This window comes from Thermostichus sp. OS-CIW-32, assembly GCF_054060415.1.
The window spans coordinates 1-112011 of the sequence record NZ_JBSSDD010000002.1 but is presented as its reverse complement, the minus strand read 5'-3'; the positions used below and the strand labels follow the sequence as shown (position 1 = coordinate 112011).

The 112011-nt window shown below is 58.2% G+C and carries 107 protein-coding genes, 2 pseudogenes and 1 riboswitch (1 of these 110 only partly in view); of the genes and pseudogenes, 58 read left to right on the top strand and 51 right to left on the bottom strand.

Going from position 1 to position 112011, the window contains the following annotated elements; all coding sequences use genetic code 11:
• Nucleotides 1-204 carry the 5' portion of an FAD-binding oxidoreductase gene (locus ACVWY8_RS03050; protein WP_457396806.1) on the bottom strand. 900 nt of this gene lie to the left of the window's left edge, so 204 of the gene's 1104 nt are visible here — the first part of the coding sequence; the start codon lies at nucleotides 202-204; the stop codon falls past the left edge of the window.
• 536 nt (nucleotides 205-740) lie between these two features.
• Here ACVWY8_RS03050 and ACVWY8_RS03045 point away from each other — a divergent pair.
• The 3 genes from ACVWY8_RS03045 (at nucleotide 741) to ACVWY8_RS03035 (ending at nucleotide 4223) form a co-directional block, all read left to right on the top strand.
• Nucleotides 741-1709, top strand: coding sequence for a cytochrome c oxidase subunit II (locus ACVWY8_RS03045; protein WP_457393162.1), 969 nt, complete (start codon nucleotides 741-743; stop codon nucleotides 1707-1709).
• A gap of 77 nt (nucleotides 1710-1786) precedes the next feature.
• Entirely contained in the window at nucleotides 1787-3493 is a 1707-nt protein-coding gene (gene ctaD, locus ACVWY8_RS03040; RefSeq protein ID WP_457393165.1) for a cytochrome c oxidase subunit I, read from the top strand.
• A gap of 118 nt (nucleotides 3494-3611) precedes the next feature.
• Nucleotides 3612-4223: a cytochrome c oxidase subunit 3 gene (locus ACVWY8_RS03035; protein ID WP_457393168.1), complete on the top strand. Its 612-nt coding sequence runs from the start codon at nucleotides 3612-3614 to the stop codon at nucleotides 4221-4223.
• Between the two features lie 64 nt (nucleotides 4224-4287).
• Here the strand turns inward: ACVWY8_RS03035 and holA are convergent, their stop codons facing one another.
• Entirely contained in the window at nucleotides 4288-5355 is a 1068-nt protein-coding gene (holA, locus tag ACVWY8_RS03030; protein ID WP_457393170.1) for a DNA polymerase III subunit delta, read from the bottom strand.
• Between the two features lie 942 nt (nucleotides 5356-6297).
• Between holA and ACVWY8_RS03025 the strand changes: the two genes are divergently transcribed.
• The 5 genes from ACVWY8_RS03025 (at nucleotide 6298) to ispD (ending at nucleotide 12202) form a co-directional block, all read left to right on the top strand.
• On the top strand, nucleotides 6298-7713 hold the full coding sequence (locus tag ACVWY8_RS03025; protein WP_457393173.1) for an IctB family putative bicarbonate transporter: 1416 nt from the start codon (nucleotides 6298-6300) through the stop codon (nucleotides 7711-7713).
• Nucleotides 7714-7863: 150 nt separating this feature from the next.
• Nucleotides 7864-8202 carry a P-II family nitrogen regulator gene (locus tag ACVWY8_RS03020; protein WP_011430352.1) on the top strand — a complete coding sequence of 113 codons (339 nt, stop codon included), beginning with the start codon at nucleotides 7864-7866 and terminating at the stop codon, nucleotides 8200-8202.
• 154 nt (nucleotides 8203-8356) lie between these two features.
• Complete coding sequence (locus ACVWY8_RS03015; RefSeq protein ID WP_457393174.1) at nucleotides 8357-9769, top strand: ammonium transporter; 1413 nt, start codon at nucleotides 8357-8359, stop codon at nucleotides 9767-9769.
• Nucleotides 9770-10083: 314 nt separating this feature from the next.
• Nucleotides 10084-11454 (top strand): ammonium transporter, encoded by a 1371-nt coding sequence (locus ACVWY8_RS03010; RefSeq protein WP_240527655.1) that lies wholly within the window; start codon nucleotides 10084-10086, stop codon nucleotides 11452-11454.
• 40 nt (nucleotides 11455-11494) lie between these two features.
• The gene (ispD, locus tag ACVWY8_RS03005; RefSeq protein ID WP_414381026.1) at nucleotides 11495-12202 is read left to right on the top strand and encodes a 2-C-methyl-D-erythritol 4-phosphate cytidylyltransferase; all 708 of its coding nucleotides are present in this window, start codon (nucleotides 11495-11497) and stop codon (nucleotides 12200-12202) included.
• A gap of 40 nt (nucleotides 12203-12242) precedes the next feature.
• On the opposite strand, the gene ACVWY8_RS03000 is transcribed toward ispD, so the two are convergent.
• Nucleotides 12243-12602, bottom strand: coding sequence for a DUF559 domain-containing protein (locus ACVWY8_RS03000; RefSeq protein ID WP_148202775.1), 360 nt, complete (start codon nucleotides 12600-12602; stop codon nucleotides 12243-12245).
• 450 nt (nucleotides 12603-13052) lie between these two features.
• On the opposite strand from ACVWY8_RS03000, the gene cobM reads away from it, so the two are divergent.
• The 5 genes from cobM to sufU all read left to right on the top strand — a co-directional run bounded on the left by cobM (nucleotide 13053) and on the right by sufU (nucleotide 18828).
• Nucleotides 13053-13853 carry a precorrin-4 C(11)-methyltransferase gene (cobM, locus tag ACVWY8_RS02995; RefSeq protein WP_457393177.1) on the top strand — a complete coding sequence of 267 codons (801 nt, stop codon included), beginning with the start codon at nucleotides 13053-13055 and terminating at the stop codon, nucleotides 13851-13853.
• Between the two features lie 202 nt (nucleotides 13854-14055).
• Nucleotides 14056-16137, top strand: a complete 2082-nt coding sequence (locus ACVWY8_RS02990; RefSeq protein ID WP_457393180.1) for a tetratricopeptide repeat protein — start codon at nucleotides 14056-14058, stop codon at nucleotides 16135-16137.
• A 59-nt stretch (nucleotides 16138-16196) separates the two neighbouring features.
• On the top strand, nucleotides 16197-17003 hold the full coding sequence (locus ACVWY8_RS02985) for a sulfurtransferase (RefSeq protein WP_457393183.1): 807 nt from the start codon (nucleotides 16197-16199) through the stop codon (nucleotides 17001-17003).
• Nucleotides 17000-18178, top strand: a complete 1179-nt coding sequence (locus ACVWY8_RS02980; RefSeq protein ID WP_457393185.1) for an NAD(P)/FAD-dependent oxidoreductase — start codon at nucleotides 17000-17002, stop codon at nucleotides 18176-18178. The genes ACVWY8_RS02985 and ACVWY8_RS02980 overlap by 4 nt, the downstream gene beginning before the upstream one ends.
• 167 nt (nucleotides 18179-18345) lie before the next feature.
• Nucleotides 18346-18828 carry a Fe-S cluster assembly sulfur transfer protein SufU gene (sufU, locus tag ACVWY8_RS02975; RefSeq protein WP_011434254.1) on the top strand — a complete coding sequence of 161 codons (483 nt, stop codon included), beginning with the start codon at nucleotides 18346-18348 and terminating at the stop codon, nucleotides 18826-18828.
• A 91-nt stretch (nucleotides 18829-18919) separates the two neighbouring features.
• On the opposite strand, the gene ACVWY8_RS02970 is transcribed toward sufU, so the two are convergent.
• Entirely contained in the window at nucleotides 18920-19996 is a 1077-nt protein-coding gene (locus ACVWY8_RS02970; protein ID WP_457393188.1) for a VOC family protein, read from the bottom strand.
• 413 nt (nucleotides 19997-20409) lie between these two features.
• Here ACVWY8_RS02970 and pflB point away from each other — a divergent pair, with 413 nt between their 5' ends.
• From pflB to cysW, 10 genes are all read left to right on the top strand, one after another.
• A complete protein-coding gene (pflB, locus tag ACVWY8_RS02965) occupies nucleotides 20410-22716 on the top strand; it encodes a formate C-acetyltransferase (RefSeq protein WP_457393190.1) in 2307 nt (768 codons plus the stop codon).
• 81 nt (nucleotides 22717-22797) lie between these two features.
• Nucleotides 22798-23208 carry a pentapeptide repeat-containing protein gene (locus tag ACVWY8_RS02960; RefSeq protein WP_457393192.1) on the top strand — a complete coding sequence of 137 codons (411 nt, stop codon included), beginning with the start codon at nucleotides 22798-22800 and terminating at the stop codon, nucleotides 23206-23208.
• 225 nt (nucleotides 23209-23433) lie between these two features.
• Entirely contained in the window at nucleotides 23434-24183 is a 750-nt protein-coding gene (gene pflA, locus ACVWY8_RS02955) for a pyruvate formate-lyase-activating protein (RefSeq protein ID WP_011431910.1), read from the top strand.
• Between the two features lie 182 nt (nucleotides 24184-24365).
• Entirely contained in the window at nucleotides 24366-24776 is a 411-nt protein-coding gene (locus ACVWY8_RS02950; protein ID WP_011431909.1) for an OsmC family protein, read from the top strand.
• A gap of 92 nt (nucleotides 24777-24868) precedes the next feature.
• Nucleotides 24869-27505, top strand: a complete 2637-nt coding sequence (gene adhE, locus ACVWY8_RS02945) for a bifunctional acetaldehyde-CoA/alcohol dehydrogenase (RefSeq protein WP_457393195.1) — start codon at nucleotides 24869-24871, stop codon at nucleotides 27503-27505.
• 10 nt (nucleotides 27506-27515) lie between these two features.
• A complete protein-coding gene (locus tag ACVWY8_RS02940; protein ID WP_457393197.1) occupies nucleotides 27516-30302 on the top strand; it encodes a bifunctional acetate--CoA ligase family protein/GNAT family N-acetyltransferase in 2787 nt (928 codons plus the stop codon).
• Between the two features lie 141 nt (nucleotides 30303-30443).
• A complete protein-coding gene (locus ACVWY8_RS02935) occupies nucleotides 30444-31484 on the top strand; it encodes a sulfate ABC transporter substrate-binding protein (RefSeq protein WP_457393200.1) in 1041 nt (346 codons plus the stop codon).
• Between the two features lie 174 nt (nucleotides 31485-31658).
• Nucleotides 31659-32702, top strand: coding sequence for a sulfate/molybdate ABC transporter ATP-binding protein (locus ACVWY8_RS02930; protein ID WP_011431905.1), 1044 nt, complete (start codon nucleotides 31659-31661; stop codon nucleotides 32700-32702).
• Between the two features lie 6 nt (nucleotides 32703-32708).
• Nucleotides 32709-33521: a sulfate ABC transporter permease subunit CysT gene (cysT, locus tag ACVWY8_RS02925; RefSeq protein WP_457393202.1), complete on the top strand. Its 813-nt coding sequence runs from the start codon at nucleotides 32709-32711 to the stop codon at nucleotides 33519-33521.
• Entirely contained in the window at nucleotides 33511-34344 is an 834-nt protein-coding gene (cysW, locus tag ACVWY8_RS02920; RefSeq protein ID WP_414350068.1) for a sulfate ABC transporter permease subunit CysW, read from the top strand. The genes cysT and cysW overlap by 11 nt, the downstream gene beginning before the upstream one ends.
• 16 nt (nucleotides 34345-34360) lie before the next feature.
• Here the strand turns inward: cysW and msrA are convergent, their stop codons facing one another.
• Nucleotides 34361-35029: a peptide-methionine (S)-S-oxide reductase MsrA gene (msrA, locus tag ACVWY8_RS02915; RefSeq protein WP_414330118.1), complete on the bottom strand. Its 669-nt coding sequence runs from the start codon at nucleotides 35027-35029 to the stop codon at nucleotides 34361-34363.
• Between the two features lie 81 nt (nucleotides 35030-35110).
• Nucleotides 35111-36043 carry an ABC transporter permease gene (locus ACVWY8_RS02910; protein ID WP_457393204.1) on the bottom strand — a complete coding sequence of 311 codons (933 nt, stop codon included), beginning with the start codon at nucleotides 36041-36043 and terminating at the stop codon, nucleotides 35111-35113.
• Nucleotides 36044-36486: 443 nt separating this feature from the next.
• Between ACVWY8_RS02910 and ACVWY8_RS02905 the strand changes: the two genes are divergently transcribed.
• Nucleotides 36487-36930 (top strand): sigma-70 family RNA polymerase sigma factor, encoded by a 444-nt coding sequence (locus ACVWY8_RS02905; protein ID WP_457393207.1) that lies wholly within the window; start codon nucleotides 36487-36489, stop codon nucleotides 36928-36930.
• A 157-nt stretch (nucleotides 36931-37087) separates the two neighbouring features.
• Here the strand turns inward: ACVWY8_RS02905 and xth are convergent, their stop codons facing one another.
• The 3 genes from xth to sfsA form a co-directional block, all read right to left on the bottom strand.
• Complete coding sequence (gene xth / locus ACVWY8_RS02900; protein WP_457393209.1) at nucleotides 37088-37873, bottom strand: exodeoxyribonuclease III; 786 nt, start codon at nucleotides 37871-37873, stop codon at nucleotides 37088-37090.
• 12 nt (nucleotides 37874-37885) lie between these two features.
• A complete protein-coding gene (locus ACVWY8_RS02895) occupies nucleotides 37886-39145 on the bottom strand; it encodes a GTP cyclohydrolase II (RefSeq protein WP_457393212.1) in 1260 nt (419 codons plus the stop codon).
• 97 nt (nucleotides 39146-39242) lie between these two features.
• Nucleotides 39243-39962, bottom strand: coding sequence for a DNA/RNA nuclease SfsA (gene sfsA, locus ACVWY8_RS02890; RefSeq protein ID WP_414332164.1), 720 nt, complete (start codon nucleotides 39960-39962; stop codon nucleotides 39243-39245).
• A gap of 303 nt (nucleotides 39963-40265) precedes the next feature.
• Between sfsA and ACVWY8_RS02885 the strand changes: the two genes are divergently transcribed.
• On the top strand, nucleotides 40266-40868 hold the full coding sequence (locus ACVWY8_RS02885; RefSeq protein ID WP_011431895.1) for a LabA-like NYN domain-containing protein: 603 nt from the start codon (nucleotides 40266-40268) through the stop codon (nucleotides 40866-40868).
• A gap of 46 nt (nucleotides 40869-40914) precedes the next feature.
• Here the strand turns inward: ACVWY8_RS02885 and cbiE are convergent, their stop codons facing one another.
• From cbiE to ACVWY8_RS02870, 3 genes are read right to left on the bottom strand one after another with little or no spacing between them, the layout of a single operon-like run.
• Nucleotides 40915-42174: a precorrin-6y C5,15-methyltransferase (decarboxylating) subunit CbiE gene (gene cbiE / locus ACVWY8_RS02880; protein WP_457393214.1), complete on the bottom strand. Its 1260-nt coding sequence runs from the start codon at nucleotides 42172-42174 to the stop codon at nucleotides 40915-40917.
• The gene (locus ACVWY8_RS02875) at nucleotides 42175-42921 is read right to left on the bottom strand and encodes a coiled-coil domain-containing protein (RefSeq protein WP_414419862.1); all 747 of its coding nucleotides are present in this window, start codon (nucleotides 42919-42921) and stop codon (nucleotides 42175-42177) included. It lies immediately after the preceding gene.
• A gap of 33 nt (nucleotides 42922-42954) precedes the next feature.
• Nucleotides 42955-43608 (bottom strand): cobalt-precorrin-8X methylmutase, encoded by a 654-nt coding sequence (locus ACVWY8_RS02870; protein WP_414329503.1) that lies wholly within the window; start codon nucleotides 43606-43608, stop codon nucleotides 42955-42957.
• A gap of 101 nt (nucleotides 43609-43709) precedes the next feature.
• Here ACVWY8_RS02870 and ACVWY8_RS02865 point away from each other — a divergent pair, with 101 nt between their 5' ends.
• Nucleotides 43710-44828 (top strand): alpha/beta fold hydrolase, encoded by a 1119-nt coding sequence (locus tag ACVWY8_RS02865; protein ID WP_457396800.1) that lies wholly within the window; start codon nucleotides 43710-43712, stop codon nucleotides 44826-44828.
• Nucleotides 44829-44953: 125 nt separating this feature from the next.
• Here the strand turns inward: ACVWY8_RS02865 and ACVWY8_RS02860 are convergent, their stop codons facing one another.
• Together ACVWY8_RS02860 and ACVWY8_RS02855 are read right to left on the bottom strand one after the other, a co-directional pair.
• The gene (locus ACVWY8_RS02860) at nucleotides 44954-45601 is read right to left on the bottom strand and encodes a flavin prenyltransferase UbiX (RefSeq protein WP_457393219.1); all 648 of its coding nucleotides are present in this window, start codon (nucleotides 45599-45601) and stop codon (nucleotides 44954-44956) included.
• 166 nt (nucleotides 45602-45767) lie between these two features.
• On the bottom strand, nucleotides 45768-46307 hold the full coding sequence (locus ACVWY8_RS02855; RefSeq protein WP_414380997.1) for an ATP synthase subunit B family protein: 540 nt from the start codon (nucleotides 46305-46307) through the stop codon (nucleotides 45768-45770).
• 524 nt (nucleotides 46308-46831) lie between these two features.
• Between ACVWY8_RS02855 and ACVWY8_RS02850 the strand changes: the two genes are divergently transcribed.
• From ACVWY8_RS02850 to ACVWY8_RS02840, 3 genes are all read left to right on the top strand, one after another.
• On the top strand, nucleotides 46832-47074 hold the full coding sequence (locus ACVWY8_RS02850; RefSeq protein WP_041436092.1) for a DUF751 family protein: 243 nt from the start codon (nucleotides 46832-46834) through the stop codon (nucleotides 47072-47074).
• 278 nt (nucleotides 47075-47352) lie between these two features.
• Entirely contained in the window at nucleotides 47353-48888 is a 1536-nt protein-coding gene (locus ACVWY8_RS02845) for a site-2 protease family protein (RefSeq protein ID WP_457393221.1), read from the top strand.
• 44 nt (nucleotides 48889-48932) lie between these two features.
• Entirely contained in the window at nucleotides 48933-50783 is a 1851-nt protein-coding gene (locus ACVWY8_RS02840; RefSeq protein ID WP_457393222.1) for an aspartate kinase, read from the top strand.
• Between the two features lie 6 nt (nucleotides 50784-50789).
• On the opposite strand, the gene psbA is transcribed toward ACVWY8_RS02840, so the two are convergent.
• Nucleotides 50790-51845: a photosystem II q(b) protein gene (gene psbA / locus ACVWY8_RS02835; RefSeq protein WP_414357732.1), complete on the bottom strand. Its 1056-nt coding sequence runs from the start codon at nucleotides 51843-51845 to the stop codon at nucleotides 50790-50792.
• Between the two features lie 357 nt (nucleotides 51846-52202).
• Nucleotides 52203-55418, bottom strand: coding sequence for a carbamoyl-phosphate synthase large subunit (gene carB, locus ACVWY8_RS02830; protein WP_457393225.1), 3216 nt, complete (start codon nucleotides 55416-55418; stop codon nucleotides 52203-52205).
• Nucleotides 55419-55937: 519 nt separating this feature from the next.
• Here carB and ACVWY8_RS02825 point away from each other — a divergent pair.
• Nucleotides 55938-56171 (top strand): FitA-like ribbon-helix-helix domain-containing protein, encoded by a 234-nt coding sequence (locus ACVWY8_RS02825; RefSeq protein WP_457393228.1) that lies wholly within the window; start codon nucleotides 55938-55940, stop codon nucleotides 56169-56171.
• Complete coding sequence (locus ACVWY8_RS02820; protein WP_457393231.1) at nucleotides 56155-56580, top strand: PIN domain-containing protein; 426 nt, start codon at nucleotides 56155-56157, stop codon at nucleotides 56578-56580. The genes ACVWY8_RS02825 and ACVWY8_RS02820 overlap by 17 nt, the downstream gene beginning before the upstream one ends.
• Here the strand turns inward: ACVWY8_RS02820 and ACVWY8_RS02815 are convergent.
• From ACVWY8_RS02815 to ACVWY8_RS02785, 7 genes are read right to left on the bottom strand one after another with little or no spacing between them, the layout of a single operon-like run.
• Nucleotides 56575-57255, bottom strand: a complete 681-nt coding sequence (locus ACVWY8_RS02815; protein WP_457393234.1) for a Na(+)/H(+) antiporter subunit B — start codon at nucleotides 57253-57255, stop codon at nucleotides 56575-56577. The two genes, ACVWY8_RS02820 and ACVWY8_RS02815, sit on opposite strands and share 6 nt — an antisense overlap.
• Complete coding sequence (locus tag ACVWY8_RS02810; protein WP_414357736.1) at nucleotides 57252-57773, bottom strand: DUF4040 domain-containing protein; 522 nt, start codon at nucleotides 57771-57773, stop codon at nucleotides 57252-57254. Before ACVWY8_RS02810 ends, ACVWY8_RS02815 begins: the two co-directional genes overlap by 4 nt.
• Nucleotides 57774-57782: 9 nt before the next feature.
• Nucleotides 57783-58064 carry a monovalent cation/H(+) antiporter subunit G gene (locus tag ACVWY8_RS02805; protein WP_011431879.1) on the bottom strand — a complete coding sequence of 94 codons (282 nt, stop codon included), beginning with the start codon at nucleotides 58062-58064 and terminating at the stop codon, nucleotides 57783-57785.
• A gap of 19 nt (nucleotides 58065-58083) precedes the next feature.
• On the bottom strand, nucleotides 58084-58335 hold the full coding sequence (locus ACVWY8_RS02800; protein ID WP_011431878.1) for a hypothetical protein: 252 nt from the start codon (nucleotides 58333-58335) through the stop codon (nucleotides 58084-58086).
• Nucleotides 58332-58736: a Na+/H+ antiporter subunit E gene (locus ACVWY8_RS02795; RefSeq protein ID WP_041436089.1), complete on the bottom strand. Its 405-nt coding sequence runs from the start codon at nucleotides 58734-58736 to the stop codon at nucleotides 58332-58334. Before ACVWY8_RS02795 ends, ACVWY8_RS02800 begins: the two co-directional genes overlap by 4 nt.
• On the bottom strand, nucleotides 58720-60192 hold the full coding sequence (locus ACVWY8_RS02790) for a cation:proton antiporter (protein ID WP_457393236.1): 1473 nt from the start codon (nucleotides 60190-60192) through the stop codon (nucleotides 58720-58722). The genes ACVWY8_RS02795 and ACVWY8_RS02790 overlap by 17 nt, the downstream gene beginning before the upstream one ends.
• Nucleotides 60185-60547: a cation:proton antiporter subunit C gene (locus tag ACVWY8_RS02785; RefSeq protein WP_414328966.1), complete on the bottom strand. Its 363-nt coding sequence runs from the start codon at nucleotides 60545-60547 to the stop codon at nucleotides 60185-60187. The genes ACVWY8_RS02790 and ACVWY8_RS02785 overlap by 8 nt, the downstream gene beginning before the upstream one ends.
• Nucleotides 60548-60892: 345 nt before the next feature.
• On the opposite strand from ACVWY8_RS02785, the gene ACVWY8_RS02780 reads away from it, so the two are divergent.
• Complete coding sequence (locus tag ACVWY8_RS02780) at nucleotides 60893-62140, top strand: molybdopterin molybdotransferase MoeA (RefSeq protein WP_457396797.1); 1248 nt, start codon at nucleotides 60893-60895, stop codon at nucleotides 62138-62140.
• Between the two features lie 68 nt (nucleotides 62141-62208).
• Here ACVWY8_RS02780 and ACVWY8_RS02775 read toward each other — a convergent pair.
• The 3 genes and pseudogenes from ACVWY8_RS02775 to ACVWY8_RS02765 all read right to left on the bottom strand — a co-directional run bounded on the left by ACVWY8_RS02775 (nucleotide 62209) and on the right by ACVWY8_RS02765 (nucleotide 65081).
• Nucleotides 62209-63113 (bottom strand): annotated as a pseudogene (locus tag ACVWY8_RS02775) (IS630 transposase-related protein).
• Between the two features lie 166 nt (nucleotides 63114-63279).
• Nucleotides 63280-64743, bottom strand: coding sequence for a cryptochrome/photolyase family protein (locus ACVWY8_RS02770; RefSeq protein ID WP_457393238.1), 1464 nt, complete (start codon nucleotides 64741-64743; stop codon nucleotides 63280-63282).
• A gap of 122 nt (nucleotides 64744-64865) precedes the next feature.
• Complete coding sequence (locus ACVWY8_RS02765) at nucleotides 64866-65081, bottom strand: hypothetical protein (RefSeq protein WP_238376842.1); 216 nt, start codon at nucleotides 65079-65081, stop codon at nucleotides 64866-64868.
• 191 nt (nucleotides 65082-65272) lie between these two features.
• Here ACVWY8_RS02765 and rbfA point away from each other — a divergent pair, with 191 nt between their 5' ends.
• The 5 genes and pseudogenes from rbfA to ACVWY8_RS02740 all read left to right on the top strand — a co-directional run bounded on the left by rbfA (nucleotide 65273) and on the right by ACVWY8_RS02740 (nucleotide 68340).
• Nucleotides 65273-65707, top strand: a complete 435-nt coding sequence (rbfA, locus tag ACVWY8_RS02760) for a 30S ribosome-binding factor RbfA (protein ID WP_457393241.1) — start codon at nucleotides 65273-65275, stop codon at nucleotides 65705-65707.
• 295 nt (nucleotides 65708-66002) lie between these two features.
• The gene (locus ACVWY8_RS02755; RefSeq protein ID WP_414419853.1) at nucleotides 66003-66536 is read left to right on the top strand and encodes a hypothetical protein; all 534 of its coding nucleotides are present in this window, start codon (nucleotides 66003-66005) and stop codon (nucleotides 66534-66536) included.
• A 41-nt stretch (nucleotides 66537-66577) separates the two neighbouring features.
• Nucleotides 66578-67357, top strand: a complete 780-nt coding sequence (locus tag ACVWY8_RS02750) for a pseudouridine synthase (RefSeq protein ID WP_457393243.1) — start codon at nucleotides 66578-66580, stop codon at nucleotides 67355-67357.
• 110 nt (nucleotides 67358-67467) lie between these two features.
• Nucleotides 67468-67680 (top strand): annotated as a pseudogene (locus ACVWY8_RS02745) (helix-turn-helix domain-containing protein); the annotation flags it as partial.
• A 132-nt stretch (nucleotides 67681-67812) separates the two neighbouring features.
• Nucleotides 67813-68340, top strand: a complete 528-nt coding sequence (locus ACVWY8_RS02740; RefSeq protein WP_457396866.1) for a DUF4115 domain-containing protein — start codon at nucleotides 67813-67815, stop codon at nucleotides 68338-68340.
• Nucleotides 68341-68356: 16 nt separating this feature from the next.
• Here ACVWY8_RS02740 and ACVWY8_RS02735 read toward each other — a convergent pair whose 3' ends face one another.
• The 5 genes from ACVWY8_RS02735 to ACVWY8_RS02715 form a co-directional block, all read right to left on the bottom strand.
• Nucleotides 68357-69046 (bottom strand): phosphoribosylanthranilate isomerase, encoded by a 690-nt coding sequence (locus ACVWY8_RS02735; RefSeq protein ID WP_414422358.1) that lies wholly within the window; start codon nucleotides 69044-69046, stop codon nucleotides 68357-68359.
• A gap of 62 nt (nucleotides 69047-69108) precedes the next feature.
• A complete protein-coding gene (locus ACVWY8_RS02730) occupies nucleotides 69109-70179 on the bottom strand; it encodes an LOG family protein (RefSeq protein ID WP_457393245.1) in 1071 nt (356 codons plus the stop codon).
• 114 nt (nucleotides 70180-70293) lie between these two features.
• Complete coding sequence (trxA, locus tag ACVWY8_RS02725) at nucleotides 70294-70635, bottom strand: thioredoxin (RefSeq protein WP_011431863.1); 342 nt, start codon at nucleotides 70633-70635, stop codon at nucleotides 70294-70296.
• A gap of 671 nt (nucleotides 70636-71306) precedes the next feature.
• A complete protein-coding gene (locus ACVWY8_RS02720; RefSeq protein WP_457393248.1) occupies nucleotides 71307-72050 on the bottom strand; it encodes an NUDIX hydrolase in 744 nt (247 codons plus the stop codon).
• Between the two features lie 161 nt (nucleotides 72051-72211).
• Nucleotides 72212-73435, bottom strand: a complete 1224-nt coding sequence (locus ACVWY8_RS02715) for an ABC transporter ATP-binding protein (RefSeq protein ID WP_457393250.1) — start codon at nucleotides 73433-73435, stop codon at nucleotides 72212-72214.
• 241 nt (nucleotides 73436-73676) lie between these two features.
• Here ACVWY8_RS02715 and ACVWY8_RS02710 point away from each other — a divergent pair, with 241 nt between their 5' ends.
• The 4 genes from ACVWY8_RS02710 (at nucleotide 73677) to apcD (ending at nucleotide 77503) form a co-directional block, all read left to right on the top strand.
• The gene (locus ACVWY8_RS02710) at nucleotides 73677-74408 is read left to right on the top strand and encodes an SDR family oxidoreductase (RefSeq protein ID WP_457396793.1); all 732 of its coding nucleotides are present in this window, start codon (nucleotides 73677-73679) and stop codon (nucleotides 74406-74408) included.
• A gap of 131 nt (nucleotides 74409-74539) precedes the next feature.
• Nucleotides 74540-75229, top strand: coding sequence for a GTP cyclohydrolase I FolE (gene folE, locus ACVWY8_RS02705; protein ID WP_457393252.1), 690 nt, complete (start codon nucleotides 74540-74542; stop codon nucleotides 75227-75229).
• Nucleotides 75230-75335: 106 nt separating this feature from the next.
• A complete protein-coding gene (locus ACVWY8_RS02700) occupies nucleotides 75336-76826 on the top strand; it encodes a type IV pilus twitching motility protein PilT (protein WP_457393254.1) in 1491 nt (496 codons plus the stop codon).
• A 191-nt stretch (nucleotides 76827-77017) separates the two neighbouring features.
• Nucleotides 77018-77503: an allophycocyanin subunit alpha-B gene (gene apcD, locus ACVWY8_RS02695; RefSeq protein ID WP_011431857.1), complete on the top strand. Its 486-nt coding sequence runs from the start codon at nucleotides 77018-77020 to the stop codon at nucleotides 77501-77503.
• 5 nt (nucleotides 77504-77508) lie between these two features.
• Here apcD and ACVWY8_RS02690 read toward each other — a convergent pair whose 3' ends face one another.
• Nucleotides 77509-78204, bottom strand: coding sequence for a HEAT repeat domain-containing protein (locus tag ACVWY8_RS02690; protein ID WP_457393256.1), 696 nt, complete (start codon nucleotides 78202-78204; stop codon nucleotides 77509-77511).
• Nucleotides 78205-78296: 92 nt separating this feature from the next.
• On the opposite strand from ACVWY8_RS02690, the gene rpsO reads away from it, so the two are divergent.
• The 5 genes from rpsO to ACVWY8_RS02665 all read left to right on the top strand — a co-directional run bounded on the left by rpsO (nucleotide 78297) and on the right by ACVWY8_RS02665 (nucleotide 84449).
• On the top strand, nucleotides 78297-78572 hold the full coding sequence (rpsO, locus tag ACVWY8_RS02685; protein WP_011431855.1) for a 30S ribosomal protein S15: 276 nt from the start codon (nucleotides 78297-78299) through the stop codon (nucleotides 78570-78572).
• A gap of 36 nt (nucleotides 78573-78608) precedes the next feature.
• A complete protein-coding gene (locus tag ACVWY8_RS02680; RefSeq protein WP_457393258.1) occupies nucleotides 78609-79046 on the top strand; it encodes a photosystem II biosynthesis protein in 438 nt (145 codons plus the stop codon).
• A gap of 96 nt (nucleotides 79047-79142) precedes the next feature.
• Nucleotides 79143-80336, top strand: coding sequence for a nickel pincer cofactor biosynthesis protein LarC (gene larC, locus ACVWY8_RS02675; RefSeq protein WP_457393260.1), 1194 nt, complete (start codon nucleotides 79143-79145; stop codon nucleotides 80334-80336).
• Between the two features lie 150 nt (nucleotides 80337-80486).
• On the top strand, nucleotides 80487-82514 hold the full coding sequence (locus tag ACVWY8_RS02670; protein ID WP_457393262.1) for an ABC transporter ATP-binding protein/permease: 2028 nt from the start codon (nucleotides 80487-80489) through the stop codon (nucleotides 82512-82514).
• Nucleotides 82515-82667: 153 nt separating this feature from the next.
• Complete coding sequence (locus ACVWY8_RS02665) at nucleotides 82668-84449, top strand: NADPH-dependent assimilatory sulfite reductase hemoprotein subunit (protein ID WP_457396791.1); 1782 nt, start codon at nucleotides 82668-82670, stop codon at nucleotides 84447-84449.
• 9 nt (nucleotides 84450-84458) lie between these two features.
• Here the strand turns inward: ACVWY8_RS02665 and ACVWY8_RS02660 are convergent, their stop codons facing one another.
• Nucleotides 84459-85529, bottom strand: coding sequence for a 2Fe-2S iron-sulfur cluster-binding protein (locus ACVWY8_RS02660; protein WP_457396790.1), 1071 nt, complete (start codon nucleotides 85527-85529; stop codon nucleotides 84459-84461).
• A gap of 134 nt (nucleotides 85530-85663) precedes the next feature.
• On the opposite strand from ACVWY8_RS02660, the gene ACVWY8_RS02655 reads away from it, so the two are divergent.
• Nucleotides 85664-86488, top strand: coding sequence for a tetratricopeptide repeat protein (locus ACVWY8_RS02655; protein WP_414416701.1), 825 nt, complete (start codon nucleotides 85664-85666; stop codon nucleotides 86486-86488).
• A gap of 86 nt (nucleotides 86489-86574) precedes the next feature.
• Here ACVWY8_RS02655 and ACVWY8_RS02650 read toward each other — a convergent pair whose 3' ends face one another.
• Complete coding sequence (locus ACVWY8_RS02650; protein ID WP_457393268.1) at nucleotides 86575-86922, bottom strand: STAS domain-containing protein; 348 nt, start codon at nucleotides 86920-86922, stop codon at nucleotides 86575-86577.
• A 153-nt stretch (nucleotides 86923-87075) separates the two neighbouring features.
• On the opposite strand from ACVWY8_RS02650, the gene ACVWY8_RS02645 reads away from it, so the two are divergent.
• Nucleotides 87076-88257, top strand: a complete 1182-nt coding sequence (locus tag ACVWY8_RS02645) for a glycosyltransferase (protein ID WP_457393270.1) — start codon at nucleotides 87076-87078, stop codon at nucleotides 88255-88257.
• A gap of 8 nt (nucleotides 88258-88265) precedes the next feature.
• On the opposite strand, the gene ACVWY8_RS02640 is transcribed toward ACVWY8_RS02645, so the two are convergent.
• Nucleotides 88266-89081, bottom strand: coding sequence for a Uma2 family endonuclease (locus tag ACVWY8_RS02640; RefSeq protein ID WP_457393272.1), 816 nt, complete (start codon nucleotides 89079-89081; stop codon nucleotides 88266-88268).
• 207 nt (nucleotides 89082-89288) lie between these two features.
• Here ACVWY8_RS02640 and ACVWY8_RS02635 point away from each other — a divergent pair, with 207 nt between their 5' ends.
• Entirely contained in the window at nucleotides 89289-89981 is a 693-nt protein-coding gene (locus ACVWY8_RS02635; RefSeq protein ID WP_457393274.1) for a response regulator transcription factor, read from the top strand.
• Nucleotides 89982-90044: 63 nt separating this feature from the next.
• Here the strand turns inward: ACVWY8_RS02635 and ACVWY8_RS02630 are convergent, their stop codons facing one another.
• Nucleotides 90045-90194, bottom strand: a complete 150-nt coding sequence (locus ACVWY8_RS02630) for a hypothetical protein (protein WP_187147255.1) — start codon at nucleotides 90192-90194, stop codon at nucleotides 90045-90047.
• Between the two features lie 497 nt (nucleotides 90195-90691).
• Between ACVWY8_RS02630 and ACVWY8_RS02625 the strand changes: the two genes are divergently transcribed.
• Complete coding sequence (locus ACVWY8_RS02625) at nucleotides 90692-91897, top strand: E3 ubiquitin ligase family protein (protein WP_414416699.1); 1206 nt, start codon at nucleotides 90692-90694, stop codon at nucleotides 91895-91897.
• Nucleotides 91898-91930: 33 nt separating this feature from the next.
• Here the strand turns inward: ACVWY8_RS02625 and ACVWY8_RS02620 are convergent, their stop codons facing one another.
• Nucleotides 91931-92485, bottom strand: a complete 555-nt coding sequence (locus tag ACVWY8_RS02620; protein ID WP_011431843.1) for a DUF4079 domain-containing protein — start codon at nucleotides 92483-92485, stop codon at nucleotides 91931-91933.
• Nucleotides 92486-92724: 239 nt separating this feature from the next.
• Between ACVWY8_RS02620 and ACVWY8_RS02615 the strand changes: the two genes are divergently transcribed.
• Together ACVWY8_RS02615 and ACVWY8_RS02610 are read left to right on the top strand one after the other, a co-directional pair.
• Nucleotides 92725-93216 carry a phycobilisome linker polypeptide gene (locus ACVWY8_RS02615; protein WP_071818135.1) on the top strand — a complete coding sequence of 164 codons (492 nt, stop codon included), beginning with the start codon at nucleotides 92725-92727 and terminating at the stop codon, nucleotides 93214-93216.
• A 266-nt stretch (nucleotides 93217-93482) separates the two neighbouring features.
• Complete coding sequence (locus ACVWY8_RS02610; RefSeq protein ID WP_457393276.1) at nucleotides 93483-95837, top strand: polysaccharide deacetylase family protein; 2355 nt, start codon at nucleotides 93483-93485, stop codon at nucleotides 95835-95837.
• A 40-nt stretch (nucleotides 95838-95877) separates the two neighbouring features.
• On the opposite strand, the gene ACVWY8_RS02605 is transcribed toward ACVWY8_RS02610, so the two are convergent.
• Genes ACVWY8_RS02605 through ACVWY8_RS02560 form a run of 10 tightly spaced genes read right to left on the bottom strand, consistent with a single transcriptional unit; the run spans nucleotide 95878 to nucleotide 103879 of the window.
• The gene (locus tag ACVWY8_RS02605; protein WP_457393278.1) at nucleotides 95878-97017 is read right to left on the bottom strand and encodes an alpha-D-ribose 1-methylphosphonate 5-triphosphate diphosphatase; all 1140 of its coding nucleotides are present in this window, start codon (nucleotides 97015-97017) and stop codon (nucleotides 95878-95880) included.
• A complete protein-coding gene (locus tag ACVWY8_RS02600; RefSeq protein WP_011431839.1) occupies nucleotides 96998-97693 on the bottom strand; it encodes an ATP-binding cassette domain-containing protein in 696 nt (231 codons plus the stop codon). The genes ACVWY8_RS02605 and ACVWY8_RS02600 overlap by 20 nt, the downstream gene beginning before the upstream one ends.
• 10 nt (nucleotides 97694-97703) lie before the next feature.
• Entirely contained in the window at nucleotides 97704-98471 is a 768-nt protein-coding gene (locus tag ACVWY8_RS02595) for an ATP-binding cassette domain-containing protein (protein ID WP_457393280.1), read from the bottom strand.
• On the bottom strand, nucleotides 98464-99330 hold the full coding sequence (locus tag ACVWY8_RS02590; protein ID WP_414401843.1) for an alpha-D-ribose 1-methylphosphonate 5-phosphate C-P-lyase PhnJ: 867 nt from the start codon (nucleotides 99328-99330) through the stop codon (nucleotides 98464-98466). The genes ACVWY8_RS02595 and ACVWY8_RS02590 overlap by 8 nt, the downstream gene beginning before the upstream one ends.
• Nucleotides 99314-100366, bottom strand: a complete 1053-nt coding sequence (locus ACVWY8_RS02585; protein WP_011431836.1) for a carbon-phosphorus lyase complex subunit PhnI — start codon at nucleotides 100364-100366, stop codon at nucleotides 99314-99316. Before ACVWY8_RS02585 ends, ACVWY8_RS02590 begins: the two co-directional genes overlap by 17 nt.
• Complete coding sequence (phnH, locus tag ACVWY8_RS02580; protein ID WP_457393282.1) at nucleotides 100351-100920, bottom strand: phosphonate C-P lyase system protein PhnH; 570 nt, start codon at nucleotides 100918-100920, stop codon at nucleotides 100351-100353. The genes ACVWY8_RS02585 and phnH overlap by 16 nt, the downstream gene beginning before the upstream one ends.
• 8 nt (nucleotides 100921-100928) lie before the next feature.
• Nucleotides 100929-101348 carry a phosphonate C-P lyase system protein PhnG gene (gene phnG / locus ACVWY8_RS02575; protein WP_011431834.1) on the bottom strand — a complete coding sequence of 140 codons (420 nt, stop codon included), beginning with the start codon at nucleotides 101346-101348 and terminating at the stop codon, nucleotides 100929-100931.
• A gap of 9 nt (nucleotides 101349-101357) precedes the next feature.
• Complete coding sequence (gene phnE, locus ACVWY8_RS02570) at nucleotides 101358-102176, bottom strand: phosphonate ABC transporter, permease protein PhnE (protein WP_011431833.1); 819 nt, start codon at nucleotides 102174-102176, stop codon at nucleotides 101358-101360.
• The gene (gene phnD / locus ACVWY8_RS02565) at nucleotides 102145-103041 is read right to left on the bottom strand and encodes a phosphonate ABC transporter substrate-binding protein (protein WP_457393284.1); all 897 of its coding nucleotides are present in this window, start codon (nucleotides 103039-103041) and stop codon (nucleotides 102145-102147) included. The genes phnE and phnD overlap by 32 nt, the downstream gene beginning before the upstream one ends.
• Before the next feature lie 46 nt (nucleotides 103042-103087).
• Nucleotides 103088-103879 (bottom strand): phosphonate ABC transporter ATP-binding protein, encoded by a 792-nt coding sequence (locus ACVWY8_RS02560; protein WP_457393286.1) that lies wholly within the window; start codon nucleotides 103877-103879, stop codon nucleotides 103088-103090.
• A gap of 278 nt (nucleotides 103880-104157) precedes the next feature.
• Between ACVWY8_RS02560 and hisIE the strand changes: the two genes are divergently transcribed.
• From hisIE to ACVWY8_RS02530, 6 genes are all read left to right on the top strand, one after another.
• Nucleotides 104158-104781, top strand: a complete 624-nt coding sequence (hisIE, locus tag ACVWY8_RS02555; RefSeq protein WP_457393288.1) for a bifunctional phosphoribosyl-AMP cyclohydrolase/phosphoribosyl-ATP diphosphatase HisIE — start codon at nucleotides 104158-104160, stop codon at nucleotides 104779-104781.
• A gap of 7 nt (nucleotides 104782-104788) precedes the next feature.
• Nucleotides 104789-105430: a DUF1997 domain-containing protein gene (locus ACVWY8_RS02550; protein WP_457393290.1), complete on the top strand. Its 642-nt coding sequence runs from the start codon at nucleotides 104789-104791 to the stop codon at nucleotides 105428-105430.
• Between the two features lie 49 nt (nucleotides 105431-105479).
• Nucleotides 105480-105585, top strand: a riboswitch (Fluoride riboswitch).
• 145 nt (nucleotides 105586-105730) lie between these two features.
• On the top strand, nucleotides 105731-107380 hold the full coding sequence (locus ACVWY8_RS02545; RefSeq protein ID WP_457393292.1) for a cation:proton antiporter domain-containing protein: 1650 nt from the start codon (nucleotides 105731-105733) through the stop codon (nucleotides 107378-107380).
• A gap of 52 nt (nucleotides 107381-107432) precedes the next feature.
• Nucleotides 107433-107864 (top strand): fluoride efflux transporter CrcB, encoded by a 432-nt coding sequence (gene crcB, locus ACVWY8_RS02540; protein ID WP_414351171.1) that lies wholly within the window; start codon nucleotides 107433-107435, stop codon nucleotides 107862-107864.
• Between the two features lie 309 nt (nucleotides 107865-108173).
• Nucleotides 108174-108518, top strand: coding sequence for a DUF190 domain-containing protein (locus ACVWY8_RS02535; protein WP_011431825.1), 345 nt, complete (start codon nucleotides 108174-108176; stop codon nucleotides 108516-108518).
• A 42-nt stretch (nucleotides 108519-108560) separates the two neighbouring features.
• Nucleotides 108561-109754 (top strand): MFS transporter, encoded by a 1194-nt coding sequence (locus tag ACVWY8_RS02530; protein ID WP_457393294.1) that lies wholly within the window; start codon nucleotides 108561-108563, stop codon nucleotides 109752-109754.
• A 122-nt stretch (nucleotides 109755-109876) separates the two neighbouring features.
• Here the strand turns inward: ACVWY8_RS02530 and gloB are convergent, their stop codons facing one another.
• The 4 genes from gloB to ACVWY8_RS02510 form a co-directional block, all read right to left on the bottom strand.
• Nucleotides 109877-110635 carry a hydroxyacylglutathione hydrolase gene (gloB, locus tag ACVWY8_RS02525; protein WP_011431823.1) on the bottom strand — a complete coding sequence of 253 codons (759 nt, stop codon included), beginning with the start codon at nucleotides 110633-110635 and terminating at the stop codon, nucleotides 109877-109879.
• 7 nt (nucleotides 110636-110642) lie between these two features.
• Nucleotides 110643-110906: a DUF3143 domain-containing protein gene (locus ACVWY8_RS02520; RefSeq protein ID WP_011431822.1), complete on the bottom strand. Its 264-nt coding sequence runs from the start codon at nucleotides 110904-110906 to the stop codon at nucleotides 110643-110645.
• Nucleotides 110907-111033: 127 nt separating this feature from the next.
• Nucleotides 111034-111450: a J domain-containing protein gene (locus ACVWY8_RS02515; RefSeq protein WP_457393296.1), complete on the bottom strand. Its 417-nt coding sequence runs from the start codon at nucleotides 111448-111450 to the stop codon at nucleotides 111034-111036.
• A gap of 111 nt (nucleotides 111451-111561) precedes the next feature.
• Nucleotides 111562-111741: a 50S ribosomal protein L32 gene (locus ACVWY8_RS02510; protein WP_011431820.1), complete on the bottom strand. Its 180-nt coding sequence runs from the start codon at nucleotides 111739-111741 to the stop codon at nucleotides 111562-111564.
• Between the last annotated feature and the right edge of the window lie 270 nt (nucleotides 111742-112011).

The following is a 112011-nucleotide window of genomic DNA, read 5'->3' as shown; positions in this document are numbered from 1 at the left end:
GGCTTCCACCGTAACGGTGAGATCGGCGGCTGCATGGTCGATGAGCCGGCGTAAGCCGCGCGTGCTGAGAACCAAATCCACCGGCTCCACAGAGTGGGCCCAGCCCCACTTGCTCCCCTGCCCCAGCGGCAGCACTTTCCGCCCTTGGCACTCCTTTAAGATTCCGGCCAATTCCGAGACCGTTGATGGAGTCTGGATCGGCAAGGGATCCCCTGGATCAGATAGCAAGGTCGCCAGTGAATGGGGAGAAGACATTGGGGAAAGCGAAGCAGAGATTAAACAGAAGCAGAGATTAAAGAGAGAAAACCTGTCCAAACCAGCCCAATTGCAGGGTTATCCCACCCTACCTCAGTCTACAGCCAGCAAAAATCTCAGCTTGGAGAGATGACCCTCAACCAGAGCCAGCCTTCAATGTGGTACCGCCCTTACACAGGTCTGCCGAAAATTTCGGAACCAAAGCTCCGCCTCGTCACTGCTCACCCTGAAAGATCCTGAAGAGATCCATAAGCCTGCAGGGTTTCTCTCTCCCGCAGACTACTATCTGATACTAGTGGAGAAGCCGTGCCCAGCGAAGCAGACTCTACAATCGGAAAACTTTGTAAACTCCGTAAACAATGCAAACAAAAATAAAAAACGGCAACAGTAAAAAACGACGGATTAAGTTGAGCAAGGTAGTTTGCAGACGCTGTGAGCAGATTATCTGCTAGGATGGACGCTCTTTGTATTGGGGAAAAGCAGTCGTGAGTGCGCTGAGCAACATCATCTTGGTGGCTATGGGGATCCTCCTGACCCTTGCCAGCCTTTGGTACGGGCAAAACCACCATCTGCTTCCCGAATCTGCTGCCGAATCAGCCCCCTTGTTCGACAGCCTCTTTAACAGCACCATAACCATTGCCACAGGGATCTTTTTGGTGGTACAGGGTGTACTTCTCTACTGTATTGTCCGCTACCGCAAGCGGCGAGGCGACAAAGGCGACGGGGATCCCAGCCACGGCAATGTGCTGCTGGAGATCGTGTGGACGGCGGTGCCGGCGGTGATCATTCTTTGGTTGGGCTTGGCCAGCCTAGATGTCTATCAAGCTGTTTACGGGGGTGCTCATGTCGGCGGCCATATCCACGCGGCCATGGCGATGGAGTCTTCCCACGAAGCTGAGGCGGGGGATCCCGGCTACGCTTATACCCCTGTAGTGCTACCCGGGAAGGAAATGGGCCAGCCGGATCTGGTCGTCCAAGTGCAGGGCATGCAATATGCTTGGATGTTCACCTACCCGGATTCCGGCCTGGTGGCCAGCGAGCTGCACCTTCCTCTAAACAAGCGGGTGCGCTTGGATATGACGGCTCTGGATGTGAACCATGCCTTCTGGGTGCCGCAGTTTCGCCTCAAGCAGGATGTGATCCCGGGCCGAGAGACCCACCTGGAGTTTGTGCCTACCCAACTGGGGCAGTACCCCATTGTCTGCGCAGAGCTGTGCGGCCCCTATCATGGGGTGATGGCAGGGCAATTGTTTGTGGATACGCCGGAAGTTTTTGAGCAGTGGCAGAAAGAGCAGGTTCTGGCTGCTCGCCCTGAGGACAAAGCTGTGGCCTTAGCTTCCGAATCCCAGCCATCCTCGGCATTCGCCAAGGCTTACCAACAGCGCCTGGGCATTTCTCCTTCCGAGCTAACTTCTCTCCAGCTCCACTCCGGATCCCTTCCTTCTGCAGGCTAGCCGGGATCCCTGACGCCCCTTTGGCCTGCGCTTGTGGGAACAACATTCCGCCGACGCGACACGGGAGCTTTTTGGCAATGACCCAGCTACAAGACAATCCGAGACTTGTTACTGCACCGAAGGTTGAACTGGAACTTCCTGCTGAGCCTTGGTGGCGCTTCTTTACTTTTTCCACCGATCACAAGGTCATCGGGATCCAGTACTTGGTGACCACCTTTTTCTTCTACTTGGTGGGAGGGGCGCTGGCGACGGCAGTACGGGCAGAGCTGGCTACTCCAGAGGCCGACTTTCTCGGCTTTGAGCGGTACAACGGTGCCTTTACCCTGCACGCCACGATCATGATCTTTTTGTGGATCGTGCCTGCTTTGGTGGGGGGCTTTGGCAACTACCTGGTACCGCTGATGATTGGGGCGCGGGATATGGCCTTCCCCAAGCTGAATGCAGTGGCCTTTTGGCTGGTTCCACCCACAGGGATCCTGCTTTTGGCCAGCCTGTTCATAGAGGCTCCGGCTGCCGGCTGGACTTCCTACCCCCCCCTCAGCTTGATCAGCGGCAAGGTGGGGGAAGAACTCTGGATCCTGAGCATTTTGTTGGCAGGAACCTCTTCCATCCTGGCGGCGGTTAACTTCATCACCACCATTCTGAAGATGCGCATGCCCGGCATGAAGATGGAAGACATGCCGCTGTTTTGCTGGGCCATGCTGGCAGCATCTATTCTTACCCTCATTGCAACACCGGTTTTGGCCGGTGCATTGATTTTGCTTAGCTTTGACCTCTTGGCAGGCACGGCCTTTTTTAACCCCAGCGGCGGCGGGGATCCGGTGGTCTACCAGCACATGTTCTGGTTCTACTCCCACCCGGCGGTGTACATCATGATCTTGCCAGTCTTTGGCATGATCTCGGAGATTTTGCCGGTGCATGCCCGCAAGCCCATCTTTGCTTACAAAGCCATTGCCTATTCCAGCTTGGCCATCTGCTTTTTGGGGTTGATCGTCTGGGCGCACCACATGTTCACCAGTGGCACCCCTGACTGGATGCGGGTGTTCTTCATGATCGCCACCATGGCCATTGCCGTTCCCACTGGGATCAAGGTGTTTAGCTGGCTGGCCACTTTGTGGGGCGGCAAGATCCACTTCCGGTCGGCCATGCTGTTTGGCATGGGCTTTGTCTCGATGTTTGTGATCGGCGGCTTGAGCGGGATTATCCTCGCCTCGGTGCCTCTGGATATCCACGTTCACGACACCTACTTTGTGGTAGCCCACCTACACTACGTGTTGTTTGGCGGCAGCGTCTTTGGGATCTATGCCGGCATCTACCACTGGTTCCCCAAGATGACGGGGCGGCTGCTGAACGAGTTTTGGGGGCGGGTGCACTTTGTGTTGACCTTTGTCGGCTTTAACATGTGCTTCTTGCCGATGCACAAGCTGGGCCTGATGGGGATGCCCCGCCGGGTGGCCCAGTACGATCCCCAATTTGCCGACCTCAACTGGATCAGCTCGGTGGGGGCCTTTGTTCTGGCCATTTCCACCCTGCCCTTTTTGGTTAACGCCATCTACTCCTGGGTGGCCGGGCCCAAGGCGGGAGACAACCCCTGGCAGGCTCTCACCCTGGAGTGGACGACTGCTTCGCCGCCGCCTGCCCACAACTTCTATGGGGATCCCATTCTGCTAACTGGCCCCTACGACTACGGCTTGCACAGCAAAGAGACGCTGGACTACTTTGCTGCTCAGTTGCAGAGCGTGCGGGAGCTGGCACTGGCGGAAGCGGAGCCTACTTCTTCTTAGCAGGCCGAATGCCCGGTGGGCGGCTGATCCCCTGCTCACTGGGTATTCCAGTCTTGGCTGGGCTGCTTGTACAGCCTCAAGAAGTCTCAGGAATTCAGGAATTTAGGTGGAAAGGAATATGCAAGGATCCCTTGCCTCTAAAACGCTGATGGTTGGCCACTCAAGGGCCCACACTGCCCATGCTGAGCACCCAGATCATCGCGTCTTTGGCATCTTGATGTTTTTGGTGGCAGAAGGCTGTCTTTTCCTAGGGCTGTTCATAGCCTACCTGGCCTATAGCCTCACCGCCCCGGTGTGGCCGCCGGAGGGAACCCCAGAGCGGGAATTGCTTTTGCCTGGGATCAACACGGTGATCTTGCTCTCCAGCAGCTTCGTCATTCACAAAGCTGGGTCGGCCATCAAGGCCGATGATGTCAGGGGTCTGCGGCTGTGGTTTGCCCTCACAGCGCTGATGGGGGCGGTTTTCCTGGCAGGGCAACTCTATGAGTACAGCAACCTGGAGTTTGGCCTCACCACCAATTTGTTTGCCAGCACCTTCTATGTTTTAACGGGGTTTCATGGTCTCCACGTGATGGCAGGGTTGCTGTTTATTCTGGCGGTGCTCTGGCGCTCCTTTAAACCCGGCCACTACAGCGCCCAACATCATTTTGGCGTCGAAGCTGCCGAGATCTACTGGCACTTTGTGGATGGGGTTTGGATCGTGTTGTTTATCTTGCTCTATTTGCTCTGAGGTTGTCTCGAAGCCATTTTGGCAGCAACCCGTAGAGCCATTTCAGCTCTGCCCCATGGTTACCTCAAGTGGCAGTGGAGCGGCTCGCTGGGCCAATGGTTCCCCTCTCCCCAAGAAGAGCGGCGGCTGAGGTCTGAGAGCGGCTGCGGGAAGATGAGCCTTTCTGGAGAAAGGCCACGATTTGGATCAGCGCTTCTTGAAAGGCATCTCGTTCCGGCTGTCCTTGCTTGAGGTTGTATTCCAATTGCAAAAGCTGCTGCATTGCTTTCAGTAAAGCTGTGGTCTTCAGGGATCCCACCTCTTTTTGCAGAAAGTAAACCCGATTGGGATTCCCGATTTCTGCTTTCTGGGCGATGACCTTGGGATCCCGTTCTCCCTGATCCAGCAGCAGCCGCACCCATAGCCAGGTGCGAAATTGGCCTACCAACACCGCCAGAATCCTCAGGGCCGGCTCGTTGTGATCCAGCAGATGGGTCAAGATGCGTAGGGCTTGTTCCAGATTCCCTTTGCGCAGGGATCCCGCCAATTGAAAGCTGTTGTAGGCGCTGGCGGGAACTAACGCCTCGACTTGTTCAGGAGAAATGGGATCCTGTTGACCTGCCGTAAACAGGGCCAGCTTTTCCAATTCCATCGCCAAGCGACGGGAGTCATTGCCCACCGCCTCGGCCAATTTCTGGGCGGCTGCCGGGCTGAGGGCCAGATCCCGTTGTTCAGCTTCCCGCTGCACCTGCTGGAGAATGCCCTCCTCATCCCAAGGGGCCAGTTGCGAAAACTCGCGGACAATGGCCGTTTTTTTGAGGATTTTGGTGGATTTCAGGCGCCCATCCGGTTTGCTGCTGGTGGTCAAGAGCAAATGGGTGGTAGGGGGTAACTGGGCCAAGGTTCGCTCCACTTCTTCCCACAGATCTTCCGGGCAATGTTGGGTGAGTGTTGTCTCTTCCAGCCAAACCAAGCGGGCGTTGGATCCCAGCGGCGGGGTCATGGCTTGGTTGAGCCCGGCAATCGTGGATTCCGGCGGCAGGCGATCGTAGTTAAAAGCTGCCCAGTGGGGATCCAGCACTTGATCCCGCAACTGCTGTACCGCCTGCATCAGGCGATAGGTGTCATCTCCCCAGTACAGGTAAACGGGCACGCTTCGACCGAGTGATTTACGAGATGCTTTTCCCCTACTTCCTCCATTTTGCGTAAGCCAGCTCACCTTGTCTAAGCGGTTTGGCTGGGATCCCTGCTCAACTTGGTGGAGGGAGTCAGTCCAAGTGAAGATACCGAGCCCAGCTTGACTCAAGTTGTTTAAGAATAGGTCAAGTACTCGCCCTGTCTGGCGAAAACAAAGGCATCTTTACATAACTTTCATAATCCAGAAGTCTCCGCAGCTCAAAAAGTTCTGTATTCCCACTGAAGAGATTTCGTAGACCTTCTCCTACAGTTGAATTAGGAGCAGAGACTGCAGGGTTAAAGATTATGGATGGCATTGGCGAGTTTGAGTATAAGATGCAAATCTTAGCCCGTTGCATGGGATCCGCCCTGGGTCTGGGCCGTCCTACTCGTATTCAGATTCACTATTCCAACTCCAATTCCCAGAACGCAGTTAGAGCCAAGGAAGGTTGGTCTGGATCCCGCTTAGGCGATCAAATCCCTTCTCCTAATGCCGAAGGTGAAAGAGGATCCCAAGGTCAAGTGTTAGCCTGTGTTGCCTGAAGAATCTTTTGAGAATCGGTCTGTGGTAGGTCAGGAGATCTTCGATTGCGGCAATCCAACATTTGATTGAAGATTGAGATAGAGCTTTTTGTAGTTTTTCCTGCTGTTCTTCTTTGCTTTTTACAGAGACTTGTTCTTAAGATTGAAAACCCAACTTTGATAACTCTTCGATGCCTTTTGTCTTGTAGAGTCTTGTGAGTCAGCCGGTTCTTTGTTTTTGTTGAGGGGTACTTTGTCCGGCTGGCGCGATAAGAAGTTGCGCTCTTCTTCGTTGTCTCTTTGCCTCTGGGGATATAAGCTAGAACTTCGTCCCACCGACGCAATCGGAAGGTGACTTGGGGCGTATGAACTTGTGCCCAACAGGCTCCGGAGGGTTATGGAACGAGCAACGCAACGGTGGCACGGTTTTCTGCTGCGCGATTTTCCCATCAAGGCTTGGTGGCAGGGAAGCCTTTTGGGTCGTCTATTGGGATCCCTGCAAAGTTGGGGGAAGAGCAGCATATTGGTTCAAACTTCCGACCGGATTGGCCTGGGGCTAGTGCTGCTCTACTGGATTTTCTCTGCACAAAGCTCCACCGGCATCCTGGGCCTGATTTTGCTGGCTATGGCTGCTCTGGTGGGCCTGTGCGCTTTGGTGGAAATGCCGATTGGGCTGCCGCTGCATCTGCCCCTGGGCCTTTTCTGGGGAATTGCCACCTTGGCAACGATTCTCTCTCCGGTTGCCTACGCAGCACGGGATGGCTGGCTGAAGTTGACTCTCTACCTGGCTGGTTATCTGTTGTTGCATCGTCTGCTGCGCAAACCCCAATTCCGAGATGGGATCGTTGGATCCCTGCTTTTGGTCAGCTTGGTGATGGGGGTCTACGGCCTGCGGCAATACTTTTATGGGGCAGCGGAACTGGCCACCTGGGTGGATCCGGAGTCGGGTTTGGCGGGTCTGACGCGGGTGTACAGCTATCTGCGCAACCCAAATCTGTACGGGGGCTACTTGATCCCGGTCATTCCCCTGGGGCTGGCCGCCACTTGGATTTGGCCCAGTTGGGGAGCGAAACTCCTGGCCGGGTTTACGACGGCGGTGAACCTGATTTGCCTGTTGCTCACCTACAGTCGCGGTGCCTGGATTGGGGGGCTGGCTATGCTCACCCTGATGGCCGTGTTGTTGGCGCAGTGGCACTCTATCGATTTGCCGGCTCGTTGGCGGCGTTGGGCCTTGCCGGTTCTGTTGAGTGGAGGGGGGGCCGCTTTGTTGCTCGGAATCCTGACGGTACGCTCCCTGCGGCTGCGGGTGCAGAGCCTTTTTTGGGGGCGGCTAGACACCAGCAACAACTTTCGGATCAACGTCTGGGCGGCGGTCTTGGACATGATCCGCGACTTTCCCATCTTGGGGATCGGCCCCGGTAATGTTGCCTTTAACCGCGTCTATCCCCTCTACCAACGAGGCAACTTCAGCGCCCTTGGAGCCTATTCAGTGCCGCTGCAGCTCACCGTGGAGACTGGCTTCATCGGATCTTTAACTTTCGCCTGGTTCCTCTTGGTGCTCTGGGATCACGGCTGGAGATGCTGGAAAACTTTGCTCAACTTGCGGGATCCCCAGGGTCTGTGGGTGGCAGCAGGCTTGGCCGCTTGCACCGGCATGATGGCCCACGGCTTGGTGGATACCATCTGGTATCGTCCCCAGGTACAAATGCTGTGGTGGCTTGCGGTAGCGCTCATTACAGCCAGCTTGGCCTCTCTTAGCCCTCAGCCGCCCGTGGATGTTGGTGAGACCCCATCGGAGACTTCCTCCCGTTAAGGTAGCTTAAGCTTGGCCTTCCGGTCTTGACGGGAGCAAATCCAGAGTGGTAAGCATCTTCAGTAGGAGATAAAAATGTATCTGTTTTTACAATTTGCAGGTGTCAGTAGTGTTAGAAATTAGCGGAATTGTCCGGGGTGCAGGAGGCAAATGAAAAAAATCGAGGCCGTAATCCGGCCATTCAAGTTGGATGAGGTCAAAATTGCTTTGGTCAATGCCGGAATTGTCGGCATGACTGTAAGTGAAGTGCGGGGCTTTGGTCGCCAAAAGGGACAAACCGAGCGTTATCGGGGATCCGAGTACACGGTAGAGTTCCTACAAAAGCTGAAAGTGGAGATCGTGGTTGAAGATGACCTGGTGGATACGGTGGTGGAGAAGCTGATTGCAGCGGCTCGCACCGGCGAAATCGGGGATGGCAAGATTTTCATCAGCCCCGTCGAAAAAACCATCCGCATCCGCACTGGCGAACTCAACCAAGATGCCCTATGAGAAGGGATCACGTTCAGGGTTTGGGTTGCCCGGCCTGAGCCTCGTGTGAGTTTGCTTCATGTCTCTTTTGCTGTATATCTGATGAGGTGTTCTTGCCCTACTTTTCGGGTAATGTGTTGCGAGAAGTACTGTCACTTTAGGTGAGTCGAAAAGCATGAGTACGACAATGATCCAAAAGCTCAAGAGCCAGGTGCCCCAGTGGCTTTGGCGACCGGCCAAGTGGAGTCTGACTGCCGCTCTAATGGCTGCGCTGGTTTTTCTATTCGGCCAGGGAACTGCCTTTGCTCAAGAGGCCGAGGAAGTTCAGAAACACGCTGACGTTGTTTGGACGATCGTGGCAGCAGCCTTGGTGTTCTTCATGCAGGCGGGGTTCGCCATGGTAGAGACGGGCTTTACCCGCGCCAAGAATGCCGCCAACATCATGATGAAGAACTTGATGGACTTCTGCATGGGCTGTTGCGCCTTCTGGTTCATCGGGTTTGGCCTCATGTTCGGCAAAAGTGTTGGCTTCTTCGGCACCGACTGGTTTGCTTTTGGCTGGCAGCAGGCTTACGAGGCAGACGGCTGGCCTTTCACCTTTTTTGTTTTCCAGATGGTGTTTGCCGCCACTGCCGCCACCATTGTTTCCGGAGCCATGGCGGAGCGCACCAAGTTCTTGGCCTACTTGATCTACTCCATCGTTATTTCTGGGCTAATCTACCCCATCTCTGGGGGTTGGGCCTGGAACGGGCTGTTCGGCGACTACAACGGCGGCACAGCCGGCTGGCTGGAAAATCTGGGCTACATCGACTACGCCGGGTCGGGGGTGGTGCATTTGGTAGGGGGCGCTGCGGCCTTGGCAGGTGCGATCGCGCTTGGCCCTCGCATTGGCAAGTACGGCCCCAATGGAGAGCCGCGGGCTATTCCCGGCCACAACCTGCCGCTGGGGATGTTGGGGGTGTTTATCCTCGCCTTGGGCTGGATCGGGTTTAATGCCGGTTCCACCACTGCAGCCTCTGTCGATATTGGCTGGATTGCCATGAATACGCTGCTGGCAGCTTCGGCTGGAGCAATTGGGGCGATGTTCACCTCTTGGGTTCATTTTGGCAAGCCGGATATGACCTTTGCCGCCAACGGTGTCCTGGCCGGCTTGGTGGGGATCACTGCCCCTTGCGATAGCGTCCATCCTTTGGGTGCTCTGATCATCGGCTCGGTGGCCGGGATTCTGGTGGTGATTTCGGTGGTGATCCTGGATACGGTGCTGAAAATTGATGACCCGGTGGGCGCGATTTCGGTACACGGCACCTGTGGTATCTGGGGGGTGTTGGCAGCAGGGATCCCCTTCTTTGCCAATGCCAACTATGCTGAAGAGGTCACCTGGGCCCAATTTGGGGTACAAGTGGTGGGCGCTCTGGCCTACTTCCTCTGGCCCTTTATTACCTGCTTGATTCTGTTCTTTATCCTCAAGGCTGTAACCGGCCTGCGCACCAGCGCCGAGGAAGAGATCGCCGGTTTGGATGTGGGCGAGCATGGCAACGTGGCCTACCCCGACTTCGTTACTGCCGCCACCGATTCGGAGCAATCTTGAGCCGTTGTGCTCGGTCTGACCTGGGGTTGCCGGATCGGAGCATTGCTGAACTGAGCATCAAATGAGCATCAAAAGGGAGGGTCAGGGCTGGCCCTCTCTTTTGTGGCTTGTTGATGTATTTGGTGGCATTGGTGTAGGTGGTTACGGGTAGGAGGGGAGAAATAGCTCAAAATCGAGGTGTGGGACTTGGAATCGAGATGAAAAGTCAGATAGGTGAGACTGTTTTCTCTCGTCTTCGGCAGGGGATCCTTTTGGGTTTGAGGACAGGGGGGAAAGTCCTGCTGGGGGTTGGAGCTTTGCTGGGGTTGGGAAGTTTGGTTGCCCCGCCTGCTCTGGCCCAGACGGATCTCACGGCTCTGGAACAGGCTCTCCCACCCGAGGCTTGGGCTGAGCTACAAACCTTACTGAAAACTCAGCAATACCATGCCGACATCGTCTGGACAACGGTGGCCGGGGCGCTGGTGTTTTTCATGCAGGCGGGCTTTGCCATGGTGGAGGCGGGCTTCACGCGGGCTAAAAATGCTACCAACATTGTCCTGAAGAACCTGATGGACTTCTGCTTCGGGGCCTGCGCTTTTTGGTTTTTGGGGTTTGGGCTGATGTTCGGATCCCATGTGGCCGGTTTTTTGGGCACCAACTGGTTTTTTTTCAACTGGCAACAGGGAGCTGAAGCCGGCAGTCAAAACGATGCTTGGCCTTTCACGTTCTTCTGTTTCCAACTGGTGTTTGCCGCCACCGCTGCCACCATTGTCTCCGGGGCAATGGCGGAACGCACCCGCTTTTTGGCTTATTTGATTTACTCCATCGTCATCTCTGGGGCGATCTACCCGATTTCCGGGGGCTGGGCCTGGAATGGCCTGTTTGCCGACTACAACGGTGGTACAGCCGGCTGGCTGGAAAACCTGGGCTACATTGACTTTGCCGGGTCGGGGGTGGTGCACTTGGTGGGTGGGGCTGCAGCTTTTGCGGGAACTTTGGTGTTGGGGCCGCGCTTGGGCAAGTATGGTCCCAATGGGGAGCCGCGGGCTATTCCCGGGCATAGCTTACCCTTGGGCATGTTGGGGGCGTTGATCCTGTGGCTGGGCTGGATTGGCTTTAATGCCGGCTCTACAACGGCAGCGATTCCTGATATTGGCTGGATTGCTTTCAATACCTATTTGGCCGGGGCGGCAGGAGCCATCGGCGCTCTCTGTACTTCCTGGGCCATTTTTACCAAGCCGGACATGACGTTTGCAGCCAATGGGACACTGGCGGGGCTGGTGGGCATTACTGCTCCTTGCAACACTGTTCATCCTTTGGGGGCAATCCTTATCGGCTCGGTGGCCGGGGTGTTGGTGGTGTTGTCGGTGCTGTTTATCGAGGGCACCTTGAAGGTGGATGACCCGGTGGGGGCGGTGTCGGTACATGGGGTGTGCGGCGCTTGGGGGGTCATTGCTGCAGGGATCCCGTGGTTTGCCCATGCGGAAGCGGGGGTGACTTGGGCGGTGTTGCCGGTACAGATTCTGGGGGTTATTGCCCTGGGAGGATGGTCTTTTATCTGTTGTCTGGCTTTGTTTTTGATTTTGAAGGGCACCATCGGTCTGCGCGTCTCGGCAGAAGAAGAGTTGGCCGGCTTGGATATTGGCGAGCACGGCAACATTGCCTACCCTGACTTTGTCACTGCTTCGGGAGAGTTGGAAGGTTGAGCAGTACACTGGGATCCGGTTGGATGCACTTTTGGATCCCATGCACCTTCTGATCCCGGCGGCTGGCAGCGGCAAGCGAATGGGAGCTGCGGTCAATAAGCTGTTGCTGCCGCTCTTGGGTCAGCCGATTTTGGCTTGGACGTTGCAGGCTGCGGATCGAGCCAGCTCCATCGAGTGGATCGGCATTCTCTCCCAACCCGGCGATTGGCCAGCCATCGAGCAGATCCTGGCGGCAATGGATCTGTCCACGCCGGTGCAGCTTTTACAAGGGGGGGCGACGCGGCAGGAGTCGGTTTACAGGGGGGTTGAGTATCTCTATAACCTGGGAACAGTAGAGCGGGTGTTGATCCACGATGGGGCCCGCTGCCTAGCTACCCCTAAGTTGTTCGATCGCTGTAGTGCTGCTTTGCAGCAGGTGGATGGTCTCATCGCGGGGATCCCTGTCAAGGACACGATTAAAGTCGCTGAGGCAGGCCCAAAAGGGATCCAAATTCAGTCAACCCCAGAACGCAGCCGGCTGTGGGCAGCGCAAACGCCGCAGGGGTTTCGCCTGTCGATGCTATGGCAAGCCCATCGGGAGGCTCTGGCCCAGGGTTGGCAGGTAACCGATGATGCAGCCCTATTCGAGAAGCTGGGTTGGCCAGTCTACATCGTCGAAGGGGAGGAATCCAATCTGAAGCTAACCACCCCCCTGGATGTGTTGCTGGCCGCACAAATCCTGCAGCAGCGTCTCGGACCAGCGCGTTAGCTCAATTCAATCCCGGTAGGGCCAGTCTCAACCTTGGGAATTAAAAGTAGGAAGGAGGAAATCTAGGTTCACTAAGAGCACTTTGATCACCCCATCTCTTGTGGTCCGTTGGAAATGAAAATGATAAGTCTGGCTGTTTAGAATCTAATGCACCCAAGACACCTGAAACCAAGCAAAAGATGAGATTAATGCACTTTTCACTTTCTTCATAAACTTGCCGTTCTGAGAACCGAACTACAACCCAGCCTCTATCCGCTAGATAAGCATCACGCTTACTTTGCTTAGGATCATTCACAGTATGGGCTGGCCTACACAGATTACCTTCAAGAAACCATGGCTCATCAATTTCAATGTCAATGAGTAAAACGAGTGATCTTTTTCCATCTCTAGATACCTGCATTGCGATATCAGGGGTATAGCACCGGACACTAGACTGCTCTATGCACCAGCACCAGTTGCCCATGCCGATTGCAGCTTGCCCATCAAAGGCTGGGGTAGCTCGGGTAGATTTGGCCTAACAGGGCGTTCCGGCATTCGAGGTAGTTCAGGTTCCGTTGGGCGCTCCGGCATCTGTGGCGGCTCCGGCTCCAGCGGACGGGCAGGCATCTGTGGCGGCTCAGGCTCCGGCGGGCAAGGTGGGAGATCTGGCCCCCTCAGGAGGAGAGCAATCGGCTGGGGTAAAACAACGTAGGGATAATAGTCTTTCCGAACGTACCTTAAGATGGGATGCGAGTGCCTGTCGTGATCTTGCATGCTTGAGCCTCCAGATAAGTTCCCTTGGAATCCAGTTTGAAAAGACTTTGGAAAAGGGATCTTCAAAGAGGCCCTTGAAGGGGTAGGAAGCAAGCAAATGCGCGAACCGACGTCGTGGCCTGTCTACATTGTCGGGGCTGGCCCCGGGGATCCGGAGCTGATTACCCTGCGGGGGCAAAGACTGCTGGCGGAAGCCGATGTAGTGTTCTACACAGGTTCTTTGGTGCCAGAGGGAGTGCTGGCCCATTGTCGCCCTGGGGTTGAGGCCATTGACACCCGCTCCTTCACGCTGGAAACGCTGCTGCCGCAAATTGTGGAACGGGTCAAGGCGGGGCGGCGGGTGGTGCGGCTGCAGGATGGGGATCCCTGCCTTTACGGCGCTCTGCACGAGCTGCTGATCCGGCTGGCGGAGGGAGGGATCCCTTTTGAGATCGTGCCGGGAGTAAGCGCCTTTCAATTGGCAGCCGCCCGTTTGCAGGTGGAGTTGACCATACCCAAGTTAGTACAGACGATTATCCTCACCCGCGCCAGCGGTCGCACCCAGGTACCAGAAGCAGAAGCCCTGGCCAGTCTGGCAGCCCACCGCGCCTCTTTGTGTCTATATCTGAGCGCCCGCCACGTAGAACAAGCGCAGGCAGATCTGCTGGCTCACTACCCCGCCGATACCCCGGTTGCCGTTTGTTATCGCTTGGGTTGGCCGGACGAACAGATCTGGCTGGGATCCCTGGCCGAGATGGCCGCCCTCACCCGGCAAGCCGGCTTAGAACGCACAGTGCTCTATCTCGTCAGCCCTGCCTTGAAAGGCTTGTCAAGCTCCAGATCTGCCCGCTCGCGGCTCTACAGCCCTGACCACACCCACCTTTTCCGTCGCAAAATGGGCCAGCAGCCCCGTTTGTAACAGGCCCTTTCAGTATATTGACGGACTCCGGCAGATTGAGCACAATGAGGCAGCAAGATGAGGTCAGAGGCCTTGACTTCTGGCGAGGGGGTACTCGTTTTTGCCGAGAGAAGTGGATCCCTCTTGGATTGGAGTTGTTACAAGACCATTTTTTCACTCTCTAACTTAACTTTGCGAACTTAACTTTGCGAACTCTAACTTTATGGCTGGCTCATCTGCTGCTCGCAGCGTGGAAACCCTGATCAAGGCTCTGCAGAAGGCCCTGGCCCCCCTGCCAACCCGTTCGGCCCTGAAGCAAGATGTCCTTTACCTCATGGTGGATCTCCCACGGCAGGGGATGTTTAGCCGCTCTATGGTGTTGCATCGAGTTGCCAGCCAATTGGGGGGCTTGCCTGTGCAGGGAGTTAGCCAACTGGTGGTGTACGGTCGGCTTCAGGGGGAAACACAGCCGCAGTGGAAAAAAGTCTTCTACTTGTCCTCTGGGGAAAGCAGTGCCGATGCCACGCAGATTGTATTACCGGGCACCAAGATTTCTGAGATCAAGGTGCTGGAGGCCCAAAAACCTGTTGTGGATCCCGACCACAACTCCGATTTTCGCAAAGTTAAAACTCTGGGGGCACCGGTTCCCAAAATTCAGAAAGAGCGCTGGCCAGAAGCGGCTCCAAGCCAGGCCTCGGTTGGCCATGCCCCTTCCCAAGACGGGATCCCGACCCCTCTGCCTACAACTGCTCGCCCCAGTTCTCCTATCGACGTTCCGGCCAACTTTCCGACACTTGATCAATGGTTGCACAGGCCTGCTCTAAGGCCCTTCTTGGGGGGAGCTCTGGCTTTGTCTCTCCTGCTGGGGGCTGGGTTGGTGGTGCGCTCTTTTGGGCAAGCCGATGTCCCTGCCCGAGCCAGATCGCTGGGGCTGGGGATCCCGCTGTTGATCTTGGCTGCAGGGGGGGGCTGGCTGGGTTGGCAAGGCCGGCGTGCCATCAACACCTTTGAGCGGGAGGGATCCCAGGATCCCTTTACAGAAGGGCTGTCCTTTTTACAGGCCAATCCAATTCCTGAGGCAGTGGAGCGGTTTCAGGAGGCTGTGCGGCGACAGCCAGATCACGTAGAGGCCCACATTGAACTGGCCCATCTGTTGGCAAAAACCAACCGACTGCAGGAGGCATTGAGCCACTACCAACAGGCCAAACACCTGAACCCGAACTGGAGCGGCATCAACACCCACCTGGTGGAAACTCTGAAGGCTCTAGCACGGCAGTGGCTGGCCCAGCATCAGCCGGATGAAGTTCTGGCCCACTTACCCGAAGCATTCCCCCTCACCCAGGGATCCGCCCAAGCTGAGATCTATAGCCTGCTCGGCCAAGCCTGGGCAGAGAAGGGCAACTGGGCAGAAGCGTTAGCTCAGCAACAAAAGGCCCTGGGGCTGGATCCCCACTTCAGCGAGGCCCATCTTTGCGTTGCTCAAATTCGCCTCAAGCTGGGGCAATGGGACGAGGCCATCGATTCCTGTTGGGCTGCTTTGGGGCTGAATGGTCGCCTGGGCCTGGGCCACGCCGTGATGGGACAAGCGCTGATGCGCAAAGGTCAGTTAAAAGCGGCAATAGCAGCCTTCCGAACTGCCCTCAGCCTGGATCTCAGTCCTGAGTTGGCAGCCGCTGTGCGGGTGGATCTGGGTTTGGCAATGGTACATGCAGGCCATCTGGCTCAAGCCAGCCAGGAGTTCAGCCAGGTGATCTTCAATGGCCAGTTCAAAAGACAGCAGGCTCGCGCCTACTACGGCTTGGGCCTGGTGTTGGCAAGCCAAGAGCAATACAGCGAAGCTGTGAAGAACTACCGGCGGGCTTTGGAGCTGGCCCCCGATCTGCACGCAGCGATGGCCGCCACTGGCCTAGCCTACTTGGGGCCCAAACAACGGGATGCCTCTGGGCGCAAGTTCATCCAGCCCCAACAGTTGCAGCAGGCTATGCAGCAGTTTGAACAGGCCCTCCAAGGAGATTCAGAGTTGCCGGAAGCTCACTTTGGCCTGGGCGAAGTGGCGCGCATCAAGGGGGATCTAACCTCGGCGGAGGCCAGCTATCGACGGGCCATTCGCAGCAATGGCAGCTATGGAGCAGCTCACTATCGTCTGGGATCCATCCTTGCCCGCCAAGGCAAGCTGGAGCAGGCCATTGAACACTTTCGCTCGGCTTTGGAAATCGCTCCCAACTTCTCCGAAGCCAGAGTGAGCCTGCAACGGCTTCTCTCCAAACAGATGGAAGAGGCCCATACCGGCCTACTCGTCCCGTAAGGTGGGATAGGATCTTCCAGTTAAGGTTCTCTCAACCCATAACACCAACGCCAGGTTGGGTGGTCAGCCCTGCAACCGCCATCCAGCTCATCCAACAAGGGGCAACGCTTCTGGATGCACGCAGTGCGGAATTGCAAGCCGACGGGATCCTGAAGGGTTCAATTCCGGTGAACTGGACGGAGTTTACTCAACCAGAGGCTGCAAACAGCGGCAAGCTGTTGGCAGATGATGCCCTTCTCACCGAAAAGCTGCAGGGCCTTGGCGTGTTTCAGGGGCGTCCGGTGGTAGTTGCTGCCGATCCGCTACAGGGCTGGGGAGAAGATGGCTGGATCGTTTGGATGTTGCGCAGCTTGGGTCATCCCCAGGCGGTTATGGTGGATGGGGGCTATCCGGCCCTGGTGAAGGAGGGAGTGCTGACCACAACCCGACAAAGCGCCGACGAACTGCAACGGGGCGACTTTGTAGTGCAGCGAACCGACCGGTGGAACATCGACCGGGACACCCTGCGGGCCAGCCTTGGCTCCAACCGTGTGGCGATCATCGACAGTCGCGAAGCCCAAGAATACGAGGGAGCCACCCCCTATGGTGAGGCGCGCGGTGGGCACATCCCCGGCGCTGTGCATCTCTACTACAAAGAGCTGATGGACATGGCGGGATTCCTGTTGCCGCCCGCTGCAATTCACTCCCGCCTGCAAAAAGCCGGGATCCCTCCGGAAGCCGAGATCATTGCCTACTGCACAGCTGGGGTTCGCGCCGCTTGGGTCACGGTGGTTTTAACCCACGTGGGCCGGCAGGCCAAAAGCTATTCCGGTTCCATCCTGGAATGGGCAGCCGGGGATCCCCAGCGGTTCCCGCTCCAGCCATGAGGGGATCCCTGCCCACTGTGATCTTGGCCGGATGTGGCTATGGAGCCATCGACGCCTTGCGGGTGCTCAAAGGGCAGGCACGGGTGATCGCCATCAACCCCTATCCCTACAGTGTTAATTCAGGCATGTCCACGCGGCTGCTGAGTGGTCGGTTTTCTCTGGAGCTGGTGCGGATCCCTTTGCTGGAGCATATTCAAGCCAACGGCGCCCAGTTTTTGCCGGGGCGAGTCACCCACATCCAACCCGAAGCCCGAACCCTGACCCTGGAGAGCGAAGCCGGGATGCAAACCCTTGCCTACGACTATCTGTTGGTGAATGTGGGCCGGGAGTTGCGCCCCATCGATGGGATCCAACATGCCTTTACCATTCGACCGGCAGAACAATTGGTGGCCGCCCAAACCTGGATCCGGCAGTGCTGGCAACGGGCAGCCCAGGGGGATCCGACGCCGGGCCTGCTGACCTTTGTGGTGGCGGGAGGAGGCTGTACCGGCACAGAGCTGATGGGGGAACTCTACGATCTTTGTCGGCAGATGAGCGCAAAAACAGGGATCCCCTTGGCTCAAGCCCGGCTGATCTTGATCCATCGCCAGGCCCATCTGGTCGAGGGCTTCTCGGAACCCTTCCGCCGGGCGGTGGAAAGGGAAATCCGCCATCTGGGGGTGGAAATCTGGGCCGGATGTCAGGTGAAAGCCTTTGGGCCGGAGCAGGTGTGGCTCTCGGATGGCACCGAGTTGATAGCTCAGACCCGCCTGTGGGCAGGTGGCTTCCAGGTGCCGAGCTGGTTGAGCACCTGCGGCTTGCCAACAGGGCCGACGGGATCCCTGCTCGTGGACAAATACCTGCGGGTGCAAGGCTCAGAGCGCATCCTGGCGGTGGGGGACTGCGCTGACTTTGTTTGGGGATCCCGCCTCTTGCCCAAGATCGGCGTGTACGCGGTGCGCCAGGGGCCAATTGCAGCCCAAAACCTGCTGCGGCTCATCCGCGGCCAACCTCTGATCCCCTACCGACCGCAGGCCACGGTTTTTGTTTGTGTAACGGTGGGGAACCGCGTTGCCGTTGCCGAGAAAGGCAGGCTGGTCTGGCGCGGCTATTCAGCTACGGTGCTGAAGAACTTTTTTGATTGGCTGTACATGCGCAAACTTAAGCCCCTGCGCTGGCAGGAGTTTTTCTACTGACTCAAGCTCTACCAAGAACGGGGTTAAGATCAAGACCAGATGGGCCAGGTCGGGCTCGCTTCCCAAATCCTGAATATCTGAGAACTATGGCTATTCCCGGCGGCAATGGGCTATGAGCGGATCGACTTTTGCCGACCGGCCAGAGCAGCGACCAACCAGGAGCAACAATGCCTCTAGATAACCTGCGCGGACTCTATCAGCAAGTCATTCTGGAGCGGTACAAAAAGCCCCACAACTTCGGCAGAGTGGATCCCGTCCACCGCCACCAACGTGGCCATAACCCCTCCTGTGGCGACACCATCGACCTCACCTTACAACTGGATCCCAGCCAGGAGCGGATTGTCGATATCAAATTCGAGGGGGCAGGCTGTGCCATTGCCCTGGCTTCTGCCGATCTCATGGCGGATGCGGTGCGGGGGCGCACCATCCCCGAAGCTCTGCAGTTGGTGGAGCGCTTCCAAGCCATGATGCGCGGTGGCGAAGAGTTCCCGCGGGAGCAACGGGCTTTGAACGCCATGAAAGGGGTAGCCCAATTTCCAGTGCGCATCAAATGCGCCAACCTGGCCTGGCATGCGCTCAAATACGCGCTGGAATCGCCCGAACCCCAGGCCAATGGGTCGGCCTTTGTGAGCAACGAAAACACCGACTGACCGCCTTCCGCATACCCGAATATCGGCTGGAAACTCAGGGGCAATCAATCGTGTTGATTAACTGGAGACATTCCCCTGGTGCTCAAGGGTGTTAGCAGACCAGGGCTTGCTGCCGTTGTCGCTGTTGGCGTTCTAGAGCTTCAAACAGGGCTTGAAAGTTGGCTTCGCCAAAGCCTGTGGCTCCACCCAACCGTTGGATGACCTCGAAAAAAAACGTGGGCCGGCCAAACAGAGGCTGAGTGAAGGTTTGCAACAACAGGGGGGGGTGTCGGGAATCAGAGGCAGGCAAGGTGGTATCCAAAAGGAGCTGCTGCTCCACCAAGTCGTGCCAGGAGATGGTGGGCAACCCACCAGAAGGGAGTACTGCTCCAGAGGCCAGCTCCCTTGCCAGGTTTGTGTAGTACTCCGGTGGCACCTGCAGAAAGTTTACGCCTCCCTGTCGCAGCCGGCGCACACTGGCGAAGACATCTGAGCTGTGCAACGCCGCATGTTGCAGGCCAGGGCCATGATGGGCATCCAAAAACTCCTGGATCTGGGAAGCGGCACAGGTGGGCTCGTTGATGGCCAACTGGATCCCGGCTTCAGGATCTCCCACCACCACACTTTCTAGGCCAGAGGTGTTGGTGCGGATGCTATAGCGATACAGAGACCGCCAACCCAGCACCTGCCCATACCAATCTGCCGCTGCCTGCAGGGATCCCTGCTCCACGTTCAATACCAGGTGATCCCAGTGGGAAAACAGGTTCTCCTCAGCAGGGGCTGAATCGGGGATCCCTGAGCTGGGGAGCAAAGAATGCCGAAGTCCATAGGGGGTGCGCAGGCACAGAGCAGGGCAGCCTTCGTCTTCTGCCGGGATCCACTCCACTTGGGCTCCTCGCCTCTGCAAAAGCTCTGCCAAGCCCAACAGCTCTTGCTCCTCCACCGCCAAGGCCACATCCACCACCCCAGGCGAATGTTGCTGCAAATAGCGATCCACCTCATCCCCGGCGTGAGCCGGCTGAGATAGGCGCAAGCGCAGGGATCCCTGACGCAGACAGAGGGTACTGCCGAGCTGTCCGTCCATTCGGAAGCCCCAAACCTGACAAAAGTGTTCCTGCCAACGGGGCAGATCCCAAAGATAGAAGTGCAGGTGATGGATCCCTTGGACGATTCGATTGGACTGGTTCATAGAGCAAGGCACTGCTAAGGCAAAGGCCGAGTATCCTGACGTTCTCACGGCAACAGACGACCTGGGCCGTCCTACCTCAGCATAGGCCCGCCATTTGCCGATGGAAAAGCGTAAAACAACGTTAAGAAGATATTAAAACAGCATTAAAAAATAGGATGAAAATAAGATTAAAAAATCACGCAACCGAAAATATCCTCAGAGCGCAAGGGACTAAAATTAAATCAGGCGAGGTGTATTTAGAACGCCTAAAAAAGAAACAGAAGAGTTGCTAAAAGCCCTTCGTAGGATCCCTATAAGCCTTGCAGAGATCTATTGGTTCTTTAGCTCTCTTTTAGAGCCTGCGTGGGGCAAAGGCCGGGGTGCTGCCTCGCCCTGTCGATAGATTATCAGGCGTAATAGCCGGGAGGATTGTTATGGTTGCCAGTGTGCAGCGTTCTGTAGCATCACCTACAGAATTGAAGGCGGAACCAAGGACAGGATCCAACGCAGCCGGTCAAAAAGTTTTGAGCGATTTTGCAACGGGATCCTGGCAGCGCTCCATCGACGTCAGAGACTTTATTCAACGGAATTACACCCCCTACACCGGCGATGAAACCTTCTTAGCTGCAGCCACCGAGCGCACCCAGCGGCTGTGGGCCAAGGTCAAGGATTTGATGGCTCTGGAGCGAGAGCGAGGGATCCTAGATGCCGATACTGCCGTTCCCTCTACCATCACCAGCCACGCCCCTGGCTATATCGACCCAGAGCTGGAACAAATTGTGGGGCTGCAGACGGACAAACCCCTGAAGCGGGCCATCATGCCCTTTGGCGGCATCCGCGTGGTGGAGTCTTCCCTCAAAGCCTATGGCTACGAGCTGGATCCCCGCACCAAGGAAATTTTTACCCAGTACCGCAAAACCCACAACGACGGCGTTTTTGACGCCTATACCGAAGAGATGCGCCGCTGCCGCCGCTCCGGGATTATCACCGGCCTGCCCGATGCCTACGGTCGGGGTCGCATCATTGGGGACTACCGGCGGGTGGCCCTCTACGGGGTGGATCGGCTCATCGAAGACAAGCAGGCCCAAAAAGCCAGTCTAGACCTGGACACGATGGACGAAGAGACCATCCGCCTGCGGGAGGAGCTCTCCGAGCAGATTAAGGCCCTACAAGAGCTGAAAGAGATGGGATCCCGCTACGGGTTTGACCTGGGCCGTCCGGCAGCCAACGCCCGCGAAGCCATCCAATGGCTGTACCTAGCCTACCTGGCAGCCGTCAAGGAGCAAAACGGGGCGGCCATGTCCTTGGGGCGGGTGTCCACCTTCCTGGACATCTACATCGAGCGGGATCTGCAGGCCGGGATCCTCACCGAGGAAGAGGCCCAGGAGCTCATTGACCACTTTGTTATGAAGCTGCGCATGGTCAGGTTTTTGCGCACGCCCGAGTACAACGAGCTATTCAGCGGGGATCCCACCTGGGTTACCGAGTGCATCGGCGGCATGGGCCTGGATGGGCGGCCTTTGGTTACCAAAACCAGCTTCCGCATGCTGCATACCCTCTACAACCTTGGCCCAGCGCCCGAGCCCAACTTGACCGTGCTCTGGTCGGAGCGGCTGCCGGAAGCCTTCAAGCGCTACTGCGCCAAGGTCTCCATTGAAACCAGCTCCATCCAGTACGAAAACGACGACTTGATGCGCCCCTACTGGGGGGATGACTACGGCATCGCCTGCTGTGTGTCGGCCATGCGCATCGGCAAGCAGATGCAGTTTTTTGGAGCGCGGGTGAACTTGGCCAAGTGCCTGCTCTATGCCATCAACGGCGGTCGGGATGAGATCTCCGGCGAGCAGGTGGCTCCTGCTTTCGCCCCCATCACCGCCGATGTCCTGGACTACGACGAGGTGTGGCCGCGCATGGCGCAGATGATGGCCTGGCTGGCCAAAACCTACGTCAACACCATGAACATCATCCACTACATGCACGACAAGTACTGCTACGAGCGCCTGGAGATGGCCCTGCACGACCGGGACGTGCTGCGCACCATGGCCTTTGGGTTGGCCGGCCTGTCGGTAACAGCCGACTCCCTATCCGCCATCAAATACGCGCGGGTACGGGCCATCCGGGATGAGCGGGGCCTAGTGGTGGATTACGCGGTGGAGGGCGACTTCCCCAAATACGGCAACAACGACGACCGAGTTGACTCCATTGCGGTGCAACTGGTGCAGACCTTCATGGCCGAGCTGCGCAAGCACAAGACCTACCGCAATGCCATCCCCACCCAGTCCATCCTCACCATCACCTCCAACGTGGTCTACGGCAAGAAAACCGGCAACACCCCCGACGGGCGGCGAGCGGGCGAGCCCTTTGCCCCAGGGGCCAACCCCATGCACGGCCGGGACACCAAGGGGGCGGTGGCGTCGCTGGCTTCGGTGGCCAAGCTGCCCTACGACGACGCTCTGGATGGGATCTCCAACACCTTCTCGATTGTGCCGGCGGCCCTAGGTCGCACAGCGGAGGAGCGGGTTGCCAATCTAGTGGGGCTGCTGGATGGCTACATGCGGGATGGCGGTTTCCACCTCAACGTCAATGTTCTCAACCGCGAGACCCTGCTGCATGCCATGGAGCACCCGGAGCTCTACCCACAGCTCACCATCCGGGTTTCCGGCTATGCGGTGAACTTCATCAAGCTCACCCGCGAGCAGCAACTGGATGTCGTTAACCGCACGTTCCATCAACACTGCTAAAAGACCAGCCTGGGGATCCCTGAAGTCCGCCCATACCGGGGTCGATGGAAGGGATCCCCCATCGATAACCGAGGAGGCCCGATGATCATGACTGTTTGTAGCGCTGCGGATCTGGTCAGCCAGTATGCCTCAGGACGGCGCGATTTTCGGGAGATCGATTTGCAGGGGGCTAACCTGCAGGGGATCCATTTGGCTGGCGCCGATCTCAGCTATGCCGATTTCAGTGGGGCCAACTTGGCGGGGGCCAATTTGCGGGGGTGCGATCTCAGTTTTGCCGACTTCAGCGGAGCTAACCTATCGGGAGCCGATTTGCGGGGATGTCTCCTCTTTGGCAGCAATTTTCGAGGGGCGCTCTTAGAAGGAGCCTTGTTGGATCACGCAGATTTCGATGCCTATACCCATTTCCCGAAGGATTTCGATCCCAAGGCCCACCGCCTGCACGGCATCACGGTGGATACCTCCGTGCCTAGCCCACACGACCCATCGGTCTGAGCTGGGTGGGATCCCCAAGCTGCCCTTTCGGCTTTTTATCCCCCTTTCTCCCTTCCAGCCAGGATAGCAGCGGTCTAGCTAAAAGACCCTAGGGATCTAAAAAAATCTAGTCCCAACCTAATCCAAAGAGAAATGGAAACTGTGTTCTATTTAACCTGAGTTAGCAATCTGGAAGAAAACCTCAAGATTGATTGATATTTTGCAAAAGTCATCCAGGATAAAAGTATGGATACCGTTATGAACCCCCTGACACCAATTGCTGGGCGCATTCACTCGGTGGAAACCTGTGGCACCGTCGATGGGCCAGGAATCCGCTTCGTAATTTTTACACAGGGTTGTCCACTTCGCTGTTTGTATTGCCACAACCCTGACTGTCGGGATCCGCAGGCGGGACAGCTTGTTACGGTTGAGTCTTTGATTGCCGAGATCCAACGTTACAAGAATTACTTGCGAGGGGGGGGAGTTACGGCTACCGGGGGAGAGCCTTTAATGCAACCCACCTTTGTAGCTGAGATCTTCCGTCGCTGTCATGAGTTGGGCTTGCACACGGCTTTGGATACTTCTGGCTATGGGCAACTGGAAGCAGCCAAGCCTGTGTTGGAGCATACAGATTTGGTGTTGCTGGATATCAAGTCTTATCTGCCGGAGCTGTATCGAAAGGTCACCGGCGTTTCGCTAGAACCCACTCTTAATCTGGCCCGCTATTTAGACCAGATCCACAAGCCTACCTGGATTCGTTTTGTGCTGGTTCCCGGCTTGACGGATCCCGAGGAAAACATTAAGGGTCTGGCCGAGTTTGTGGCCACCTTATCCAACGTGGAGCGAGTGGAAGTTTTGCCCTTTCACAAGATGGGGGAATACAAATGGCAGCAATTGGGATTGCCTTACACCCTTGCCGATGTCGATCCACCCACACCCGAACAGGTGAATCATGCATTACAAATCTTTCGGGATCAAGGACTGGTGGCTATTTGACAATTCTGCAGTTGCGGCTTGGGTCAGCATAGCCAGGTCACGCTTAGATCCGAAGTGATTCACAGTTAATCTCTGCACCGTCTCCAGATTGGCCCTGAGCTGACTGGAATCCAAGTTGATCCTCAGGCTAACTTTACGGACTCTATGTGAACTGAAGAATACCCCAAGAGGAGGGATCCCCAATGGAAGTTTGCGTCACCTACCGCGATGGTGTTCAGTTCCAAGCGGAAAGCCGAGGGCACCGCATTCTCAGCGACCAGCCTTTGGACAATCACGGTCGAGATCAGGGAATGACGCCGCCGGAATGGTTTCTGGCTTCTCTGGGTGCCTGTGTTGGTTTTTATGCCGTCAAATATCTGGAAGCGCGACAGTTGGATCCTAGTGGACTAGAGGTGGTGGTCACGGCGGAGAAAGTTGAGCATCCGGCTCGCCTAGACAACATTCGCATCCAAGTCAAAATCGGGATCCCGCTGGACGAAAGGCATCAAAAGGGTCTGGAAAAAACAGTTGATGCCTGCATCATTCACAATACGCTTACCCATCCCCCCACCCTGACCACCGAAATCCAAGTTCCTGCTCCTGTTGGCGCCTAGATTGCCATTCGGGTTATTCGACTATTTCCAACTATCCGATTGTCAATTGTTCCTATCGTCTAAGTCTTGATGAGTTTTGGAGGGATCCACCGATGCCAGTAACCAATCTAGCCGAGCTGGAAACCTTGATCCAGCAGGTGAAGGCTGCCCAAGCTGAATATGCAACTTTCACCCAAGAACAGGTAGACCGGATTTTTCACAAAGCCGCTCTGGCTGCCAACAACGAACGGATCCCGTTGGCCAAGCTGGCGGTACAGGAAACCGGCATGGGCATTGTGGAAGACAAGGTGATCAAAAATCACTTTGCCTCGGAATACATTTACAACAAATACAAACACGAGAAAACCTGCGGGGTTATCGAGCGGGATGAGAGTTTTGGCTACGAGAGAATTGCTGAACCGGTGGGTCTTTTGGCAGGCATTGTGCCGGTAACCAACCCCACGTCAACGACCATTTTCAAGGCTCTGATCACCCTCAAAACCCGCAACGGCATTATCTTTTCCCCTCATCCCCGCGCCAAAAAATGTACTATTGCCGCGGCCAAAGTGGTCAGAGAAGCTGCCGAGGCAGCGGGCGCTCCTGTGGGGTTGATCGGCTGGATCGACGAGCCCACCATAGAGCTTTCTCAGGCCTTAATGCAGCATCCTGAGGTGAAGCTGATCTTGGCTACCGGCGGGCCTGGCATGGTTAAAGCGGCCTACTCTTCGGGCCACCCGTCTTTGGGGGTGGGAGCGGGCAATACCCCGGCGGTGATCGATGCCAGTGCCGATATCCCCATGGCTGTCAGCTCGATTTTGTTGAGCAAGACCTTCGACAACGGCATGATCTGTGCCTCAGAACAGGCAGTGGTGGTGGTGGATGCCATCTACGAGCAGGTCAAGGCCGAGTTCGGCCATCGGGGGGCCTACATTTTGGATCCGGAACAAATCGAAGCCGTGCGCCGCATCCTTCTCAAAGACGGTCGCCTCAATCCGGCCATTGTGGGCCAGTCGGTGCAGACCATCGCTGCCCTGGCCGGTATCCAGGTACCCGAAGGCACCAAACTGCTGATTGGGGAAGTGGAGAAGGTGGGGCCGGAGGAGCCCTTCTCCTACGAAAAATTGGCCCCTGTTCTGGCCCTCTACCGCGCCAACGATTTCCACAGCGCCGTAGATGTTGCTGTCCAACTGGTCAATTTCGGCGGGCGGGGACACACCTCTGTTTTGTATACAGATCCCGCCAATCGGGACGATATTGCCTACTTTGAAAATGCCCTGCAAACGGCGCGAGTGTTGATCAACACTCCCTCTTCACAAGGGGCCATTGGGGATCTCTACAACTTCAAGCTGGATCCCTCTCTGACTTTGGGCTGTGGCACTTGGGGAGGCAATTCGATCTCCGAGAATGTGGGGCCGCGCCACCTGCTCAACATTAAAACGGTAACCCAACGTCGGGAAAACATGCTCTGGTTTCGGATCCCGCCCAAGGTTTACTTCAAGCCCGGATGTCTACCCATTGCTCTGCGGGAATTGGCCGGCAAAAAACGCGCCTTTTTGGTGACCGATAAGCCGCTCTTTGAGTTGGGCATATTGCATCCCATCACCCAGGTTTTGGATGAGATTCGCGTGAGCTGGGATGTGTACCACGATGTAGAGCCGGATCCCACCCTCAGCAACGTCAATCGCGGTCTGGAGCAGTTGCGCCAGTTTCAACCGGATGTGATCATCGCGGTCGGTGGGGGATCCCCGATGGATGCGGCCAAGGTGATGTGGCTGATGTACGAGCAGCCCCAGGTGGAGTTTGAAGGCTTGGCGATGCGCTTTATGGACATCCGCAAGCGGGTTTACGAGCTGCCGCCACTGGGGCAAAAAGCTCAGCTCATCTGCATCCCCACCACTTCCGGCACGGGATCCGAGGTGACGCCCTTTGCCGTAGTGACCGATGACCGGGTGGGGATCAAATACCCCCTGGCGGACTACGCCCTCACCCCCACCATGGCCATTGTGGATCCGGATCTCACCTTAAAGATGCCCAAGAAGCTAACGGCTTACGGCGGCATCGATGCCCTCACCCATGCTCTGGAAGCCTATGTGTCGGTGATGGCCAGCGACTTTACCGATGGGCTGGCCCTGCAGGCCATCAAGCTCCTGATGACCTACCTGCCGCGGGCCTATGAAAAAGGTGCTGCAGATCCAGAAGCCCGAGAAAAAGTTCACTACGCCGCCACCATTGCCGGCATGGCCTTTGCCAACGCCTTTTTGGGGGTGTGCCACTCCCTGGCCCACAAGCTGGGATCCACCTTCCATCTGCCCCACGGCCTGGCCAATGCCCTGATGATTACCCACGTCATCCGCTACAACGCCACCGACGCCCCCTTTAAGCAGGCCATTTTTCCCCAATACCGCTATCCCAACGCCAAACACCGCTACGCGGAAATTGCCGATTACCTACAGTTGGGCGGGGCGGAGTCCTCTGACGATGAAAAGGTCATGCGCCTCATCGAGGCCATCGAAGAACTCAAGCGGAAACTGGGGATCCCGGCCACCATTCGCGAGGCCCTGGGGGAGAAAGAGCGGGAGTTTTACGACCGTCTGGAGGCGATGGCGGAGCAAGCCTTTGACGACCAATGCACCGGCGCCAACCCCCGCTATCCCCTCATTCAAGACATGAAGGAGCTGTACGTTTTGGCCTATCGGGGCTGCCGGGTGGATTCTGCCCTCTACCACCAGCCGGAACCAGTGTTGGCCTAAGGAGTAGGGTATGTGGCAACGACTGGATCCCAGTGTGGATATCTGGAGGGCCCGATCCCATCCCCTGAATCCCATTTTTCTGCCCCGTTCGGTGGCGGTGGTGGGGGCCACGGAGCGGGAGGGCAGCGTGGGGCGGACGGTGTTGTGGAACCTCATTAGCCACCCCTTTGGCGGCACGGTTTACCCGGTCAATCCCAAGCGGCACCAGGTGTTGGGGATCCGGGCCTATGAGCGGCTTTCCGCTTTGCCGGAGCCGGTGGATCTGGCCATTATCGCCATTCCGGCAGCGGGGGTGCCCAAGGTGGTGCAGGAGTGCGTAGAAGCCGGGGTCAAGGGCGCCATTGTTCTTTCAGCAGGCTTCAAGGAAACGGGCCCTGCTGGCTGGGAGCTGGAGAAGCAAATTCAGCAGACTATCCAATCGCGTCAGCGGGACGGAGTCCTTGGGAAGCTGCGCTTGATTGGCCCCAACTGCCTGGGGATCCAAAACCCCCACACGGGCTTAAACGCCACCTTTGCTGCCCAGATGGCCCGGCCCGGCAATGTGGGCTTCATCAGCCAAAGTGGGGCCCTGTGCACCTCGATCCTGGACTGGAGCCTGCAGGAAAATGTGGGCTTCAGCGCCTTTATCTCTCTGGGATCCATGCTGGATGTGGGCTGGGGAGATCTGATTGACTACCTGGGCGAGGATCCCCATACCCACAGCATTGTCTTGTACATGGAATCCATCGGGGATGCCCGCTCTTTTCTGTCCGCGGCCCGAGAGGTGGCCCTGAGCAAGCCCATCATTGTCATCAAGGCGGGACGCACCCAGGCAGCAGCCCAGGCAGCAGCCTCCCACACGGGATCCCTCACCGGCAGCGACGCGGTTTTGGATGCGGCCTTTCGCCGTTGTGGCGTGCTGCGGGTGGATCGCATTGAAGATCTCTTCGACATGGCGGAGGTGCTGGCCAAACAGCCTCGTCCCCAAGGGCCCCACCTCACCATCCTCACCAATGCCGGCGGGCCGGGGGTGCTGGCCACCGACGCCCTCATCCGCGCCGGCGGATCCCTGGCCGAGCTTTCTCCCCAAACCCTGGAGCAGCTTAACCAGATCTTGCCCCCCCACTGGAGCCACGGCAATCCCATTGATATTTTGGGGGACGCAGATCCGGGGCGCTTTGCCCAAGTTTTGGAAGTGGTGTTGCAAGATCCCGGCAGCCAGGGCTGTCTGGTCATCCTCACCCCCCAAGCCATGACGGATCCCACGGCCACTGCCGAGAAAGTGGTGGAGACCTGGCGGCGCAGTGGATCCCGGCAGCCTATCCTGGCCAGTTGGATGGGGGGAGCTGGCGTGGATGCGGGCGAGCACATCCTCAACCAAGCCGGGATCCCTACCTACCGCTACCCGGATCAAGCGGCGCGGGTGTTTAGCCATCTGTGGCGCTTTAGTGACAACCTCAAGGCCCTCTACGAAACCCCCACCCTGGCTCCCACCAGGCCAGTGGAGCAGGAAAAAGTGCAGCAAACCCTTGCCCAGGCGAGGCGGGAAGGCCGCACGCTTCTCACGGAGGTCGAATCTAAGGAAATCCTGGCCGCCTACGGGATCCCCGTGGTGCCGACGCGGGTGGCCGAGAGCCCCGAAGCAGCAGTGGAAGCTGCCGAGGCCATGGGCTACCCGGTGGTGGTGAAGCTCTACTCCCACACCCTCACCCACAAAACCGATGTGGGCGGCGTGCAGCTCAACCTGCCCGATGCTGAGGCGGTGCGCCGGGCCTTCGGGCAAATCCTCCGCAACGTCAGCGAGAAAGCGGGGCCGGAGCACTTCCAGGGGGTCACGGTGCAGCCGATGGTGGACACGGATGGCTATGAGCTGATCCTGGGGAGCAGCCAGGATCCCCAGTTTGGGCCGGTGTTGCTGTTTGGCAGTGGCGGACAACTGGTGGAGGTGTTTCAGGATCGCTCCATTGGCCTTCCCCCCCTCAACACCACCTTGGCGCGGCGCCTGATGGAAAACACCCTCATCTACAAGGCCCTCAGGGGGGTACGCGGACGCCCAGCTGTCGATCTGGAGGCCCTGGAACAGCTCTTGGTGCGCTTTAGCCAACTGGTGGCCGAGCAGCGGGAGATTAAAGAGATCGACATCAATCCGCTGCTGGCTTCCAGCGAGGGCCTGCTGGCTTTGGATGCCCGCGTCATTTTGCGAACCGAGCAGGATCCCCAGGTGCCCTTGGCCATCCGCCCCTATCCCACCCAGTACATCTGGAGCTTCCGGGACGGCATCACCATTCGCCCCATTCGCCCTGAAGACGAGCCTTTGGTGATCGATTTTCACCGCCACGTCTCCGATTACAGCGTCTATCTGCGCTACTTCCACCCGATCAAATACAGCGCCCGCATCGCCCACGAGCGCCTTACCCGCATTTGCTTTAACGATTACGACCGCGAGATTGCCTTAGTAGCAGAAAAACAGGAGCCAGAGGCCAATCGCGTCAGCGGGACGAAGTCCTTAATCCTCGGCATCAGCCGCCTCTCCAGAAAACATGGCTTTCCCCAAGAAGCAGAGTTTGCCATGCTGGTGGCGGATCCCTATCAACGGCAAGGGATTGGCACAGAGCTGTTGACCCGCCTCATCCAGGTGGCCCGCTGCGAAGGGATCCAGCACCTCACCGGCGAGGTTCTTTGCGAAAACGAGGCCATGCGCCGCCTGTGTCAGCGGCTGGGGTTTCAGTTGCGCCCTTCTCCAGAGGATCCTGGCATTCTCAAGGCCACGCTGGATCTCGCTGTCGATGCGGCGATCCCCACCCCCTGTCCTGCCTAGGGATCCTTAAATAAAAACGGTTTGCCGACCGGCTTACCGTAGAATAGGAACAAGGGCCTGCTCCTTCCGCCTACAGCAAGCGGAGCCCCTCTGTCGGAGAGAGGCTGGGGGCGAGGGCGGCCCGAGGTTTTGAGGACGGCTATGGAGGTTACAAAGACAGGCGGGATCCAGAGGCTGCTGGCGAGCGGGGGACGGTGGCTGGGGATGGGATCCCTGCTGCTCTGCCTTCTGCTTGGCTTTGGAGGCTGTGGCCGAGGGGGGGGATTGCAGGGGGAAGTCAGCATCCTCCTCGCTTCTTTTGCGGTGACGCGGGATGCCTACCGGCAGATCATCCCTGCTTTTGAGGCCGATTGGCTGGCGAAAACGGGGCAACGGGTGCGGGTGGAAAGCAGCTACGGCGGCTCGGCAACGCAATCGCGGGCAGTTATTGACGGGCTGGATGCCGATGTGGTGGCCTTGGCCCTGGCTTTGGATGTGGAGCGCCTCGTGGCTGCGGGTCTCATCCAGCCGGGATGGGAAGCCCGTACCCCCAACCAAGGGATCGTTACCCGTTCGGTGGCAGTAATTGTAACGCGGGAGGGCAACCCCCAGGGGATCCGCTCTTGGCAAGATCTGGCTCGGCCCGGCTTGCAGGTGGTTACCGCCAACCCCAAGACCTCAGGGGGCGCCCGCTGGAACTTTTTAGCCCTCTGGAGCGCTGTCCCTGAACCCCAGGCTCTGGCCTTCACCACCCAGGTCTACAAGAATGTCCGCATTTTGCCGCGGGACTCACGAGAGGCCACCGATGTTTTTTTCCAAAAAGGGCAAGGGGATGCCCTGCTCACCTACGAACATGAGGTGATCTTGGCCAGCCTGCGCGGCCAATCCCTGTCCTATGTGGTGCCCGACCCCAACATTTCCATCGACAACCCCGTAGTCGTGGTGGATGCCAATGTGGATCGCAAAGGTACCCGTGCCGTGGCCGAAGCCTTTGTGGACTACCTATTCACCCCAGAAGCGCAGCGGGCCTTTGCCGAGGTGGGCTTTCGCCCGGTGGAGCCGACGGTGGCCCAAGAGTTTGCCTGGCGGTACCCTCCTGTTGAGAAGCGGGTTACCGTCGCCGACCTGGGCGGATGGGAGGTTGTCCAAAGCCGCTTTTTTGCCGATGGGGCCTTGTTTGACCGCATCCAAGCTCAGTTGTAGGGAGTCTCCCTTGTTTTGGATCCCCGTTCAAGTTATCCTGGGAGCTGTATCAACGGTTTGTTGACAGGTTTACCGTAGATTAGCCGCGAGTTTAACTTCCCTCACCCTCTCCAGAAGACTCAGCCGGCAACCATCCAGCAACTTCTCAGGCAAACCACTAGCTAGGCAGAACCTATGGGTATCACCATCGAAGGGGTATCGAAGCGTTTTGGCGAGTTTCAGGCCCTTCACCCCACCGATCTCACCATTCCCACGGGATCCCTGGTTGCCCTCTTGGGGCCATCGGGTTCTGGCAAATCCACCCTGCTGCGCCTGATTGCCGGCCTAGAAAAGCCGGATACGGGGCGGATTTCCCTCACCGGGCGGGATGCTACCCATGCCAGCGTCCAGGAGCGCAACATTGGTTTTGTTTTTCAGCACTACGCCCTGTTCAAGCACATGACGGTGCGGCAGAACATCGCCTTTGGCTTGGAGATCCGCAAGGCTTCACGGGCCGAGATTCGGGCACGGGTGGATGAGCTGCTGGAGCTGGTGCAGCTATCGGGGTTCGGGGATCGCTACCCCTCTCAACTCTCTGGGGGGCAGCGGCAGCGGGTGGCCCTAGCCCGCGCTTTGGCGGTGGAGCCGCAGGTGTTGCTGTTGGATGAGCCCTTTGGGGCCCTGGATGCCAAAGTCCGCAAAGAGCTGCGCAAGTGGTTGCGGCGCCTGCACGACGAGGTGCATGTGACAACGGTATTTGTAACCCATGATCAAGAGGAAGCCATGGAGGTGGCGGATCAGATCGTGGTGATGAACCAGGGGCGGATCGAACAGGTGGGATCCCCGGCAGAAATCTATGACCATCCAGCTACACCCTTTGTGATGAGCTTTGTCGGCCCGGTCAACGAGCTTTCTCCCCGCTCCCAACTCTTTTGCCAGCTTCCCGAGGTGCAGGCCGGCCCGCATCAGCTTTTTTTGCGCCCCCACGATGTGCAGATTGAGGTCAACCCCGGCAGCAGTGGTGTTTCTGCCCGCGTTAAGGAGATCATCCACCTGGGTCGGGAGATTCAGGCGGAGCTGATTCTTAGCGATGGCGGATCCCTGTGGGCCCATCTCAGCCGCGAGCAATATGCCAACCAACCCCTGCAGGTGGGGCAGCAGGTCTATGTGCGCCCCAAGGTGGTGAAAGCCTTTCCCGTCAAAAAAACCGAGATGACCGCAATGCCGGTGGGAGCTTGAGAAACGTTGCTGCAAGCTTTGCCTCAACTGTCTTGGCCGTGGCGGCTGACCCTGGGCTATCTCTTCTTGATGTTGATTCTGCCGCTGGCTGCCTTGATTGCCAAGTCCAGCAGCGTGGGCTGGGCGGAGTTTTGGCGGATCGCGACGGATCCCGTGGCCCTCTCCGCCTATGAAGTTACTTTTGTAACCGCGTTGCTGGCGGCTCTGATCAACGGCGTGATGGGCACCCTGACTGCCTGGGTGCTGGTGCGCTACGCCTTCCCCGGCAAAAAGCTTCTCGAGGGGTTGATCGATCTGCCGTTTGCTTTGCCCACCGCCGTGGCCGGCCTCACCCTGGCAACGGTTTACAGCAGCAACGGCTGGATTGGATCCCTTTTGGCCCCCTTGGAGATCCGCATCTCCTTTACCCGCTTGGGGGTGGGGGTGGCGATGCTGTTTATTTCTTTTCCCTTTGTGGTGCGGACGGTGCAGCCGGTGTTGCAGGAGCTGGAGAAAGATGTGGAAGAGGCAGCCTGGAGTTTGGGGGCTTCCCGCTTTCAGACCTTCCGGCGCGTGGTGCTGCCCCAGATCCTGCCGGCGGTGCTCACCGGGGTAGCCCTAGGGTTTTCCCGCGCCGTGGGGGAATACGGCTCTGTGGTGATCATCGCTTCCAGCATTCCCTTTCGGGACTTGATTGCGGCGGTGCTGGTGATTCAGCGGCTGGAACAACACGACTATGCCGGGGCAACCGTGATCGGAACGGTGATGTTGGGGATCTCTTTCCTGTCGCTGGTGGTAATTAACCTTCTGCAAGCCTGGGGAAGTCGCCATGAAACCTGACGAGGTAGCAGGTGTCAAACCGAAGCCCTCAACATGGCTGTCGGGCCTGTTGATCGGGATCGTCGGGCTTTACATCGCGCTGCTGCTCGGGATCCCGGTGGTGAACATCTTCTATCAGGCGTTTCGAGAAGGGATCCCAGCCTTTCTCCATCGCCTGACAGAGCGGGAGTTGCTCAGTGCCCTGCGATTGACGGTGCTAACCGCCCTGGTCGTTGTGCCCCTCAATACCTTTTTCGGCCTCTGTGCTGCCTTGGCCATTGCTCATCGGCGTTTTCCGGGGCGGGCGCTGCTGCTGAGCCTGATCGATCTGCCCTTTTCCATTTCCCCGGTGGTGGCTGGCCTAATGCTGGTGCTCATCTTCGGGCGTCAGGGTTGGCTGGGATCCTGGAACTTGCGGGTTATCTTTGCATTTCCGGGCATTGTGTTGGCAACGGCTTTCATCACCCTTCCTTTTGTGGCGCGGGAAGTGTTGCCGGTGTTGGAGGAGGCAGGCACCGACCAGGAAGAAGCCGCCAAAACGCTGGGGGCAACCCCCTGGCAGATCTTTTGGAGAATCACCCTGCCCAACATCCGCTGGGGCCTTTTGTACGGCGTCATCTTGACCAATGCCCGCGCCATGGGGGAGTTCGGCGCTGTGGCTGTGGTTTCCGGCAACATCATTGGCCGCACCCAGACCTTGCCCTTGTTCGTGGAAGATGCCTACCGCAGTTATGCCACCGGCTCAGCCTATGCGGCGGCGGTGGTGCTCTCCTTGCTGGCGGTGGTAACCCTAGTGGCTAGGGAGTTCCTTGAGCGGGGGTCCCATTCCCGCCGGATCTTTTGATCCGTCAGGGTGTGGATCAGACGGGCTCGGTGAGGATCTCTGGCAGACAAACCTTAGTGCCCCCCAGGCCGCAGTAGCCGCGCGGATTCTTGGCCAGATATTGCTGGTGGTAGTCTTCGGCGTAGTAAAACTCAGGCGCGTCTAAGATCTCGGTGGTGATCTGGCCGTAGCCGTGGGCGGTCAGGGCCTGCTGATAGAGATCGCGGGTTTTTTCCGCCAGCTCCCGCTGCGCCGGAGAATACACATAGATGCCGGAGCGGTATTGGGTGCCCACATCATTGCCTTGGCGCATCCCCTGGGTAGGGTCGTGATTTTCCCAAAACACCTTCAGCAGTTGGGCATAGCTGACCTGAGCTGGGTCGTAAACCACCCGCACCACCTCGTTGTGGCCAGTCAGGCCAGTACAGACCTCTTCATAGGTGGGGTTGGGGGTAAACCCGCCAGCGTAGCCCACCGCTGTGCTGAACACCCCTGGCACCTGCCAAAACTTGCGCTCTGCCCCCCAGAAGCAGCCCATGCCGAACATGGCCAGCTCCATGCCCTCGGGAAAAGGCGGCTGCAGCGGATGGCCATTGACAAAATGCCGATTCACGATCACCATCGGCTCGGCCCGGCCCGGCAAGGCTTCTTCCGGTTTGGGCAGGGACAGTTTCTTGCCAAGTTTGCCAAAGCCAAAGAGCACCATAGGGACAGCCCGATACATTCGTTAACACTTATCAGCCTAGCTCAGTTGGCTCCTCATGTGTTGGAAAAATCCTTGATCGGGTCAGCTCACCGATTCAAACGCCCCCAGCCGCTTGGCCACCAGCAGATAAACGATCATGATCCCCATCGGCACAACCGTGAAGGCTGCCGCCAAGGGAATGTTGCCAGAGGTGCCCTGGAAGGTGAGAACTGCCTGCCCGATAAAATAGCTGGAATTGCCCAGAGAATAGGGCACCACAAAATCTCCCAATGTTAAGGAAAAGGTAAAGACCGACCCGGCCAGGATCCCTGGCAACGCGAGGGGGAGAATAACATGGCGGAATGTTTGCCAACCCTGAGCCCCCAAATCTGCAGAAGCCTCAATTAAGCTATCGGGCACTCGCTCCAAAGCCGCCTGAATCGGCAGAATCATATAGGGCAGCCAAACATAGAGAAACACCAAGAAAATACCCAAGTTGGATACGGCCAGCGATGGCCCACCGATCCCGGGCAACTGCAAAATCTTTTCCACCCATCCCTGTAGGCCCACATGGGCGAGTAGGTAGGTGAGGATCCCTTCTTTGGCCAGGATCAACTTCCAGGCATAAACCCGAATCAAATAACTAGACCAAAGCGGTAGGAGCACCAACAAGTACAAAAAGTCCTTCCAGCGAGGAGAGGCCAGTCTGACCATGGTATAAGCCAGAGGAAAAGCCAACACAATTGCAGCTAGGGTCACTGCCAAAGCCATAGTCAAGCTGCGGACAAAGATATCCACGCTGGCAGGAGTGAGCAGCTCCCGATAGGTGGCCAAAGTCAACTTTCTCAGGATCAGGCCGGTAAAGGGATCCAGATGATAAAAACTTTGCAGCAGCAGCGCCAGCAGCGGCCCCAAGTAAAAGACCAGCAACCAAATGAGAGGTGGCCCCAACAGAATGGCAAGGATGAGCGTCGGGTGATGATAGAGGAATCCAAACAGATCGGGTTTATCGGTTATCTGAGTTGTTTTGGCCATGGCCAGGCAGGCATGAAGATCAGCTTTTCATTCCCTCTTTTTGGTGTTATTGGAATTGTAGGTCGACGAGCCAATAGAATTCAACAGAATTGGGATTGAGAAAGTGCGAACAGGCAAGAGGGATTGGCTTGTCTACACCTGCCGGCGGGTATCCTTTGAGGGAAAACGGCAATCAGAAGATGCCGGTATGGTCATTTCGACTCAAACTAGGACACTGCACCCACACCTAAAACATTGGTCGCGTCGTCGCGTCAGCGCTGCGGAGCAATAATGCATGGGGCCATAAGGCTTTTCTCGTATAGCCCAGGTGTCTCACTCTAGCCTAAACGACCATATCTTGCTTGGCGGGAAGTGGAGGGCCATCGTAGACAGGGATCCTTTGAACCTTTTGGGGGCATTGGGAGTCAGACAAAGCAAGGTTGAGAACAAGGGAGCGTCCTCTCGTGCAGGCGGCAAAGGATACATCCGATTGGGAGCTGATCCAGCGCTGCCTCAACGGCGACAGCCAGAGCTTTCGCCAACTCTACCGCAAATACCAGCAGTCGGTACGGAATATCCTCTATCCCTTGTGTGGAGCCGATCTTTTGGATGACCTGGTTCAGGAAGTGTTTATTCGCGCCTGGAAAGGGTTGCCTCGGTTTCGCGGCTCGGCCCAGTTTTCCACTTGGCTGTATCGCATCTGCTGGAATGTGGCCTCAGATCAGCGACGGCGCTGCGCCCGGCAACACTCCCAAACCCAAAACCTGGCCCTCGGATCGGATATCGCTCACCCTGGCCCCGACCTGATGCACTTGCACTACCAACAGGCTCTACAGCAAAGCATGGCTCAGCTCAGCCCCGAACACAGAATGGTTCTGAAAATTCTCGAAGAGGCCGCTCCATTTTAATTGGATGGCTGGTTGGTATGAGCTGTTATGGTCATTTAAACAGGAATGAAACATTTCCGCCTGGCTCCCCTCTTCCTCTGAGAGAAGGGGTGAAGGCAGTGGCAGGGAGCGTTTGGGGAGTGTCTCAACCTAGCTTGAAATGACTATAACAAGGCGCTTAAATATCCAGGGCAACAATGACAGGGGCATGATCGCTGGGTTTTTCGGCCCGCCGTGGCTCAACATCGATCCAGCAAGCGGTGGCTTTCTCCTGTAGCTCACGAGACAGATAATGATGATCAATGCGCCAGCCGCGATTCCTTTGAAACCCCCCCGAGCGATAGTCCCACCAGCTAAAATGGCCGGGATCTGGGGTGAACCTGCGAAACGCATCTTCAAACCCTAAAGCCAGGATCTCCCGCAGGGCTTGTCGCTCCGGTTCGGAAGCCATGATTTCTCCCGCTTTTTGGGGATCATAAATATCCCGATCTTCCAGGGCAATGTTAAAGTCCCCGCAGAGCAGGATGGGATCCCCTTGGCTCAGGGCAACGGCGAGGTAATCCTTCAGCGTGGCTAGCCAGCGCAATTTATAGGCGTATTTTTCCGATCCCACCTCAGAACCGTTGGGCACATAAAGGTTGAGAATACGGATCCCGCGGTAGATGGCGCTCATCAGCCGCTTTTGCTTGTCCAAATCTGCCGCCGAAGGCAGCAGCGCACCAAACCCCCGTTCTACTTTTTCCGGGGGATCCCGGCTGATCAGAGCCACACCGTTGTAGGACTTTTGCCCGTAGACCTCCACATGAAAGCCCCGCTCCTGAAAGGCCGCCCGGGGAAAGTCTTCATCCACCACCTTAGTCTCCTGCAGGCAGAGCACATCCAGGGATCCCTGGCTGTCCAGCCAAGCCAAAACCTGAGGCAGCCGGGTGCGAATGGAGTTGACATTCCAGGTGGCCACTTGCATGAGGGATCCCGCTCACTCCACCAAGGCCCTTCCTCGGATTTGGGCCAGCCGCTCCGCATCCAGTACCTCACCCTCAGTGTAGTAGCCGGCAGCTTTTTTGGCCTCGATCTCCACACGGGCATCCGCCGGGATCAGCTCTTCTGGGATGGGCACCCGCTGCAGAACCTCAATGCCGGAGTTGGTGATGGCTCGATACTTGAGGTCGCTCATGGAAATCAGGCGATCGATTCGGGTTATGCCCAGCCAATGGAGCACATCCGGCATCAACTCCTGAAACCGGATGTCTTGCACCCCTGCCACACACTCGGTACGGGCGAAGTAGGCATCAGCCCGATCCCCTCCTTCCTGGCGCTTGCGGGCGTTGTAGACCAAAAACTTGGTCACCTCTCCCAAGGCGCGGCCTTCTTTGCGCAGGTACACGATCACCCCGGCTCCACCGGCTTGGGCCGTCTTAACGCATTCTTCAATGCCATGCACCAGATAGGGGCGGCAGGTGCAAATATCCGAGCCAAACACATCGGAACCATTGCATTCGTCGTGAACCCGCACCGCCAGGGGCAAGGCCGGGTCGGTGATGGCAGCCACCTGCCCGATGATGTACACCGTCTGGCCACCGATGGGCGGCAAAAACACCGATAGGTCTGGACGGGTCACCAATTCTGGAAACATGCCTCCCGTCTGCTCGAAGAGGGTGCGGCGCAGCAGGCTTTCGCTCACCTGCAATCGTTTGGCGATCCCCGGCAGGTACCAGACCGGCTCGATTGCGGCTTTGGTGACCACCAGGCTGCCGTTGTCTTTGAGGATCCGGCCATCCACCCGTAACCGCCCTTTGTTGACCGCCTCCTGCAGTTCTGGCATGTGGATGTGGGCCTGAGTAATGGCAATAGTAGGGCGAATATCGTAGCCCTGGGCATAGAGGGGGGCAAAGACTTCCCCCACAACTGCTCCCCAGGGATCCAAGGACACAATCCGGTCTGGATCTCCCCAGCTTGGGTGAGGGCCAATCGACACCACCGGGGCAGTATTGGTTAAATCGGCGCGGTGATCCGCCTGCAAAGAGCCACTGGCCACAGCCAATGCCCGATAGACAGCGTAGGCTCCCGCATGGGTGCCGATGACATTGCGATGGGCAAGATTGGTCAGGCTACCCACCACCGGCCCCCGCCACAGCGGATCCAAGGCTCCCCAGCGGATCGGCTGGGCTTGCGTCCCATGAGGGGAGGGATGGGAAGTCAGGACAATGTGATGAGGACGGGAGGAAGGTTTGCTCATGGTCCTCAAGTGCTTGGAAAACTAAGAATCTGGAGAAAGCAGTATTGTAGGCCATCCCCAGCCGTTTCCAGAGAGCCTGACCCTTCTTTTGGGGTGCCTAGACAACGATTTTGGCCAAACCCAAGGGGCGGATCCCTGCCGGCGAAACCTCGACCCGATAGGGCAACATCTCTACCCCGACCTGCAGGGCCTCACGAAACAGACGGGCATAGCGGGGATCCCGTTCTTCGCCGGGGGCAAACTCGGTGCAATCGGCGCGATTGATCCAGTACATCAGCAGGGCCCGCTGACCCTGTTGGCGCACCGCGATCAAATCTTCCAGGTGTTTTTGGCCGCGGGTGGTCACCGTATCGGGAAACAGCGCACGGGATCCCACAGCCCAGGTGGTATTCTTCACCTCCAAATAGGCCGAGCCAGAGTCTCCTGTCAGCAGAAAGTCGATTTTGCTCCTGCCGCAGGTCACCTCCCGTTGCCGGCGAGAAAACCCTGCCAACTGGGGAAACCACCCTCGCTCCAGCCCCCAGTCCACCAGGCGATTGGGCAAGCTGGTGTTGATCCCCACCCATACCCCATCCACCTGGATCATTTCCCAGGTGTAGGCCAGTTTCCGTTTTGGCTCCGGGTGATGGGAGAGGTACACAGGTGCCCCCACCTGACAGACCCCACTCATCGGCCCCGTGTTGGGGCAATGGGCGATGATCTGTTGCCCGTTTTCCAGCTCCACATCGGCCAAAAACCGCTTGTAGCGGCTGCGCAGCACCCCTCTGTGCAAGGGGCTCGAAAAGCGGTAAGGTACCGGCCCATCCCCGCACTCCATCCCCAAAGCCTCTCCTTTCGTAGGTATTTTTCTTTAGGATTTTGGAAATCTTCTCCGGGGATCGTCTCTCCTGCGCTAGGGTAAATCATGTGTCCCAGGGCTTGGGGCACCCTCTTACAGCTCTTTCCGACTTCATGGGAATTCTGCAGATCACTCTGGGAAGCAGTAAGATCCCTATCGCACAAGAGATGCGTCTGCATTATCTGTAGTCGGTGCTGCCGGAAAGAGCTGTATTGGCGATTAAACCCATTTAACACCTCGTTTTTTCTGCCCTTTTGTCAAAACTTGGAGAAGAAAACCCGAATGCTGCGTCTTGATCCTGATCCCAGTTTTCAGCCTGGGGATTCCTTGCAGGACAACCGTGGGCGTGTGGCCATATTCATCGACGGGTCTAATCTGTTCTACGCCGCTCTGCAACTGGGCATTGAGATCGACTACACCCGTCTGCTGAAGACTCTGAGTGGTCGGTCGCCCCTTTTGCGCTCTTTTTTCTACACCGGCGTCGATCGCAACAACGAAAAGCAGCAGGGGTTTTTGCTCTGGATGCGCCGCAATGGCTACCGCGTGGTTACCAAAGAGCTAACCCAGTTGCCCGATGGATCCAAGAGAGCCAACCTGGATGTGGAAATTGCCGTGGATATGCTGTCGCTGGTGCGCTGGTATGAGACGGCTGTGCTGGTGAGCGGCGATGGAGACTTGGCCTATGCGGTCAATGCCGTTAGCTACCAAGGGGCACGAGTGGAGGTGGTCAGCTTGCGTTCCATGACCAGCGATCAACTGATCAACTTGGCGGATCGCTACATCGACCTGGAATCCATCAAAGACCAAATCAAGAAGACCAACCGTCCCTCCTCCGCCTACCTGTACCGACCGGGGTTCACCGCCGATGAGGAGGACGAGGGATAACTTTCCCTCCCCCACAGGGAGAAGGGAAAGCAGAGCAACGGGGGGCTTACTGGGCTTTCCAATTTGAAGGGATCCCTTGCAGCAGGTAAACCGGGTTCAGGGGGGCAAAGCGGGTGCCCTCGGCCAGGACGGCAGAGCGGGAGATCTGAACGTGATCTACTCGAACTTGCCAGCCCCGAGAACGCAGCCATTGCAGGGCCTCGCTGCAGGTTTCTAGGGTAGCGAAGTTGGCCACTAAGATCCCTCCAGGCCGCAGGCGGGCTTCCACCACCGGCAGCAGGTCGCGGATCCCTTTGCCGCCGCCGCCCAGCACCACCCGATCTGGGTCGGGCAAGTTGGCCAACACTTGGGGGGCTGCCCCCGGGATCACCTGCAGGTTCTCTGGGCCAAAGCGTTGCCGGTTGCGCCGAATCAGACAGATGCCCATGGCGTTGCGCTCGACAGCATAGACCTGGAGCCGAGAAGAGAGGCGGGCTATTTCGATGGCCACCGAGCCGGTGCCGGCACCGATATCCCACACCACGCCCTCTTGGGGGAGCTGCAGGGATCCTAAGGTGAGCAGGCGGATGGACTGCTTGGTGATCAAGCCGGGCTGGTCGGGAAAGGTGTAGAACTGGTCGTCCGGGATCCCGACCAAAGGCCAGCGATGGGGATCTGGCTCCGGCTCTACTCGTCGCAGCACCACAACGTTGGGGCTGGGGAAAACGGCGTCTTCCCCTTCTTGGAGGGGCACGATCTGCTCTTGAGGGGATCCCAGTTGACTACAGACCCAGGCTTGGTAACGCACCGGCAGCCGCAGGTCGGCAATGAACTGGGCCAAGACGGTCGGTGTATGCTCCGGATCGGTGAGCACCACGATCACAGGGGATCCCTGCTTGAGAACGGCTTCCAACCGCTCCACTCCCCGCCCGTGCAGGCTGAGGATGGTCGCCTCCTGCCAGGGGATCTGCAGGCGGTTCAGGGCCAGCTGCACCGAGCTCACCTGCGGATAGAAGGCCAACCGCTCCGCTGGGAAATACTCCGTCAACAGCCGCCCGATCCCGAAAAAAAGCGGATCCCCGCTGGCCAACAAGACCAGGGATCCCTGAGCCATCTCCTGCTGCAAAAGTGGGATCCAACTTTCCACTGGCCCGGTGAGCGGGATCTTGCGGGCCGGATGATCGGTAAAGTGCCGGAGCAGATGAGGGGCTCCTGCCAAGACTTTGGCTTGGGAAAGGGGGGGGATCCCCCAGGAAGCCACAGAGCCATCCCCCGCTACCCCTACGACCGCAAACTGAGGTGACCGCCCAGGTGCTGCCGTAGCCATTTAACGTTCGACAGGTGGGTGGTATTGGCGCATGTGATTGAGAAAATCCAGTCGCAGCTCCGCAACTTCCCGTTGCATTTCCCGCATCTCCCGAATAAAGCTGAGTTGAGCCTCGATCAGGCGGCCATCGCGCTCCCGAAATTGCTCCATCATCATGGCTTGCGCTTCCCTCAGTTCGGCAAACCCAGCCTGCATATCTCGGCGGCACTCCTGTATGGCCACCTCCAGCTCGTCTCCCCGCTCTTCGTTCTGTCGAATCCGCTCCTGGTTCTGTTGGATCAACGCCCTGATCTCCTGGATTTCGGTCTGGAGTTGGGCTTCCATAGCCTGCCGCTCGGCCCGCATTTCGGCCATCTGGGCCTCAAAGCGCTCGGCAGATCGTTGCTGCTCGGCCCGCATTTCGGCCATCTGAGCCTCAAAGCGCTCGGCAGATCGTTGCTGTTCAGCCCGGATCTCGGAGATTTGGGCTGCAAAGCCCTGCCGCATCTCAACCATCTGAGCCTCAAAGCGCTCAGCCGACCGCTGCTGCTCGGCCCGCATTTCGGCCATCTGGGCCTCAAAGCGCTCGGCAGACCGCTGCTGCTCAGCCCGGATCTCGGAGATTTGGGCTGCAAAGCCCTGCCGCATCTCAACCATCTGAGCCTCAAAGCGCTCAGCCGACCGCTGCTGCTCGGCCCGCATTTCTTGGATTTGTTCTTGTTGTTGCTGAAGGTTGCGAATCAGCCACTCCTCTTGTTCTGGGGTCATGGGAAAGGTCTGAAGATATCCCTTCAATTCTAGTCAGTTGGGGATGGGATCCCGTTGAGCTGCCAAGAGAAGGGCATTGACAATGGCAGCAGCAACTGGGGATCCGCCTTTGCGGCCCTCCACCCGAATCTGGGGAACATCCGTTTGCGCCAACGCCTGCTTGGCCTCTTCCACCGCCACAAATCCCACCGGCACTCCGATCACCAAAGCCGGCTTGACCCGCTGTGCCCGAATCTCCTCCACCAAAGCCAGCAACGCGGTGGGGGCATTGCCAACGACAAACAGGGCTTCTGGATAGCGGCGTGCCAAGTTCACCATCCCATTGGCGGCGCGGGTTTGACCGGGCCAACGGGGCTCCTCCACCCAGTCCAAAGCACAGTAGAGGGGGATCCCTTGGGCTTTCAGACCTGACTGGATCCCAGCTGCCACCATCCTGACATCGACAATGACAGGCTGCTTTTGCCGTAGGGCTGCCAGGGCGTGTTCAACGGCGTTGGGGCCGAAGAAAAAGCGATCCCGCAGCTCAAAGTCGGCAGTGGCATGAATGGCACGGCGCACCACCTCATAAGGGATCCCTTGCCAGGGGTGGGGGCCGATCTCCTGATCGATCTGGCGAAAGCTGGCAGCGGTAATCGGGTCTATCCCGAAGGCTTCATCCATTGGGTCTGGGGTTATGGACACAGTCATGCTGGCATGTCCTGGAAGATATAGAAGAACCGGTGGCAAAGTACGTCCTATTAAATGATGAGCCGAGGAAACCACTAAGATTGGTCTAGCCTAAATTGGAGATGAGCCTATTGTTGTCACCCACTCCTCCCTTGCACAGACTCAACTCCCATCCTTCCCCTTCTGCTCGGGTCAGCGCCAATTCCGTCGGCAATCCCGGTTTCTCCTCTGTTGATGCGCCCTCCCCTTCCCCAACGGGCAGCGACAGGGATCCCTTGTCGGCTTTGCCTCGCTACGGCTACTCCCAAACCTGGCATTGGCGGGGCTGGCCCATCCATTTCACCTACACCCCTAGTCGCGCCCAAACCCTTGCCGGTGTCGTCAACTTGACGGCAGCTCCGGCCCTTTTAATCCATGGATTTGGAGCGTCAGTGGGTCATTGGCGCCACAACATTCTCCCTCTGGGATCCCAGCGCTCCGTCTATGCCCTCGACCTGCTGGGATTTGGCAAGAGTGCCAAGCCGGAGATTGCCTACAGCGTTGATCTGTGGGTGGAGCAGGTACACGAGTTTTGGCAAACTCACATTCAGCAGCCCAGCATCCTGGTGGGCCATTCCATCGGGGGCTTGGTGGGAGTCATTGCCGCCGCCCGCTATCCCCAAATGGTGAAAGGCTTGTGCTTGATCAGTTGTGCCGATGGGCCTCACCCCGAAGAATTACCCCCTCCCTGGGATGTCTTGGTGCAGCTCCTTTGCGACGGGATCCTGGCCGTCTTGGGCTGCCCACTCACCTATCCCCATTTGTTTAACTGGCTGCGGCAAACCGAGGTGCTGCGGGCTTGGATCAAAAACGTCTACAAGCGGGATGAGCAGGTGGATGACGAGCTGGTGCAGATCTTCCAGAGACCGGCCTTTGAGCCGGGGGCAGCCCACGTGTTTTTGGACGGTCTGAGGGCCATTCTCTGCCGCCGCTTCGACAGCCCCAAACGCCTGCTGCCCACCCTAAAAATGCCTATCTTGCTACTTTGGGGCCGAGAAGATCCGGCAGTGCCCAGTTTTTTGGCAGACCAATTTAAGCGCTGGCAACCTGCCCTCACCTTGGTGAAGCTGCCGGGAGTAGGCCACTGCGCCCACGACGAGCTGCCTCACTGGGTCAACACCCTCATCGGGGAATGGGCGGCCAGTCTGGAGACCTGCCCTGACTTGCCCACCCACCTTCGGCGGGATCCCCGAGTCGGCTAGCTCAGCAAGTGATCTGAGCTATTCCCGGCAAGGTGCCACAAGTGAGGGCTATCGGCACAGGGCCCCCCCAGCTTGGAACACCCCCAAGCCAAATCCCAGCCTGCCGCCGGGAAAAGGGATCCCGCTCAGAGATCAGGGGGCAGCTTGAGGATCTGATGCTGGCGCATCCCCTGCCAGCGGCGAATGAGATCGCCATCAATACCGAACTGATCCAACGCCTTCACCACCACAAAATCCACCAAATCTAGGATGGTACGCGGCTGGTGGTACCAAGCTGGAATGGCCGGAACAATGCGCGCCCCCGCTTCTGCCAGAGTGGTCAAGTTGCGCAGGTGGATCAGGCTAAAGGGGGTTTCCCGCGGCACCACCACCAAGCGTCGTCCCTCCTTGAGCTGCACATCAGCAGCCCGCTCCAGCAGATCCGAGCTCAAGCCGGCAGCCAACTTGGCAACTGTACCCATGCTGCACGGGATCACCAACATCCCCTGCGTGCGATAGGAGCCACTGGCAATGGTTGCCCCCACATCCTGCCAGCGATGACAAACTAGGGATCCACCGCTGCTCTCGGCTTGCTGTCGCCAAAAGTGGGCCTGCTTGCGGGGGTCTGTCGGCAGCAGCACCCCTTGTTCTCCCTGCCACACCTGATAGGCCGCTTTGGAGGCCACCACTTCGACGCGGTAGCCCAGGCTGAGCAGAACATGCAGAGCGCGCACAGCATAGAGCATCCCTGAAGCGCCTGATACGCCAAGGATGATGGGCAGAGAGGATGTCAAGGGCCGCTGGGGAACGTCTTCTGCTCAAGTCTAGCGAGGGGAGCCGTCCCTCGCCTGCTCAGGAGATCCCTAACCCACCGCTCCAAAAGACTTGCACAACGCGGGATAAAAATGCTCCTGGCACAGGTTGAAGGCAGCGCTCAAGCCCCAGTCTGACTCTTCTCTGTTAGGTCTGCAGATTTTGCCGCCCGTTGCGGATCACCCGCAAGGACTCCACCAACCGCAACTCCAAGTCTTGCAACACCTGATCCACGTAACGGTGGGCCTCCCGCTGCAGGCGCTCCGATTCCTGCAGTGTCTGTCGCCGCACCTCCTCACTATGTTGATAGGCTTGTTGCAATAACTGCTCCGCCTGAGCTTGGGCCTGTCGCAGAATCGCCGATTCGTTGAGGAGCTGCTCAGCCCTACGTTGGGCCGCGGCCACAATTTCTTGGGCGTAGCGATTGGCCTCTGCCAAGATCCGATCCCGCTGGCGCAGCAGTTCCTCCGCTTCCTCCAGGGCTGTCGGCAGGTTCAGGCGGATAAAGTCTAACTGCTCCAGAATCTTTTCCTCTTCAATAAGGGTGCGAGACCAAAACAGGCGAGGGCTACTGAGAATGGCTGCCTCCAATTGATCCAGGGCCTCCTGGACGCGCATCAGAGCCAGGGTCTGATCCCCAAAGGGTACGCCGGCACGATTGGAAGGATCAGAGGGCAATTCTCGCATCAGTCTATGAAGAGGGGAGGCTGCACTGAGCAAAAGAGCAGATCAGGCAGGATAACGCCTACCATATCAGGTTCTCGGTTTCCTGAATCTGCGCAGTCTCCCCTTCGCTCCAACCACTCTTCGTGAAGTAGATGTTCTTTTTGATATGAGGGGACGATGGACTTTCTCCCTCGCGGAGGCTGTGAGCCAAGCGGCAGAGAGGCTGCTTACCGGTCGGTTGGTGCCACAGCGGCTGGGGAGCCGAGGTTGCTCGGCTGCCAAAAGAGCGCCAATGGAGGAGATTTATAGTCATTTTGAATAGGAATAAAACATTTCCGTTGCCTTGCTCTCCAACCCCCCTCTCCCAGAGAGATGAGCTGGGGGGTCGCGGCAGCGGCGCGGAGCGTTTGGGGAGTGTCTCAATCTAGTTTGAGATGACTACACTTTTTGAGTTGCCGCCAGTTCCCTGAAGATGGCCAGCCTCCAGATGGTTGACAGCTACCTATGGCACACTGAGAAAAAAGGAGTTGGAGCCCCAGCCTCTTATGCCACAACCGCAGCCCCCCAGAAGACTGGAAGACCAGTTTGTGGAGAATGTCTCCCGTTATCCCACTTACTTTATTACCGTTTTGCTGGGGGGGATCTGGGCTGGCCTCCAGCCTTTTGTCGGCCTGTATCGCAAAAGTCCAACAGCGGCGGCTATGGTTACGCTGGGATCCCTTTTGTTGCTTCTATTTGTTTATTTCACCCTGCGAGGCATGACAGGGAATACCTTTTGGCCAGAATAGATACTGGGTTGAGGTTGGGGCCCATGGGCGAAGCTGTGCAGTGGACGCCGGCAGCATAAGCACGCCTCAAGGGGATCCCTCTTTTTCGCCCCACTGCTGACAAGAAGTAAAGTGCTCCGCACCGCTCGCGCGAATGAAAAGTTTGCCCCGGAATGGTGGCGGTCTATGGGCAGGCCAAGCCTCAATTGGCTCTTCAGGGATCCCGGCTGCAAGCTGTAGCGAGGGGATTGGATTTGCCGCTAGCTTGGTAGAGGTGTTCTCCTCCGTTTTTTGAACTCATGGCAGATTGGATCCTGTTGGCGCTGGTGGGTTCTGCAACCTACCTGCTGCTGCAAAAAAGTGTGGCCCGCCTTTCGAAGGTGCCGTGGCGGATCCTGTGGCTGGTGATGATGCTGCCCCCTTTGGTTTGGGTGCTGGGGCGTCAGGTGTTTCAGTACGAATTGCCTCCCTTGCTGATGTTGCTGCTGTTTCTCACCTCCTACTTTACCAGCATGACCTTGGTGAGACGAGGGGGTATTCGACCCTCAACCGGAGGCCCTCGGCCAGAGGTGGAAAACTCCTCTCCAGAAGCGGATCCCTCGCCGGCTGGGGAACCTGAGCCAGAGGAAGAGGAGGAAGACGGCGCCGCAGATCCGGTCTCGCTGGCTCTTGCCCACACCCCCATCTCCGAAGTGCCGCGGGAGAAGCTGAGCCATTGCTTCCCCTGGAACGTCTTTTATTTGCAAAACGTGGAGTACCGCCCCCAGGCGATCATCTGCCGGGGCAACTTGCGGGCGGATCCCAGTGAAGCCTATGAGCGGGTGCAGCAAAACGTGGAAACCACTTTCGGCAAACGCTTTTTGGTGGTGCTGCAGGAGGGGTTTGCCGGTAAGCCCTTTTTTGCCTTGGTGCCCAACCCGGCGGCGCGGCGCTCCCTGGCGGACAGTCGAGAGTTGCCGCTGCTGGCTTTGGGGCTGTTGCTATTCACCTTCTGGACGACCCTCAGTGCTGGGGCCCACGCGGCTGGGGTTAGCCCTGACCGGCTGCTGCATTTGCCCTCTCTGATGAAAGGATTGCCCTATGCGGTCGGGATCCTTGCCATTTTGGGATCCCATGAGTGGACTCGTTACTGGGTGGCCCGCCGCCACCACATCAAAACCTCGCTGCCCTATTTCATCCCGGTGCCTTTTGTCCTGGGGACTTTTGGGGCGTTTATCCAGTTGAAAGAGCCGGTGCCCAACCGCAAGGTGTTGTTTGATATCGCCGCCGCTGGGCCGCTGGCAGGGAGTCTTGTTGCTTTGGGCATGCTGTTGCTGGGGCTGTTGTTTTCAGCGCCTGCAGATCCTCCCGCGGTGCCGGAGGGGCAGCCGACCCCGATTAGTTTTCATCGCATTGACCCGCGCCTATCGGTGCTGCTGGCAATTCTGGCCCGCATGGTGCTGGGGGATCAGTTGCAGCCGGGGCAGGTGATCGAGCTGCACCCGCTGGCCTTTGCCGGCTGGCTGGGCTTGGTGGTGATTGCCTTTAACCTCATGCCGGTGGGCCAACTGGATGGAGGGCACATTGTCCACGCAGTGTATGGACAGCGGATGGGAGCGAATGTGGGCCGGGTAGCCCGCTGGTTGGTGTTGCTGCTGGCTTTGACGGTGCAGCCTTGGCTGTTGCTCTGGGCGCTGCTGCTGTTTGTGATTTCCAGTGCTGACGAGCCGGCCCTCAACGATGTGACGGAACTGGACGAGGCCCGGGATCTGCTGGGGCTGGGGATGCTAACGCTGCTGGTGCTGATCCTGCTGCCGGTACCGCCGTTTTTGCAAAATGGACTGGGCTTGGCCTAGATCCGGGGTAGGATCCAAACCGCCCCTGACCTCGTTCTTCTCTCATGGAACGCAGCTTAATTGTTCAAAAGTACGGCGGTACCTCTGTCGGCTCTGTGGAGCGTATCCAGGCCGTGGCTCAACGGGTGGCCCACACGGTGGAGCGGGGACATCGGGTGGTGGTGGTGGTCTCGGCGATGGGGGATGAAACCGATCGCCTTGTGGGCTTGGGGGAGCAGATCTTGCAGGGATCCCCGACCACACCGGCCCAGTTGCGGGAATGGGATATGCTCCTTTCCACCGGTGAGCAGGTGAGCATTGCCCTGGTGGCCTTGGCGCTGCAACGCTTGGGGTGTCCTGCCCTTTCCCTGACGGCAGCCCAGGTGGGCATTGTCACCACTCGGGATCACAGCCGGGCCCGCATTTTGCACATCCACACCGACCGCCTGTGGCAGCACCTGGAGCGGGAAGAGGTGGTGGTGGTGGCCGGGTTTCAGGGCATCACCAGCCTGGCGGAGCTGGAGATCACCACCCTGGGTCGGGGGGGATCCGACACCACGGCGGTGGCCTTGGCAGTGGCTTTGGGAGCAGAGCTGTGTGAGATCTACACCGATGTGCCGGGGATCTTCACCACGGATCCGCGTAAGGTGCCTGAGGCCAGGCTGTTGCCGGAGATCACCAGTGATGAAATGTTGGAGCTGGCCAGCTTGGGGGCCCAGGTGCTGCATCCCCGCTCGGTGGAAATTGCCCGCAACTACGGTGTGAAGCTGCGGGTGCGCTCCAGCTTGGAGCCGTTGCAGGCGGGATGCGAGGGCACTCTCATTCTTTCTCCTCCCCCCCGTCCTCGTGCTGCCGACAGCAGTATCGAGCTGGGCCTGGCGGTGGATACGGTGGAGCTGGATCGGGATCAGGCCAAGTTGGTGTTGGTGGGGGTGCCGGATCGCCCTGGCATTGCCGCCCAGCTCTTTCAGGGGATCGCGGCGGCAGGGGTGAATGTGGATTTGATTTTGCAGTCGCTCCAGTTCACAGCCGCTCACGCCAGCGGGACGGACTCCTTGCCGCAGGGATCCGTGCCCCAGCCCACCAATGACATTGCCTTTACGGTCAGTCGGTCGCAGGTGACCGAGGCTGCAGCCGTTGCCCGGCGGATTGGCCAAGAGCTGCAGTGTGCAGCGGTGATTGTGGATGAGGCGGTGGCCAAAGTCAGCATTGCCGGGGTGGGGATGATGGGCCGACCTGGGATCGCGGCGCAAATGTTCCAGGTGCTGGCCGAGGCCGGGATCAATTTGCAGATGATCTCCATGTCCGAGATCAAGGTGAGCTGTGTGGTGGCTGCGGAGCGGGCCGGTGATGCCGCCTTGGCTCTGGGAGAGTCGTTCCAGGTGATCCCCCACTTGCATCGGGCAAAGATGCCGGCTGCCCCTCAAGACAGCCACCCGGTACGCGGTGTTGCCTTGGATTTGAAGCAATCGCGGCTGGGCCTTCGCAAAGTGCCGGATCGTCCGGGAACTGCCGCCCATTTGTTCGGGCGCTTGGCGGCTGCCGGGATCATCGTGGACACCATCATCCAAAGCCAGCGGGGCTACCACAACGGGATCCCCAGTACCGACATTGCCTTTACCGTGCCTCAGGATCAAGCGATGGCTGCTGAGGCAGTCTGCCGGCAGGTGGCCGAAGAGCTCCAGGCGGCAGGAGTTGACGCGGATCACGACATTGCCAAGGTCAGCATTGTCGGCGCCGAGATGGAAACCTACCCTGGCGTGGCTGCTCGCCTGTTTGCAGCCCTAGCCGAAGCCGGAATCAACATCGAGATGATCGCCACCTCGGAGATCAAGGTGAGCTGTGTAGTGCGCCGGGATCGAGGGATCCCGGCCTTGCAAGCTATTCACCGCGCTTTCCGGCTGGACTGCCCCTAGCCTGCCTTAGGGTTGAGCCGCCAGCAGCAAGGGAAAATGATGGGCGTTGGGGGCGTGCATCACCTGAATCCCCAGATTGGCGCGGTTGAGGAGATCGGCGTAGGTGGGAATGAAGCGGCCCTGGCTGTCCAGGATGGACTGGTTGAAGTTCAAGCCGTTCAAGTTAAAGGCCATTATGCCGATACCTATTGCCGCCGCCCAAATCCCCACTGTGGGCAGGGCCGCCATCCAGAAGTGGACGGAACGGCTGTTTCTCAGGCCCAGGCCGGGGAACCCCAGCCGCCCCAAGAACGCGTAGTGCCCGGCCAGGAAGTTGTAGGTGACTTCCTCCTGCCCGAAGCGGTAGCCGGCATTTTGTGACTCTTCTTCCGAGGTCTCGCGGATTAGGCTGGAGATCACCAGGGAGCCGTGCAGGGAGGCCAGCAGAGCGCCGCCAAAGACGCCGGCCACCCCCAGCCAGCTAGCAGGGTGCATGAGGATATTGTGCTCCGCCTGGAAAGCCAGCATGAAGTAGAAGGTGCCGGCGATCCCCAGGGGCAAGCCTTCCGAGAAACTGCCCTGGCCGATGGGGTAGACCAAGAGCACTGCCGTAGCCGCCGCCGCCGGAGCGGAAAACGCCACCGCAATCCAGGGACGCATGCCCAAGCGATAGCTCAGCTCCCACTGCCGGCCCAGGTAGCACCACACCCCGATCAGGAAATGGAGCACGATCAGTTGGTAGGGGCCGCCGTTGTAGAGCCATTCATCCAAAGAGGCGGCTTCCCAAATGGGATAAAAGTGCAAGCCGATGGCCGCCGACGTGGGCACCACCGCCGCCGAGATGAGATTGTTCCCCCCTATCAAAGAGCCGATCACCGGCTCGCGGATCCCATCCACATCCACCGGCGGAGCAGCAACAAAAGCGATCACAAAACAAAAGGCAGCCGCCAACAGCGTCGGGATCATCAACACGCCAAACCAGCCGATGTACAGCCGGTTTTCGGTGCTGGTTATCCATTGACAAAAGCCATTCCAACTCCAGAGCTGCCGCGCAGCCGAGGAGCGGCGAACTACAGTACTCATAGGCCAACTCCTAAAGAGACAAAACCATTCTTTGCTTTGTCGGCTTCCTTGAACGGGGCAAAACTCTTCCCGCGCCGACCGCCAAAAGCGTCTCCTTCTTTCAGGCTAGACAGTTTTAGGGATGCCGACAGGGATCCCTAACTTCCGCAACGGGAATGTGAAAAAAATGGATTTGTCGATACAAATCAGCACCGATATGTTGCAATTGGGATATCTTTGAGAGCTTCCCGGCGAAGGTCGGTCACTGGCAGTTGATGGCAGCCAAGCTTGAGCAGACGTTTCTTAAGGATAGGTTTAGGAAAGAGGTGCCGTCCGGGACCTGCTTTTTTTCCTCCAGAATCCTAGACAGACAGAATCCTAGACAGAGAAAAAATCCTGCAAGCACTTCACCTGCAGGGATCCCGACTGCAAAGCACGGATGGCAGCCGCGGTGGCTTTGGCCCCTGCCAAGGTGGTCACCAGAGGGATCTTGTAGGCCAGGGCAGTGCGGCGGATCTTTTGGCCATCTTGCTGCGCCTCGACACCGGAAGGGGTGTTGATAATGAGCTGAATCTGGTGATTTTTGATGGCGTCGATGACGTGGGGCCGCCCCTCGTGCAGCTTGAGGACTTTATCTACTGGGATCCCGTGCTCGGCTAAAACTTTTTGGGTTCCTTCGGTGGCCAACAGGCGAAAGCCCAGCCCCACAAACTCGCGGGCTACCGGGATGACCGCCTGTTTATCCCGGTCGCTGACGCTGATGAACACCGTCCCCTGGAGAGGCAGATTCTGCCCCGCCGCCAGTTGGGCTTTGGCGTAAGCGCGGCCAAAGTCCGTGTCAATGCCCATCACCTCACCGGTGGAGCGCATCTCCGGCCCCAGCAGCGTGTCGGTGCCGGGAAACTTGTGGAAGGGCAAAACCGCTTCTTTGACGGCAATGTGGGAGGGGATCACCTCCTGGGTAAAGCCCAGCTCGGCTAGGGTTTTGCCGCTCATCACCTGAGCGGCGTAGTCTGCCAGCGGATGGCCGATAGCCTTGCTGACGAAGGGTACGGTGCGAGAGGCGCGCGGGTTGGCCTCCAGGATATAGACTTGACCTTTTTGGACGGCGTATTGCACGTTGATCAGGCCCACCACCTTCAGAGCTTGGGCCAACTTCACCGTCCACTCGCGGATCACCTGCAGCACCTCGGGGCTGAGGGTGCGGCTGGGCAATACACAGGCCGAATCGCCCGAGTGGATCCCGGCCTGCTCGATGTGCTCCAGAATGCCGCCGATGGTTACGGCGCCGGTGCGGTCGGCAATGGCATCCACATCCACCTCCACCGCCTCTTCCAGAAACTGATCCACCAGCACCGGACGATCCGGATCCACCGCCACCGCCAGTTGCATGTAGCGCTGCAGGTCTTGGTCGGAATAGACGATCTCCATGGCTCGTCCCCCCAAGACGTAGCTGGGCCGCACCACCACCGGATAGCCGATGCGGCGGGCAATTTCCAAGCTTTCTTCCACGCTGCGGGCAATGCCGTTGGCCGGTTGGCGAATATCCAACTCCCGCAAGATGCGCTCGAAGCGCCCCCGATCCTCAGCAATGTCGATGGAGTCGGGGGAAGTTCCCCAGATGGGAGCCTGGGCTGCTGCCAGCCCCTGCGCCAGCTTGAGCGGGGTTTGGCCGCCAAATTGCACGATCAGGCCGACCGGCTGCTCAGCATCCACCAAGTTCATCACCTCTTCATGGGTGAGCGGCTCAAAATAGAGGCGATCGGCGGTGTCGTAGTCGGTGGAAACGGTTTCCGGGTTGGAGTTGACCATGATCGCTTCGTAACCCAGGCGGCTGAGGGCAAAGGCAGCATGACAACAGCAGTAGTCGAATTCGATCCCCTGGCCGATGCGGTTGGGGCCACCTCCCAAGATCATCACCTTCTCTTTGCGGGCCGGGAAAATCTCCGACTCGCTCTCGTAGGTAGAGTACTGGTAGGGGGTAGCAGCCTCAAATTCGGCGGCGCAGGTATCTACAGTTTTGTAGGTGGGGATCACCCCCAGGCTTTTGCGGCAGGCCCGCACCTGATGTTCCGTGGATCCGGTTAGGTGGGCAATTTGTCGGTCGCTGAAGCCCATTTGCTTGAGGTGTCTCAAGTCGTCAGCGCTCAGGGATCCCAGCTCCCGCCCCTTGAGGGCCTGCTCCACCTCCACCAACTCCTGTAGCTTGTCGATAAACCAGGGATCGATGTGGGTGAGTTGGGCAATCTCCTGGGCAGAAAAGCCCATGAGCAGAGCGGTGCGGATGGTGAGCAGGCGGAAGGGGTTGGGGGTGCGCAGGTTGGCCCGCACTTCCTCCGGCTTGGGGAAAACCTCCGGCCTATCGCTGCCAAAACCGGGACGGTCGATTTCCAAAGAGCGCAGGGCCTTCTGGATGGATTCTTGAAAAGTGCGGCCAATGGCCATCGCCTCCCCCACCGATTTCATCTGGGTGGTGAGAACCGGCTCTGCGCCGGGGAATTTTTCAAAAGCAAAGCGAGGGATCTTGGTGACCACATAGTCGATGGTGGGCTCGAAGCTGGCCGGAGTTTTGCGGGTGATGTCGTTGGGGATCTCCGGCAGCGTGTAGCCCACTGCCAGTTTGGCGGCAATTTTGGCGATGGGAAAGCCGGTGGCCTTGCTGGCCAAAGCAGAAGAGCGGGAGACCCGCGGGTTCATCTCGATCACCCGCACCTCGCCGTTGGCAGGGTTGACGGCAAATTGCACGTTGGATCCCCCGGTCTCTACGCCAATTTCGCGCATGATGGCGATGGCATAGTCCCGCAGCCGCTGGTATTCCTTGTCGGTGAGGGTTTGGGCCGGGGCCACGGTGATGGAGTCGCCAGTGTGCACCCCCATCGGGTCGATGTTTTCTATGGAGCAGATGATCACCACGTTATCCGCCAGATCCCGCATCACCTCCAGCTCAAACTCCTTCCAGCCGATGACCGATTCCTCCACCAAGATTTGGGAAACGGGGCTGGCCTCCAAGCCGGCAGCGCAGATCTCTTCAAACTCCTCCTGGTTGTAAGCCACCCCACCACCGGTGCCCCCCAGGGTATAGGCCGGGCGGATGATGAGGGGATAGCCGATCTCCTGGGCAATCTGCTTGGCTTCTTCCAGGGTGTGGGCCAGGCCAGAGCGGGGCACGGCCAAGCCAATCCGCTGCATGGCTTGCTTGAAGAGATCCCGGTCTTCGGCTTTTTCAATGGCCTCCCGCTTGGCCCCAATCAACTCCACCCCGTACTGCTCCAGGATCCCTTGCTGGGCCAGTTGCACCGCCACGTTGAGGGCCGTCTGGCCGCCCATGGTGGGCAGCAAAGCATCAGGGCGCTCCCGCTCGATAATTTTGGCCACAAAGTCCACCGTCACCGGCTCGATGTAGGTGCGCTCCGCCATGCTGGGATCCGTCATGATGGTGGCGGGGTTAGAGTTGACCAAAACGACCTCATAGCCCTCTTCCCGCAGGGCTTTGCAGGCTTGGGTGCCCGAGTAGTCGAATTCGCAGGCTTGGCCAATGACGATCGGCCCCGCTCCAATGAGCAAGATTTTGTGGATATCGGTGCGGCGCGGCATAGGGATCCCACCAGGTGGCAGAGTCAGCCTTCTATTGTAGAGGTCACCTGCAGGTCAAGTTGCTCATCGGGATCCCTCTTTTTTGAGTGTTGCGCTTTCAAAGGCTATGCACAGCAGGCAGAGCTTGGATCCCTGGCAGGCAGGAGTTCTCTGGGGCAACCCGCAAAAGGGCAGCTTCTTCATCAGTATCAATAGACGGGAAAACTTGAACTTTAGCTTATGGGGGTGTGGGGGTAGCTAAGCCCCGCACTGTACCCGTAGGGTCAGTGCCGGGATACAGATACCCCCACATGGTGTATGGTAGGAGTAGTTGCACAAAACGGCTTTTGCCGGAATCTGGTGCAACTACGCGGTAGGACATTCCGTGTCTGCTCGTGGAGGGTTCTTGCGTAGGCTCCCCGATGAAGCGAGAAGCCCGCTCCGTACTGCCAGCAGTCGGGGTCGGGAGTATGTCACATGATATCAATGCTATCGTCGCAGCAAAGCCGCCCAGGGATCTGCCGATCGAGGAAACGCTCTATGGCCAGGTTAATTGTTCGCAATGTTGACGAAGCCATTGTCAAAGCTCTCAAACAAAGGGCTAGTCGTCACGGCGTTAGTGCAGAGGCCGAACACCGCAAAATCCTAGTGCAAGTCTTACTCCAGCCTGCGAAACAGTCCTTTGCCGAAGTGCTCAGATCGATACCTAACGTTGGCAACGATTCAGACTTTGAGCGGGTGCAAGATAACACTGCCCATGACGTATTTGCTTGACACTAACGTCATCAGTGAGCTGCGCAAACACAGTCAAGCCAACTCCGGGGTTCAAGAATTTCTTCAAACTGCCATTGAGCAAGAGGCCCGCATCTACATCAGCGTGATCACGCTGGGCGAACTCCGCCGAGGCGTTGAACTCATGCGCCATCGCGGCGATCATCTGCAAGCCAACCTTCTGGAGAGGTGGCTGCAAACGGTTGTCGATGACTATGCCGATCACATTCTTGATTTCACAATTACCGAAGCCCAGGTATGGGGAAGCCTGTGCGTACCTCACTCTCAAAATGCGATTGACAAACAACTGGCTGCTACAGCCTTGGTTTACGGACTGACCTTGGTTACCCGTAATGTCCGTGATTTTGCCAGGACAGGGGTGCCTCTCATCAACCCATTTAGACCCTCATAACAAGCCGCGGTAGCGAATAAAGATCAAAACTGCCGCCCAGGATCCCAGCGCCACCTTGATGGCTACCAAAATGTTAAGAATCGGGATCCAACCGCCGCTAAACAGATCCCCCAACTCCCCTCTGGGCAATTCCCAGCCGGCCAGAGCCATCACAGCCACCCCGATAAACGCCACCACCGACAGCTTCTCCCACATCGCAGCCCGCCACCGTTTGTAGATGGCCTCCATCCAGGCGGAAGAGGCGGTGATCGCCACCAAGCCAATGGCTGTCCCTCCTGCCACCCCAGCAGCAAAGCCCCCGCCCGGCGTCAGGTGCCCTCGAATGGCCAGCTCCACCGCAATCAAAGCCGAAATGGTGGCTCCCACTCGCGCCAACACAATCGAGGGAATATCGGTAAATTGAGCTACATTGGCTGTCGGCTGCTCATCCGCCAGCAGATATTGGGCGCCCAAAATTGCCGTGGAAAACACCACCACTTCAAAGACCGTATCGTAGAGGCGGTTGCGCAGAATGAGACCCGTCACCGTGTTGGGCACACCGCTTTCGCTGGCCAGAATCTCCACTGCCTCGACTAAAGCTACGCCCGCTGCGCGATTGGGGGAAACGGATCCCGCCTCGCCCACAATGAGCTGTAGGGCTGCCAGCAGCACCGCTATCCCGTACACCCACTTCATGTCGCCATCACCTCAGCGGCCAGAGCTTGCTGCGCCAAAATGGCCTGCAGGCGGGGTACGCGTGTAACCAGGCGATACTCTGCTGCTTCTCCACCGGGCTCAAGGGCAATGGTGTGTACCTCTCGGCTGCGAAGAGCAGCCACCAACGCCTCCGAACTCCCATAGGCGGCCAACTCCAAGCGCATGTGGTACCGCTGTAGCCCTTGGCGCATCTGCTGTAACAACTGCCGTGCTGCTGAGGTACTGGCCTCCAGCACAGGGCTGCCTTCGAGAACGCCCAGGCGCATGCTCAGCGAAGAGCGCACCGCAATGGCGTAGAGGGTAATAGAAAGCATGGTGCCCACCAGTGCCTCGGTCAGGGCCACATCCGCCGCCCCAAACAGCGCATAGATCAGGGCGGCAATCGTCCCCAGGATCCCTCGCATTACCAAGGCGTGGTAGGGATTGGTCTGAGTCACCACCAAGCTTGCCGTCAGGGGCAGGAGTAACGCCATCACCAGCAACAGGGTCTCTTCCATCCTGCCCTCCTATAGGGACTTGCGCTGCGAGCAAAACGCCAGCACATAGCCCAGAATGGTATTCCAAATAGCCAGGGAGATCAGTGCCAACACCAACAGGGGCCATTCCCGTGGGATCCGCAACAGCAGCCCCAGCATGATGCTCATAGAGCCCAGGGTGTCCGACACCGAAAGGCCGTGCAGCTTAAATAAAATCGAGCGATCCCCAAGGAGCGGCGCCGTTCCCCACAACCAAAACAGCACACCAATCCCAAACAACAGATAGCTCAGACCTTCCACCCAGACTTCCATACCTACCCCCAGGGCCTTTCTAAAGCATTTCCAGCCGTTTCAGTACATGAGCCAAGAGCATTAAGGCCGCATTGCCCACCGACAAAATCAAAACCCCCACAATCCCGATCATCCAATCATCCCGCACCACCGACACCACCAAAATCAGGATGGCCGTCTTTGTGGCCAAGCTGGCAAAGGCGAGCATCGTCTGCCAAATATCTTCCTTCAGCCAAGCGGCATACAGGGGCAAGCACAGCGTTAGGGTCAGGAGAAACAGCAGTAGGTTCACACGTCCTCCCGCGGCTTGAGCACATGGACTTCATAAGTGCCTTGGGCATTGCAATTGAGCACGATGGTTTTGGGCGTGAAGGTAATTAAAAAGATATCCAGAAACACCAGCCCTGCTGAACGGTTGGGCAGGGTTTGTTTGTATACAACTTCCTCAACAGTGTGGGGCTTGAGGATCATCTCGAAGGCTTCCCAGTAGGCTCTTGGGATGGCGAGAAGAATTTCCTGGAGCACTCGCCCCCAATCCCGCCATTGCACCGGTGCGGAAGCCTGGCGCGGCAGCAGCAACGTTGCCGCCACCCCGATGGCCACATTGTCCCAGCTCAGATTGCCCGTCAGCAGAAACCAAATCAAGAGGCGCAGGCCGATCTCCAATAGACCCAACTCAGGGTAGCGTCCCATAGTTCCCCACAGCTAACAGAGCCCAAACCAGCACCAACACTATGCTCAAGCCGCCCACCACTGCTTCCAGCCCTTCGTTCACCGACCCTCCCTTCAAAGGGATCCGCTCCCAAAACCAGCCTAGGGGGATCCCAACGCCCAAACTGAGGAGCGCCTTGAGAAGATTGTCAGCGCCATAGGCCGCCGGTAGCCAGCCCCAGAGCAAGCCCCCACCCCAAAGCACCAGTGCCACTTTATCTTGCCAAGGAGTTGCAGAGGTGGTTGCCCCCTTCATTGGAGAAACAGGTGCCCGCAGCACTCGCACGCCTAAACAAGTGGTGCCGACGGTAACCCCCACCAGCAGCCACTCGTGCCAGGGATCCAGAGCAGACAAGCTGAGGGCCTTGGCCGCATACCCCAAACTGCCGGGTACCCCTGCCAGGGAAGCCGTCCCCAAGAGCAGCATCGGCCAACGCCAGGGATGGGTCACGCTTGTTCCAACAAACAGCAAGGGCTTTGCCAACCCATGGGCAAGACCGTACAAACCTGCCCATTGAGGGGCAGCAATCACAAATCCCATCTGCGATACCGAGCTCCAGGCGAGAAGGTGCTGGGGCGTGCTCGCCATCAGGGCCAGTAGGATCCCGAAAACGGCTGAACCAGCGCTCAAGTAGGGCAACCCCTGGGCCAAGACCGGCGAAGCCTCGCTGCAGCGCACCAAAGCCATGGCTCCTGCTTTGGTCGTAAAACCGCTGAGCACCGCCGCAACAACGGGATCCGCGGTAACGTAGGTGAGGGGCAGCCACAGGCCGGCAACGAAGATCGCCCCCTTGGCCAAAAGACCCACAGCAATCAGCGCCAAGGCCGTGGGGTCGGCCATAGCCAAACTGCTCATCGCCAGGGATCCCGTGCGCACATAGACCAGGATTGCGCCCATCAGGTAGAAGAGCATGGCCACATTGCTCATGAAAAGGTAGCGCAGCCCCACCCAGAGCTGGCGATCGCGGTGCGGAGCATTTTCTTCCACTGTGGGTTGGCCCTCAGCCCGCCGCCCATAGGTCAGCAGCAAAAACACGCCGATGCTGAGCACCTCCAGGGAAACGTAGACGCTGATCAGGTCGGCACTGATGATGACGGCGTTGGCGCTACCGTGGACGATCAGCAACTGCATGGCCAGAAAGCGGCTGCCCGCAAAGCGTCTATCCAAATACAGGGCCACTCCTAGCGTGACCAGGCCGTGGGCCAAGAGCATCGCTGCTCCATTGGCATCGATCCGCAGCGTCACCCCGAAGTGATCCAAAAGCTGCAGCTCCAAGGGCGCAGCGGTTGTGCCGGGCAAGCCCCCCTGCTGCACCGCATAGGCCACCGTCAGCGCGGCCATCCCCACCAAGCTGGGACGGGTCAGGGCCGGCATCAAGTAGGTTGTGAAGGCCAGCAGAAAGGGCAATGCCACCCACACCAGCGTCAGCTCAGTCATCGGTAAAAGTGCTCTGCGCCCCTGACGCGACTGCCTGTTCGATGCTCTCGACTTCGAGGGTGGGATGATTGCGGGACAGCTTCATCACCCCCACCAACATCAAGGCTTGTACCGATAGGCCAATGACGATGGCCGTGAGGATGATCCCCTGAGGCACCGGGTCGGCATAGTCCAGCTCGCGCCAGGGTTTGTAGATGGGGGTGAACACACCGCTCCGGGCTGCCCAGATCACGAAGAAGGCGATGACCCCGGTGCTCATAACATCCATAGATAGGATCTTCAATAATAGGTTGCGCTTGACCACGACTCCCCAGAAGCCAAGGAAGATCGTGAGGATGACGGCGGCACTTAACATGGACACCTCGCTTGCTGCGCTCGAGCTATCTGGTCGCTCAGTCGTTCTAAGGCTACGCCCGCTACGTGACCAGTATCCAGCTTCCGCAGCCGCGGCAGCCAGATAGCCTGTGGCCGGCTGCAACGCTGCCGGGATCCCCATCTCCCCAGCAAGACCGGGATCCCGAATTCGAAAGAGCTGCAGCTCCCAATGGGCAACTTGCTGCGACTTCTTGCCAGCTCTGGGGCTTGGTGGGATCCTGGTCATACACCTCTCATGCCAAGGTCGGAATTGATGGCCGCTGTCCGCAGTTTAAGTTGTTTTTAATGGCCTTGGCGGAACCGACTTCTGGATGCTGAAGATAAGGTGTTGGAGAAGGGGGTTGTAAAAGCCGTGATGCTGCCGGTGGCCGAAGCAGAAGCCCTGATTTTGCAGGCGGTTCAGCCGCTGGGCACAGAGTGGGTGGAGCTGGGATCCGCCCAAGGCCGCGTTCTCAGCCAAACTGTGTATAGCCCCCAGGATTTTCCGGCCCATCCCACCTCCAGTATGGATGGCTATGCCGTGCGCCATGAAGATGTGCAAGCGGGGATCCCTTGTGAGCTGCAGGTGATCGAGACTCTCCCCGCCGGAAAGGCACCCACCCGAGAGCTCCAGCCTGGACAAGCGGTGCGTCTCTACACCGGCTCCCTCTTGCCCAGCGGTGCGGACACCGTGGTGATGCAGGAATACACGCAGCAACCTTCGCCAGGAACCGTTCGCCTCTTGCAGCGTCCGCAGCGGGGCCAATTTGTCCGGCCTCAGGGAGACTTTGCCCGCCAGGGGGATCCCCTCCTGCCGGCAGGGCAGGCTTTGGGCGGAGCGGAGCTAGCCGTTTTGGCCGCCATCCGACAGGCGATGGTGCCGGTGTTTCGTCAGCCCCGGGTAGCCCTGTTCTCGACAGGGGATGAGTTGGTGCCCATCCAGCAGGTGCCGGGGCCGGGGCAGGTCGTGGATTCCAACCAGTACGGCCTGGCGGCTCTGGTCAAGGCAGCGGGTGGGATCCCGATCCAGTTGGGCATCGTGCCGGATCGGCTCCAGGTGTTGCGGCAGGTCGTCCAGCAGGCCCTGGCCTCCGCCGATGGGGTGATCTCTTCCGGAGGGGTATCGGTGGGGGATTTTGACCTGGTGGAAAAGGTGCTGGAGGAGTTGGGAGGCGAGATTTTCATCCGCAGCGTGGCCATCAAGCCGGGCAAACCCCTGACGGTGGCTCGTTTTCCCAATCCCCACGGCCCCCCCAAGCTCTACTTTGGCCTGCCGGGCAACCCTGCCTCTGCCCTGGTGACCTTCTGGCGCTTTTTGCACCCGGCCCTGCGAAAAATGGGCGGATCCCTGCCCCCCTACTGGCAGATCCTCTCCGCCTTCAGCCCGGTGGATCTGCATGCCGACGGTCAGCGGGAACACTATCTCTGGGGACGGCTGCAGGTCAGGCCTGAGGGGATCCAATTTCAGCCCGCCGCCAACCTCAATTCCGGCAATCTCATCAGTCTGGCCGGCTGTAATGCCTTGGCTGTGCTGCCAGTAGGGACAACCCAGATCCCTGCTGGTTCGCCCGTTCAGGTGCTGCAACTGCCCTGAAGATCCCTAGCCCTCCTCTCGCTGCTGCTGGAATAGCCGCCATAGTCAATCCAAATAACAATGAGACGCTAGCCAGTACAACAGTTCCGTCTGCAACAGCGGATCGCAGGCCTTATCACTTCATCCACAGAAGTTCCTCTATCAGCATGCATCCTTGCCCTCTTGAGAGCACTAAAGTCACCCTCAATCTCATTCAAGTCTGGCGAGGGCCTCAGCAAAAAACCACCTCCTGCCCTGCCGCTTTCATCAAATCCTTTATCCTTCCCTTCCGTTCGCCGAGCAGGCCCTAGGCCTTTGAATCGGCCCATTGCCCAGAGTCAATACAGATGTCCTCTCCAAACTCGGCATTTAGTGTCCCTCAAATTCTTCCGCATTCGAGCTACTTGAAAAAGCGTCGGGGCTATCAAACCCCCTCTCTCCTTCCTCCTACCGGCTACTCAGCTCTCTCTCTTCCCATAAACTTTCTCCCCTCTCTTTGGCCAAGCATAAAACAGGTGCGTATCTCCCCAAACCCTGTCTCGTCATTCTCTCATCATTCGCGTCAGCGGTGCAGAGCCCATTGTAAGCTAAACTCTCACTTCCATACTTCTGAACCAACTCCCTCAAGACCCTAGAGTCGTTGATTCTCTCTTGGATTCTCTCTTGCCAATCCCGCTCTCGGTGCCTTAACTCTTTTTTTTCGCGTTGTTTTCATCTTCCTAAGAGCATAGTAAATAGCGCTGGGATGGACGCCAAACCTCTGGGCTCTATCCTTCAGTCGAGCTTCTGGGTACTGTTCTACGTCTTGCTGCAGAGCGACCAAGTCTATCTTTCGCTTCCGAGTCTTGACTTTTGTCGGCCTCAGGTCTTCTCGGTTCAGCCAGCGATAAACCGTTGCACGACTGACTTTGTACATCTGTGCAGCTGCAGTGGGGCTGCCCCCTTCCTGGACATACCCTACGACTCTCTCTCTCAGGTCTAAGCTATAGGTCATGAAGCTTCCTCCTGAGGTCTACCCCCACGTCATCTTGCCTTTAACATCGTCTCATTGTCAACTGAATTGACTACAACTACACAGACCTGCTTTGTGGTCATTTCAAATGGCACCTGTCTTGCCTTTTGTCTGCCGTCGTCGAGAGAGGGGGCAGCGGCACAGAGGACTAGGAAGGAGGGGGGAGACCGTCTCGAACAGACCTAGAGTAGGCCTGCTGCACCGCCTGGTAGCGCCGTTTGAACGCCTGCTGCTGCACCTTGTGATCCACAATGGGATCCGGATAGCCACAACTTCGCCGTTCCCGCAAAGCCCAGGCTCCCTTGGGGTCATCTCCCACCCACAGCAGAGCCGGCGTATCCAGCCGTGCCAGCTCCGGCAGATAGCGACGGATGTACTCTCCTTCCGGGTCATAGCGGGCTGCTTGCGTGGCCGGGTTGAAGATGCGCAGGGGCTTGGGATCCGTGCCCACACTGGCGCTCCACTGCCAACCGCCGTTATTGGCCGCCAGATCCCCATCCACTAGCTTTTGCATAAAGTAGCGTTCTCCCCAGCGCCAATCGATGAGCAGATCCTTGGTTAAAAAGCTGGCTACAATCATGCGGCAGCGGTTGTGCATCCAGCCAGTTTCGTTCAGTTGGCGCATGGCCGCATCCACGATGGGGTAGCCCGTCTGCCCCGCACACCAAGCCTGAAACCAGTCCTGCCGATTGTCCCACTCCAGGGCGTCGAAGGCTCGTCGATAGGCTCCGGTTTCCACGTGGGGCCAGTGGGCCAAGACATGCTTGTAAAACTCTCGCCAGCACAGCTCCTGCCGCCAAGTTTGCAAGCTGCTTTCGGCCTCTTGGCTGCGCACCTCGGCTTCCACCTCCCGCGTGGCTTGCCACACCTGGCGAATGCCGATCGTTCCCCAGCACAAGTGGGGGCTCAGTAGAGAAGTGCCCGGCTCAGCCGGGAAGTTGCGGGCTCGCTCGTAGTCCAAAATGCGCAAACCCTGACAAAAGTCTTCCAAAAGGGCTTGAGCCGCTGCTTCCCCCGCTGCCGGGATCCGCTGGTCGCAGACAAAGCCCAAATCTGCCAAAGTCGGTAGAGGCTGCGCTTTTAGTCCCGATACCGGCTGCAGACCCTCGGGGGTTGGGTAGGGATCCCGCTTGGGCAAGCTCGCCCACCTGCGCCAGAAGGGAGTGAAGACCGAATAGGGCTCCCCCGCCTGGGTCAACACTTCCCCCGGCCCGTGCAGCAGCATATCTTGGTAGGAGAAGGACTGGATCCCGGCTGCGGCCAAACTGGCCTGCACTCGACTCTCTTGCTGTAGGGCGAACGGCTCCCCATCGGCATTCCAAAACACGGCCCTGGCTCCCAGGTCTGTGGCCAAGCACCGCAACTCCACCGAGGGATCCCCCAGCCGCCAGATCAGTGGGATCCCCATCTGGGCGTAGCGCTCTTGGAGCTCTTGCAGAGCCTGAAGCAAAAAGGCCACCCTAGCTGGGGCCATGTCCGACCGTCTCAGCATCTGCGGGTCGAAAATGAAGACAGGCACCACCTGAGAGCTGCGCTGGGCTGCCTCATGAAGAGCTGTGTTGTCCCCTAACCGCAGATCGCGACGATGCCAAAGCAAAACGGGGGAAGTCATAGGCTGCCAAGCAATGGGATCCCATCTTGGCCGGTTGCCACCGCCCCTTTCAACTCACTCCCCCCAAGGCTGGGAGCCGGGGCGGCCAGAAGCTACATTCTAAAGAACCTTGAAGAACCCTATCAAAGCTCTAGACTGTCGAACACCCGACTGGGACAATAGCGGCAGCGCTCCTCTGGCTTTTGCTGGCCATCGCTGTATCCCATCGCGTAAGCTGTATCCCCCAACATCACCACCAGCTGAGTCAGCTTCAGCGAGAGCAACGGGTCAAGCGGCTCCGTCACATTCAGCATAAACTGCTCAATGGAGCGCCGCAGCGCCTCTGGCGTCTTGATCATCACGTCTCCATCCATCCATCGATGGCTTTAGGTATACATACTCAAGGCAAGATGGACATGGACTCAGGATAAAGGTGGAAGGAAGAGATGCTCGTAGCATTGGCTACTGTTCTTGGGATCGAGCCGGCAAGGGCTGAGCTCCACACCAGCCAGAGCAGGCTTGCGGATGATGTTAGCCTAGGTATCTAAAAATGGCGACAGCGCGACGGGTGGCACGGGTAGCAGAGCTGATCAAACGAGAGGTCAGCCAAATCCTGCTCTCGGAGATCAAAGATGACCGGGTTGGGGCAGGGATGGTCAGCATTGTGGATGTCGAGGTTTCCAATGACCTGCAAAACGCCCGCATCTTCGTCAGCATTTATGGGGATGAGACAGCTCAACACCGAGCTATGGAAGGGCTAGCAGCGGCCACACCCTTTGTGCGGCGGGAAATCGGCCAGCGCCTCAGCCTGCGACGGGTGCCAACGGTGGTGTTTTTGCAGGATCGCTCTTTGGAGCGGGGATCCCGCGTTTTGGCCCTGCTCAACCAACTGAGACCGACCTTTGAGGCCCAGGAACCGGAGGGATCCCAAGCTGGGGTTGAGGACACCGCCGAGGGCGAAGAAAACCCATCGGGCGGTGAATAATTGCACCGATGGCTAAGCAGACCAGATAGAGAGGCCTTTGCTTTGCAGCAATGCGGACAACATGGAAGAAAGATTTTTTACCGTTCGTGTCGCGTAAGCGGGCCCTGAAGTTTTTGGATTTGTTAGGCTTAAGGGAGCTATACAGCCCTTCCCCCGATCGTCTATCCGTACAGGACTCCATGTCTGCGGCACACTTGCGCAAACCAGAGCGCTCTGCTCCAAAGGGCAGCGGCGTTGTTGTGGTCAACCTGCGAAAGGGCTGTAAGGTTGCTGTCCATGCCTTTCCTGCCTTTTCATGGATGTTCAAAGCCCACTGCAACCGGATCCCTCTCTAGGGGGTGCTACTCCACTCCAAGCTCTGCAGGCCCTAAACCAGAGTGTTGCCGAAGCTTTGGTTTCCTGCTTGAAAGGGCAACCCCAACAGGCCACTCAGCACCTTTTGCTGGCTCTGCCGCAGCTCATGGCGGCTCTGGGGGCCTTGAGGCAAAAATCTTCCCTTCGCGTGAGCGGGCCGGAGGCCTTGGCCGAGCCTGCAGGTTGCCCTTCAGAAGCCAAGCCCAAGCGCATCATGCACATCGAAGGCAATCGCGTGGAAGTGTGGGTGGATAACCAAATTCGCAGCAGTTGGAGCATTTGGTCGGTGGGAGATCTCAAGGAAGTCTGTCGGCTGGCAGAAGAGTTCGACTGTGGCCTCAGCTATTCTCTAGGAGGAAACTCAGAGTCTCAGTCGGAGATGCTGCTGTTGCCCTCCAATTCTGCTGGTGTGTCCGACCGGCTCTCCAACCCCGTTCACGTAAGCGGGCCGGAGGCCCCAGGCTCTGCCGCCTAGCACCCCCAGCTTCGGTTGCTGCTTTTGCTGTTCAAATCCCCATGGCAGAACCCCAACGGCTACAGAAGCTCTTGGCTCAGCAGGGATTGGCCTCGCGTCGCCAGGTGGAAGCCTGGATCCTGGCCGGGCGCGTTCGGGTCAATGGGAAGGTGGTCACTGAGCTGGGCTCCAAAGCCGACCCAGAGCGGGATTGCATCGAGGTGAATGGGCAAGTGATCCCTTTGGCCAAGGATCCGGCGCGCTATGTTTTGCTCCTGCACAAGCCAGTGGGGGTTTTGTCAACCTGTGCAGATCCTTGGGGACGCAAGACGGTGCTGGATCTGCTCCCCCCATCTTGGAAACGGCAAACCCGCCTCTACCCGGTGGGCCGGCTGGATGCGGACAGCAGTGGCGCTTTGCTGCTCACCAATGATGGCGACTTGACCTTGAAGCTGACCCATCCGCGCTATCATCTGCCCAAAACCTACCGGGTACAGGTACAAGGGCATCCGAGTCAGGCCACTCTGCAACATTGGCGAGACGGAGTAGACTTAGAGGGGTACACCACTCTGCCGGCGGAGGTGGAGTTTTGTCCTGCCCCGGATTTCCGGCAAAGGGAGCATCCCAATTGCTCCTGGCTGAGGGTGGTGTTGTTTGAGGGACGCAACCGGCAAATTCGGCGGGTGGCGGAGCGTCTTGGGCATCCGGTGCTCAGCTTACATCGGGAAGCCATTGGCCCACTGGGCTTGGGCAACCTGAAAGCAGGCCAGTTCCGCCAGTTGGATCCCCATGAGCTCCAAGCTTTGCTGGCCCCTCTCACCGGGCACAGCAGCTCATCCTAGCTCGGGAAGCGCCCTCTAAGGCCTCCGGCCCGCTCACGCGATTAGCTCGTCAGAGCCTCTAACTGAGTGCAAACTCTCACAGTAGCCTCCTTTCTTCCGCAGGTGGCCAAATGATGCAAGAGCCAGCACACTCTTTAGAAGCCCTGGGATCCCTGTTGCGGCAAACACGGGAGGCACGGGGACTGACGTTGACAGAAGTAGCTAACGATACCTTCATTCGCTGCCAATATCTGCAGGCGCTGGAGGAAGCTGACTTGAGCCGGTTACCGGAGCCGGTGTATGTGCAAGGGTTTCTCAAGCGCTATGCCGACTATTTGGGGTTGGATGGCGAAACCCTCTCTCGGCGTGCCTCTCCGCTTTTATCGGCCAAAACCCCCCGCGCGCCAGCTCCTCTTGCCGTTGTCGGCCAGCAACCTGCCTTTGCCCTGCGCCCTCTCCACCTTTGGGCCGCTTATGTGGTGCTGATTGTGCTGACGGTGGGGGGATTGTCGGCTCTTTTGGAAGGCACAGGCAATCCCTTTGGGCGTTGGCTGGTGAGCCTGTCAACGGTCAGTCGGGAGGGATCCGGCCAGCAACCGCCTGCTGCCAACTCCCCGGATCCCACTCTGTCGGCAGCTCAGCCCACGGCCCGCCAACTGTTTCCCACCCTCGACCAATGGACGCGCATTCAGGGCGTCTTCCCCGAGGTCTTGGATGCTCACTCAGGGGGGGCGGGGCGCAAGCCGGTGCGTCTGGATATTCGCGTTGTGGAGCGCCCTTCCTGGTTGCGGGTCATCGCCGATGGGCAAACGGTTTTTGAGGCCACCTTACAGCCAGGGGCCGAGTTGAATTGGGAAGCGGAGCAGTCAATCGTGTTGCGTACCGGCAATGCGGGCGGTGTGTTGGTGACCTTTAACGACCGGGAGCTTGGAGTGATGGGCCGATTTGGGGAAGTGAAAGAGCTGATGTTCGAGCCGGGGTTGGATATTCAGTCGCTGCAGTAGGAACCCAGCCAAATGATCATCCCGTTGCGCTTGGCGTTATCGGCGGCAGAGTAGGAGCAATCTCCCACCCTTGGGAGCCAAGCTGCTGCAGCAGGTGCCGGACTTTGTCGATGTCTTTATCGCCTGGCCGACGTTCCACACCACTGGAGAGGTCGATGCCGCTTGGCTGCAGGTGGCTGAGCGCCTGCAGAACATTGTCCGGGTTCAGCCCACCAGCCAGTAGCCAAGGCAAGGGCAGGGAGCGGTGGGCAAGTTCTGACCAATTCAGAGTTCGCCCCGTTCCACCCGCCTGTTGGGGGTGATAAGCATCCAAAAGCAGCATCTCCACACAGTCTCGGTAGAGATTGGCCACTTCCAGATCTTGCGGCTGGCGGACGCGCAGGGCCTTGATGCGGCGGATCCCGGGAAGCCATTCCCCCAATTGCTGACAATCTTGCGGGGATTCTTGGCCATGCAACTGGACAGCCGTGAGGCCCACCGTTTCCACCCAGGCGGCGATGGCGCGGGGATCCTGATCCAGGAAGACCCCCACCTTTTCCACAGGGCCGGGCAGGGATCCCACCCAACGGGCCATTTCCGAGAGGGGCAAATAGCGGGGGGTATTGGGCACCGCGATGAACCCAAGGGCACTCACCCCCAGCGCGGCGATGGCCTCCGCCTGATCCTGACGGGTGATGCCGCAGATTTTGACAAACAACCGGCCCATTGGGAGCACCACCAAAACAATTGGCTGCTGGTTCTTGGATGGTTCTGAGAGCGCTGATACATCTACTTTTGTTCAGGGCGCATTTGCAGAGGATCCGGCTGTTCCGGGTGAAGCTTGTTGATCCGGCGCACCATTTGCCATAGCCGTCCAAAGTTGCGCTGGTTGAAGTGCATCACCAGCCGTGGCAGATGGGCAATATCTTCCTCGGCTTCCTCCGGCAAGGCCCCAGTTTGCTCGATCCGGCCCGAATCGAGAATGTCGGCAAACTCTTCGTTTAAAATCTCTAGGGCTTCCGGTGAGAGTCTGGTGTTCAAGCGCAAAACCAGGAGCTCCCGCACGTAGCGATTGCTGTGAAAGACGCGATAAAAATCGACAATCTGCTGACAGGCATCTCCCACATCGTCGGTTAGGGTGTAGAGAAAGAGATCCTCTGGGCTGATCAGGCCGCGACCGAGCAGGTGCTCCCGCACGTATTCGTCCCATTCTTTCCAGTAGCAGCCACCTGTTCTGTCCACCAGCACCAAGGGCATGAGCTTGGTTTTGCCGGTTTGCATCAGGGTTAGGCATTCAAAGGCTTCATCCTGAGTGCCGAAACCGCCGGGAAAAAGCACCAGCGCGTCGGTTTCTTTAACAAAAAAGAGCTTGCGCGAAAAGAAATACTTGAAGTTGATGACCCGATCGCTGGCAGCAATAACGGGATTGGCCATTTGCTCGAAGGGAAGCTGGATATTGAGCCCAAAAGAGTTTTCCAGCCCTGCCCCTCGATTGCCGGCTTCCATGATGCCGCTGCCGCCCCCCGTCATCACCATGAACCCCCGTTGACTGATGCAGTGGGCGAACAACTGGGCCTGGCGATATTCGGGACTTTCTGGCCCTAGCCGTGCCGACCCGAAAACGGTGATCTTGCGTTGATGAGCGTAGTTTTGGAAGGCGGCAAACCCCTGCTCCAGATCCTCAAGAGTGGCCGCCAAGATCTTGGCATCCAAACGGCTCAGCTCTAGGGATCCCATGCGCTGCAGCGACTGCACAATACGCAGCCAGGCTGTCCGGTTGGGGTGATGCTCCAACTGCTTTAGGCGAGTCTCAGCGTTGGAAAAAACCTCTCGCAGAAGGGAAGAAACGGAATCGGTCAAGCTGGGATCCTAAAGTTCTCTGGAATTACTTTAATCAGTTCTCGGCACAAAATGGCAGCTGGGTTCTAATCCAGAACCCAAAAGTTACACTCTGAAACACCCAAGGCATAGCCCTCAGGCTTCGGCAGGTGTGTCGAAGTGCTTTTCCAGGATCGTGGTTAGAGTTGCCTTGGGTACGGCGCCAACCACCACATCCACTTTCTGGCCGCCCTTGAACAACATCAGGGTGGGAATGCTGCGAATGCCGTACTGGCTGGCAGTTTGAGGGTTCTCGTCGGTGTTGATTTTTACAACCTTAACTTTGCCAACATACTGCTCAGCTATCTCCTGAACCACAGGAGCCACCATCCGACAGGGGCCACACCAAGGTGCCCAAAAATCAACCAGAACTGGAATATCGCTGCGCAGCACCTCTGCCTCAAAGGTGGCATCAGCGATATCTATTGCTGCAGACATGCCTGGATAACTCCTGAAACAACACCTGTCACGGTCTCTGATCTTAGCACAGCCCCCAGGCTGCTGGTGACCTCAGCCTGTTCCATTGCTACTACACGGAGCGTTCGCCAAAGGAACTGTCCCTTGGGATCCCGGCCTGAGACCTTCGCTCAGCCAACCGCAGCGCTAGGCAGTTTGGGGACGGCACCGAAAGCATCTGAGCCGTGCTGAAGCAGGCTTCTACGGCATCCATCAAAAGATTTGTCTTGGCAAGGTTCCCGGGATAGTTGAGTGCGTCATGACCAGGCTGCTCCTATCCTATATGGTCACTTTGATTCAAACTAGGACACTGCACCCACACCTAAAACCTTGGTCGCGTCAGCGTTGCGGAGCAATAATGCAAAGGGCTAGAAAGCTTTTCTCAGTAGCCTAGGCGTCTCACCCTAACCTGAAACGACTGTAGTCATTTTAACGAGGAATGAAACTGTTCCATTGGAAGAGGGGTTGAGGATAGTTGTGGAAGCGACGCGGAGTAGTTGGGAAGTGTCTCAGCCTAACTTGAAATGACCATGATCAAGGCATAAACCTTTGTCTAGGTGGTCATGTATGGAACTCCCTTTGAATAAAAGCCAATCTATACCAACCGATCCGGCCAGCTTGGCCTTGGCGAGCTGGGATCCCTCAGACGGCCTTCAGACAAACACCATCGGCTTATGACGGATTTTCTCGAAAGCAGCCGCATCAAAACGGTAGAGGGTTGCCGGTCTGCCTGTTCCTTGGGAACTTTTCTGGCCGGTATCTTGCAAGATACCCAGTTTCAGTAGGCGGGCGCGAAAATTGGAGTAGTCGGAGAACCCCTCGCCCAAAACGGTGCCGTAGAGCTGATAGACCTCCCCTAGCGTGAAGGTGGCGGGCAAAATGTCAAAGGCAATCGGGCTGTACTCCAACTTGGCGCAGAGGCGACGGCGGGCATAGCGGCAAATCTCTTCGTGGTCAAAGGCCAAAGGGGGAATCTGGTCGGCGGGATACCAGGCAATGCCCTCCACTCCGTCTGCCAGCAATTCAGCATCCTGGAACCGCACCAGGGCAAAGTAGCTGACCGACAGGTAGCGCACCCCATAGCCATCCTCGGCCTCACGGGGATCCCGTTCCGGCCCCCCAAAGGTGTAGAGCTGCTCCAGATAGAGGTTCCTAACACGAATCTTCTCGGCCAAGATGCGATAAGCCGCTGCTTCCAAGGATTCTGAGCGCCGCACCAGCGTTCCCGGCAGAGCCCAGCAACCGCGGAAGGGATCCTCCCGCCGCCGCACCAGCAGCACCAGGAGGCGATTCTGCTCAGTGTCGATGGAGAAAATGACCGCATCCACGCCCACCCGGAACTCCGCCAAGGCGATCCGGTTCTCCGATGGGCCTGCCACGATGCGGGATCCCTGCATAGCTTGGCACTGAATCCTCCACCAACAGCCTACCCAGTTTGTCCCTCCAGAGGGAGCTACCAGCCTGGACCACCGTCTTGCCAGTCTAAGCCCTATCTGGGGCGAAGGCTTTCGTGTCGCGGGGAAGATGGGTTGCTAAAGGTGTGCAAAAGAACCCCGACTCAGGCAACACTTTTACTTTTTGCGCGATTTGGCTCTTTTTCAGCCACGGAGGACCCCTCAGCGAGGGGGAACAGCCGACCTTGCCCAACAGCAATGTGAACCCGCGCGCCCACAGGCAGGGCTTCCCGGGCTAGGGCGTGCAATTCTTTGCCGGCTGCTGTGATCAGGGAATAGCGGTACTCTCGCCCCAAAAACTGTCGATCCCGAATGACAATGCCTCCCTGAGGATCAGGGTGCAAATGCAACTCCTCCTGGCGAACCATCAACTCTGCGCAGCGCAAGCTGGGGTCGGGCTGATCCCTCAAAGCCTGGAATGGGATGTGCAGCAGCTCTTCAGCCTGCCAACCAAACTCCCGCCGCTCACAGCGCAGAAAGTTGGCCTGGGTAATAAACTCTGCCACGAAGCGAGTAGCCGGCTCCCGGTAAACCTCCTCCGGGGATCCCCATTGCTCAATACGGCCTTCCCGCATCACCGCCACCCAGTCGGAGAGGCAGAGAGCCTCCTCTTGGTCGTGGGTGACAAAAATGGCCGAGGTCTGGGTTTGCTTGAGGATTTTGCGGATTTCTTCCCGCAGGTAGTAGCGCACCTGCACATCCAAATTGCTCAGCGGCTCATCCAACAGGATCAAGCTAGGCCTGGGGGCCAAAGCCCGCGCCAAAGCCACCCGCTGCTGCTGCCCGCCCGAAAGCTCGTGGGGATAACGATGGGTGTAGTCTTCCAGGCCCACCAACCGCAACACCTCGTAAGCGCGTTCCCGCGCCTGTTGGGCAGCGCCTCGCAACTCAGCTCGCAACTCAGTTGAGGAGGAGCGATTGCCACCCCCTGCCGCCGACGCAAACGGGGTAGTGGGTCGGAGGCCAAACATCACATTGGCCAACACGTTCAAGTGGGGAAACAGGGCAAAATCCTGAAACACCAGCCCCACTCCCCGTCGCTCCGGTGGGATCCACTGCCCCTCCCCGGCCACAACCTGCCCCCCCAGCAGGATCCGCCCGCTATCCGGCTGCTCAAATCCGGCAATGGTGCGCAATAAGGTGGTTTTCCCACAACCTGATGGGCCCACAATGCTGAGGATGTCTCCTTGGGGCAGGCGAAACTCGACTTCCCGCAAAACCAACTGCCGCTGGCCGGGAAACCCCTTGCTGATGCCCTCAAGCTGAAGGATGTAGGAGGGATCCTCCCGCGCGGCAGTGGGGCTTGGAGAAAACAAAGACTCAGCCATGACGGTTGTTGTTGCAAAAGATTTTCACCATTCTTACCACACTACCATACTCCCAGACCCCACCTAGCCGGATCGAGGTTCAACAGCCAGCGGACGGATCTTGAGCAAGACAGGCTGAGGTCTCTGCGCCCTACCCTGATTCCAAGGGAAGCGATGGAAAATCAGTGTTACACTTAGTTAAGGAAGTTTCTCAGGTTGGGTGGCGCTTGCTTGTGTGGCGCACGCCAGAGGCTTGTTGTAAATGAGTTTTGAGACAAAGTTTCCCGAACGTGCTCTGATTACAGGGGCCAGTCGAGGGATCGGCAGAGCGGTAGCCCTAGCCCTAGCCCGACAAGGGATAGCGGTGGCTCTGGTGGCCCGCTCCCAACCTGATCTGCTAGCGGTGCAGGCCCAAATCCAAGACCAGGGGGGTAAGGCAGCGGTTTTTCCCATGGACTTGGCCGACTTAGCAGCTCTGCCCCAGCAGTTGCAGGCTCTCCTGGATCGATTTGGCGTCTGCGATGTCTTGGTCAATAATGCGGGCATGGCCCACGTTGGCCCTTTGGCCACCTTACCTTTGTCGGAGTGGCAGCGAGTGATCGACTTGAACTTGACGGCAGCTTTTCTGTGTGCCCAAGCCGTACTTCCCGGAATGCGCCGGCAGCGCTGCGGCACGATTGTCAACGTCATCTCGATTGCGGGCAAGCGAGCTTTTCCCAACTGGGGAGCTTACTGTGCCAGCAAGTTCGGCCTAATGGGCTTTTCTCAAGCTTTGGCCGAAGAGGAACGACAGCATGGCATTCGGGTCACCAGCCTGTGCCCTGGTGCCGTGGACACGTCCCTCTGGGATACGGGCACGGTAGGGGTCAACTTCGACCGTTCCAAAATGCTCTCGCCGGAATGGGTAGCCGATTTGATTACCTATATTGTTCGGTTGCCCACAGGTGCGGTGGTGGAAGATCTCACCTTCATGCCTGCGGTGGGAGCCTTTTAGACCTGGCTGGTTTGGGGTTGCCCGTGACTTGGGAGGGTTTTGGCTATCGCAGCCTTTGACTGGATGCCACCTGAGCTGAGTTGCATGCACCGAGTTCTCTTAGCCTTTCGTTAACCAAGGAATATCCTGCTATGACCCTTGCGAAACCCGGATCTGGCTCGCAATCTCGAATGGATGACAAAGCCCATTTCAAGTCTCGGGTGATTCGAGATCGAGCCACTTTTGCGGAAGAAGAATTGGGTAGCTTGGATGTCTCAGATCCGGCTATGGTGGCGGCGGTGGAGACGCTGCTGCGGGGGATCGGGGAGGATCCCCAACGGGAGGGGCTGCGAAAAACCCCGCAACGAGTGGTTGCGGCTTTGAAGTTTTTGACCAGTGGGTATCGGCAGTCTTTGGAGGAGCTACTGAACAGTGCCATCTTTGATGAGGGCCATGACGAGATGGTGCTGTTGCGGGATGTGTCTCTGTTTAGCCTGTGCGAGCACCATCTGCTGCCCTTTATCGGCAAAGCCCATGTGGCCTACATCCCCAAGCAAAAGGTGGTGGGCCTAAGCAAAATTGCCCGTATCGTCGAGATGTACTCCCGCCGCCTGCAGGTTCAGGAACGCCTGACACGGCAAATTGCTGAGGCCTTGATGGAGGTGCTGGATCCCTACGGGGTGGGGGTGGTTATCGAGGCTACCCACATGTGCATGGTGATGCGGGGGGTACAAAAGGCCGGCTCCTGGACGGTCACCAGCTCGATGGTGGGGGTGTTTCAGGAGGATCCCCGTACCCGCGAAGAGTTTCTGAGTCTCATTCGCCATCCGTCCAATTTTTAGGGAGCTTCCCGGAGCTTTGCCGGTGGTTGGGTTGAGTTAACCCTCTGCTCAGGCTGGGAATACTAGCCTAAGATTGACTCAAACCCTGCCAGAAGCGAGGCTTGTCATGAGCGAGGTCAGCCCCGAAAACCAGTTTCCCACCGATTTGGACTCCGATTGGAAGCCCCCGGCTCCGCCGGTCATGCAGCGTCCGTCTCGTCCGGCTGCTCCGGTGCCCCCGGTGGAGCCCCCAACGCAACTGGATCCAGTGCTCGGTTCAGCCTCCCAAGGGACGGGATCCCGGCCTGCCAATGCCAAAAACCCCCCCAACCCCATTCTGGGTCGGCCCCTTCCGCCTGGTGTGGCTGTCGCTCCCCCTCAGGTACCGGTGCCTGTGCCGGGCTCTGCCGCTTCTCCTCAGATGCCCCCGCCCACCCCGGCTGCTGCTCGGCCTCCAGTGCCGCCGCCCAGCCCCAATCCTGCCGCTCCGCCTTTTGCGCCACCAGCTCGCCCAACGGCTGCCGGTCGGATCCCAGTGGCTCCAGCTGCTCCTGCGGGCCTGACCCTGCGCCAACTGGTGCAGGAAGCCTATGACAAAGGCTACTCAGATATTCATTTGGGGGTAGGAGAAGTGCCCCGCTTTCGGGATCGGGGGCAAATGCTTTTGACCAACTACCCGGTCACCACCACCGAGATGTTCTATGGCTGGCTGCGGGAAAGCCTGCCGGAGAGCCAAATTCGCCAGTTTGAGGAATGTTTGGAACTGGATACTGCCATCCAGTACGAGGGTTTGGTGCGGTGTCGGGTCAACTGCTTTGTTTCCCTGCTTGGCCCGGCTATGGTGATGCGTCTGATCCCGTTGAAAATTTTGACGCTGGAGCAGTTGCGGGCACCGGAAGTGCTAAAGCGCATTGCCGAGGAGCACAAAGGCTTGGTTTTGGTGACCGGCCCCACCGGATCCGGTAAGTCCACAACCTTGGCAGCGATGGTGGACTACATCAATTCCAACTTTCCCAAACACATCATTTCCATTGAGGATCCCATCGAGTTCGTCCACCAGAGCAAGAAATCGATGGTGCGGCAGCGGGAGGTCGGGATCCACACCCTGGAATTTGCCAATGCCCTGAAAGCCTCTCTGCGGGAAGATCCGGACATCATCCTGATTGGGGAGATGCGGGATCGAGAGACAGTGGATATTGCCCTGAAGGCCGGCCAGACGGGCCACTTGGTCTTTGGAACCCTGCACACCAACAGCGCCGTCCGCACCATCGAGCGTTTGCTGGGGATTTACAAGCCGGAGGAACAGGAGCCGATGCGCCTGCAGCTGGCAGAAACCCTGGTGGCGATCATCGCTCAAACCCTGGTGCGCACCACCGATGGCAAGCGAGCTGCGGCCCACGAGATCATGCGCAACACCGATGCCATTCGGGACTACATCAAGCGGGGGGCGGTGGACGAAATTGAGGAACTGATCGCCGACGGCTCCTATGAGGGCATGTGTACGATGAATCAGTCTCTGTTTAGGCTTTACCAAGAGGGGCGGATTACCGAAGAGGTGTGTCTGGAGGCTGCCCCACGCCGCAATGAGATGGCCCAATGGCTGCGAGGCCGGATCTAGGGCCAGTCTCGAGATGGAGTCACGCCAAAGTGCTTGAGGGAAGGTTTGCCCTATCCTAAACTGGGAGCAGCCGGCGGCGCTGGCTTGCCGAGCTACCTGCTCATCTCTTGGGCCGACCTTGGGCTGGGGGGATGGGTTGCGAATTGATGAACCGAATTGAAAGCAAGTTAGAAAACAGGAGAATCCCTACCGTGAGCGTGATCAACCAGATCATCGAGACCGCGGATGACCAGCTGCGTTACCTCTCAGTTAGCGAACTGGAAGCCATCAGGAATTACATGACCACCGGCGAGAGGCGCTTGCAAATCGCTCAGGTGTTAGCAGAAAACAAAAAGCGCATCATCGACCAGGCCCAGAAGCAGCTATTCGCCAAGCGGCCCGAGTACGTGCAACCCGGTGGCAATGCCTACGGTGACAAGCGCTACAACCAATGTTTGCGAGATTACGACTGGTATCTGCGTCTGGTGACCTATGGCATTATTGCCGGCAGCAAAGAGCCGATTGAGTCTATCGGCCTGATAGGGGTGCGGGAAATGTACAATGCCCTCAACGTACCCATCGCCGGCATGATCGATGCGATTGTCTTTTTGAAGGAAGCTGCCCTCAGCTTGTTGGAGCCGGCGGCAGCCGCTGAAGCCGCCCCTTACTTTGACTACATCATCAATGCCATGAGCTAGGGCAGTTAGCCGGGGATCTCCAGGGATCCCAAGGCAGCCCGGGCATGTACGGCCACCTGTTCTTGGGAATCCTGGGCCAGCCGGGTCAGTCCGGCGCGAGCGGCTTCTGTTCCCAACTTGGCCAGGGCAATGCAGACGCGGTAGCGCAGTTGCCAGTCGTCGGAATCAATGAGGGGATCCAGGTAGGGGATGGCCCGCGGATCCCCCAGATCGCCCAAGGCAGCGGCAGCGGCTGTGGTGATCAGCTCGCTCTTGTCCTGCAAAGCTTCCACCAGAGTGTCGAAGGCGGCAGGGTTCCCCAGCTCTCCCAGGGCAGCGATGATGCTAAACCGTACCAGCCACTCCGTTTCTCGCCGATAAGCTTCCAGGAGATCGGCCAGGGCCTGTGGCTGCTTGAGATCCCCCAGGGCAGCGGCGGCAGCAGCCCGCACATCGAACTCCGGATCCTCTCGCAAAGAGCGCTGCAAAATGGGCAACAGTAGGTTCGGATCGACGCCAGACAGGGTGCCCATCTGGCTGATGGCAGCATAACGGACGCGGGCATTCTCGTCGTGAATCGCTCGCTGCAGCAATGTCAGGGCTTCTGGCCCAGGCAGTTCTCTGGCTTTGTTGACAGCGCGCAGCCGATTTCCCAAGTCTTGTGAGTTCAACAGCTCCAGCAAAGCGGGCAGTGCCGGAGGATCCCCAGAGGTTGTTGTCATATCCCATTCTCTCCATAACCCTCCTCGGCCATAGCGAGGGAGGAAAAGCCGATGTTATTATCTTGAAGCAGTGCATCCAGTCCCTTGATCTTATGGCCTTATTGCAACAAGAGAAGCAGCAGATCATTGAGAGCTATCGACTGCACGACACCGACACCGGTTCTGCCGAGGTTCAGGTGGCTCTGCTCACCAGTCGCATCAACCAGCTCTCTCAGCACCTTCAGAGAAACCCGAAGGATTTCAACTCCCGCCGCGGCCTGCTGATGATGATCGGTCGTCGCAAGCGTTTGCTCAACTACATCGCCAAGCATTCTCCTGACCGCTTCCGGGAGCTGGCCGAACGGCTGAACATCCGGGTGAAAAAGTAGGCAGCCCATCCAAAACGCTATCGGAGATCTGTCTTCGTGGGCAAATTCAGCCGCCAGTCCAAAACCTTTCGCCGTCGCTCCCCCTCGGCCTCTGTTGAGGTGGAGAAGAAGCCGGCCAAGAAGGAGCCTGTTGCCGTGATTCCCCCTGAGGTCAGCCGGCGGATGGTGCGGCGGATTCTGGTGTTTTCTGGGATCCCTTCTGGGCTAGGTCTGAGCAGCTTTTTTGTGAATTACTATCTCTTGACCAACCACGTGGTCGCTCTGCCCCCCTACTTCACCTTGGCAGAGTCGCTGACCTTGTTTGGCCTTGGTTTTTTGGGCATCAGCTACGGTGTGTTCTCGGCTTCCTGGGATCCCGAGCCGGGATCCCTGCTGGGCATTGGAGAGTTTCGGCGCAATTTGGGCAACGTCATCCAACAGTGGCGGGAATCTGCTGCCCGATCTTCTGAATCTTCCGACTCTAGGGAAGCCTAACTGCTCTCCCGTCGCCTTTTCCAGGCCGGTTGCTGCCTACAATCAAGAGGGATCCAAGTCCATTCTGGCGGCAGCGGCTACCCCCAGTTCTCCAGCATGAAAATAGCCTACTTCGACTGTGCGGCGGGCATTGCCGGCGATATGTGTCTAGGAGCCCTGCTGGATTGCGGGGTGCCTTTGGAGTACCTCAACCGTCAGCTCCAGGCGTTGGGCATCGAGGGGGAATATAGCCTGCAGGTGAGCCGGGTGCAGCGGTGTGGGCAGCCTGCTCTGCAAGCTGTGGTGGAGGTACTGGGATCCCAGAGTGGGGGATCCCCTGCTCGGCACTGGTCGGAGATTCAGGCTTTGATCGCCGGATCCCAGCTTTCCCCAGCCATTAAGGCCCGCAGCTTGGCGGTGTTTGAAAAGTTGGCGCAGGCGGAAGCAAAAGTCCATCAGATGCCTGTGGAAAAAGTGCACTTTCACGAAGTGGGGGCAGTGGATGCTTTGGTGGATATTGTCGGCACTTGCATTGGCCTGGATTGGCTGCAGGTGGAGCGGGTGTTGTCATCCCCCCATCCTGTTGGGGGCGGCTGGGTGAGCACAGAGCATGGCAAATTGGCCGTGCCGGTGCCGGCGGTGATCGAGTTGTGGGAAATGGGCCGCGTGCCGGTGTTCAGCAACGGGGTGGAAGCCGAGCTGGTGACCCCCACAGGAGCAGCCTTGGCTGTGGCGTTGGCGGAAGAGTTTGGCCCCTGTCCGCCGATGCGGGTGGAAAAAGTGGGGCGTGGGGCCGGTGCCCAAGAGCTGCCCATTCCCAACGTGTTTCGTCTCTGGATTGGGGAAGCCAATGGGGGAGAGCTAACGGAAACGGTATCGGTGTTGCAGACCCAAATTGACGATCTCAACCCCCAAGTGGTTGCCTACACCTGCGAGCAGTTGTTGGCCCTCGGGGCCTGGGACGTGTTTACCCAGCCGATCACCATGAAACAGGGGCGGCCGGGGATCCTGCTTACCGTCATCTGTCCGCCGGATCGGGTGCCGGAGTGTCAAGATCTCATCTTCCGGGAGACCACCACCCTGGGCATTCGCCACTTCCAACAGCAGCGCACCCTGCTGGAGCGGGTTATCGAGCGGGTGGAAACCCCTTACGGCTTGGTCGACATCAAAGTGGCCCGCCACCATGGCCGCATCGTCAACGCTCAGCCGGAGTTTCGCGACTGTGTGGCCCGCGCCCAGGAGTTTCACGTGCCGGTTCAGACGGTGTGGCTGGCGGCCCAATCGGCTTGGCAAAACCGGTTGCAAGGTTGAAGGGACACTGGCTTTAAGCAAGGGGTGTGTGGGTGAGCAAGACCCAGAGCCAAGACGGTTTGGATGGGACAAGGGGGATCCGCGTTTCACCCCCAATGAATCCGCTCCTGTTGAACACAGATTGGCACCCATGGCCTGCTAGCCTGGGAGATGTCGATCTTGCTCTCTCCGCCGACCACAACAATGGAATCCCAAGCCTCTCAATTTAACTTTGACCGCAAACTGTGGGATCGGTTTATCACGGTGGCCCAGCCCTACTTTTACCCCAGAGTACGCTATGGGGGCTGGATCTTTTTGGGCTTGCTGGCAGCGGCCATGGTGTTTGTGGTTGCCCTGATGTTCTTTGTGGAGATTGGGGTGACTTTGGTCGGTCAAGCCCTATTCCCGGAGTTTTTCACCAATGTGGCAGCCGGATTGGTGGCGCAAACGAAGAGAAACTTGTCCTCGCCAGTGCTGTGGGTGGCCTCGGTCAGCTTGGCTCTGAGCAGCCTTTGTTTTGGGGCGGCGTGGCGGCAGCTTCGCCAGCGCTGGTTGCAGTGGGCGCTGCTCACCTTTTTGCTGTTTCTGTCGCTGACGGTAAACCGGCTGAACGTGATGATCAGCTTTATCTTTCGGTTTATCGACACAGCTCTGCAGCAAAAAGAAGAGCCCACTTTCTGGCAGTTTTTGATTATTTATGGAGTGCTGATTATCTCAGCCATTCCGATTTTGGTGATCTACCGCTACACTCGCCTCAAGCTAGGGCTGTTTTGGCGAGAATGGCTGACCGATCATTTTCTGGATCGCTACTTCGATCAGCGGGCTTACTACGAGCTGGATTCCAACGCCGCCAACACCGAAATCGACAACCCCGACCAGCGCATTTCCGAGGATGTTCGCTCCTTTACCGGCACCACCCTTTCCTTCCTGTTGGACATTCTCGACTCGATTCTCACCCTCTACGCCTTCACCGGCATCCTCTACGGCATTTCTCGTCCGTTGGCGTTGGGGCTGGTGGTCTATGCCACTATCGGTACCGCCATTGCCATTTTGGCCGGTCGCAAGCTGATTAAAATTAACTTCGATCAACTGCGCTACGAAGCCGATTTCCGCTACAGCTTAGTGCACGTGCGCGACAACGCCGAGTCCATCGCCTTTTACCAGGGAGAGGATCAAGAACTCAGGCAGATTTTGCATCGCTTTGGTGCGGCCTTGCGCAATTTTAATTTGCTGATCATCTGGCAGGCCATCATCGATATTTTCCAATACGCCTACAACTATTTCACCCGCATTGTGCCCTATGTCATCGTGGCTCCCCTTTATTTCAGCGGCGTGCGAGACTTCGGCACCATTACCCAAGCCACCATTGCCTTCAGCCAGGTGTTGAGCGCCCTCTCCATTGTGGCCAACCAGATTCAAAGCATTTCCAGTTTTGCCGCTGGGATCAACCGCTTAGGCTCCTTTCACGAGTCTCTGGAAGATCCGGCGCTGCGCCACACCGGCGCTCGGGAAAGCAACATTCAAACTCGCATTGCCCAGCAATTGGCGCTAAACCACGTCACTTTGCTCACCCCCAATTCAGAACGAACCCTGGTGCGGGATCTCTCCTTCGCCTTGGAAGCCGGCCAGCGGCTTTTGATTGTCGGTGTTAGCGGCAGCGGCAAAAGTTCCCTGTTGCGGGCCATTGCCGGCCTATGGACCAACGGCCAGGGATCCATCGCCCGCCCAGATACTCAGGAGATGCTCTTTTTGCCCCAGAAACCCTATATGCTGCTGGGATCCCTGCGGGATCAACTGCTCTATCCCAAACGCCGCCGAGACCTCACCGATGAAGATCTCATCCGAGTCTTGGCCCAGGTGAACCTGGGAGACTTGCCGGAGCGGGTGGGCGGCTTTGATGTGGAGAAAGACTGGGCCAGCACTCTCTCCCTAGGGGAACAGCAGCGTCTTGCCTTTGCCCGCATTTTGATCACCCAGCCCCGCTACGCCATTTTGGACGAGGCCACCAGCGCCCTGGATGTGGCCAACGAAAAACTGCTCTACCTGCAGCTGCAACACCTGAACACCACCTACATCAGCGTTGGGCATCGCCCCACCCTCTTGGCCTACCACGACCTGGTTTTGGAGCTGCAGGGGAATTGTGCCTGGCAACTGTGGTCGGTGCAGGAGTACGGTGCCCGCCTAGCCCTGGCCAGCTAGCAGTGCCGACATCTCCAGCTGACTCAAATGACAAGCTTTGCGGGTTTGGAACAAAACCCGGATAAGAGGCTGACTTTTCCAACTGGACGCTCTTCAAAGGAGGTGATAGCCTGTTATTCACAAGTATTCCGACCGGTTTACCGGAGATCACCAATGCCCCCCATGATCCCATCCGAGGCCAAGCGCTCCAAGGTGGAGCAGATCAAGGCAGACAGCCACTTTCTACGGGATCCCCTTCAGCAGGAGCTGGCCCAAGACACCACCCACTTCAGCGAAGCAGCGGTGCAGGTGCTGAAGTTTCACGGGGCTTACCAGCAGGACGACCGGGATCGGCGGCAGCAGCGAAAGCAGGAGGGGCTGGAGCGGGCCTATTCGATGATGTTGCGCACCCGCATCCCAGGGGGACACGTGCCCCCCCAGCTTTACTTGACCCTGGATCGGCTGGCCGATGAGTACGGCAATGGCACCCTGCGAGCCACAACGCGGCAAACCTTTCAGTTGCATGGGATCCTCAAGAAAAACCTCAAGGCCACCATAGCCAGCATTCTCAAACAGATGGGATCCACCCTGGCCGCCTGCGGCGATGTCAACCGCAACGTGATGGCACCGGTTGCCCCCTACAAAAATCGCCCTGCCTATCGCTATGCCCAAGAGTATGCCCGCAAGCTGGCGGATCTGTTGGCTCCGAAGACCTCTGCCTACTACGAGATCTGGGTGGATGGGGAGCCGGTTCCCATCCCACCGGTGGATGAGGAAGTGCGGGAAGCAGAGCAGTTTGTGGGCAACGGGGTGCGCCTGGAGGGGCCAGAACCTCTGTATGGCCCCGTCTATTTGCCCCGCAAGTTCAAGACAGCCATCACCGTAGCTGGGGAAAACACGGTAGATGTGTACTCCCAGGACTTGGGCTTGATTGTGCTCACGGATCGCAAGGGCAACTTGAAGGGCTTCAACATTGTGGTGGGTGGGGGCATGGGGCGTACCCACGGCAAGGAAGAAACCCAGCCCCTTTTGGCCCAAAAGCTCTGCTTTGCCCCGCCGGAATCGGTGTATCGGGTTTGCCAAGCGGTTTTGGCGGTACAGCGGGACTACGGCAACCGCTACGACCGCAAGCAGGCGCGGTTGAAATACTTGGTGAGAGATTGGGGGATCCGCAAGTTTCGCCGTGTGGTCGAGCAGTACCTGGGGGAGAAGTTGTTGCCCTTCCGGCGCATGCCCAAGTTTGTCCCCAACAGCGACGACTACCTAGGCTGGCACGAGCAGGGGGATGGCCGTTGGTTTTTGGGCATCTCCATTGAAAATGGCCGCATCCAGGACACCCCAGAGCGACAGCTCAAAACGGCACTGCGCCGGATTGTGGAGGCGTTTTCTCTGGACATGCGGCTGACCCCCACTCAGGATTTGCTCTTCATCGACATTGCAGAGCACCAACGGGAGGCCATCAACCAGATCCTCAAGTCCCACGGGGTGCTCTCCAAAGAAGAGATCCCTCAACTGGTGCGGCTGTCGATGGCCTGTCCGGCGCTGCCCACTTGCGGCTTGGCCATTACTGAGTCGGAGCGAGCTTTGCCAGGGCTGGTGCGCCAGTTGGATCAGCTGTTGCAGGAGCTGGATCTGCAAGATTCGCCCTTCTTGGTACGCATGACCGGCTGCCCCAACGGCTGTGCCCGACCCTACCTGGCCGAGCTGGGATTGGTGGGATCCGCCCCCGATGGCTACTACCAGATTTGGCTGGGAGCCAGCCCCCGCGGGGATCGCCTGGCGCAAGTGTTTCAGGAGCGGGTGCACATTAGCCAGATCGTGCCGCTGATGAGAGTTCTCCTGCAGGCCTACAAGCAGGAGCGCCGTCCTGGCGAGAGCTTCGGCGACTACTGCCACCGGATGGGGATCCCCTATTTGCAGGCCCAAGTTCAGCAAAGGGATGGCGTTTTTGCCTGAAGGGATCCCTCAAAAACGAGACCAAGCCTGTAGCCATTCCCGGAGCGCTTCCAGCCATCCAATCGGTTCGGGCTTGGCTGCTTCTGGAGCTTCCTCCTCGCCAGCCGGCAAGCTAACTTGGTCAGGGTGCACCCTGTAAACTCGGATGGGTTTGGCGTTGGGAACGGGTTTCACCGAAAGAGGCTCCACCTGCAGGAGTTGCCCTTCCAGGGCTCGATACACGGCTGCCGAGATGAGCAACCGGGAGCTCTGTTCCTCAGTCTGTTCCCCCCCTTGCGAAACATCCTCAACCGACTCCAGCCAGGTGGCAAACTGAACCGACTTCCCGAAGGCGGACAACCGCTGCGGATCTTGGGGATCAATGGGGAGCAGAAGAACCGGGCCGTGGTGGATCCCGATGGCAAGCTTGACCTGCGGGTAGGAGAGTTGCCGCAAACACCTGTTCAACTCCACCACCGACTGCCCAAGCGCCAATCCCGCCTGCAGTGCCTGCTGTACGGCCAGCTCGGGTTGTTTGAGACCAAACAAAGCCAGACTTCTCAGCCCGCTCTGGTTGGCCAGTACTCCCCCATATTGCTGCACCAAGGCCCCCATTTGGGTGAAGTAGCGACCCAAGGTGTAGACAACATCGTAGGGAAAGTTCTCCTCGTCGAAGTTGGCCGTCCCCCGCAGGGAAGCGCTGAGAATGGCGGCGGTGACTTGGCTGCCGACCGAGTGGGCCTGCAATTGATGTTGGGCCACTTCCACATCTGCTTTATCGATCACCAGCCGTTGGAGGGTGACATCTCCAGTGATGCGGGTTTGACAGGCCAGACGAATATGTACAGGAAGGTCTAGCCGTTGAGCTAACTTCTTCTCGGCAGGAGTCATGCTGCGGCAGTTTTGGCTGCCTTCCAAAATCAGGATGCGACAGGTGGAGCAGGCGGCATTGCCCCCACAGGCATGGACATGGCGCACCCCCGCCTTGAGCAGATTTTCCAGAACCGTGAGCAGGGGATTGGCTTCCAAGGTGAGGTTGTCGGGGTAACAGGTGATCCGCATGGTTAAGAGGGAGTGAGGGGTGGCAAAAAGATTCAGCACTACCTAAATTCAGTACGGCATTGCCCTCCCCTTGGATGCTGTTTTCAAAAGTTTTGGGTATTGGGTAACCTCACCCCGCAGCCTGCCCCGGCGCCGATGATAGAGTACAGAGGAGTCTTCTGCGCGAGCCCTTTATGCCTCAGTCCAAACCCCAAGAATCCCCAGCCCGCAAGCTCCTCAACATTTTGCTGCTGGTGGTGGGCACGGTAACTTTCTTGGGCTTCTCCTTTGGCCCGCTATTCCAGGCCCTCGGGCCTTCCGAATCTCCAGAGGCCAGCCTGGTAACCGAGCAACTGCGGGCCCAGGCAGACGGCTATCGCGTCGTGCTGGAGCGGGAGCCGGATAACCCCATTGCCCTGCGGGGGTTGATCGACACCCAACTGCAATTGAACGAGCCGCAAGGGGCCATTGAGCCGCTGAAGAAGCTGGTACAACTGGAGCCCGAAAATCGGCAACTGAGAGCCTTTTTGGCCGAAATCCAGCAGGATACGGGGGATTTTGAAGGGGCATTAGAACAGCTCCAGATCCTTTACGAGGGGGATCCCAAAGATGGCCAGGTGCTGCAGCAGTTGGTGGATGTGCAGCTAACCCTGGGCCGCACCTCTGAGGCCATTGCCCTGCTGGAGAAGCATCTTGAAGAAGTGCCGGAAGATAATGATGTACGTTTGCGCTTGGCCTTTGTCTACGCCCGCAACAACCAGACTGAGAAAGCTGTAGTCCTCTACGACAAGTTGATTGCGGCGGATCCCAGTGATTTCACCCCCGTGTTGGGCAAAGCCATAGCCCTCAGCTCCGCCACCGATGAAAACCTACGGGCAAAAGCGCCTGAGCTGTTTGAGCAAGCAGCCCGGCTGGCCCCGCCCCAAGTTCGGGAGCAAATCCAGCAGCAAGCAGAGATTTATGCTCAGGTGAACCGGCCCCAGACGGTCGAGAGGCAAAACGATAACCCCACTCCCTGAGCGGGTTTTCAACCTCTGGGCTAATCCCGGGGTTGGTAGGATCCTGTTGGTACCATGGCAGTTCTGAGTCGACCCAATAGAAAGAGCTACGGAAAAGACTCAAGCGCCTTTTCTACAGAGGGGTAGATTTCGTAAATGGCATCCAAGCCGGTGATGGAGAAGAGCAGCTTGACCTGCTCCTGCAGGCTGCAGAACTTGAGTTGATAGCCCGAAGCGCGGCAATGGCGATGCGCCCAAACCAGAACCGACAACCCCATGCTGTCGATCAGGCTAACCTGACTAAGATCCAACAAGAAATGTCCCGGTTTCTTGGTGAGAATTTGGCTTAGCTCTTTCCGTACCTCGCGGGCAATCGCGGCGTTGAGCCTTTCACTGTGCAATTTCACAACTGTAACAGGGGATCCCTTGTGGCTGAGCCGGATGAAGACATCCATGAAGAGCCCGGCAGGTTTGAGGGGGAATGGGCACAGGCACGATGCAACCAGACTGATTTTGAATTGCTAAATCACCATGAGTATGAGTTTGTCCTCCCTGGGCTTCTCTTGCAAGCATTCTTGGACACTTTTCCCTTACAGGTTAGAACTGGCATGAACGGGATCCCTGCCTGGGCTGGAGATGCTGCCGCCCTGAGTCTATTGGTTATGCAAGTGCCGATGCTGGCGGTGCTGCTGGCGCGGCTGCTGCCCTCTTTGCGGCGCCCTTCCCCTCTGCCTCCCGGTCAGCCTGGGATCCCTTTGCAGCCGGGCTTGGTCAGCGTGTTGTTGCCCACCCTCAACGAAGCCGAGCGCATCGATCCCTGCCTGGAAGGATTGCACCAACAGAGCTCCGTCCTGCGGGAGGTGCTGGTGGTGGACAGCCGCTCTCAAGATGGCACCCCCGAAAAAGTGCTGCAGATGGCCAAGCGGGATCCCCGCTTTCGCCTGCTGACCGACGATCCCCTCCCCGGCGGATGGGTGGGCCGCCCCTGGGCTTTGCACTACGGATTTCTCCAGTCGGATCCGGCCTCTGAGTGGATCCTGGGCATCGACGCCGATACCCGCCCCCAGCCAGGCTTGGTGGAGCGCCTGCTGGAAACCGCCCAGGCCCAAGGTCTGGATCTGATCACCCTGGCACCGCAGTTTATCTTGCAGCACTGGGGGGAAGGCTGGCTGCAACCGGCTCTTTTGGTAACCCTGATCTATCGCTATGGGGCAGCCGGAGACAGGGCTACCCTGCCAGAACGGACGATGGCCAATGGGCAATGTATGCTGGTGCGCCGGTCGGTGCTGGAAGCGATGAATGGCTACACAGTGGCGCGGGCCTCCTTCTGTGACGATGTCACCTTGGTGCGGCAGATTGCGGCAGCCGGCTTTAAAGTAGCTTTTTACGACGGTCGGCACCTGCTCAAGGTGCGCATGTACACTTCTTTTGGCGAAACTTGGCGAGAGTGGGGGCGGTCTTTGGATTTGAAAGATGCCACCCCTGTGGCCCAGTTGTGGGGGGATATAGCTCTCCTCGTCCTCACCCAAGGGATCCCTGGGCCGGTGGTTGTAGGGCTGTTGGGCAAAGCCGGGATGGGGTTTCCCTTTTCCCTGACGGAGCAGGTGCTGCTGGGGCTTAACCTAGGCTTACTGATTCTGCGCTTAGGTGTACTGCTGGGCATTCGCGGCTCCTATCAGGATCCCCCTTGGACGTTCTGGATGTCGCCTCTGGCGGATCCCTTGGCCGTTCTGCGGATAATCCTATCTGCCCTCAGCCGGCCCCGCTCTTGGCGCGGGCGCACCTACTAGGAGAGCCCTCAATCGGCTATTGCCTCGGGATCCACGCCCAACTCCCGCAATTTCGCGGCTAGGCGCTGCTGTTCCAGACGGGCTTGTTCGAGAGCTGCCTCTGCCGCCTCGGCCCGTTGCCGTTCCTGTTCAGCCCGCTGCCGCTCCTGTTCGGCCCGCTGCCGCTCCTGCTCTATATGTTCACTCCCCCACAGCAGCAAACTCCCATCGGCAGTCCACCACCGCAACCAGTTGGCTTTGGTCTCGGCTTTTTGTCCCCGCCACACCCCCAAAAACAAGCCAATCTCCGGGATCCAGTAGCGACGGTTTTCATCCGCCGATACAGGGGTATAGCGGCCATTCTCCAGGCGGTAGACATCCAGCTCACCGGTTTTGGGATGAAAGATTACATAGACAGGCACCTGCAAAATGCGCTCGTAGAAATACCATTTTCCATAGGGATAGTGGGGATTGATGGAGTACTCGCCGCCCTCGGTTTCGGAGATGAATTCCATCACAATCGCCGGGGGATTCCCTTCTAAGTGTGGGGTATAGCTGCGGCGGATCTCTCCTTCGGGAATCGGCTGTACTGCGGGCACATAAACCCAGTCGGGGGCTTTCACCACCACCTTGTCCCCGACAGTGCTGCAAAGGCCAAAGTTGGAGGCGATCAAAGCCTGGGCAGGGATCATCTGAGCGAGTTCCAATGCCTCACGCAGAGCAGCAGCCAAAAGGGGCTGTAAGGTGCTTTCCACAGGCTCATCCGGCAAGGGAAAGTCTTCCGGCAGTTTTTCCCATCGAATGGGAGGTAGGGGCGGGGTGAGCCGAACAGGAGAGAGGGTCATGGCTTAGGATACTCATGGTGAGAAGGTACATGAATGCCTTTTGAATAACTCAAAGCACTTGCTGATATCAACCCCAGGCAATTCCACAAGGCTGTTGCAGGCTAGGACGGATTCAGTCATCTCGACTGCCAATCCATACGGTTGAGATATGCTTGGGGGCAATGAGCAAGTTTTTCGGCGTCTTCCTTGGATTCAGCAAGAGAGCGTATGCCAGAACTTGAACCCACTTCTGCCCACATCCTGGTGATCGAAAGCGAATCCAAGCTGGCCCGTTTCCTAGAGACCGAGCTGGCCGGTGAGGGATATCGAGTCAGTGTGGCCAGCGATGGCACGGCGGGGTTGGCGGCAGCCCGCAACCATAGCCCTGACTTGGTGCTGCTGGACTGGATGTTGCCCGGGATCTCAGGCCTGGACCTTTGTCGGCAGCTGCGCTCAACGGGCAACCGCGTGCCCGTGGTGCTGATGACCGCCAGAGATGAGGTGGCGGATCGGGCAGCAAGCTTGGACGCTGGGGCGGATGACTACGTGGTCAAGCCTTTCAGCATTCAGGAGCTGCTGGCTCGGATACGGATCTATTTGCGGCAGCCAAGGCGATCCCGCGACGGCCAGTTGGTGTTCATGGATCTGATTCTGGATCCCGTAACGCGGGAGGTAACCCGGGGAGAGCGACAGGTGGAGCTGACGGCCAAAGAATACGACCTGTTGCGCTACTTGATGGAACACCCCCGTCAGGTGCTCACCCGCCAACAGATCTTAGAGCATGTGTGGGGCTGCGACTTCACGGGCGACTCCAATATCATCGAGGTCTATATTCGCTACTTGCGCCTCAAGATCGAAGGCCCAGGGGAGAAGCGCCTTATCCAGACGGTGCGCGGGGTAGGCTACGTGTTGCGCGATTGACATGCCCCCCGCCCCAAAGAGCAAGGATTCTGGTTCCTGGTTCTGCGACAGCACTTAGCTGTATCAGGTTTCCCCTCCACGACGGCGGTGCCTATCTCCCCAGTCGTTCCCCCAAGCGCTCCGCGCCGCTAGCGTGAAAGACTTGGCCAAGTGGTGATTTCTCACCAAGTTCTGCACCTGCAAGTCCTCATAAACCACAATGTCGTGAGACATTCCCACACACTGGGCTAGCTCAATAACCCGGTCTCTACGCTGGCGCCAGACTTTGATTTGGTTGAAGTGTACCTCGCCAAGCCGCTTCCTCTACTTGTGGTAGTTGCTGTATTGAGGTTTTACCCCCTTCCTATTCACGCCAGCGGGCCGTGGGCCTAACTTTCTGCTCAGTCTTCTTTGCTGTTGCTTCAATCTCCTTTCGGCACGACGCAAAAACTGGAGACACGGCACAGCTTGCCCACTGCTGTCGCCCACATCCAGCCCCACCACCTGGCCGGTGTACTCTGTCATCCAAGGCTTGGTACTGCGCTGGAGTGGCGTTGAGGAGTTTGGCTTCTCTGACCAGCGTGGGTGTATCTTATCGCAGGTCTAACAGGGCAAAAGCCGTCCTGGAAGGGCGGGGCTTCAGGCCTAGCTTCTTGGTAAAGTTTGGAACTGCCCGCATTCGGGATTGCCTTAAACTTCTCTTAAATCCTGTTTCACAGGTAACTGCTAGCATGAGGCCAACTTCACTCCCACCCCCGGAAAGGAAGGCCTTTATGAACTGGCTGATGCTGCTTGGTCTGCTTTGTCTTCCTGCCTCTCTGTTTTCGTTTGTTGAGTATTTGCGCTCCCAAAGGTTGGTTCAACAGCTCTCTGCAACTCGGTTGCTCAAGATAGCCGAGCTTCGCCATCTCGGTCAGACCAACCCCCAGGCAAAAGGAGCAAACTTGGCTCAAGTTTACGGCAGGGTTGTGTGCGATCGGCCTTTGGTATCGGAACTTTCGCGACAGCCTTGCGTCTACTACAAGTCTGAGATCTCTTGGGAGTATGACGAGATCGAATGCTATCGAAGGTATTTGAATAGCCAAGGCGATGTAGCGTATAGCGAACGGATCAGCGAAGGCGAATATCAGAACGCTCTACGCTTGGGATCCCGAGCAAAATCCTATCCGGGGGAGATGGTCGGGAAAAAGCCCGGCTTGGGCTACTCTGACTCCGGTTCTTTTCAGAAAAGGGTTGATCCCGACTACTCTAATTCTTTTCCACAAAAGCCCAACCCTGGCTACCCCGGTTCCGGTTCTTTCCAGAAAAAGCCTGGTTACCCCGACTACCCCCAGCAGCTTGGCTCTCCAGGCTATCCTCAAAAATCGCCGTTTTCCGAAGTAAGCTCTCCCCAAAAACACTACGCCAACGTGTATTACGATCCGAGCACAGGTCGGGAATATCTCCTTGAAAGAGAGACGAGAACGAGAGACGAAACCCTTCACTCGGTGGTTCGCCAGATCCCTTTTTTCATCGAAGACGAAACTGGAAGGGTGAGGGTGGATCCCACAGGTGCGGAGATAGAGGCTATGTCGGTTGTGGATGAGCATATTTTTCCAGGAAAAGGGCCCAGCCGGTTCAACTTCAATCTCAAGCGCTACCTTTCCGGAGTGAGAACAGAAAATCGCTCCACCCGAGCTTTTATCTATAAGGAATGGGTGATTCCGGTGGATGCGATGGCGTTTACCATGGGGCAGGTGCGTTTTGAGGCAGGGGATCCCGTGATCCGAAAACCCCTTTCTGGGGAAAGGTTTATGATTGCCCCCAAATCCCCTGAAGCCCTCTTGGAAGAGCAGCGCTCCAATGCCAGCAGCTACCTGGTGGGATCCGTCGTCCTGCTGGGTATCGGCATTTTCACCGTGCTCCACCTGCTGCAATCCCTGCAGCCTTATCGCTAGTTCCTGCCCAGGCAGAGGGAAGCCTACTGCCACTCACAACGACAAACCCAGCTTGAGCCCAAGCAGGGCATGGGCAAACAGTACACATAGAATGAGGCTGCCCACATAGGCATGGGTGGTGCGCAAAGCAGCGCGGTTGCCCCCAAAGCCGCTGAGGGACAAAGCTCCATTCACCGCCAACAACAGCAACACCAGGGATCCCGTCCAAAAATGGGGGCTGCTCAACAGGGGCTTCCCTTGCATCACCAGAGAAAGAAGGCCGCCAGTGTAGCCCAAGGCAATGAAGGTGGCCATCCAGGGGGCCAATTTGCGGTGGTCAAGCAGAGGCTTCTGGGCCGCTTCCGGCAGGGATCCCTCTGGCGCTGTGGAGGCGGCTGCCAGACGCAAGGCCCGTCCTCGCCACCCAGTCAGGCCGACAAAGCTGCCCATCACCACCACCACGATCCCCATCATCAAGGGGTGACCCCATTGCACAATGGGTTGGGGCAAGTTAAGGCCGGCAAAAAACTGGGCTACGGGCTGCAAGGTGGCGGCTAACCCATCCGAAGCTGCCGACAGATCCGGCAAGGCCAAGCTCAACAGGTTCATGGCGCTCCCTCTACCTCCGCAATAAATCTACAGCTGCTTAACAAATCTACAACACCCCAATTCTAGAATGGGAGGACATCAGTGATCTCCCTCAATTCGTTGAAGGGAGGACGTCAGCTGACCCATGCCAGCGGGAAGCTTCTGGTGGGCACCTGGCAGCGGTAGAATGTCTGACGGTAAAGCTGTGGCTGTGAGCGGCTCTCTCGCCACTGAGTGCTGAGCAAAACGGAGTTGTTGAGATGGCCAAGTTGTTGTTGGGGGATCAAGCCTTTGAGGTCGAGCTGCTGACGGATGTGCCCACCAATTGGCCGGGAATTAAAGTCATGTCTAAGGGGGCCAAGCTGGACATTCCAGCGGGAACTGTGGTGAAGGTGGAGGCCGAGGATGACCACATAGCCGGCTCCTATAAGGTGGTCTATCGTTTGGCGCCTGCCTATCCCCGCAGCTGGCGGCTACTCCTGGAGCGGGAGAGCGTCGCCACGGCGCCTCAGGTGGCATCGGCTCCAGAACCAGAGGTTGCTCAGGCCAGCAGCTCAGAAGGAGGGCTGCCCAATAGCGATAAAATCTTCGCCATCAAGGTATCCGGCCTCGTGGGAGGAGGTGTGCGCAGAAGTGTTGTCGAGTACAAAGTGCCCTTCAGCCGCCTTTCCCAAGAAGTGAAACGGATCACCCAAATGGGAGGCAAGATCGTCAGCATTGCCGAGTCCAATCTGCTAAGCACCCTTGAGTAGCGGGCGGCTTCCTGGGAGGTTCTGGGTTCTTTCAGGCCACCCGTCCAGGCCGTTCTGGTTCAAACAATTTCAACGAGGGATCCCTGTAGAAAGCATGCGGCGATTTCTCCCCTATCCTCAACCTGAGGATGGGGTGGTAGGCTGGCGTTGGTTTTGCCGTTGCCTGGAAGGCTGCCTTTTCCTGCTGTCCTGGGGGTGGGCTTTGGGTAGGAAAAGGCGTTCCGGCGAGGGCTGAGCTTTTGCAATTGGGAGTGGGGAGTGAGGCCATGACATCTCGACGACAGCCGACGCGCTTGGGAGGGTCGATGCCCCAAGGCCATGCAGGCTTTGGGTCAGCAAGGGGATCCCAGCCGTACCCCTCGCCCACTCCACGACAAAGCTTTTCCTCTTCCTCTCGACGTCCGCTGGCCAAGTCTCGACCGAGGTTACTCCCCTTCTTAAGCTTGCTGGTGATCCTGCTGGGATTTGGGGCTGGGGCCCTGGTGGCCTGGGCAACTGCTCATCCCGACTGGGTCAGCCGCCTGCCGGGGCTCTCGCCACCTCTAGCGGAGATCCCTGCCCCCCGCGCCCACGCTAAAGCGGCTCAACAGCGCTTGCCCATCTCCTTAGAGACCCAACTGGAGCGGGATCCCTTTGCTTTGGATCCCTTGGCCAGCCTTTCTTATGTGCCCGCCATCATGTATCACGATGTGGTGGCTGGCCGCAAGCAGGTCTGGTTCGACACTACGGCGGCGGAGCTGCGGCAACACTTTGAGGCCATTAAGCAGGCGGGGTTGACCCCCATCCACATCGACCAACTGTACAAACACCTGCGGGACGGGGATCCCTTGCCCGAAAAAGCCATTTTGCTCACTTTTGACGACGCCTACCTGGGCCTGTACGAGAACGCCTACCCCCTTTTGAAGGAGTACAACTACCCCGCCACCTACTTTGTGCAAACCGGCTTTGTCGGCGTGCCCACCAGCAAGGATCACTTCACCTGGGATCAGATGCGGGAGATGGATGCCAGCGGGCTGATTGACTTTGCCGCCCATACCGTCAACCATCCTCCTGACCTGCGGGTGCTAGACGATGCCCGTCTGCGGCGGGAAGTGTTCGACTGCAAGACCAAGCTGGAGCAGGAGCTGGGCCACCCCATCCACTACTTTGCCTATCCCGAAGGCAACCGGGACGAGCGGGTGAAGCAATACCTGGCCGATGCCGGTTACCGGATGTCTTTTACGATGGATCCCGGTTTTACAGGACAATCGCCCAACTTGCTGGAGGTGCGACGCTTTAACCAGTTTCGCATCACCGAGGCCATCATTGGCGCCCGCGCCTTCACCCTCAACCGCAGCCCCGACTACCGGCTGGATGTGACGCAGCCTCTGGCTCTGACCGACGAGATCATTGACGGGGTGCGGGTGCTCACCATCCGCGGCGGACGGGCAGCCACAGTGCACGCAGAACGGCGCTACGAAGTCAGGACGTTGGTCCAGCGCTACCAGGCCGATGCCGGCATCAATGGCAGCTTTTTCTCTATCCCTTGGATCAACTCTGCCAGCAATGTCATGGTGGGGCCGGCGATGGCTGCCAACCACAAGACCTTCATCCCCGGTCGCCCCGAAGATGACAAGGTGCTGCGCGGTCGCCCCCTGGTGCTGCTGGGCAGGGATCGCATCCGCTTTGTGCCCTTCGACCCCGATACTATGACCCGGCTTGAAAACATCCGCCAGTTGATGCCGGATGTTACGGATCTGTTTGTGGCGGGCCTGTGGCTGGTTAAGGACGGCCATGCCCTCTCCCAGGCGGAGATCGATTCCTTCCGCCTCTCTAGCGCCGCCGAGTTTCGCCCCAGGGCTTTCTTTGGGGTGGACAACCAAGACCAGGTAGTGATCGGAGTTACCAAAACCCACGTCAACGCCGCCATCCTGGCCCGTCTTCTGCCCAAAAGTGGGATCCGCGAGGCGGTGCTGCTGGACTCTGGCTTTAGCACCTCGCTGGTCTACCAAGGGGAGATCCTCGCTACTGGCCATGCCGGCCCCAACCAGCCCAGCCGCCCTGTGCCCCATGCCATTCTGCTCTACGACCTGAACCGCCTATGGGCAAGGGATCCCCATCCAGAAGCCGAGGCTGGCTCTGAGGGAGATCGGCTGGAAGGGCTGGTGCAACTTTTGCCGGCTAGCGACCAAGAGGCAGCCAGGGCCCAACTGAAGAGCATTCTGGCCGGCCAGCGCACTGTGAGGCAGGGGGATCGGGGCCCGGCCGTAGTGGCGGTGCAACTGGGGTTGAGCCACCTGGCTGCTCAGCAGGGACGGCTGGATCTGCTCCCCTCTGGCCCCGATGGCGTGTACGGCCAAGAACTGGCCCAGGCAGTGGCGGAACTGCTGCTAGCCGAACCTGGGCGCAGTGAGATGGGATCCCCCCTTCCAGCCACCCCTACCCCCCTGGTGGCCGGAACGGCGACAGCCCGCCAAGGGGTGGACATCATCGATGCTCAACTGCTGCGGCGTCTGCTGGAGCGCGTTAACTTGGCCTCTCCCTCGGTACTGGTGGATACGCGCTTAGAACGGCCTGCCCTATCCCTGGAGCGCAAGCCAACCCGGAAACTGCTGCCCAGGGTTGCCTTCGGGCAGGACTAAGTCTTGTCTTCGCCTTCCAACCTAGGCCTTGGCGGGAAGCCTAGAAGACCCCCCTCCAACAGATGCTATCTCTGAGAAAGACGGGCCTGCCGGCAACGAATACACCCATAACCTGGAAGGGTTTCTCCCGCAGCACCACTAGATCGGCTCTTAGGCCTGGGCGAAGGGCTCCCCGATCCTGCAGACCAACCGCCTGGGCAGGGTTGTGAGTGACCAAAGCTATGGCTTGGGGCAGATCCAGCAGCTGCTTCTCCGCCAAGGCAAAGGCAGCCCTCAAGGCTGAAGCGGGGGAGTAGTCAGTGGCCAAGGCGCCTAGGGCTCCTACTTGTAGAGCCTCCGAAGCGGAGAGATTGCCGACATGGGAGGATCCCCTCAGGGCATTGGGAGCCCCCATGACCACCAGCAGGCCCAGTTTCCGCGCTTCCAAAGCTGCTGCTAGGGTAACCGGAAACTCGCTAATTTTCAGGCCCATCTTGGCCATTAACTGAACCTTGGCGGGGCAGTCGTCGTCGTGGGAAGCCAAAGGTACCCCCAAAGCTTGCGCTTGCTGAGCCAATTGGGCAAAGCTCTGCAAGGTCTCCTCCCCCGCCTTGGCCGCCAAACTAGCGGCAACCTCCTCGGAAGGCCGGGCCAGCTGGCGAGCCATGTAGCGGATGTAGTCCTCCGGCGTCCGGAATTGGCCTTGGCCGGGGGTGTGGTCCATGAAGGAAAGGAGATCCACCCAGCCTTGGCTGAGAGCTTGGCGAACAGCTGCTGCTCCCAAGGGGCGCGAGAGCTCATAGCGAGCGTGGATCCTCAAGTCCAGAGCCAGCTGGGAACGCAGCGCCACCAACTGCTCTGCCATAGCCAAGGCCGTTTCTGTGCTGCGCCAGCCAGGCAGGCCTTCCCAAAAGGACAGAGTTACAAAGGCAGTGGTAATCCCCGCCGCCAAAGCTCGGTTTTCCCAAATCCCCAAGGCCATGTCCACCGCCAGCTGTACCCCTGGGCGCGGCTCCAGCTCGGGCTCCAGGCTATCGGTATGGAGGTCGACTACGCCGGGCACCAGGGTAAGTCCTCGCAAAGGGATCCCTTCCCCCACTTGCCCCTGCCGAATCTCGGCAATCCGCTCCCCCTCCAGCCGCAGGGATCCCACCGGGAGGACACCATCGGGGAGAACTAGCTTAGGCCCTGCTAGCCACATTTGCCCTCACCTCCAGGGAATAGGTTTTGTCAACCAAACCCGACACATCGTCTAAGGAGTGAAAAACGCCAATGATAGCTGTTCCCTGCTGCTTCAAGGCTCGTAGGCGTTCTCGCAAGGCCAACTTGGCTGCAGTATCCAAGCTGGCGGTGGGCTCGTCCAGAAGCAGCAGCGGATAGGGGTGGATGAGAGAGCGAGCCAAGTTGACTTTCTGTTTCTCGCCCCCCGAGAAGCTGGTTGGAAAAGTCTCCAGCAACTCTGGCTTCAGACCCAGCTCCAGGAGCAGCTCTGCTGCTCGATGTCGCGCTTGGTTTTCCGCTACTCCCTGCCACAGCAAGGGCTCCGCAACCAGCTCCAAGGCCGTGGTGCGGGGCCTGGGATCCAGAAACTGGCTGACGTAGCCGATGCGCTCGCGGCGGATTGCTAACACCTCGCGATCCCCTAAGCGGGCCAGATCCACCGTTCCCAGAGGGGTCTGCAGGAGGGCTTGTCCTGCCGTAGGCCAATAGCTGCGGTAGAGGGTTCGCAGTAGAGAAGACTTGCCAGAGCCGTTGGGGCCCTCCAGCAGCAAAAACTCTCCGGCTTGCAGGGAAAAGCTCACCTGCTGGAAGGCCAGAACCTCTCGCCCCAGTCGGTGAAGAAAGAACCGCTTTTCTAAGTTAACGACCTGCAACACCTTGCCCTTCCTAAAGTCTTGCGGCAACCAGATCCTGGGTAAAGGGGTGGCGAGGATCCTCCAGCACTTGGTCGGCCAATCCCTCCTCCACTACCTCCCCCTGGTACAACACCACAATTCGATCCGCCACAGCCCTCACGACCGAGAGATCGTGGCTTACTAGGATGAGGCTCATCCCCAACTGCCGCTTGAGGCGGCGCAGAGTATCCAGAAAGGTGGCCTGCACCAGCAAATCCAAACCGGTGGTGGGCTCGTCCAAAAGAACAGCCAGAGGCTTTTGGACTAAAGCTTTGGCAATCTGTACCCGCTGGCGCTCTCCTCCCGAAAGAGAAGCTGGGGGATCCCCGGCTCGCTCTAAAGGAAAATCGGCTCGCTCCAAAGCCTCCTGCGCCTCCGCTTCCAGCACTCCAAACCGCCGTTCTCCTCTAAGGACAAGGGGCTCCGCAACATTAGTCAGGGCCGCAAAGCCCATGCGCAGGGCCTGGGCGGCATCCTGATAGACCATGGCCAGGTAGTGCCGCGCCGCAGGCTGCTCGTAGCGAGAGAGCAACAGCAGGTTACGTCCCTCCCAACCCGGCACCTTTAGCCGATACTCCCCCTGGGCTGTCTCCTGAAGGTAAAGGATCTTCAGAAGAGTAGTCTTGCCACTGCCGGAAGCTCCCACCACCCCCAGCACCTCTTGGGGATAGAGCTTGAGGCTGACGTTCTTAAGCGCCCAGCGATCCCCGTAGGCTTTGCAAACCTTGACCAGCTCCAGAAGGGGGGTCTCCTCAGCCATGCTCTTTCTCCACAAATAGAGGACCGCTCGTTTTCCCGGCCAGCAGCTTTTCCATATAGCCCTGGTCGGAGATTTCATAGGCCAAGCTGCCATCTTCTTGGGGAATGGCGTTGAGGAAGACGTGGCGGCAACCGCTGCGACGGCAGGATCCCAAAATGGGCTCCGGCTGGAAGGGCCGATCCACAAAGGCCAAGGGCTCCACCCGGGTGTAGGGAGGGACGGCATAGAGCCGCTTCTCCCGCCCGGCCCCAAAGAGGGTGATATGGGCTGCCAGATGCAGCTTGGGCAGATCCCAGCGGGGCAGAGGGCTGGGATCCATTCCATAGCGCCCATGGACCAGAACTGGGTAGGCCGCTCCCTTGCGGCTCTGGCCGTGGCGTAGGTGCTCCTCAAAAAGATCCACCCACAGCAGGCTATAGTCGCCCAGGGCATGTAGCTCCCGCGCCCTGGCGTCAGAGGGCTCCACATAGCGCAGAGGCTCAGGGATGGGAACTTGCAGGATTAGGATTTGACCTTCTTGGAGCCGCTCCTCGGGGATGCGGTGGCGGCTTTGGATGAGGGTGGCCTCCAGCGTGTCGGTGGTTGTTCGAGCGCCGCTGACCTGGGCAATGAAGCGGCGCAAGTTGGCGGCATTGACAGAGTCATCGGCCCCCTGGTCAATGACCTTCACCACGTCCTGCGGCCCCACCAGGCTGAGCGTAAGCTGCAATCCCCCTGTGCCCCAGCCGCGAGCCAGCGGCATTTCCCGGCTAGCAAAGGGAACTTGATGGCCCGGTATGGCCAGGGCCTTGAGAACCTTGCGCCGAATTTCTCGCTTGGCCTCCGGATCCAGGTAGGCATAGCTATGCTTGGGTTTCAAGGGAGGCCTCCTTTTGGAAGTGGCTCATCCAGTTGCTGAGAAAGGTTACGTAGTGGGGTAGCTTGTAGTGGAGGGCAAAGCCGGAGGCCTCCACGGGATCCGTATGCACCAGGACAAACTCCTCGCTGCGAGCCGGATGGCTGGGGCGATCCATTTCCAAATCCAGCATGGCGCCAGCGATGGCCCGCCCCTCGTTCCAACCCAGGCTAGCGGCAAAGCCCAAGCGGTATCCTTTTTCTCCGTGTCCCACCACCTCAGTAAAGACCAGGCGGATCCGCCCCAGGCGAAAGCTTCCCCCCCGCACAGGATGAAAGGCGCGTACCTCGAGATAGCCCACGCCCAACTCGGCAACCGTTGGGTGGGTGTGGACGTTGTAGGCGCGCATGGCGCTGTAGGCCAGAGCCAGAAGTCCCCCCGTATCTCCCCTGGCCAAAGCTTGCAGGCGGTGGGCCCGCGGCGCTGGAAACAGCAGTGGCTGCCGCGTCAAGTCGGGAATCTCTTCCCCTGGAGCAGGGCTACTGGCTTGCTGCTCTGCCGTGGGATCTTCTTCCAGCAGACCTTGCTCCCTCAGCCAGCTGCGCACAGAAGGATAGTGCTGGGCAGCAGCCACGGCCGCCGGCTCTAGCGGGGGGCTTTCAGAAAAGCCCAAAAGACGCAGGCTGTAGTCTAGGGTGGGCCCCAAGACCTGGCCGCCGGGAATGCTCTTGAAAGCCGAGGAAAGCCGACGCACCAGCAGGAGATCTTCCTTTTTCTGCAGCTGGGCTTTCCCTAGGCGGGGGAGAGTAGTCCGGTGTGCTCTCAGAAGCAGCAGGGCCTCGTAGAGGTCCCCCCCTGTCTGCACAAGGGCAGTGGCCGCCAGCTCCGGAGCCCACAGCCCCGCCTCTGCCATCACATGATCCAGGAGATAGGGCAGCCCAGCCAGCTGCTTTGTCCGGCCTCGCCTGCTTTTGGCTTCTGCCGCTGACAACAGCTCGCGAAAAAGGGCCTCGGCATTGAGAATGGCCTCTTGGCTGCCCCGCGCTACGACATAGCCCATCCACCCACCTCCACGCTTCGGGGTAAGCCTACCACTTGGGGGCCGTCAGTTAACAGGATGTCCACTCCCAGCGGGTAGGCCAGGATCTGGGAGCGCAGCTGCCAAAACAGAGAGGGCAAGCCTACAGCCAACTGGATCTCCCCAGCTATGCCGGGCCCTCTGAGCAACACAGGGGATCCCCGGCCCAAGGGGGCCCCCAGGATAAGGGTCGCTCCCGCTTCAGGCTCAAGGTGGGTGCCTCTTTTGAGAGCCAAAAGGCTGTCTGGGCCAGCGGGCAAACTCTCCAGCTGCTCGGCAAAGACAAAGTCAGCAGCCTCCAAAGCCACAGGCCAGGGATCCTGCCCACGCAAATCCGACAGCAGCCAGCTTGGCGCCCAAACCCCTACATTGCCATCCACCAGCGTCAGCCCAATGAGGCGAAAGGCTTGGCGAAGGGAGCGAGCGGGAAAGCTCTCCAGACGGCCAGGGTAGCTCAACGCCCTAACCAACGCCCGGAAGACCTGCTGGCTTTGCTTTTCTGCCAGTCCCGGTGTGGGGCCGTAGGCTTTGGACATCCCCAGGCTCACAGAGTCTCCACCTCCAGGCGAGTTGCAGCTACCTTGCGCCAGAGGCGCTCGTCTTCTTCTTGAAGATCCTTCTGAGCCGCTAGCGCCAAAGCCTGGATCTTCTCCACAGCAATTCCCGCCTGCAGAGCGGCGTCTAGGTAGGCCAGGGCGCGCGCCAGACGCGGCTTTTCCCCCAGCACCATCCCGTATCCTTCTACTCCCTTTTTTGGAAAGCGCAGCCAGACCTCGTAGACCAGCACTTCTCCCACGTAGAAGGGCGTCCCCGTGCGGGAGTCCTCAAAGGGGAGCGCCAGCAGCCCTGCCCCTTCCCTGAGCTTTTGGCTGGATCCCAGAGCAGGCCTGACCTCCCGCGCCAAAGCCAGCACCTCCTTCTCGGGGGCCTCCTGCAACAGCTCTAGCATCTCTAGGGGCTGCATCCCAGCCTCCTAAATCAGGGTCTGGCGGATCCGCGCCGAAACTTTGTCAATTGTAAATACAGCTAGCAGAATCAGCAGAACGACCGTGGCCGCATCTTGAAAGCGAAAGGCTCGTATGGTCTGCATCAAATCAAACCCAATGCCCCCTGCCCCCACCAAGCCCAAGACCGTTGCCGAGCGCACGTTAACCTCAAAAAGGTAGAGAGTACTGGAGTAAAAGGCAGGAGCCACTTGTGGCCAGAAGCCATAGGCGATAACCAGGAGAGGGTGGGAACCTGTAGCCTCTACCGCCTCCACCTGCTTCATATCTACTGTCTCGATGGCCTCCGAGAGGAGCTTGCCTGCCACACCCGCCGTGTGCAGGGTCAAAGCTAGGATCCCTGGCAAGGGTCCTAGGCCAATTGCGGCCACAAAAACCAATGCCAAGACCAGTTCATTGAGCCCCCTGAGGACATCCATGAGCCCGCGCACAAGCAGGTAAACCGCAGGGGAACGCATGACATTTCTGGATCCCAGGAAGGCCAAGGGAACCGTGAGAAAAGTGGCCAGGAAGGTGCCCCAGAGGGCCATCATCAGGGTTTGCAACAGGGAGTAAAGGAAGTTGGGCAAGAAGTAAAAGCTGGGAGGAAAGAAGCGAGCCAAGAAGGCCGCACTCCTCCCCAAGCCAGCTAACAACTTTCCTGGCGAGATCCCGGCAGGCTCCGCCGTCAGCAAGAGAGCGAGAAAAACCCCCCCATACAGCACAACCGTGATCAGCTCCCTGCGCTTAAGCTCTGCTGGCAGGGGGGGAAGTCTCCTAGAGTTGGCACTCAGGTTTCTTAAGAGCATCGTTGACCTTGCGGAAGGGATCGTAATCTGCGTCGCTAGCCGGCTCAAAGCCCTTCAGTCCACGAGCCTCCAGCCATTTCTGACCCTCCGGCGTGTTTTCGTACTCCAGATAGGCCGTGCGCAAGGCCTCCTTGAGATCCTCTGGCAGATCTTTACGGTAGGCCCAGGGAGAGGAAGGAATGGGATCCGATCTCCAGATGACCTCAAAGTCCTCTATGCCTTTGATCTGCCCCTTGTTGGTGGCAATGCTGATCCCGGTATCCCAGGTTACACCAACGGGAATGGTTCCCTGAGCTATCCCCAAGATGACCGACTCGTGGGTGCCAGCAAAAGCCACCCGCTTGAAATACTCCTTGGGCTTGATTTTGGCCTCAAGACAGAAGTAGGCCATGGGCACCTTGAAGCCAGAGGTGCTCTCTGGGTCGACGAAAGCAAAATCTTTGCCCTTGGCGTCTTCTAGAGTTTTGATGCCACTGCCTTTCTTGGAAAGTATCAAGGAGTGATAAACGGTACCCGAGCGCAGCGAGTCCTCTTTCACGAACGCTTCAATGGGAGCGTTGGCCTTTTCAATGGCATCTACGTAGGAGCCAGGGCCGTAGAAAGCTACGTGAGTTTGGCCTTGTGCCTGGGAGACCATCACCGCCGTGTAGTCACCGGCCACAAACAGGCGGACGGGGATCCCCAGTTTTTGTTTGAGATAATCCAAAAAGGGAGCATAGCGAGCTTCGTAATCGGCAGCACTCTCCACCGGTACTTCAGCAATCACCAGCTCCTTGGGCCAGTTTTGCTTCTGAGCCAGCCCTGGAACCCAGCTGGAAATTCCCATGAGGAAGGCAGCAAGGAACAGAATTTTTCTTCTCCGCATAAGGTTTTCTCCTTTGCAGTTAACTTGCGGTTGAAGGTGGATCTTGTTAGACCATCAAGGTTGAGGAAAACCATTCGCTTGCCTCGTGGGTTTCCTTCTCCCCAAAGTAGAGCTCCTTTTCCTTTTCAGAGGTAAAATCGGAAAGCGGCCCATTGAAGAAAACCCGGCCCTCCTTGAAAGCAACGACTCGATCGGCGTAATGGCGCACCATTTCTAGGTGGTGCAGGGTAACCAGCAACGGAATCCCCTGGCGGCGCACCGCTCCCAGCAGCAGCTCCATAATTACCTTTGCATTTTTAGGATCCAAAGCCGAAATGGGCTCGTCGGCCAGAATCAGGGCTGGCTCCTGGATCAAGGCGCGAGCAATACCCACTCGCTGCTGCTGCCCCCCTGAGAGAGCGTCGGCCCTTTGCCAGGCATGCTCTAGCAACCCTACCTCTTCCAGCAGCTTTTCCGCCTTGGCCAAATCCTGAACAGAAAAGTGCTTGAAAAGACCCCGAATGGGACTCATGTGAGGCAGACGCCCAACAAGAACGTTTTCCAGAACCGTCAGGCGCCCGATGAGTTGAAAGGTCTGGTAGACCATGGCCGTGCGCCTGCGCAGCTGTTGCAGGGCATCCCTTTGGCCTTCATGGAGAGGAAGAGAATCAACCCAAACTTTTCCGCCGCTGGGCTTGACCATCCCTTTCAAAAGCCTAAGAAAGGTCGACTTTCCTGCTCCCGAAGGTCCGATCAAGGCCACAACCTGCGCTCCATCGCCAAATAGGTCAAGGTAAACCTCCCTTAGGGCAACCTTGTTTTTGAAGGCAACCCAAAGGTTCTCGACTTGGATGCGCATAAGCTACCTCACGGCGGGAAAACCGGTAACAAACTTAGCAGATTGGCCTGATACTGAAGTTAAAACCAAGTTAAGCTTTGCTGGCCTGGGCAGCAGGACTTCTCAATGGCTTCTCGAAACTGGCTTTGGCCTGGAGGGCGCTCTTGGAGGTACCCCTGGGAGAGCTTGCTCTGCTATCCTGCTAATAATCTCGATTGGTTTTCTGCCAAACCCTTATGGCTGCTGCTGTGATCTCGGGCCTCTCTTGGCAGTCCCCCAGAGCCCTTTCACCGGAGGAGATGGCTTGGTTAGGCAGCCTCAGCTACAATGAACAGGGCCTGATCCCGGCCATTGTGCAGGACTACCTGGACGGAACAGTGCTGATGATGGCCTGGATGAACCGGGAGTCCCTGCAAAAAACTTTGGAAACAGGCCGCACCTGGTTCTGGAGCCGCTCGCGGCAGGCGCTGTGGCCCAAGGGGGAAACTTCTGGCCACGTTCAGTGGGTCAAACAAATCCGCTACGACTGCGACGGCGACGCCCTGGTCATCCTGGTGGAGCAGGTGGGGGATGCAGCGTGCCACACGGGGGCGCGGAGCTGTTTCTTTCGCCCTTTGCAAGGGGATCCCATTCCGGCAGCCGATACCCTGTCGCAGGTGTTTGCCGTCGTCAAAGCCCGCCAGGCGGATCCCCGTCCCGATTCCTACACCAGCAGCTTGCTAGCCAAGGGGGAAAATGCCATTTTGAAGAAACTTGGCGAGGAGACGGCTGAGGTGGTGATGGCGGCCAAGGATCAAGACCGCGTGGCTTTGGCCCGTGAGATGGCCGACCTCTGGTACCACTGCCTCGTGGCCCTTGCTCACTATCAGGTAGATGTTAGGGATGTCTATCGCCAGCTCCAAGCCCGCCGTTCCGCCAAGTGAAAGGGCCATGTCCCCCGAAGGCGGTGCTCCCGCAGATCCCTCTCCGTCCTCTTGGGATCCCTCCCTGGACAAAGCCCACCTGGATTTGCGAGCCACGCGGTGTGGACAAGTGGATCTGGAGACGGATCGGGAGACCTTGGCCCGTTACCTAAGAGGCCACGCCCAGTGGATCCAGCGGTGCTTTAGGCCGTTGCAGGTGGAAGCTTTGTCCGCCGAGACCTACCGGCTGCAGTTTTTTCGCATGGGCGGCCTAGGGTTTGAGCTGGAGCCCAGTTTTGGGGTCAAGATCTGGCCGGATAAAGATTACCGGTTTTGTCTGACCTCGATTGAGTTGCCCGGCGATGAAGGAATGCCTTACCGGGTCAGCTGCCAAGCCGATTTCCAGCTGGAGGAGCTACAGGGATCCCTGAAAGACCTGCCCACCACCCGTGTTCACTGGGCTCTTCATCTGGAGATTGGGCTGGCTTTGCCCAGGTTTTTGCAGGTTTTGCCCCGCAAGTTGGTTTGTCGAGTGGCCCGTCAAGTGGTGCAGCAGGTAACCCGGGGTATGAGTGACCGCCTCACCCACAATGTGTGCAGCGATTTCTATCGCTCTATTGGGTGTCCCGATCACCCCTATCGCTTAATTGCAGTGGAAGACAAAGCGTGATATCTTAGGTGCCAAGTAATAAGTTGCCGGTCAGCTTTCGAGTAGTGCTCCGGCAACCGGCGATGGAGTTCGCCGCAACCGCCTCACTTGGAATTTTTCTATAGAGGAAGAGGGTTCTAACCTCAAAAGCTGAGGCTGATGACTCCTACACTTCTGGGCAAGTCCAGGGGGTAGGGGTCTTTGGCTTTGTTTGAGGCCCTACCCTGCGGACGCGATGGTGCTCCCACTCCTGACGCGGATGGCTTTTTCTCCCTGGGCTGCCCTTCAACACCCTGACGACAAGGAGATGAGGATCTGGTGATGCTGGGCAGTTGGCTGTGGATCTTGGTGATGGGCTTTTTTGTCGGCCAAATCGTGGGTCGGCTGGGGATGCCCCCCCTGCTGGGGATGATCCTCGTGGGGATCTTGCTGGGAGATGTCCTATCCCCGGAGGTGCTGGCAGCGGCGGGGGATCTGCGGGTGGTGGCGGTGATGATCATTTTGATGAAGGCGGGCCTGGGGCTGGATCGGGAGAAGCTGGCCCAGCAGGGATCCGTGGCGTTGCGGCTGGGGTTTTTGCCGGCAGCCTGCGAGGCGGTGGCGGTGGCCCTGTTGAGCACCTGGATCCTGGGGTTGGACTGGCCTACCGGTTTGCTGCTGGGCTGCGTGATTGGGGCGGAGTCGCCAGCCGTGATCGTGCCGGAGATGTTGCGCCTCAAAAGCCTGGGCTGGGGGGTGGCCAAGGGGATCCCGGATGCTATTTTGACCGGCAGCGCCCTTTCCGATGTGCTGCTGCTCTTAGGGTTTAGCCTGTTGCTCAGCTTTTTGGGCCAGGGCTCTGCAGAGAGCGTTCGCCTGCTGGGGCTGGAGCTATCGCCGCTGCAGTGGCTGCCGTTCCAAGTGGGGATGGAGATCCTGCTGGGCATAGCCATAGGCTACCTGGGGGCGCGGGTTCTGGTGTCGCTGCTAACCCAACAAAACTGGACTCGCAACAGCGTGCAGGAAGTGCTGCTGGCTGCCTGCATGGCCTTGGGCTTGGTGCTGGCGCCGCAGGTGTGGCCCTATTTTTCCGGCTATCTGGCGGTGATGGCCATGGGGTTTTTTCTGATTGAGCTGGATGCCCCTTTGGCGCGGCGGCTGCGGGGTGGGTTCGATGCCCTCTGGACGGTGGCGGAGATCGTGTTGTTTGTGCTACTGGGAGCGTCGCTGGATCTGGGGGTGCTGGGATCCGTGTTCTGGCCGGGCTTGCTGCTCTTAACCCTGAGCCTGCTGCTGGGGCGGGGCCTGGGTTGGTGGCTTTCCACTCTGGGAAGCAATTGGAACGGGCGGGAGCGGCTGTTTTTGCTACCGGGCAACATGGCCAAGGCGACGGTGCAGGCGGCCATTGGTGGGATCCCTTTGGCCCAAGGGATCCCCGGTGGGGAGATCATTTTGGCTTTGGCGGCTTTGTCGATTTTGGTCACGGCCCCCCTGGGTGCTTGGCTGACCCAGGTGTGTGCTCCCCGGCTTTTGGAAAAAGGAGAGGTGGATCCCACCAAGGTAGGCAGCCAGGGCAAGGTGAGCTTTTTGGCAGCGGTGGACACCTCCCCTTTGGCCGAAGCCGTGCTGCGCAAGGTGGCCGATTTGGCGCGGCGGGTGGATGGGGAAGTGATTGTGTTGCATGTTACCGATAAGCCGCAGGGGAAAGGGGTAGAACTGTTGCGGCAACTCACCCAGCGTCTTTTGGCGGATATTCGCCACCAGTTTTGCTTGGCCTCGGGGCCCTTGGCAGAGACCATCGTAACCCTAGCTCAGGAGCGGCAGGTAACCGACATCGTCATGGGCAAGCGGGGCCACCGCGGCTGGGAGCAGGTTTTGGTGGGATCCACTTCCCAAGCGGTGTTGGAAACCAGCCCGATTCCGGTAATTTTGGTAGAGGAAGAGGACTTCAAGAGAAGCAGGATCCCTATCTCTGAGGGCAGAAAAAGCTAAGGATCCCACCTTTTCCGTAGGAAGTTCTGGGAACACAGTTCAAGGAGAATAGATGCGCTTGCAATCGGTGTGGGCTTACCTAAACCATGGCTTGGTCTCTCCCAGTTTGAGAGTTCCGTTTGCGGTTGCGTTGGGGGCTATTGGCGGATCCCTGAGTCGCTACTATCTATCCCTCTGGTTTGCGGAGCGATTTGGCCCTAGCTTTCCCTACGGAACCCTGTTCATCAACTTATCGGGTTGTGTGGTCATGGGTTGGTTCATGACCGTGGCTATGGAACGCCCTGAGATCTCACCGGAAATTCGCCTGCTGTTCGGGGTGGGATTCCTGGGTTCCTACACCACCTTTTCTACCTATGAACTGGATACCTTTAGCCTCTGGCAGCAACATCGCTTTGCTACTGGGCTTGTCTATTGGCTCGGTTCTTGCCTATTTGGAGCCTTGGCTATGGAGCTTGGGATTCTGTTGGCACGATTGTGGCGATAACGTTTAACGTAACCCCTATCAATCAGCAATCTATCCATCCAAAAGCCAGGTGCAGCAACTGGTCATTTTGGGCAATAACTTTTTTCTTAAAAGCACCGGGATCCCCACTAGTCAACCCCCTGGAATTTCTTATCTTAAGGAGCACTCTTCACCAAAGCAATATACAGTTTTTCCAGCGTTACTCACTACAGCCAATGCCAGCCAATCTCTTGCCTGACAAGGATCCCACTTCACTGTAGACCTTATGTGAAGCGGAAAAATCTGTAACCATGACAATCGCAACAGCCCAAAAACAAAAGGGATACAAGTATGCTAGATGATGAACCAGAAGTTTATAAATTGGATATTTACATCGGCGAGTCAGACCGTTGGCAAGGGAAGCCTCTCTACCTGGCTCTGCTGGAGCTAGGTCGTCAGCGTGGGCTAGCTGGTGGTACTGTGGTGCGAGCTATTGCTGGCTTTGGTCGAAACAGTCATATTCGCAGCAGTAACCTTCTAGAGCTTTCCACAGATCTGCCCATTTTGGTAACTTTCATCGACACGCCGGAAAAAATCAAAGCCTTTCTACCGGAAGTAAAAACTCTGATGCATGACGGTCTAGTTACTTGCCATAGGGTACAAGTATTCCATCATGTTCCTCATCAACAACAATAGTCCAGATCTGAAAATAGATTCCCCATTGCCAAGGAGCTGGTTATGCCCGATTCCCCTTCTGCCCTGCGCTTTATTGTTTTGCTGGGGATCGTCAGCCTCTGCGCCGATGCCACCTACGAAGGGGCACGCAGCATTTCTGGAGCTTTTTTGGGATCCCTAGGGGCCAGCGGCACGGTGGTGGGCCTGGTGGCCGGCGGGGGGGAGCTATTGGCCTATGGCTTGCGGTTGGGGGTGGGCTATTGGAGCGACCAGCTGGGCAGGGATCCCTTGCACCGCAGTCGGGGGCACTGGCAGCTCACCACCTTGGGCTATGTCATCAACACGGCGGTGATCCCGGCTTTGGCCTGGGTGGGCAGTTGGCCTTGGGCCGCCGTGCTGCTCTTGGCCGAGCGGACCGGCAAAGGGATCCGCACCCCGCCGCGGGACGTGTTGCTTTCTCATGCAGCCCTGCAGGTGGGACGGGGCTTGGGGTTTGGCCTGCACGAGACCCTAGATCAGATTGGGGCGGTGGGGGGGCCGCTGTTGGTGGCGGCAGTTCTGAAAGTCGGCTATGGCTTCCGGGGTGGGTTTTTGGCCTTGGGGATCCCGGCGGCAGTAGGACTGGGGGTTTTGGGGCTGGCGCAATGGCTCTATCCCAGCCCACGAGACTTCGAGCCGGAGCCGGAGATGACCTCGGCAAAAGGCTTGCCCAGAGTTTTCTGGCTGTATTTGCTGGCGGCAGCCTGTGTGGCCATGGGGTTTGCCGATTTTCCCCTCATTGCTTTCCATTTGCAAAGACAGTCGGGAAGCGATGGAGCAGGGATCCCTTTGCTCTATGCCCTGGCTATGGGGGTGGATGCCCTGGCCGCCCTGGGATGTGGCTGGCTGTTCGACCGCGTGGGGCTGTGGAGCTTGCTGGGAGCGGTGGCGGTATCGGCTGGATTTGCGCCGCTGGCCTTTTCCGGTACCTATGCTCTGACGGTGCTGGGCATGGTGCTCTGGGGGATTGGTTTGGGGGCCCAAGAATCCATCATGAAGGCGGCGGTGGCCGGTATGGTAGCTCCCGAGACGAGGGGCTTTGCCTTTGGCCTGTTTACCAGTGTCTATGGATTGGCTTGGTTTGTGGGCAGCGCCCTGATGGGGGTGCTTTACGATTTCTCCCTGACTGGCTTAGTGCTCTTTTCGGTAGTCACTCAAGGGCTGGGGGCGGCTATCCTGCTGGCTCTAGTGTCCAGGAGGCAGGCCGAGGTGGGCTGATGAAAAGCCCCTGCACCAGATTACGGTGCAGCTCTTCGGGGGTTTCGTTTGTGCTAGTGGTGAGGAGCACCATCCCCTCAGGTTTTGGGCCACCTCCAGGAGCTTTTGTCAGAACCCGATTTTCAGAACTGATCCTTCATACCGCGCAGGCGAGCGAAGACCCGCACCGGATCCTGGAGCCCGGTGGCAGCTTGCAGAGCCGGCTGATCCCAGCGCAAGAAGGGGTTGGTGCGTCGCTCCTCGCCAATGGTGCTGGGGACAGTCGGGGATCCCGTCTGGCGCAGGGCAGCCACCTGCTGATAACGCGCCTGCAGGTCGGGGTTGTCTCCATCCACTGTCAGGGCAAACCTGAGATTGTTCAAGGTGTATTCGTGGGCACACCACACCCGTGTGGCTTCCGGCAACTGCCGCAGTTGATCCAGGGATCCCACCATCTGCTCCGGCGTGCCTTCAAACAGCCGCCCGCATCCCCCGGCAAACAGGGTATCGCCACAGAAGAGATCCCCACTCTCGGAAAAGTAGTAGGCAATATGGCCGCGGGTATGGCCGGGCACAAACAGCACCTTTGCTAGCCGACCCGCAAACTCCACTGTTTCCCCTGCCTTGAGCTCCACCGTCTGGCCAGGGATCCGCCCCCGATCCACCTGGCTGCCATAGACTCTGGCACGGGGATAGCGCTCCAAAAGCTGTCGGTTGCCCCCCACGTGGTCGTGGTGGTGGTGGGTGTTGAAAATGGCCACCAACTCCGCCCCCAGCTCGGCCAGCTTTTCCAACACGGGCTCAGCCACTGCCGGATCCACCACGGCTGCTGTTGCAGTGTCGGGATTGTGGAGCAGGTAGATGTAGTTATCGCGCAGGGCAGGCAACTGGAGAACGCGCATGGCTCGGCTAACTCTCAAAAATGGCCTGTTCTACGTCTTGCCGGCTAAGGGAATAGGGAAAAGATAAAGTTTTCGTGTTGCCGTCTGGGTAGGTGTATCGCACCCAAATGCTGGTTTCTTCCAGGCGCAAAATGGCTTTCCAGCCAGGCCGTTCGCAAAACCACTGCTCCACATCCTGCGGATCGCGGGTGCAGCCCTGATCCTCCAGCCAGCGTTCGATGGTGTGGAGCGGGTGATTGTACAGGGGCGTGGTTGCAGGAGGCAAAGGCATGGCGAGATTCAAGAAAAGCAATCAAACCCTAGAGTCAACGGGCTATGTTCATTCAAGCACTCCTGATCCAGAATCCGAAAACTCGATCCCAATGTCCTACCGAAGAGGGCAGGAAATGCTCGCAGAATCAGCTTGCCCCACTCTCTCGCAGCCAAGCGAGGACACCTGCCAACACCAAACACACAACCAGGGTGGATCCCATCAGCAACAGGGCACAAAGCTCACCAGGTGAAAGTGGGCGGGTTTCCATGCGCAGCTCTAGAGAATCGGCACCAAGGGATCCCGGCATGCCCAGAGATCCCGTGTTGGCGGTCACCGCCCGTAAGCTGGCATCGTAGATGGCCCGTTTCGCCGGGTTGCTAAGGACAAGGTAGGCCTCCTGCAACTCTTGGAAGCAGCGAATGGCCACTTCCGGAGCCAGGGGAGAAGTATCGGGATGGTAGCGCTTGCTCAATTGCCGGTAGGCCCGCCGGATGGCCTCAGGAGATGCCCCTGGAGACAGACCCAGCCGTTGGTAGTAGGTGAGGGAAGTCAAGGAGCGCATGCAACCTATGGAGGAGCAAGACTACAGGGGCAGCAAAACCGCTTTCAGGGGAGCACAGCTCTAGTCCAGTGTAATCACTCGCGCAGACACCGGGATCCCTGCAGCAAGCCTCTATTCTTCCTCATCCTCTTCAGACTTAGCTTTGGGATAGTAGAAACCGGTGTTGCGACCGCTGAGAATGGCGCGCCCAATAGTCATGGCTCGCTGGGCCTGGAGCTTAGCTTTGCCCAGCCAGACGGCGTAGCGCCTGCGACTGCGGGCTTTAGAAGTTTTCTTCTTAGGAACAGGCATGGCTTCGCACAAAAACACAGCCTTACTAGGCTAGCATTGAGGCTGCGCTGCCGATCCCAGCTTTATTCAGGCAAGTAGCCTATCAGTGGTTGACCAAAAGGCGCGGCAAGCCCCGTCCTTCAGGGCAGGGAAGGATAGCGCCGACCGTAGCCGACGCCCTTTAAAAACGCAGTGCCGGCCATGTGAATATCGTTGTCATCACGCATAGGCCAAGAATACGATTGAGCGGTGCAACGACTTCAAGCCTTCAAGTACGAATTGCTGCCCAAC

Coding starts and splice junctions, on each gene's coding strand:
- ctaD (WP_457393165.1), top strand. CDS start 1,787: ATGACCCAGCTACAAGACAATCCGAGACTTGTTACTGCACCGAAGGTT.
- ACVWY8_RS03035 (WP_457393168.1), top strand. CDS start 3,612: ATGCAAGGATCCCTTGCCTCTAAAACGCTGATGGTTGGCCACTCAAGG.
- ACVWY8_RS03025 (WP_457393173.1), top strand. CDS start 6,298: ATGGAACGAGCAACGCAACGGTGGCACGGTTTTCTGCTGCGCGATTTT.
- ACVWY8_RS03020 (WP_011430352.1), top strand. CDS start 7,864: ATGAAAAAAATCGAGGCCGTAATCCGGCCATTCAAGTTGGATGAGGTC.
- ACVWY8_RS03015 (WP_457393174.1), top strand. CDS start 8,357: ATGAGTACGACAATGATCCAAAAGCTCAAGAGCCAGGTGCCCCAGTGG.
- ispD (WP_414381026.1), top strand. CDS start 11,495: ATGCACCTTCTGATCCCGGCGGCTGGCAGCGGCAAGCGAATGGGAGCT.
- ACVWY8_RS03000 (WP_148202775.1), bottom strand. CDS start 12,602: ATGCAGGTATCTAGAGATGGAAAAAGATCACTCGTTTTACTCATTGAC.
- cobM (WP_457393177.1), top strand. CDS start 13,053: ATGCGCGAACCGACGTCGTGGCCTGTCTACATTGTCGGGGCTGGCCCC.
- ACVWY8_RS02990 (WP_457393180.1), top strand. CDS start 14,056: ATGGCTGGCTCATCTGCTGCTCGCAGCGTGGAAACCCTGATCAAGGCT.
- ACVWY8_RS02980 (WP_457393185.1), top strand. CDS start 17,000: ATGAGGGGATCCCTGCCCACTGTGATCTTGGCCGGATGTGGCTATGGA.
- sufU (WP_011434254.1), top strand. CDS start 18,346: ATGCCTCTAGATAACCTGCGCGGACTCTATCAGCAAGTCATTCTGGAG.
- ACVWY8_RS02970 (WP_457393188.1), bottom strand. CDS start 19,996: ATGAACCAGTCCAATCGAATCGTCCAAGGGATCCATCACCTGCACTTC.
- pflB (WP_457393190.1), top strand. CDS start 20,410: ATGGTTGCCAGTGTGCAGCGTTCTGTAGCATCACCTACAGAATTGAAG.
- ACVWY8_RS02960 (WP_457393192.1), top strand. CDS start 22,798: ATGATCATGACTGTTTGTAGCGCTGCGGATCTGGTCAGCCAGTATGCC.
- pflA (WP_011431910.1), top strand. CDS start 23,434: ATGGATACCGTTATGAACCCCCTGACACCAATTGCTGGGCGCATTCAC.
- ACVWY8_RS02950 (WP_011431909.1), top strand. CDS start 24,366: ATGGAAGTTTGCGTCACCTACCGCGATGGTGTTCAGTTCCAAGCGGAA.
- adhE (WP_457393195.1), top strand. CDS start 24,869: ATGCCAGTAACCAATCTAGCCGAGCTGGAAACCTTGATCCAGCAGGTG.
- ACVWY8_RS02940 (WP_457393197.1), top strand. CDS start 27,516: ATGTGGCAACGACTGGATCCCAGTGTGGATATCTGGAGGGCCCGATCC.
- ACVWY8_RS02935 (WP_457393200.1), top strand. CDS start 30,444: ATGGAGGTTACAAAGACAGGCGGGATCCAGAGGCTGCTGGCGAGCGGG.
- ACVWY8_RS02930 (WP_011431905.1), top strand. CDS start 31,659: ATGGGTATCACCATCGAAGGGGTATCGAAGCGTTTTGGCGAGTTTCAG.
- cysW (WP_414350068.1), top strand. CDS start 33,511: ATGAAACCTGACGAGGTAGCAGGTGTCAAACCGAAGCCCTCAACATGG.
- msrA (WP_414330118.1), bottom strand. CDS start 35,029: ATGGTGCTCTTTGGCTTTGGCAAACTTGGCAAGAAACTGTCCCTGCCC.
- ACVWY8_RS02910 (WP_457393204.1), bottom strand. CDS start 36,043: ATGGCCAAAACAACTCAGATAACCGATAAACCCGATCTGTTTGGATTC.
- xth (WP_457393209.1), bottom strand. CDS start 37,873: ATGCAAGTGGCCACCTGGAATGTCAACTCCATTCGCACCCGGCTGCCT.
- ACVWY8_RS02895 (WP_457393212.1), bottom strand. CDS start 39,145: ATGAGCAAACCTTCCTCCCGTCCTCATCACATTGTCCTGACTTCCCAT.
- sfsA (WP_414332164.1), bottom strand. CDS start 39,962: ATGGAGTGCGGGGATGGGCCGGTACCTTACCGCTTTTCGAGCCCCTTG.
- ACVWY8_RS02885 (WP_011431895.1), top strand. CDS start 40,266: ATGCTGCGTCTTGATCCTGATCCCAGTTTTCAGCCTGGGGATTCCTTG.
- cbiE (WP_457393214.1), bottom strand. CDS start 42,174: ATGGCTACGGCAGCACCTGGGCGGTCACCTCAGTTTGCGGTCGTAGGG.
- ACVWY8_RS02875 (WP_414419862.1), bottom strand. CDS start 42,921: ATGACCCCAGAACAAGAGGAGTGGCTGATTCGCAACCTTCAGCAACAA.
- ACVWY8_RS02870 (WP_414329503.1), bottom strand. CDS start 43,608: ATGACTGTGTCCATAACCCCAGACCCAATGGATGAAGCCTTCGGGATA.
- ACVWY8_RS02865 (WP_457396800.1), top strand. CDS start 43,710: ATGAGCCTATTGTTGTCACCCACTCCTCCCTTGCACAGACTCAACTCC.
- ACVWY8_RS02855 (WP_414380997.1), bottom strand. CDS start 46,307: ATGCGAGAATTGCCCTCTGATCCTTCCAATCGTGCCGGCGTACCCTTT.
- ACVWY8_RS02850 (WP_041436092.1), top strand. CDS start 46,832: ATGCCACAACCGCAGCCCCCCAGAAGACTGGAAGACCAGTTTGTGGAG.
- ACVWY8_RS02845 (WP_457393221.1), top strand. CDS start 47,353: ATGGCAGATTGGATCCTGTTGGCGCTGGTGGGTTCTGCAACCTACCTG.
- ACVWY8_RS02840 (WP_457393222.1), top strand. CDS start 48,933: ATGGAACGCAGCTTAATTGTTCAAAAGTACGGCGGTACCTCTGTCGGC.
- psbA (WP_414357732.1), bottom strand. CDS start 51,845: ATGAGTACTGTAGTTCGCCGCTCCTCGGCTGCGCGGCAGCTCTGGAGT.
- carB (WP_457393225.1), bottom strand. CDS start 55,418: ATGCCGCGCCGCACCGATATCCACAAAATCTTGCTCATTGGAGCGGGG.
- ACVWY8_RS02825 (WP_457393228.1), top strand. CDS start 55,938: ATGGCCAGGTTAATTGTTCGCAATGTTGACGAAGCCATTGTCAAAGCT.
- ACVWY8_RS02820 (WP_457393231.1), top strand. CDS start 56,155: ATGACGTATTTGCTTGACACTAACGTCATCAGTGAGCTGCGCAAACAC.
- ACVWY8_RS02815 (WP_457393234.1), bottom strand. CDS start 57,255: ATGAAGTGGGTGTACGGGATAGCGGTGCTGCTGGCAGCCCTACAGCTC.
- ACVWY8_RS02810 (WP_414357736.1), bottom strand. CDS start 57,773: ATGGAAGAGACCCTGTTGCTGGTGATGGCGTTACTCCTGCCCCTGACG.
- ACVWY8_RS02805 (WP_011431879.1), bottom strand. CDS start 58,064: ATGGAAGTCTGGGTGGAAGGTCTGAGCTATCTGTTGTTTGGGATTGGT.
- ACVWY8_RS02795 (WP_041436089.1), bottom strand. CDS start 58,736: ATGGGACGCTACCCTGAGTTGGGTCTATTGGAGATCGGCCTGCGCCTC.
- ACVWY8_RS02790 (WP_457393236.1), bottom strand. CDS start 60,192: ATGACTGAGCTGACGCTGGTGTGGGTGGCATTGCCCTTTCTGCTGGCC.
- ACVWY8_RS02785 (WP_414328966.1), bottom strand. CDS start 60,547: ATGTTAAGTGCCGCCGTCATCCTCACGATCTTCCTTGGCTTCTGGGGA.
- ACVWY8_RS02770 (WP_457393238.1), bottom strand. CDS start 64,743: ATGACTTCCCCCGTTTTGCTTTGGCATCGTCGCGATCTGCGGTTAGGG.
- ACVWY8_RS02765 (WP_238376842.1), bottom strand. CDS start 65,081: ATGATCAAGACGCCAGAGGCGCTGCGGCGCTCCATTGAGCAGTTTATG.
- rbfA (WP_457393241.1), top strand. CDS start 65,273: ATGGCGACAGCGCGACGGGTGGCACGGGTAGCAGAGCTGATCAAACGA.
- ACVWY8_RS02755 (WP_414419853.1), top strand. CDS start 66,003: ATGGATGTTCAAAGCCCACTGCAACCGGATCCCTCTCTAGGGGGTGCT.
- ACVWY8_RS02750 (WP_457393243.1), top strand. CDS start 66,578: ATGGCAGAACCCCAACGGCTACAGAAGCTCTTGGCTCAGCAGGGATTG.
- ACVWY8_RS02735 (WP_414422358.1), bottom strand. CDS start 69,046: ATGGGCCGGTTGTTTGTCAAAATCTGCGGCATCACCCGTCAGGATCAG.
- trxA (WP_011431863.1), bottom strand. CDS start 70,635: ATGTCTGCAGCAATAGATATCGCTGATGCCACCTTTGAGGCAGAGGTG.
- ACVWY8_RS02720 (WP_457393248.1), bottom strand. CDS start 72,050: ATGCAGGGATCCCGCATCGTGGCAGGCCCATCGGAGAACCGGATCGCC.
- ACVWY8_RS02715 (WP_457393250.1), bottom strand. CDS start 73,435: ATGGCTGAGTCTTTGTTTTCTCCAAGCCCCACTGCCGCGCGGGAGGAT.
- ACVWY8_RS02710 (WP_457396793.1), top strand. CDS start 73,677: ATGAGTTTTGAGACAAAGTTTCCCGAACGTGCTCTGATTACAGGGGCC.
- folE (WP_457393252.1), top strand. CDS start 74,540: ATGACCCTTGCGAAACCCGGATCTGGCTCGCAATCTCGAATGGATGAC.
- ACVWY8_RS02700 (WP_457393254.1), top strand. CDS start 75,336: ATGAGCGAGGTCAGCCCCGAAAACCAGTTTCCCACCGATTTGGACTCC.
- ACVWY8_RS02690 (WP_457393256.1), bottom strand. CDS start 78,204: ATGACAACAACCTCTGGGGATCCTCCGGCACTGCCCGCTTTGCTGGAG.
- rpsO (WP_011431855.1), top strand. CDS start 78,297: ATGGCCTTATTGCAACAAGAGAAGCAGCAGATCATTGAGAGCTATCGA.
- larC (WP_457393260.1), top strand. CDS start 79,143: ATGAAAATAGCCTACTTCGACTGTGCGGCGGGCATTGCCGGCGATATG.
- ACVWY8_RS02670 (WP_457393262.1), top strand. CDS start 80,487: ATGTCGATCTTGCTCTCTCCGCCGACCACAACAATGGAATCCCAAGCC.
- ACVWY8_RS02665 (WP_457396791.1), top strand. CDS start 82,668: ATGCCCCCCATGATCCCATCCGAGGCCAAGCGCTCCAAGGTGGAGCAG.
- ACVWY8_RS02655 (WP_414416701.1), top strand. CDS start 85,664: ATGCCTCAGTCCAAACCCCAAGAATCCCCAGCCCGCAAGCTCCTCAAC.
- ACVWY8_RS02650 (WP_457393268.1), bottom strand. CDS start 86,922: ATGGATGTCTTCATCCGGCTCAGCCACAAGGGATCCCCTGTTACAGTT.
- ACVWY8_RS02645 (WP_457393270.1), top strand. CDS start 87,076: ATGAACGGGATCCCTGCCTGGGCTGGAGATGCTGCCGCCCTGAGTCTA.
- ACVWY8_RS02640 (WP_457393272.1), bottom strand. CDS start 89,081: ATGACCCTCTCTCCTGTTCGGCTCACCCCGCCCCTACCTCCCATTCGA.
- ACVWY8_RS02635 (WP_457393274.1), top strand. CDS start 89,289: ATGCCAGAACTTGAACCCACTTCTGCCCACATCCTGGTGATCGAAAGC.
- ACVWY8_RS02630 (WP_187147255.1), bottom strand. CDS start 90,194: ATGTCTCACGACATTGTGGTTTATGAGGACTTGCAGGTGCAGAACTTG.
- ACVWY8_RS02625 (WP_414416699.1), top strand. CDS start 90,692: ATGAGGCCAACTTCACTCCCACCCCCGGAAAGGAAGGCCTTTATGAAC.
- ACVWY8_RS02620 (WP_011431843.1), bottom strand. CDS start 92,485: ATGAACCTGTTGAGCTTGGCCTTGCCGGATCTGTCGGCAGCTTCGGAT.
- ACVWY8_RS02615 (WP_071818135.1), top strand. CDS start 92,725: ATGGCCAAGTTGTTGTTGGGGGATCAAGCCTTTGAGGTCGAGCTGCTG.
- ACVWY8_RS02610 (WP_457393276.1), top strand. CDS start 93,483: ATGACATCTCGACGACAGCCGACGCGCTTGGGAGGGTCGATGCCCCAA.
- ACVWY8_RS02605 (WP_457393278.1), bottom strand. CDS start 97,017: ATGTGGCTAGCAGGGCCTAAGCTAGTTCTCCCCGATGGTGTCCTCCCG.
- ACVWY8_RS02595 (WP_457393280.1), bottom strand. CDS start 98,471: ATGGCTGAGGAGACCCCCCTTCTGGAGCTGGTCAAGGTTTGCAAAGCC.
- ACVWY8_RS02585 (WP_011431836.1), bottom strand. CDS start 100,366: ATGGGCTATGTCGTAGCGCGGGGCAGCCAAGAGGCCATTCTCAATGCC.
- phnH (WP_457393282.1), bottom strand. CDS start 100,920: ATGTCCAAAGCCTACGGCCCCACACCGGGACTGGCAGAAAAGCAAAGC.
- phnG (WP_011431834.1), bottom strand. CDS start 101,348: ATGCAGCCCCTAGAGATGCTAGAGCTGTTGCAGGAGGCCCCCGAGAAG.
- phnE (WP_011431833.1), bottom strand. CDS start 102,176: ATGCTCTTAAGAAACCTGAGTGCCAACTCTAGGAGACTTCCCCCCCTG.
- phnD (WP_457393284.1), bottom strand. CDS start 103,041: ATGCGGAGAAGAAAAATTCTGTTCCTTGCTGCCTTCCTCATGGGAATT.
- ACVWY8_RS02560 (WP_457393286.1), bottom strand. CDS start 103,879: ATGCGCATCCAAGTCGAGAACCTTTGGGTTGCCTTCAAAAACAAGGTT.
- hisIE (WP_457393288.1), top strand. CDS start 104,158: ATGGCTTGGTTAGGCAGCCTCAGCTACAATGAACAGGGCCTGATCCCG.
- ACVWY8_RS02550 (WP_457393290.1), top strand. CDS start 104,789: ATGTCCCCCGAAGGCGGTGCTCCCGCAGATCCCTCTCCGTCCTCTTGG.
- ACVWY8_RS02545 (WP_457393292.1), top strand. CDS start 105,731: ATGCTGGGCAGTTGGCTGTGGATCTTGGTGATGGGCTTTTTTGTCGGC.
- crcB (WP_414351171.1), top strand. CDS start 107,433: ATGCGCTTGCAATCGGTGTGGGCTTACCTAAACCATGGCTTGGTCTCT.
- ACVWY8_RS02535 (WP_011431825.1), top strand. CDS start 108,174: ATGCTAGATGATGAACCAGAAGTTTATAAATTGGATATTTACATCGGC.
- ACVWY8_RS02530 (WP_457393294.1), top strand. CDS start 108,561: ATGCCCGATTCCCCTTCTGCCCTGCGCTTTATTGTTTTGCTGGGGATC.
- gloB (WP_011431823.1), bottom strand. CDS start 110,635: ATGCGCGTTCTCCAGTTGCCTGCCCTGCGCGATAACTACATCTACCTG.
- ACVWY8_RS02520 (WP_011431822.1), bottom strand. CDS start 110,906: ATGCCTTTGCCTCCTGCAACCACGCCCCTGTACAATCACCCGCTCCAC.
- ACVWY8_RS02515 (WP_457393296.1), bottom strand. CDS start 111,450: ATGCGCTCCTTGACTTCCCTCACCTACTACCAACGGCTGGGTCTGTCT.
- ACVWY8_RS02510 (WP_011431820.1), bottom strand. CDS start 111,741: ATGCCTGTTCCTAAGAAGAAAACTTCTAAAGCCCGCAGTCGCAGGCGC.